The organism is Streptomyces monticola (assembly GCF_042665355.1).
Lineage (GTDB): Bacteria > Actinomycetota > Actinomycetes > Streptomycetales > Streptomycetaceae > Streptomyces > Streptomyces monticola.
In genome coordinates, this window is record NZ_JBHTCF010000007.1 from 70226 (window position 1) to 183752 (window position 113527).

98 protein-coding genes and 2 tRNA genes (2 of these 100 cut by a window edge) are annotated in these 113527 nt (G+C 70.4%); 45 read left to right on the forward strand and 55 right to left on the reverse strand.

Translation table 11 applies throughout. The features are described 5' to 3' along the window. Positions 1-1727, forward strand: partial view of a S41 family peptidase gene (locus tag ACFQVC_RS18370; RefSeq protein ID WP_381831539.1) — the 3' portion only. Its footprint begins 1555 nt before the window's first position; only the last 1727 of its 3282 coding nucleotides appear in the window; its start codon lies beyond the left edge, outside the window; it ends in the stop codon at positions 1725-1727. Between the two features lie 100 nt (positions 1728-1827). Further along, positions 1828-2025, forward strand: a complete 198-nt coding sequence (locus ACFQVC_RS18375) for a hypothetical protein (RefSeq protein WP_381831540.1) — start codon at positions 1828-1830, stop codon at positions 2023-2025. Between the two features lie 212 nt (positions 2026-2237). On the opposite strand, the gene ACFQVC_RS18380 is transcribed toward ACFQVC_RS18375, so the two are convergent. From ACFQVC_RS18380 to ACFQVC_RS18390, 3 genes are read right to left on the reverse strand one after another with little or no spacing between them, the layout of a single operon-like run. Next, positions 2238-3110 carry an SDR family oxidoreductase gene (locus ACFQVC_RS18380; protein ID WP_381831541.1) on the reverse strand — a complete coding sequence of 291 codons (873 nt, stop codon included), beginning with the start codon at positions 3108-3110 and terminating at the stop codon, positions 2238-2240. Then, on the reverse strand, positions 3107-4084 hold the full coding sequence (locus tag ACFQVC_RS18385) for an alpha/beta fold hydrolase (RefSeq protein ID WP_381831542.1): 978 nt from the start codon (positions 4082-4084) through the stop codon (positions 3107-3109). The genes ACFQVC_RS18380 and ACFQVC_RS18385 overlap by 4 nt, the downstream gene beginning before the upstream one ends. Beyond that, positions 4081-5634 (reverse strand): flavin-containing monooxygenase, encoded by a 1554-nt coding sequence (locus ACFQVC_RS18390; RefSeq protein WP_381831543.1) that lies wholly within the window; start codon positions 5632-5634, stop codon positions 4081-4083. The genes ACFQVC_RS18385 and ACFQVC_RS18390 overlap by 4 nt, the downstream gene beginning before the upstream one ends. Positions 5635-5815: 181 nt before the next feature. Between ACFQVC_RS18390 and ACFQVC_RS18395 the strand changes: the two genes are divergently transcribed. Further along, entirely contained in the window at positions 5816-6436 is a 621-nt protein-coding gene (locus tag ACFQVC_RS18395; protein ID WP_381831771.1) for a MerR family transcriptional regulator, read from the forward strand. Positions 6437-6463: 27 nt separating this feature from the next. Here the strand turns inward: ACFQVC_RS18395 and ACFQVC_RS18400 are convergent, their stop codons facing one another. Next, the gene (locus ACFQVC_RS18400; RefSeq protein ID WP_381831772.1) at positions 6464-7246 is read right to left on the reverse strand and encodes an exodeoxyribonuclease III; all 783 of its coding nucleotides are present in this window, start codon (positions 7244-7246) and stop codon (positions 6464-6466) included. Positions 7247-7285: 39 nt separating this feature from the next. On the opposite strand from ACFQVC_RS18400, the gene ACFQVC_RS18405 reads away from it, so the two are divergent. Further along, positions 7286-7762 (forward strand): GNAT family N-acetyltransferase, encoded by a 477-nt coding sequence (locus ACFQVC_RS18405; protein WP_381831544.1) that lies wholly within the window; start codon positions 7286-7288, stop codon positions 7760-7762. 34 nt (positions 7763-7796) lie between these two features. On the opposite strand, the gene ACFQVC_RS18410 is transcribed toward ACFQVC_RS18405, so the two are convergent. The 9 genes from ACFQVC_RS18410 to galU form a co-directional block, all read right to left on the reverse strand. Then, positions 7797-9008: a sensor histidine kinase gene (locus tag ACFQVC_RS18410; protein WP_381831545.1), complete on the reverse strand. Its 1212-nt coding sequence runs from the start codon at positions 9006-9008 to the stop codon at positions 7797-7799. A gap of 6 nt (positions 9009-9014) precedes the next feature. After that, complete coding sequence (locus ACFQVC_RS18415) at positions 9015-9476, reverse strand: hypothetical protein (protein WP_381831546.1); 462 nt, start codon at positions 9474-9476, stop codon at positions 9015-9017. Between the two features lie 133 nt (positions 9477-9609). Further along, a tRNA-Ala gene (locus tag ACFQVC_RS18420) sits at positions 9610-9683 on the reverse strand. 85 nt (positions 9684-9768) lie between these two features. After that, on the reverse strand, positions 9769-10980 hold the full coding sequence (sepX, locus tag ACFQVC_RS18425) for a divisome protein SepX/GlpR (protein ID WP_381831547.1): 1212 nt from the start codon (positions 10978-10980) through the stop codon (positions 9769-9771). Between the two features lie 208 nt (positions 10981-11188). Then, the gene (locus ACFQVC_RS18430) at positions 11189-11836 is read right to left on the reverse strand and encodes a GNAT family N-acetyltransferase (RefSeq protein WP_381831773.1); all 648 of its coding nucleotides are present in this window, start codon (positions 11834-11836) and stop codon (positions 11189-11191) included. After that, positions 11833-12348, reverse strand: coding sequence for a MogA/MoaB family molybdenum cofactor biosynthesis protein (locus ACFQVC_RS18435; protein WP_381831774.1), 516 nt, complete (start codon positions 12346-12348; stop codon positions 11833-11835). Before ACFQVC_RS18435 ends, ACFQVC_RS18430 begins: the two co-directional genes overlap by 4 nt. Continuing rightward, positions 12333-12812, reverse strand: coding sequence for a cyclic pyranopterin monophosphate synthase MoaC (gene moaC, locus ACFQVC_RS18440; protein ID WP_381831548.1), 480 nt, complete (start codon positions 12810-12812; stop codon positions 12333-12335). The genes ACFQVC_RS18435 and moaC overlap by 16 nt, the downstream gene beginning before the upstream one ends. Positions 12813-12885: 73 nt before the next feature. Continuing rightward, positions 12886-14190, reverse strand: a complete 1305-nt coding sequence (gene glp, locus ACFQVC_RS18445; protein ID WP_381831775.1) for a molybdotransferase-like divisome protein Glp — start codon at positions 14188-14190, stop codon at positions 12886-12888. A gap of 30 nt (positions 14191-14220) precedes the next feature. After that, entirely contained in the window at positions 14221-15123 is a 903-nt protein-coding gene (galU, locus tag ACFQVC_RS18450) for a UTP--glucose-1-phosphate uridylyltransferase GalU (protein WP_381831549.1), read from the reverse strand. Between the two features lie 93 nt (positions 15124-15216). Here galU and ACFQVC_RS18455 point away from each other — a divergent pair, with 93 nt between their 5' ends. Then, positions 15217-15819, forward strand: coding sequence for a 5-formyltetrahydrofolate cyclo-ligase (locus ACFQVC_RS18455; RefSeq protein WP_381831550.1), 603 nt, complete (start codon positions 15217-15219; stop codon positions 15817-15819). Here the strand turns inward: ACFQVC_RS18455 and ACFQVC_RS18460 are convergent. Beyond that, complete coding sequence (locus tag ACFQVC_RS18460) at positions 15809-18592, reverse strand: penicillin acylase family protein (RefSeq protein WP_381831551.1); 2784 nt, start codon at positions 18590-18592, stop codon at positions 15809-15811. The genes ACFQVC_RS18455 and ACFQVC_RS18460 overlap by 11 nt on opposite strands. Positions 18593-18892: 300 nt before the next feature. Here ACFQVC_RS18460 and ACFQVC_RS18465 point away from each other — a divergent pair, with 300 nt between their 5' ends. The 6 genes from ACFQVC_RS18465 to mscL all read left to right on the forward strand — a co-directional run bounded on the left by ACFQVC_RS18465 (position 18893) and on the right by mscL (position 24820). Further along, entirely contained in the window at positions 18893-20431 is a 1539-nt protein-coding gene (locus ACFQVC_RS18465) for a potassium/proton antiporter (protein ID WP_381831776.1), read from the forward strand. A 264-nt stretch (positions 20432-20695) separates the two neighbouring features. Next, positions 20696-21979: an MFS transporter gene (locus ACFQVC_RS18470; protein ID WP_381831552.1), complete on the forward strand. Its 1284-nt coding sequence runs from the start codon at positions 20696-20698 to the stop codon at positions 21977-21979. 67 nt (positions 21980-22046) lie between these two features. After that, positions 22047-22421, forward strand: coding sequence for an FmdB family zinc ribbon protein (locus tag ACFQVC_RS18475; RefSeq protein ID WP_381831553.1), 375 nt, complete (start codon positions 22047-22049; stop codon positions 22419-22421). A gap of 142 nt (positions 22422-22563) precedes the next feature. Further along, positions 22564-23424, forward strand: a complete 861-nt coding sequence (locus tag ACFQVC_RS18480; RefSeq protein WP_381831554.1) for an S-methyl-5'-thioadenosine phosphorylase — start codon at positions 22564-22566, stop codon at positions 23422-23424. 373 nt (positions 23425-23797) lie between these two features. After that, on the forward strand, positions 23798-24184 hold the full coding sequence (locus tag ACFQVC_RS18485; protein ID WP_381831555.1) for a hypothetical protein: 387 nt from the start codon (positions 23798-23800) through the stop codon (positions 24182-24184). A 111-nt stretch (positions 24185-24295) separates the two neighbouring features. After that, on the forward strand, positions 24296-24820 hold the full coding sequence (gene mscL / locus ACFQVC_RS18490) for a large conductance mechanosensitive channel protein MscL (protein WP_381831777.1): 525 nt from the start codon (positions 24296-24298) through the stop codon (positions 24818-24820). A 7-nt stretch (positions 24821-24827) separates the two neighbouring features. On the opposite strand, the gene ACFQVC_RS18495 is transcribed toward mscL, so the two are convergent. The 7 genes from ACFQVC_RS18495 to nirB form a co-directional block, all read right to left on the reverse strand. Beyond that, a complete protein-coding gene (locus tag ACFQVC_RS18495; protein WP_381831556.1) occupies positions 24828-25040 on the reverse strand; it encodes a hypothetical protein in 213 nt (70 codons plus the stop codon). A gap of 76 nt (positions 25041-25116) precedes the next feature. Continuing rightward, positions 25117-26529: a NarK family nitrate/nitrite MFS transporter gene (locus tag ACFQVC_RS18500; RefSeq protein ID WP_381831557.1), complete on the reverse strand. Its 1413-nt coding sequence runs from the start codon at positions 26527-26529 to the stop codon at positions 25117-25119. A gap of 75 nt (positions 26530-26604) precedes the next feature. Further along, the gene (pflA, locus tag ACFQVC_RS18505) at positions 26605-27402 is read right to left on the reverse strand and encodes a pyruvate formate-lyase-activating protein (RefSeq protein WP_381831558.1); all 798 of its coding nucleotides are present in this window, start codon (positions 27400-27402) and stop codon (positions 26605-26607) included. Positions 27403-27531: 129 nt separating this feature from the next. Beyond that, a complete protein-coding gene (gene pflB, locus ACFQVC_RS18510) occupies positions 27532-29790 on the reverse strand; it encodes a formate C-acetyltransferase (protein ID WP_381831559.1) in 2259 nt (752 codons plus the stop codon). 235 nt (positions 29791-30025) lie between these two features. Continuing rightward, a complete protein-coding gene (locus tag ACFQVC_RS18515) occupies positions 30026-31447 on the reverse strand; it encodes an anaerobic C4-dicarboxylate transporter (protein WP_381831560.1) in 1422 nt (473 codons plus the stop codon). Between the two features lie 156 nt (positions 31448-31603). After that, positions 31604-33019 (reverse strand): NarK family nitrate/nitrite MFS transporter, encoded by a 1416-nt coding sequence (locus ACFQVC_RS18520; protein WP_381831561.1) that lies wholly within the window; start codon positions 33017-33019, stop codon positions 31604-31606. 203 nt (positions 33020-33222) lie between these two features. Further along, positions 33223-36048, reverse strand: a complete 2826-nt coding sequence (nirB, locus tag ACFQVC_RS18525) for a nitrite reductase large subunit NirB (RefSeq protein WP_381831562.1) — start codon at positions 36046-36048, stop codon at positions 33223-33225. Between the two features lie 244 nt (positions 36049-36292). Here nirB and ACFQVC_RS18530 point away from each other — a divergent pair, with 244 nt between their 5' ends. From ACFQVC_RS18530 to ACFQVC_RS18545, 4 genes are all read left to right on the forward strand, one after another. Continuing rightward, complete coding sequence (locus ACFQVC_RS18530; RefSeq protein ID WP_381831563.1) at positions 36293-37066, forward strand: sirohydrochlorin chelatase; 774 nt, start codon at positions 36293-36295, stop codon at positions 37064-37066. Positions 37067-37225: 159 nt separating this feature from the next. Beyond that, a complete protein-coding gene (locus ACFQVC_RS18535; protein WP_381831564.1) occupies positions 37226-38569 on the forward strand; it encodes a low temperature requirement protein A in 1344 nt (447 codons plus the stop codon). A 32-nt stretch (positions 38570-38601) separates the two neighbouring features. Next, positions 38602-39726: a P1 family peptidase gene (locus tag ACFQVC_RS18540; protein WP_381831565.1), complete on the forward strand. Its 1125-nt coding sequence runs from the start codon at positions 38602-38604 to the stop codon at positions 39724-39726. 153 nt (positions 39727-39879) lie between these two features. After that, positions 39880-40644: a DUF6227 family protein gene (locus ACFQVC_RS18545; RefSeq protein WP_381831566.1), complete on the forward strand. Its 765-nt coding sequence runs from the start codon at positions 39880-39882 to the stop codon at positions 40642-40644. An 81-nt stretch (positions 40645-40725) separates the two neighbouring features. Here the strand turns inward: ACFQVC_RS18545 and ACFQVC_RS18550 are convergent, their stop codons facing one another. The 5 genes from ACFQVC_RS18550 to ACFQVC_RS18570 all read right to left on the reverse strand — a co-directional run bounded on the left by ACFQVC_RS18550 (position 40726) and on the right by ACFQVC_RS18570 (position 46914). Further along, entirely contained in the window at positions 40726-40977 is a 252-nt protein-coding gene (locus ACFQVC_RS18550) for a hypothetical protein (protein WP_381831567.1), read from the reverse strand. A gap of 236 nt (positions 40978-41213) precedes the next feature. Then, positions 41214-43310: a PTS fructose transporter subunit IIABC gene (locus ACFQVC_RS18555; protein WP_381831568.1), complete on the reverse strand. Its 2097-nt coding sequence runs from the start codon at positions 43308-43310 to the stop codon at positions 41214-41216. Between the two features lie 139 nt (positions 43311-43449). Continuing rightward, the gene (pfkB, locus tag ACFQVC_RS18560; protein WP_381831778.1) at positions 43450-44397 is read right to left on the reverse strand and encodes a 1-phosphofructokinase; all 948 of its coding nucleotides are present in this window, start codon (positions 44395-44397) and stop codon (positions 43450-43452) included. Positions 44398-44417: 20 nt separating this feature from the next. Then, complete coding sequence (locus ACFQVC_RS18565) at positions 44418-45179, reverse strand: DeoR/GlpR family DNA-binding transcription regulator (RefSeq protein WP_381831779.1); 762 nt, start codon at positions 45177-45179, stop codon at positions 44418-44420. A 280-nt stretch (positions 45180-45459) separates the two neighbouring features. Then, on the reverse strand, positions 45460-46914 hold the full coding sequence (locus ACFQVC_RS18570) for an MFS transporter (RefSeq protein ID WP_381831780.1): 1455 nt from the start codon (positions 46912-46914) through the stop codon (positions 45460-45462). A gap of 186 nt (positions 46915-47100) precedes the next feature. Between ACFQVC_RS18570 and ACFQVC_RS18575 the strand changes: the two genes are divergently transcribed. Beyond that, positions 47101-48084, forward strand: coding sequence for a helix-turn-helix transcriptional regulator (locus ACFQVC_RS18575; protein WP_381831569.1), 984 nt, complete (start codon positions 47101-47103; stop codon positions 48082-48084). A 207-nt stretch (positions 48085-48291) separates the two neighbouring features. On the opposite strand, the gene ACFQVC_RS18580 is transcribed toward ACFQVC_RS18575, so the two are convergent. Further along, positions 48292-49299, reverse strand: coding sequence for a sigma-70 family RNA polymerase sigma factor (locus ACFQVC_RS18580; protein ID WP_381831570.1), 1008 nt, complete (start codon positions 49297-49299; stop codon positions 48292-48294). Positions 49300-49497: 198 nt separating this feature from the next. Here ACFQVC_RS18580 and ACFQVC_RS18585 point away from each other — a divergent pair, with 198 nt between their 5' ends. Both ACFQVC_RS18585 and ACFQVC_RS18590 read left to right on the forward strand, forming a co-directional pair. Beyond that, on the forward strand, positions 49498-50028 hold the full coding sequence (locus tag ACFQVC_RS18585) for a GNAT family N-acetyltransferase (protein ID WP_381831571.1): 531 nt from the start codon (positions 49498-49500) through the stop codon (positions 50026-50028). 138 nt (positions 50029-50166) lie between these two features. Continuing rightward, positions 50167-50667, forward strand: coding sequence for a MarR family winged helix-turn-helix transcriptional regulator (locus ACFQVC_RS18590; RefSeq protein ID WP_381831572.1), 501 nt, complete (start codon positions 50167-50169; stop codon positions 50665-50667). 47 nt (positions 50668-50714) lie between these two features. On the opposite strand, the gene ACFQVC_RS18595 is transcribed toward ACFQVC_RS18590, so the two are convergent. Both ACFQVC_RS18595 and ACFQVC_RS18600 read right to left on the reverse strand, forming a co-directional pair. After that, positions 50715-52286, reverse strand: coding sequence for an MFS transporter (locus ACFQVC_RS18595; RefSeq protein WP_381831573.1), 1572 nt, complete (start codon positions 52284-52286; stop codon positions 50715-50717). Positions 52287-52478: 192 nt separating this feature from the next. Next, a complete protein-coding gene (locus ACFQVC_RS18600; protein ID WP_381831574.1) occupies positions 52479-53135 on the reverse strand; it encodes a TetR/AcrR family transcriptional regulator in 657 nt (218 codons plus the stop codon). A 261-nt stretch (positions 53136-53396) separates the two neighbouring features. On the opposite strand from ACFQVC_RS18600, the gene ACFQVC_RS18605 reads away from it, so the two are divergent. Continuing rightward, positions 53397-54671, forward strand: coding sequence for a M6 family metalloprotease domain-containing protein (locus tag ACFQVC_RS18605; protein WP_381831575.1), 1275 nt, complete (start codon positions 53397-53399; stop codon positions 54669-54671). 73 nt (positions 54672-54744) lie between these two features. Further along, positions 54745-54817, forward strand: a tRNA-Arg gene (locus tag ACFQVC_RS18610). A gap of 260 nt (positions 54818-55077) precedes the next feature. On the opposite strand, the gene ACFQVC_RS18615 is transcribed toward ACFQVC_RS18610, so the two are convergent. Continuing rightward, positions 55078-55311 carry a hypothetical protein gene (locus ACFQVC_RS18615; RefSeq protein ID WP_381831576.1) on the reverse strand — a complete coding sequence of 78 codons (234 nt, stop codon included), beginning with the start codon at positions 55309-55311 and terminating at the stop codon, positions 55078-55080. A 683-nt stretch (positions 55312-55994) separates the two neighbouring features. Here ACFQVC_RS18615 and ACFQVC_RS18620 point away from each other — a divergent pair. Both ACFQVC_RS18620 and ACFQVC_RS18625 read left to right on the forward strand, forming a co-directional pair. Further along, positions 55995-56426, forward strand: a complete 432-nt coding sequence (locus ACFQVC_RS18620; protein WP_381831577.1) for a GNAT family N-acetyltransferase — start codon at positions 55995-55997, stop codon at positions 56424-56426. A 100-nt stretch (positions 56427-56526) separates the two neighbouring features. After that, positions 56527-56994, forward strand: a complete 468-nt coding sequence (locus ACFQVC_RS18625) for a hypothetical protein (protein ID WP_381831578.1) — start codon at positions 56527-56529, stop codon at positions 56992-56994. Here the strand turns inward: ACFQVC_RS18625 and ACFQVC_RS18630 are convergent. Further along, entirely contained in the window at positions 56938-57267 is a 330-nt protein-coding gene (locus ACFQVC_RS18630; protein WP_381831579.1) for a hypothetical protein, read from the reverse strand. The genes ACFQVC_RS18625 and ACFQVC_RS18630 overlap by 57 nt on opposite strands. Before the next feature lie 202 nt (positions 57268-57469). Here ACFQVC_RS18630 and ACFQVC_RS18635 point away from each other — a divergent pair, with 202 nt between their 5' ends. Beyond that, positions 57470-58456, forward strand: coding sequence for an AraC family transcriptional regulator (locus ACFQVC_RS18635; RefSeq protein WP_381831580.1), 987 nt, complete (start codon positions 57470-57472; stop codon positions 58454-58456). Between the two features lie 446 nt (positions 58457-58902). Here the strand turns inward: ACFQVC_RS18635 and ACFQVC_RS18640 are convergent, their stop codons facing one another. The 3 genes from ACFQVC_RS18640 to ACFQVC_RS18650 all read right to left on the reverse strand — a co-directional run bounded on the left by ACFQVC_RS18640 (position 58903) and on the right by ACFQVC_RS18650 (position 65422). Next, entirely contained in the window at positions 58903-60099 is a 1197-nt protein-coding gene (locus tag ACFQVC_RS18640) for a Cmx/CmrA family chloramphenicol efflux MFS transporter (protein ID WP_381831581.1), read from the reverse strand. Positions 60100-60603: 504 nt separating this feature from the next. Beyond that, positions 60604-62529, reverse strand: coding sequence for a DUF2339 domain-containing protein (locus ACFQVC_RS18645; RefSeq protein ID WP_381831582.1), 1926 nt, complete (start codon positions 62527-62529; stop codon positions 60604-60606). A gap of 205 nt (positions 62530-62734) precedes the next feature. Further along, complete coding sequence (locus tag ACFQVC_RS18650; RefSeq protein WP_381831583.1) at positions 62735-65422, reverse strand: D-alanyl-D-alanine carboxypeptidase; 2688 nt, start codon at positions 65420-65422, stop codon at positions 62735-62737. A gap of 253 nt (positions 65423-65675) precedes the next feature. Between ACFQVC_RS18650 and ACFQVC_RS18655 the strand changes: the two genes are divergently transcribed. From ACFQVC_RS18655 to ACFQVC_RS18665, 3 genes are all read left to right on the forward strand, one after another. Then, positions 65676-66428 carry a GOLPH3/VPS74 family protein gene (locus ACFQVC_RS18655; RefSeq protein WP_381831584.1) on the forward strand — a complete coding sequence of 251 codons (753 nt, stop codon included), beginning with the start codon at positions 65676-65678 and terminating at the stop codon, positions 66426-66428. A gap of 439 nt (positions 66429-66867) precedes the next feature. Continuing rightward, entirely contained in the window at positions 66868-67725 is an 858-nt protein-coding gene (locus ACFQVC_RS18660) for a helix-turn-helix domain-containing protein (protein ID WP_381831585.1), read from the forward strand. A gap of 295 nt (positions 67726-68020) precedes the next feature. Further along, positions 68021-68230 carry a DUF397 domain-containing protein gene (locus ACFQVC_RS18665; protein WP_381831586.1) on the forward strand — a complete coding sequence of 70 codons (210 nt, stop codon included), beginning with the start codon at positions 68021-68023 and terminating at the stop codon, positions 68228-68230. 216 nt (positions 68231-68446) lie between these two features. On the opposite strand, the gene ACFQVC_RS18670 is transcribed toward ACFQVC_RS18665, so the two are convergent. Then, positions 68447-69286, reverse strand: coding sequence for a hypothetical protein (locus ACFQVC_RS18670; protein ID WP_381831587.1), 840 nt, complete (start codon positions 69284-69286; stop codon positions 68447-68449). A 117-nt stretch (positions 69287-69403) separates the two neighbouring features. Here ACFQVC_RS18670 and ACFQVC_RS18675 point away from each other — a divergent pair, with 117 nt between their 5' ends. Next, positions 69404-70186, forward strand: a complete 783-nt coding sequence (locus ACFQVC_RS18675; RefSeq protein WP_381831588.1) for an SDR family oxidoreductase — start codon at positions 69404-69406, stop codon at positions 70184-70186. Positions 70187-70396: 210 nt separating this feature from the next. After that, positions 70397-71917, forward strand: a complete 1521-nt coding sequence (locus ACFQVC_RS18680; RefSeq protein WP_381831589.1) for a sodium:solute symporter family protein — start codon at positions 70397-70399, stop codon at positions 71915-71917. A gap of 106 nt (positions 71918-72023) precedes the next feature. Here the strand turns inward: ACFQVC_RS18680 and ACFQVC_RS18685 are convergent, their stop codons facing one another. The 4 genes from ACFQVC_RS18685 to ACFQVC_RS18700 all read right to left on the reverse strand — a co-directional run bounded on the left by ACFQVC_RS18685 (position 72024) and on the right by ACFQVC_RS18700 (position 76760). Next, entirely contained in the window at positions 72024-73154 is a 1131-nt protein-coding gene (locus tag ACFQVC_RS18685; RefSeq protein WP_381831590.1) for an ADP-ribosylglycohydrolase family protein, read from the reverse strand. 181 nt (positions 73155-73335) lie between these two features. Then, positions 73336-75939: a bifunctional FO biosynthesis protein CofGH gene (locus tag ACFQVC_RS18690; protein ID WP_381831591.1), complete on the reverse strand. Its 2604-nt coding sequence runs from the start codon at positions 75937-75939 to the stop codon at positions 73336-73338. A 99-nt stretch (positions 75940-76038) separates the two neighbouring features. Continuing rightward, on the reverse strand, positions 76039-76380 hold the full coding sequence (locus tag ACFQVC_RS18695; protein WP_381831592.1) for a helix-turn-helix domain-containing protein: 342 nt from the start codon (positions 76378-76380) through the stop codon (positions 76039-76041). Positions 76381-76547: 167 nt separating this feature from the next. Continuing rightward, positions 76548-76760: a type II toxin-antitoxin system RelE/ParE family toxin gene (locus ACFQVC_RS18700; RefSeq protein ID WP_381831593.1), complete on the reverse strand. Its 213-nt coding sequence runs from the start codon at positions 76758-76760 to the stop codon at positions 76548-76550. A gap of 94 nt (positions 76761-76854) precedes the next feature. On the opposite strand from ACFQVC_RS18700, the gene ACFQVC_RS18705 reads away from it, so the two are divergent. Beyond that, entirely contained in the window at positions 76855-78201 is a 1347-nt protein-coding gene (locus ACFQVC_RS18705) for a radical SAM protein (protein ID WP_381831594.1), read from the forward strand. Here ACFQVC_RS18705 and ACFQVC_RS18710 read toward each other — a convergent pair. After that, on the reverse strand, positions 78194-79054 hold the full coding sequence (locus ACFQVC_RS18710; protein ID WP_381831595.1) for an LLM class F420-dependent oxidoreductase: 861 nt from the start codon (positions 79052-79054) through the stop codon (positions 78194-78196). The genes ACFQVC_RS18705 and ACFQVC_RS18710 overlap by 8 nt on opposite strands. A gap of 150 nt (positions 79055-79204) precedes the next feature. On the opposite strand from ACFQVC_RS18710, the gene ACFQVC_RS18715 reads away from it, so the two are divergent. From ACFQVC_RS18715 to ACFQVC_RS18730, 4 genes are all read left to right on the forward strand, one after another. Next, positions 79205-79531, forward strand: coding sequence for a hypothetical protein (locus tag ACFQVC_RS18715; RefSeq protein WP_381831596.1), 327 nt, complete (start codon positions 79205-79207; stop codon positions 79529-79531). A gap of 103 nt (positions 79532-79634) precedes the next feature. Continuing rightward, positions 79635-81173 carry a CehA/McbA family metallohydrolase gene (locus ACFQVC_RS18720; RefSeq protein WP_381831597.1) on the forward strand — a complete coding sequence of 513 codons (1539 nt, stop codon included), beginning with the start codon at positions 79635-79637 and terminating at the stop codon, positions 81171-81173. 19 nt (positions 81174-81192) lie between these two features. After that, complete coding sequence (locus ACFQVC_RS18725; protein ID WP_381831598.1) at positions 81193-81942, forward strand: IclR family transcriptional regulator; 750 nt, start codon at positions 81193-81195, stop codon at positions 81940-81942. Positions 81943-82012: 70 nt separating this feature from the next. Next, positions 82013-82348, forward strand: a complete 336-nt coding sequence (locus ACFQVC_RS18730; protein WP_381831599.1) for a putative quinol monooxygenase — start codon at positions 82013-82015, stop codon at positions 82346-82348. Between the two features lie 24 nt (positions 82349-82372). Here the strand turns inward: ACFQVC_RS18730 and ACFQVC_RS18735 are convergent, their stop codons facing one another. The 7 genes from ACFQVC_RS18735 to ACFQVC_RS18765 all read right to left on the reverse strand — a co-directional run bounded on the left by ACFQVC_RS18735 (position 82373) and on the right by ACFQVC_RS18765 (position 92337). Next, entirely contained in the window at positions 82373-83938 is a 1566-nt protein-coding gene (locus ACFQVC_RS18735) for an APC family permease (RefSeq protein WP_381831600.1), read from the reverse strand. A gap of 215 nt (positions 83939-84153) precedes the next feature. After that, the gene (locus tag ACFQVC_RS18740; protein ID WP_381831601.1) at positions 84154-85647 is read right to left on the reverse strand and encodes an aldehyde dehydrogenase family protein; all 1494 of its coding nucleotides are present in this window, start codon (positions 85645-85647) and stop codon (positions 84154-84156) included. Next, positions 85644-87383 carry an N-acyl-D-amino-acid deacylase family protein gene (locus ACFQVC_RS18745; RefSeq protein ID WP_381831602.1) on the reverse strand — a complete coding sequence of 580 codons (1740 nt, stop codon included), beginning with the start codon at positions 87381-87383 and terminating at the stop codon, positions 85644-85646. The genes ACFQVC_RS18740 and ACFQVC_RS18745 overlap by 4 nt, the downstream gene beginning before the upstream one ends. A gap of 201 nt (positions 87384-87584) precedes the next feature. After that, on the reverse strand, positions 87585-88703 hold the full coding sequence (locus tag ACFQVC_RS18750) for an LLM class flavin-dependent oxidoreductase (protein WP_381831603.1): 1119 nt from the start codon (positions 88701-88703) through the stop codon (positions 87585-87587). A gap of 119 nt (positions 88704-88822) precedes the next feature. Further along, a complete protein-coding gene (locus tag ACFQVC_RS18755) occupies positions 88823-89608 on the reverse strand; it encodes an SDR family NAD(P)-dependent oxidoreductase (protein WP_381831604.1) in 786 nt (261 codons plus the stop codon). A 149-nt stretch (positions 89609-89757) separates the two neighbouring features. Then, the gene (locus ACFQVC_RS18760; protein ID WP_381831605.1) at positions 89758-90705 is read right to left on the reverse strand and encodes an LLM class F420-dependent oxidoreductase; all 948 of its coding nucleotides are present in this window, start codon (positions 90703-90705) and stop codon (positions 89758-89760) included. 405 nt (positions 90706-91110) lie between these two features. After that, complete coding sequence (locus tag ACFQVC_RS18765) at positions 91111-92337, reverse strand: amidohydrolase family protein (protein WP_381831606.1); 1227 nt, start codon at positions 92335-92337, stop codon at positions 91111-91113. Between the two features lie 336 nt (positions 92338-92673). On the opposite strand from ACFQVC_RS18765, the gene afsR reads away from it, so the two are divergent. The 4 genes from afsR to ACFQVC_RS18785 all read left to right on the forward strand — a co-directional run bounded on the left by afsR (position 92674) and on the right by ACFQVC_RS18785 (position 96905). Continuing rightward, positions 92674-95613, forward strand: a complete 2940-nt coding sequence (gene afsR / locus ACFQVC_RS18770; RefSeq protein WP_381831607.1) for an SARP-family global regulator AfsR — start codon at positions 92674-92676, stop codon at positions 95611-95613. 207 nt (positions 95614-95820) lie between these two features. Further along, positions 95821-96048 (forward strand): hypothetical protein, encoded by a 228-nt coding sequence (locus tag ACFQVC_RS18775; protein ID WP_381831608.1) that lies wholly within the window; start codon positions 95821-95823, stop codon positions 96046-96048. 219 nt (positions 96049-96267) lie between these two features. Continuing rightward, complete coding sequence (locus ACFQVC_RS18780; RefSeq protein WP_381831609.1) at positions 96268-96429, forward strand: hypothetical protein; 162 nt, start codon at positions 96268-96270, stop codon at positions 96427-96429. A gap of 101 nt (positions 96430-96530) precedes the next feature. After that, positions 96531-96905 carry a VOC family protein gene (locus tag ACFQVC_RS18785; protein WP_381831610.1) on the forward strand — a complete coding sequence of 125 codons (375 nt, stop codon included), beginning with the start codon at positions 96531-96533 and terminating at the stop codon, positions 96903-96905. A 37-nt stretch (positions 96906-96942) separates the two neighbouring features. Here the strand turns inward: ACFQVC_RS18785 and ACFQVC_RS18790 are convergent, their stop codons facing one another. After that, entirely contained in the window at positions 96943-98550 is a 1608-nt protein-coding gene (locus tag ACFQVC_RS18790; RefSeq protein WP_381831611.1) for a FadD3 family acyl-CoA ligase, read from the reverse strand. Between the two features lie 164 nt (positions 98551-98714). Between ACFQVC_RS18790 and ACFQVC_RS18795 the strand changes: the two genes are divergently transcribed. Genes ACFQVC_RS18795 through ACFQVC_RS18805 form a run of 3 tightly spaced genes read left to right on the forward strand, consistent with a single transcriptional unit; the run spans position 98715 to position 101131 of the window. Next, the gene (locus tag ACFQVC_RS18795; protein WP_381831612.1) at positions 98715-99869 is read left to right on the forward strand and encodes a lipid-transfer protein; all 1155 of its coding nucleotides are present in this window, start codon (positions 98715-98717) and stop codon (positions 99867-99869) included. A gap of 27 nt (positions 99870-99896) precedes the next feature. Next, positions 99897-100325 (forward strand): Zn-ribbon domain-containing OB-fold protein, encoded by a 429-nt coding sequence (locus ACFQVC_RS18800; RefSeq protein ID WP_381831781.1) that lies wholly within the window; start codon positions 99897-99899, stop codon positions 100323-100325. After that, entirely contained in the window at positions 100322-101131 is an 810-nt protein-coding gene (locus ACFQVC_RS18805) for an enoyl-CoA hydratase/isomerase family protein (protein WP_381831613.1), read from the forward strand. The genes ACFQVC_RS18800 and ACFQVC_RS18805 overlap by 4 nt, the downstream gene beginning before the upstream one ends. Positions 101132-101789: 658 nt before the next feature. Here ACFQVC_RS18805 and ACFQVC_RS18810 read toward each other — a convergent pair. Together ACFQVC_RS18810 and ACFQVC_RS18815 are read right to left on the reverse strand one after the other, a co-directional pair. Then, positions 101790-102332 (reverse strand): hypothetical protein, encoded by a 543-nt coding sequence (locus ACFQVC_RS18810; RefSeq protein ID WP_381831614.1) that lies wholly within the window; start codon positions 102330-102332, stop codon positions 101790-101792. An 11-nt stretch (positions 102333-102343) separates the two neighbouring features. After that, positions 102344-102901 carry a hypothetical protein gene (locus ACFQVC_RS18815; RefSeq protein ID WP_381831615.1) on the reverse strand — a complete coding sequence of 186 codons (558 nt, stop codon included), beginning with the start codon at positions 102899-102901 and terminating at the stop codon, positions 102344-102346. Positions 102902-103147: 246 nt separating this feature from the next. On the opposite strand from ACFQVC_RS18815, the gene ACFQVC_RS18820 reads away from it, so the two are divergent. Next, positions 103148-103717, forward strand: a complete 570-nt coding sequence (locus ACFQVC_RS18820) for a hypothetical protein (protein ID WP_381831616.1) — start codon at positions 103148-103150, stop codon at positions 103715-103717. A 203-nt stretch (positions 103718-103920) separates the two neighbouring features. Here ACFQVC_RS18820 and afsK read toward each other — a convergent pair whose 3' ends face one another. After that, positions 103921-106425, reverse strand: coding sequence for a protein serine/threonine kinase AfsK (gene afsK / locus ACFQVC_RS18825; protein WP_381831617.1), 2505 nt, complete (start codon positions 106423-106425; stop codon positions 103921-103923). 302 nt (positions 106426-106727) lie between these two features. Continuing rightward, positions 106728-107582 (reverse strand): AfsK-binding protein KbpA, encoded by an 855-nt coding sequence (gene kbpA, locus ACFQVC_RS18830; RefSeq protein ID WP_381831618.1) that lies wholly within the window; start codon positions 107580-107582, stop codon positions 106728-106730. Between the two features lie 200 nt (positions 107583-107782). Between kbpA and ACFQVC_RS18835 the strand changes: the two genes are divergently transcribed. Then, a complete protein-coding gene (locus ACFQVC_RS18835; protein ID WP_381831619.1) occupies positions 107783-108430 on the forward strand; it encodes a TetR family transcriptional regulator in 648 nt (215 codons plus the stop codon). Between the two features lie 149 nt (positions 108431-108579). Here ACFQVC_RS18835 and ACFQVC_RS18840 read toward each other — a convergent pair whose 3' ends face one another. Both ACFQVC_RS18840 and ACFQVC_RS18845 read right to left on the reverse strand, forming a co-directional pair. Then, positions 108580-109059 (reverse strand): nitroreductase family deazaflavin-dependent oxidoreductase, encoded by a 480-nt coding sequence (locus tag ACFQVC_RS18840; RefSeq protein ID WP_381831620.1) that lies wholly within the window; start codon positions 109057-109059, stop codon positions 108580-108582. Further along, positions 109059-110249 carry an acyl-CoA dehydrogenase family protein gene (locus ACFQVC_RS18845; protein WP_381831621.1) on the reverse strand — a complete coding sequence of 397 codons (1191 nt, stop codon included), beginning with the start codon at positions 110247-110249 and terminating at the stop codon, positions 109059-109061. Before ACFQVC_RS18845 ends, ACFQVC_RS18840 begins: the two co-directional genes overlap by 1 nt. 162 nt (positions 110250-110411) lie before the next feature. On the opposite strand from ACFQVC_RS18845, the gene ACFQVC_RS18850 reads away from it, so the two are divergent. From ACFQVC_RS18850 to ACFQVC_RS18860, 3 genes are all read left to right on the forward strand, one after another. Then, positions 110412-111623 carry a thiolase C-terminal domain-containing protein gene (locus ACFQVC_RS18850; RefSeq protein ID WP_381831622.1) on the forward strand — a complete coding sequence of 404 codons (1212 nt, stop codon included), beginning with the start codon at positions 110412-110414 and terminating at the stop codon, positions 111621-111623. 112 nt (positions 111624-111735) lie between these two features. Then, entirely contained in the window at positions 111736-112161 is a 426-nt protein-coding gene (locus ACFQVC_RS18855; RefSeq protein WP_381831623.1) for a pyridoxamine 5'-phosphate oxidase family protein, read from the forward strand. A gap of 20 nt (positions 112162-112181) precedes the next feature. Then, complete coding sequence (locus tag ACFQVC_RS18860; RefSeq protein WP_381831624.1) at positions 112182-112859, forward strand: pyridoxine/pyridoxamine 5'-phosphate oxidase; 678 nt, start codon at positions 112182-112184, stop codon at positions 112857-112859. On the opposite strand, the gene ACFQVC_RS18865 is transcribed toward ACFQVC_RS18860, so the two are convergent. Further along, positions 112837-113527, reverse strand: the 3' portion of a protein-coding gene (locus tag ACFQVC_RS18865; protein WP_381831625.1) for a GNAT family N-acetyltransferase. 209 nt of this gene lie beyond the right edge of the window; 691 of the gene's 900 nt are visible here — the last part of the coding sequence; the start codon falls outside the window, past its right edge; its stop codon occupies positions 112837-112839. The two genes, ACFQVC_RS18860 and ACFQVC_RS18865, sit on opposite strands and share 23 nt — an antisense overlap.

The following is a 113527-nucleotide window of genomic DNA, read 5'->3' on the forward strand; positions in this document are numbered from 1 at the left end:
CCGCGACCCCCTCCCCCTTCGCGCTCTCCCCCGACGGACGGCCCGCGGCGGGCGGCCTCGACCCGGCCGAGAACGACGGTGACGGAGCCGCCTCCCGCGCGAACGAAGCCGAGAGCGGTGGAGGTACGGTCACCGTCGAGATCGAGGGCCTGGAGAACCGGGTCACGCCGTTCCCGGTCGCGGCCTCCAAGTACTCCGCGCTCTATCCGGTCAGCGGCGGCGGCCTGGTCTGGATGCGGTGGCCGATCTCCGGCGCGCTCGGCGAGACCTTCGCCAATCCCACGGACACCTCGGGCCGCCCGAGCCTGGAGCACTTCAACATCACCAAGGCGAAGAAGACCGAACTGGTCAGTCATCTCGACTGGTTCGCGCTCAGCGGCGACGGCAGCCGGCTCGTCGTCGTCGACGAGGGCGAGCTGCGGGCCGTGCCCTCCACCGAGTCCGGCGACTCCGACTCCACGGTCTGGATCGATCTGCGGCGCATCCTGCACGAGGTCGATCCGGCCGCCGAGTGGCAGCAGTCCTACGACGAGGCGGGCCGGGTCATCCGCGCCTACTTCTGGGAGCCCGGCATGTGCGGCATCGACTGGGGCGCCGTACTCGACCAGTACCGCCCGCTCGTCGAACGGGTCGCGTCCCCCGACGAGTTCGCGGACCTGCTGCGCGAGGTGCTCGGCGAACTGGGCACCTCGCACGCCTACGTCTCCCCCGCCCGCCGCAACGAGGGCCCCCCGCACTTCCAGCGCGCCCAGGGCCTGCTCGGCGCCAATCTGGTCTGCCGTGACGGCGCCTGGCTCGTCAAGCGGATCCTGCCCGGCGAGTCCTCCGACTCCAAGGCCCGCTCACCGCTCGCGGGCGCGGGCATCCGCGAGGGCGCGGTCCTCACCCATGTCGACGGCCGCCCCGTGGACCCCGTCACGGGCCCGTACCCGCTGCTCGCGGGCGCGGGCGGCACCACGGTCGAGCTCACCTTCAAGGCGGCCGAAGGCGAAGGCCGCTCACGCCGTGTCGCCGTCGTCCCGCTCGTCGACGAACGCCCCCTGCGCTACCAGGACTGGGTGGCCAAACGCCGTGAAGTCGTACGGGAGTTGAGCCACGGCAAGTGCGGCTATCTGCACATCCCCGACATGGGCGGCTCCGGCTGGGCCCAGTTCAACCGCGATCTGCGCATGGAGGTCTCCCGCCCGGCCCTGATCGTGGACGTACGCGGCAACGCCGGCGGCCACATCAGCGAACTCGTCGTCGAGAAGCTCACCCGCACGATCCTGGGCTGGGACCTGACGCGCAACGCCCAGCCGGTCTCGTACGCCTCCAACGCCCCGCGCGGCCCGATCGTGGCCCTGGCCGACGAAGCCACGTCGTCCGACGGCGACATGATCACTGCCGCATTCAAACTGCTCGGCCTCGGGCCGGTCGTCGGGCAGCGCACCTGGGGCGGCGTGGTCGGCATGACGGGACGGCACCGGCTCGGCGACGGCACGGTGATCACGGTGCCGATGAACGCGGCATGGTTCGACACCTACGGCTGGGACGTCGAGAACAAGGGCGTGGAGCCGGATATCGAGGCCCTGCGCACCCCGCTCGACTGGGCCGAGGGCCGGCACGCCCAGCTCGACGACGCGGTCCGGGTCGCACTCGACCTCCTGGAGCGTCACCCGGCGGCCGATCCGCCCGACTACTCGGCAGTACCGGATCGCCGCCGACCGCGGCTGCCACCCCGCGCATAAGGGACGATTACAGAGGGCAATTGATCGAAATGCGCGGAATGTCCGACCGTGCCACGCTGGTCGAGGCCCGACCCCCTCACCCACTTTGGGAGTGAACCTCATGGGCATGAAGGACCAGTTCCAGGACAAGGCCAACGAGCTCGCCGACAAGGCCAAGAGCAAGTTCGGCGACGCGAAGGACGAGACCTCGGACCGTGCCTCGCAGGCGCAGGACGACCTCTCGGACCGCGCCTCGCAGGCCCAGGAGTACGGCCAGGACAAGGCCGACGACGCTCAGGACCGGTGGAACGAGCAGTAACCCTCTGCCGCACACAGGAGCGCACCCGTACCAAGTACGGGTGCGCTCTTGGCAGTTCCAATGGAAGCCCGTCAGCGCGCTCTTGGCGGTTGGTCACCGTCTTGAGCCTGGGGGGCGCAATTTGAGCCCGTCCGGCGATTGAGGACGAGCCCGCAGGGCGATGTAGCGGCGCCCCGGGCCGACGGCACGGTCAACGCACCGTAAGCCGCTCCCTAAGAACGAACCTTCTCGTCCGCCGCGCCACCCTCTCCCACAAGCCCCTTGCCGACCTCGCCGAGCCGCGGCTCGAACCGCCGCATCTCCCGCTGCCCCACGGTCGCGATGATCCCCGGCAAGTAGCCCCGCATGGACTGCATCCCGCGCAGCCACCACTGCGCGTACACATGCGCGGAGCGCCGCTCGATCCCCGCGACGATCCGGTCCACGGCGGGGCCCAGCGGATACGTCTTGTTGGACGGCCACGGCAGCCGCTGCCGCAACTCCCGCATGACGTCGTCCTGGTCGGCGCCGCGCACCATGTCCGTGTCGGTCCACGACAGATAGCCGACGCCGACCTTCACGCCCTTGTAGCCGACCTCGGCCCGCAGCGAGTGCGCGAACGCCTCGACCCCGGACTTGGACGCGCAGTAGGCGCTCATCATGGGCGCGGGCGTGATCGCGGCGAGCGAGGCGATCTGCAGGAAGTACCCGCGGCTCTCCATCAGCACGGGCAGAAACGCCCGCCCGGTCACGGCCGAGCCGATCAGATTGACCTCGATCACCCGGCGCCACGCCACCGGATCGGAGTCGACGAACGGACCGCCGCTCGCCACACCGGCGTTGGCGACCACGATGTCGACCTTGCCGAAGCGCTGCTTCACCTCCTGGGCGACCTGCGCCATCGCCTCGTGGTCGGTGACATCCGCGTACCAGGTGTCGCTCTCGGTGTGCAGCCGCTCCGAGACCTGCTTGAGGACATCCGGCTCCAGACCGACGAGCGCCACCTTGGCCCCGCGGGCCGACAGCTTGCGGGCGAGCAGCTCACCCACGCCCCGAGCGGCCCCCGTGACGACCGCGACCTGGCCTTCCAGGCTCACCTTGCTCATGCGCCCTCCTTGATGTGACCGACCTGACCGACCTGACCTGCTTGACCGGCTTGTACGTACGCGCCGACCAGTTCCCGGATCTTCCCGGTGACCGCGTCGGGCGCCTCGACCGGAGTCATGTGCCCCATTCCCGCGAGCTCGGTGAGACCCACGCAGTTCGGCAGCGCGGCCACCAGGGCACGAGCGTGCACCACGGGCGTCAGCCGGTCCACGGTCCCGGCGATCACGGCGGTCGGCGTCCTCAACTCCCGTACGTCCGCGTCGAGATCGAGCCCGGCGAGCACATGCGACCAGCCGTGCCGCACGAGCCGCGGGCAGGCGTGCACGATCCGCGCGCAGGCCTCGACCTTGTCGGGCGACGAGCCGGGCCCCATCGTCGCGTACCGCAGGATCCGCTTGGCCACCGGCGTGACCGGGCCGAGCGGCGCCCGCGCCCCGAGCACCGACTTGGTGAGCCGGGTACGCAGCCGGCCGGCCCGCAGCGGCAGCACCGTGGACTCGGCGACCAGCTTCGAACTGCCCGTGCTGCACAGCAGAACGGCCGCCGTGTGCTCCCGGAACTTGGCCCGCCCCGCGGACGCCATCAGCGTCATCCCGCCCATGGAGTGGCCCACGAGCACGGCCTTCTCACCGGGTTCGAGCGCGGTGGCGAGCACCGCCTCCAGGTCGTCGGCGAGCGCCTGGGTGCTGTACCCGGCGGGCCCGACTGGCGCGGGACTGCGGCCGTGGCCGCGCTGGTCGTAGGTGATGACGCGGTGCTGCTGCGCCAACTCCCTTATCTGCGCCGCCCAGAAGGCCGTCGAGCAGGTCCAGCCGTGCGACAGCAGCACCGCGGGCGCGCCTTCGGGACCGTGCACCTCGATATGCAGCCGCGCGCCGTCGGCGGAGACCGCGGTCAGCTCGCGAGCGGCGACCGGAGGTGCGTAAGGACCGTCCGCGCCGCGCTTCCCATTGGTCCGCATCAATCGGCTCATGCGCCGGCCTCGACCTTCTCCGTACGCGCCTTCTTGGCGGGGGCGGGCGGGGCCACGGCACCGTCGTCCGGCCGCGGCCCCCGGACCACCTCGTACTCGGCGAGGTCGACGCGCCGGGTCGCGGTGCGGAACTCGGTGGTGGTGCCGGGCCACAGGGTGGTGTTGACGCCATTGGGGTCGAGGTACCAGCTGTTGCAGCCGCCGGTGTTCCAGACGGTGCGCTTCATCCGCTCCTGGACGCGCCGGTTCCACTCGTTCACGGCGGACGGCCGCGCGGCGAGCGCCGCCTTGCCGCCGAGCACGTCCAACTGCCGCAGATAGTCGGCCATGTAGTTCAGCTGGGACTCGATCATCAGGATCATCGAGGAGTTGCCGAGCCCGGTGTTGGGCCCGATGATCGTCATCCAGTTGGGGAACCCGGCGGCCGTCGCACCGCGCAGCGACTTCATGCCGGTCTTCCACACCTCGGTGAGCGTATGGCCCTCGGCGCCGACCACCCGGTCCGCGATCGGCATGTCGGTGACGTGGAAGCCGGTGCCGAAGATGATCGCGTCGACCTCGGTCTCGGTGCCGTCGGCGGCGACGAGGGTGTTGCCCCGCACCTCGCTCAGACCGCTCGCCACCACGTCCACATTGGGCTTGGCCAGCGCCGGGTAGTAGTCGTTGGACAGCAGGATCCGCTTGCAGCCGATGCGGTACGTCGGCGTCAGCTTGGCCCGCAGCGCCGGGTCCTTGATGGCGCGGCGCATATTGGCCTTGGCCAGGGACTCCACGAGCCCCAGCTCATTGGGCCGCTTGGTGAACGCCTGGACCTGCAGCTCCCGTATGCCCCACAGGATTCCGCGGCGCGCGTGGGTGGTGAACGGCAGCTGCCGGTGCAGCCAGCGCTCGACGCCACTGATGGCCCGGTCGGCGCGCGGCATCACCCAGGGCGGGGTGCGCTGGAACAGCGTGAGCCGGCCCACCTCCGCCTGGATCGCCGGCACGATCTGGATGGCCGAGGCGCCGGTGCCGATCATGGCGACGCGCTTGCCGCGCAGGTCGTAGTCGTGGTCCCAGCGCGCGGAGTGGAAGACCTTGCCCTCGAAGGTGTCCAGGCCCGGGATGTCGGGGATCTGCGGGTCGGAGAGCGGCCCGGTGGCGGAGACGACGACATCGGCGGTCAGGGTGCCGCGTACCGTGTCGATCTCCCAGCGCAGCTCGTCACCGTCCCAACGCATCTGCTTGACCTCGGAGTTGAGGCGGATGTGCGGCCGCAGCCGGAAGACGTCCGCGACGTGCTCCAGATACTCCCGGATGCGCTCCTGCCCGGAGAAGGTGCGCGGCCAGTCCGGGTTGGGCGCGAACGAGAACGAGTACAGATGGGAGGGCACATCGCAGGCGCACCCCGGGTAGCTGTTGTCCCGCCAGGTGCCGCCGACGGCGTCGGCCCGCTCCAGGACGACGAAGTCGGTGATGCCCTCGCGGCGCAGCCGGACCGCGGCCCCGAGCCCGCCGAACCCGGACCCGATCACCGCCACCCGTACGTGCTCGTGCTCCTTCTCGGCCATGCCGCGCCTCCCGAAGTCCACTTCGACAACTCTGCCAGTAACCACTGGCGCAATGGGGAGAGTAGAACAGGCCCGTACTCATGGGTAGGGGTCGGACCGGAGAAAGTTACCGGCGGTACAACATAGGGTCGGCAACGTGGCACAGGAATCGGCACAGGAACCGGGGACCCGCGAATACCGCATGGAGGAGCTGGCCGAAGCGGCCGGCATCACCGTGCGCACCCTGCGCTTCTACCGTGAGCGCAAGCTGATCCCACCGCCGCGGCGCGAGGGCCGGATCGCCTGGTACGACGACCACCACCTGGCCCGTCTGCACACCATCACGGCCCTCCTGGAGCGCGGCCACACCCTCAGCGCCATCGCCGAACTCACCGAGGCGTTCGAGTCGGGGCGCGACGTCGGCGAGCTCCTCGGCCTGACCGGCGAGCCCACCGAGGAGACCCCGGTCCGCCTCACCCCCGAGGAACTGGCCGACTACTTCGAGGGCGAGGTCACCCCGGAGAACCTCCAGGCAGCCCTCGACCTCGGCTACATCGGCACCGACGGCGACGAGATCGTGCACATCAGCCGCCGCCTCCTGGAGGTCTCGGCCGCGCTCGTACGCGAGGGGGTCCCGCTCGCCGAGGTGATGGCGGCGGGCCACAAGGTGCGTGAACACGCGGACGCCCTGGCCGAGTTGTTCACCACGACGATCCGCGCCCACAAGCCCGACGCGGATCTGGACAAGCTCCGCCCCCTGGCGAAGGCCGTCGTGGAGGCCGAGCTGTCGATGGCGATGGACCGCCACCTCAACAAGCCCTGAGCCGGGCCCCGGCGCGGGGCCCGGACCTCAGAGGTCGTAGACCACCGTCACGGGAGCGTGATCGCTCCACCGCTCGGCATGCGTCGCGGCCCGCTCGACGAACCCCTTGACCGCCTTCCCGGCGAGCCCGGGCGTCGTCACGTGGTAGTCGATCCGCCAGCCCGTGTCGTTGTCGAAGGCACGTCCGCGGTACGACCACCACGAGTACGGACCCTCGACGTCCGGATGCAGCGCGCGCACCACATCCACGTACTCCTCGAAGACCTCGCTCAGCCAGGCCCGCTCCTCGGGCAGGAACCCGGCGTTCTTCTTGTTGCCCTTCCAGTTCTTGAGGTCGGCCTCCTGGTGGGCGATGTTCCAGTCGCCGCACACCACGACCTCGCGCCCGTCGGCGGCGGCGCGGACCTTCAACTCCCGCAGATAGACGAGGAACTCGGCCATGAACCGTTCCTTCTCGTCCTGCCGCTCGGTGCCGACCTCGCCGGACGGCAGATACAGGCTCGCCACGGTCACACCCGGCAGATCCACCTCGACGTAGCGCCCGCTGGAGTCGAACTCCCCGGACCCGAAGCCGATCTGCACCCGGTCGGGCTCACGGCGCGTGTAGAGCGAGACACCGGCCCGGCCCTTCGCGGCCGCCGGCGCGTGCACCACATGCCAGCCCTCGGGCTCGCGCACCGTCTCCGGCAGCTGCACCGCCTCGGCCCGCACCTCCTGCAGGCACACGGCGTCGGCGTCGGTCGCGGCCAGCCACTCGACGAAGCCCTTCTTGGCGGCCGCACGCAGGCCGTTCACGTTCACGGAGGTCACAGTCAGCACCCCGACACCGTACCGGCACACTGGATGACCATGGACATCAGACCGGTCGCGTTCGACCACCCCGACGCCGTCAAGCTCAACGACGAGGTGCAGCTCGAATACGAGGAGCGCTACGGCGACGGCGGCGACGTCACCCCGCTCGCCCCCGCGATGTTCGCGCCCCCGCGCGGCCTCTTCCTGATCGCGTACGACGAGCAGGACCGCCCCGTCGCCACCGGCGGCTGGCGCACCCAGGACAAGAACGAAGAGGGCTACGAGGACGGCGACGCCGAGCTCAAGCGCATGTATGTGATCCCCGGCGCCCGCGGCCTCGGCCTCGCCCGCCGGATCCTCGCGCGGCTTGAGGCGGACGCCCGCGCCGCGGGCCGCACCCGCATGGTCCTGGAGACCGGCGACCAGCAGCCCGAGGCCATCGCCCTGTACGGCTCGGCCGGCTACGCACCCTGCGCCAAGTTCGGCCACTACCGCCACTACGACAGCAGCCGCTGCATGGCCAAGCCGCTGTAGCTTCCCCCGGCTCCCCCGCCCGGCCCGACGGACCTCAGCCGTCCTTCAGGGACCCCCGCAGATCGAGCACCGCGAGCGCCCCGCCGTCCTCGGGGTTCTCGAACCGCAGCCTGGCGCCGAGCACCCGGGCCTGCCCCTGGGCGATGGTCAGCCCGAGACCGAGCCCCTTGTCGCGCTCACCGGTACGGAACCGCTGCGGGCCGTTCGTGAGCACCGCCGGCGGGAACCCCGGGCCGCTGTCCCGCACCCTGGCGACGGCGCCGTCGACCGCCACGGTCACCGGCGCCGCCCCGTGCCGCAGCGCGTTGCTGACCAGATTGGCCACGACCCGCTCGACCCTGCGCGGATCGGTCTCCACCTCGGCGTCCCGCAGCACGGTGACGGTCACCCCGTCCTGCCCCGCGGCACCTGCGGCGGCGGCCTTGCGGACAAGCGCGCCGAAGTCGCGTACCTCCGTCTCCGCCTGCTCGGCCGAGACATCCAGACGCGCCACCTCGATCACATCGTCGACCAGCTCCCGCAGCCGCCACGCACTGCCCTGCACCAGCTCGGACGGGCGCCCCGGCGGCAGCAGCCCGGCGGCCGTCACCATCCCGGCCACCGGCGTACGCAGCTCGTGCGCGATGTTCGCGGTCACCTCGCGCTCGGCCTGGAGCCGCCCGGCCAGCGCGTCCGCCATGGTGTTCACGGCCGTCGTCAGGCGGGTGATCTCGTCCTTGCCGCGCAGTTCGAGCCGGGCCGTCAGATCACCGTCCGCGATCCGCTGCGCGGTGTCCGCGGACGCGGTGAGCCGGCGTCCGAGCCGGTTGGCGACCAGCAGCCCCGCGACACAGGCAAGGGCGGTCCCGATCGCCCCCGACAGCCACAGGACCCGGTCCAGATCCCGCACGGTCGTCGCCTCACGCTCGTACGACCGCCGCAGCGCCACCACGCTCCGCCCCTCCTTGCTGGCCGCCCACAGCCACGGCACGCCACGGGAGTCACGGTCGAGGTACACCCCCCACTTCCCCTGCCGCACCGCGTCCCCGAGCGCCTTCGGCAGATCCGGCGGATCGACCAGCGTATTGGCCCCGTCGACACCCGCCGCGTGATCCTGCACCGCCGTCTGCAGCCGGTCCCCGATCGACCCGGTGGCGGCCACGAACTGCGCGTCCACCGTGCGGTGGTGCACAAGCAGCCCGATCACCACGGACACGACGGCAGCCGTACCCGCGATGGCGATCCCGATCTTCGTACGCAGTCCCATGGGCGCTCAGAACGCCGGCACGGAGAGTCGGATGCCCTGCAGCTGCACCTTCACCGCGGACGGCGGCAGCTCCTCGGGCCGGTCAGGCACGATCGTCGCCCTCCGGTAGTACGCCACCCGCTCCTGCTTCTCCAGACCGCTCAGCGTCACGGTCACGTCGTACGGCTTCTCCGCACACCCCGGCAGACACCAGTTGCCGCTCAGCTTCCCGGTGGCCCGCGCCGTGGCACCGCCCCAGTCGCCCCAGCGCAGATCCGACAGGCCCGTGAACTCGGTGAGCCCGACCGAGGTCGGCCGCCGCAGCGGCTGCCCCATCGCGTCGGCGACATAGACGGGCCCGGTCGCCGGCGACGGCTTGATCGCGGGGCCCTGGACATACAGCCCCTCCCGCTCGGCGCAGCCGCTGAGCAGCAGCACACCGAGCAGCGCGCCACAGGCGGCGCGCACGGAGAAGGGGTGGCGGGACATGCCTCAAATGTAGCTATGCCGACAAAATCCCGTATCGGGCCTTTGGTCCCGGCCTTCCAGCCCGCGCCCGCGCTTCCGCACCCGGGCATGCGAGAACCCCGCCGGATGAATCCGACGGGGTTCTCAATTGCGGTGGACCTGTGGGGATTTGAACCCCAGACCCCCTCGATGCGAACGAGGTGCGCTACCAGACTGCGCCACAGGCCCTTGCAACGAGAGAAACCTTAGCACCCTCATCGGGGTGCTTGGAAATCCGTTCCTGCACGGCTCCCGCGCTGGTCAGATCCCCGGCTCACTCATTGGCGGCACGCGGCCGCTCGCCCTCCGCGTACTGGTCGAACAGCGGGGTGCGGCCGCGCTCACGGGACCGGCGCGCGGCGGCCCGGCGCGCGGGCGCCTGCTGCGCCTCGGCCTCCGCCTTACGCGCCTGCTCGCCCTCCTGCGTCCCCTTCGGCTCCTGCGCCGCCTTGGGCTTGCGCTGCTCCGCCGTCGGCTCCGCGGCACTGGACCGCGCCGAGCTCCAGGCGTCGGGGGCGCCGAGGTCGACACCGCCGGTCGCACGCGGCGCGACGGGCGCGGTGACATAGGTCGGCAGCGGCACAGGCACGGGCTCCCAGCTGTCGCCCCGCGCGGCGCCGCGCTCCCGCTCACGCTGCTGGTCGACCCACTCGGCGTGGTCGGTCTGCTCGACCAGGGCACGCCGGTCGGCCGCGAGCGACGAGAGCCCCGCGGCCACGGCGCCGGACTCCCCGCCGTCCGCCGGCTCGTCGCCCGCGTCATCGGCCACGGCCCGGCGGCCGGCGGGCCGCCGCTCCCGCAGCCGCTGCGCGGCCACCTCGGCACGGCGCCGGTCCATCGTGTAGGTGTAGCGGCGCCGCTCCTGGGACCGCAGATGAACGATGTACGCGCTGAGCAGTACGGCGGGGACCGCCGGCGCCCACAGCAGGGCGAGCCCGCCCACGGCCGCGACGATCGCGCCGAGCGTGAAGGCCAGGAAGAGCATCACCGTCGTACGCCGCCTGCGGGCGAGGACCTTCAAACGCCGGGCCCGCGCGGCCGCTTCGGCATCGGAGCGCTCGGCCCGCCGGTCGGCGCGCGGTTCGGGGCGCGGTTCGGGACGGGGCTCGTGGCGCGGCTCACGCTGTTCGGCGCGCGGCTCGCGCTGTTCTCTCGGCTCGCGCCGCCGCGGCTTCTCGCCCGGCTTCTCGCTCTGCTTGCCGTCGTCCGGAGACACGGCGAAAGCCCGGACGTCGACGGACCCCGTGAGGGCTTCCGTCGCGGCGTCCGGGTCGGCCTTGGGCTCTTCCCCCTCGGTACGCGCCCGCAGATCCTTGGCGTACCGACGCTCCATCCCCGCCCGTCCGGACAGCAGACGGATGGCGGTGCTGAAGCGTTCCGTCGGACGAGCCTCGTTGAGCTCGTCCTGCCTACGGAGCCACATCGGCACCAAGTAGGCGGCCCAGGCCCCGACGATGACTGCGTAGATGAGGCCGCTGCTGCTCACGCCTCACACGGTAGAGGGGTTTCCTTGAGGCCATCTGCCAATTGGCCCGGTGTGTCGCACGATCTGGCTGATATCTCGAACTTTTTTTGTGACTGATGCGATCAGCAGGCTTCGATAGGCCGCATCAGACCGTCACCGAGAGGGCACCAGAGGCATATTCGCGGTCAACTTGCGCTCTTTTTCGAACACGCATTTTATTTGGCCGCTCTTAGGCGGGGTTCCGCGGAGTGTCACTCGGACTGTTCTTGGGTCGTGCCTGGTGCCAGCGGTGGAGCAGCCCTTCCGGAGCCTCTTCCGCGGTGAGCGCGAACACCAGATGGTCCCGCCAGCCACCATCAATGTGGAGATAGCGTGGACGCAGTCCTTCCTCGCGGAATCCGAGTTTCTCCACGACCCGGCGGCTCGGGATGTTCTCCGGGCGAATACAGACTTCGATGCGGTGCAGTCCGACGGTGCGGAAGCAGTGATCGACGGCGAGTGCGACAGCGGTCGGCATCACTCCGCGGCCCGCGACCCCCTCATCGACCCAGTAGCCGATATGGCCCGAACACATCGAGCCCCAGGTGATCCCGGCGACGGTCAGCTGACCGACGAGACGGCCCTGGTACTCGATCACGAAGGGCAGCATCCGGCCCGCGTTGGCTTCGGCCCGCAGATGGCGCACCATCTGCCGGTACGTCGGGCGGTGGGTGATCGGACCGCCGGGGCCCGGCGGCGGGATGGTCGCCTCCCACGGGCGCAGCCAGTCACGGTTGCGGCGGTTGACCTCGCGCCAGGCGCGCTGGTCGCGCAGCTTTATGGGGCGGAGGACGATATCGCCGTCCGCCAGCTCGACAGGCCAGGAAGGGCTGTTCAGCTCTCGCTCCCCGTGGGTCCGGTGCCGGGTCTGGGGTGGTCGCCGCCGCGGATCTGCTCGACTGCGTGCACCAGGACCTTTTCCAGTACGGCGAGGCCGTCGCGCACACCGCCGGTCGAACCGGGCAGGTTCACGATCAAGGTGGCGCCCGCGAGCCCGGCGAGGCCCCGGGACAGCGCCGCGGCGGGCACCTTCTCCCTTCCGAACGCACGGATCGCCTCGGCGATTCCGGGCACCTCGGAGCCGATCACGCGGCGGGTGGCCTCGGGGGTGCGGTCGGTGGGCGAGAGCCCGGTGCCGCCGGTGGTGAGGATGACGTCGAAACCGGCCTCGACGCCCGCGCGCAGCGCCTGCTCCACGGGGGCGCCGTCCGGGACCACCTGCGGCCCCTCGACCTCGAAGCCCAGGTCCCTGAGGCCCGCGGCCAGGATGGGGCCGCCCTTGTCCTCGTAGACACCCGCCGACGCGCGGTTGGACGCCGTGACGACGAGGGCCTTCACGAGCGGTTCCAGTTCCCGGACTTGCCGCCCGTCTTCTCCTCGACGCGTACGTCCGTGATGACCGCGGCCTTGTCGACGGCCTTCACCATGTCGATCACGGTGAGGGCGGCGACGGTGACGGCGGTCAGGGCCTCCATCTCGACGCCCGTGCGGTCCGTGGTCTTCACCGTGGCGAGGATCTCCACCGCGTCGTCGGCGACGGACAGGTCGAGCTTCACGCCGGAGAGGGCGAGCGGGTGGCAGAGCGGGATCAGGTCGGGGGTGCGCTTGGCGCCCATGATGCCCGCGATGCGCGCGGTGGCGAGGGCGTCGCCCTTGGGTACGCCCTCGCCGCGCAGGAGCTCGATCACACGGGGTGAGACAAGGACCCGGCCGCTTGCACGGGCGGTGCGCGCGGTCACGTCCTTCGCGGATACGTCGACCATGCGGGCCGCGCCCGCCTCGTCGATATGCGTCAGTCGGTCCTGCGTACTCATAGTGCTGTGCGCTCCCGGTCGGGCCTCGTGCGGGCCGTGTGTGGGCAGACACGCTACCCGCACCGGGAGGCCCTCAGCCGAGGAGGACCACTTCGACCTCGGCGCCGGGGGCGACCTCCGTGGTGTCCTCCGGGACGACGATCAGGGCGTCGGCGTGGGCGAGGGCCGCGATCAGGTGGGAGCCCGCGCCGCCCACGGGCGTGACCGCTCCGGCCTCCTCGTCGTACCGGCCGCGCAGGAACTGGCGCTTGCCGGACGGCGAGGAGAGCGGTGTGTCCGCGCGCAGTTCGGCGCGGGCCGTGGGGCGGCTGACGTCCTTCAGTCCCATCAGGGCGCGGATCGCGGGGCGCACGAACAGCTCGAAGGAGACATACGAACTCACCGGGTTGCCGGGCAGGGCGAGCAGCGGGGTGTGGTCGGGGCCGATGGAGCCGAAGCCCTGCGGCTTGCCGGGCTGCATGGCGAGCTTGCGGAACTCGATGCCGCTGCCGGCCTCGTCCTCGTCCCCCACGTGCTGCAGGGCTTCCTTCACCACGTCGTACGCGCCCACGCTGACGCCGCCCGTGGTGACCAGGAGGTCGGCGCGGATCAGCTGGTCCTCGATGGTGGAGCGGAGCGTCTCCGCGTCGTCGGCCACGGCGCCGACGCGGTAGGCGATGGCGCCGGCGTCGCGGGCGGCGGCCGTGAGGGCGAAGCTGTTGGAGTCGTAGATATGGCCCTCGGGCAGCTCCTCGCCCGGCTGCGTCAGTTCGCTGCCGGTGGAGAGGACGACCACGCGCGGGCGCGGGCGGACCCGGACCGAGCCGCGGCCGATGGCGGCGAGCAGGGCGAGCTGGGGCGGGCCGAGGACGGTGCCCGCGTCCAGGGCGCGCTCGCCGGCCTTCACATCGCTGCCCCGCGCGCGGACATGTGCGCGTGCCTCGGCCGGGCGGTGGACGCGGACCTCGCCGGTGGCGCCCTCCGGGGACGCGCTGTGCGGGTTCATGGTGCCGACCGGGCCCTCGCCCAGGCCGCCGTCGGTCCACTCCACGGGGACGACGGCTTCGGCTCCGGGCGGCAGCGGGGCGCCGGTCATGATGCGGGCGGCCTGCCCCGGGCCGACGGTGAGGTCACCGGGGCTGCCCGCCGCGACGTCCCCGATGACCTCGAGGACGGCGGGGAACTCCTCACCCGCGCCCGCGACATCGGCGGTGCGGACCGCGTACCCGTCCATGGAGCTGTTGTCGAAGGGCGGCAGCGAGACGGGCACCGTGATGTCCTCGACCAGGACGCAGCCCTGGGCGTCGAGCAGCTGCAGCTCGATCGGCTCGAGCGGATGGACCGCGCCGAGAATGTCCTCCAAGTGCTCGGCCACGGACCAGATGTGTGTCCGGCCCATGGCCTGCGCCGTCGTGCTGCTGCTCAAGTGCTACATCTCCTCGGTGACGTAACTGCGAAGCCAGGTCCGGAACTCGGGGCCCAGGTCTTCACGTTCGCACGCGAGTCTGACAATGGCACGCAGATAGTCGCCGCGGTCGCCGGTGTCATAGCGGCGGCCCTTGAAGACCACGCCGTGCACCGGGCCGCCGATCTTCTCGTCCGCCGCCAACTGCTGCAGGGCGTCGGTCAGCTGGATCTCGCCGCCGCGGCCCGGATCGGTCTTGCGCAGCACGTCGAAGACGGCGGGGTCGAGGACATAGCGGCCGATGATCGCGAGGTTGCTCGGGGCGTCCGCGGGCTCGGGCTTCTCGACCAGGCCGGTGACCTTGACCACGTCGCCCTCGCCGGTGCCCTCCACGGCCGCGCAGCCGTACATGTTGATCTGCGCGGGGTCGACCTCCATGAGCGCGATGACGCTGCCGCCCTCGCGGGCCTGGATCTCGACCATGCGCTGCAGGAGCGGGTCACGGGCGTCGATCAGGTCGTCGCCGAGGAGGACCGCGAAGGGCTCGTTGCCGACGTGCGGGGCGGCGCACAGGACCGCGTGGCCGAGGCCCTTGGGGTCGCCCTGGCGGACGTAGTGCATCGTCGCGAGGTCGCTCGACTCCTGGACCTTGGCGAGACGGTTCTGGTCGCCCTTCCTGACGAGGGCCTCTTCGAGTTCGTAGTTCCGGTCGAAGTGGTCTTCCAGGGGGCGCTTGTTGCGGCCCGTGACCATGAGGACGTCGGACAGGCCGGCTGCGACGGCCTCCTCGACCACGTACTGGATCGCCGGCTTGTCGACGACCGGCAGCATCTCCTTCGGAGTGGCCTTGGTGGCCGGAAGGAAGCGGGTGCCGAGGCCTGCTGCCGGGATGACAGCCTTGGTGATCGTGGGGTGCGACTCAGTCATGCCCAGCACCCTAACCGGTGCGAATGTGCGGAACATGTGGGTCCGGTTAATTCGGACCCTTAGAGCTCGGTAAGAGGGGTTTGTGAGCTGGCTGTGAGCACCGAATCAAGCGGCAAGGCTGCCAAGGCGACGTTGCGGGCGGAACTCCTCGAAGCGAGGCGCCGGTTGACGGCAGATGACGCTCAGGGGGCGGCCGCGGTTCTGGCGGAGCGTGCCATAGGGCTCGGTGAGCTGACCGGCGCGGGCACAGTCGCCGCGTATGTCTCGGTCGGCCGCGAGCCCGGCACGCGCGTGTTGCTCGACGCGCTGCACGCGCGCGGGGTGCGGGTGCTGCTGCCGGTCCTGCTGGCGGACAACGATCTCGACTGGGCGGCGTACGAGGGTGCGGAGCGGCTGGTGCGCGCCGGGCGCGGGCTCCTGGAGCCGGCCGGTGCGCGGCTCGGGCCCGAGGCCGTGCTCGAAGCCGACGCGGTGCTGCTCCCGGGGCTCGCGGTGGACGGGCGCGGGATGCGGCTCGGCCGCGGCGGCGGGTCGTACGACCGCGTCCTGGCCCGGCTCGCGCACGCGCGCGTGCAGCCGCCCTTGGTGGTGCTCCTCTACGACCACGAGGTGGTCGCGCGGGTCCCTGAGGAACCGCACGACCACCTCGTGCACGCGGTGGTGACGCCCAGCGGCGTCCGGCGCTTTACGGCCTGAGCACCAGGTCGTTCTCGGACGTGCCGTCGACCGCCTTCTTCGTGAAGGCCCAGTCGAGCAGCTCGCCCTTGACCCATTTCTCGGTCTGGTCGGTGTAGTTGGGGCTGTAGGCGTGCCCCGACGCACCGGTCAGGTTGATCCACTTCGATTTGTCGAAGTCGTCGAGGTTGACCACCATCCGCATCGACGGCACCCAGATCACGTTGTAGCCGCCGGCCGCGTTCCAGCCCGTGGCGTTGACCGCGGCCTCACCGCCGCCCAGGTTCCAGGGGCCGCGGTTGAGCAGCCACTGCATGAAGCCCGGGCCCTCGGTGCCGATGGTCTGGTTCTTCAGGGTGAGGCGGTGCAGACGGCCCCAGCTCCAGGTGTCCGCGTCCTTGCCGAGCTTCGCGGTCAGCTCCCAGCGCGCGTCCTCCATGGCGCGGGCGAAGAGCTGGTCGCGGGTCTTGGTCTCGGAGTCGGTACGCGTGGACGGCGACTGCCACCACTCGTTCTTCTCGTCGTCGAGGATGTTCCGTACGACCTCGAACCAGCGGTCGCCGCCGTCCGGCTGGGCCGCGTCGGCGTCCCGCTCGCCGCACTCGCGCACCCGCTCGTCCGGGTCGTCCACCGGGCCCGTCTTGTCGGCCGGCGGAACGCTGATGCAGGAGCCCTTGACCCGCAGCTCCTTGGGCAGCTTGTTGCCGAAGGCGAGCTTGAGGATGTTGCGCCAGACCGCGTTGAAGTACGCGGCCGCCGCCGAGTCGGAGTCCTGCGTGTAGTCCCAGCCCTCAAGGAGCTTCTGGGCCTCGCGGACGTAGGGGTCCGAGACATCGATCTTCAGCAGCTTGGGCGTCAGCATCTTGGCGATCTCGCTGCTGTTGTCCAGCTGCATGGTGCGCATGTCGTCGGTCGAGATCTTGCCGTTGTCCTTGATCTTCGACTCGATGAGGTCGTTGATCCGCTGGCTGCGCGCGCCGTACCCCCAGTCCTCGGTGAGGTTGTACGGGTACTTCTTGTCGGTCACGGCCTGGTTGGCGGTCACGATGTAGCCGCGCTTGGGGTTGTACTCGTACGGCAGCGCGGTCTGCGGGATGTAGCCGGTCCAGCGGTAGGACGGGTCCCAGCCGGGCGCCGGGAGCGTGCCGTCGTGGCTCTTCGCGCGCGTGGGGATCTTTCCGGGCGCCTGGTAGCCGATGTTGCCCTTGCGGTCCGCGTAGATGAGGTTCTGCGAGGGCACCTCGAAGTCGGCCGCCGCCTTGCGGAAGTCCTTGAAGTCCTCGGCCCGGTTGAGCTCGAAGACGGCGTCCATGGACTTGCCGGGGTCCAGGGCGGTCCAGCGCAGGGAGACCGCGTACCCGTCGGCTCTGTCGGGCGCCGAGCTGCCCACAGGGGCCTCCTGGCCGACCTTGCCGAGTTCGTCGTTGCGGTCGGAGACCACGGGGCCGTTGTTGGTCTCGCGTACGACGATGGTCTTGTCCGAGCCGCCCGCGACCTTGATGGTCTCCTTGCGGGTTTTGAACGGCTCGACCTTGCCGCCGTACTGGTAGCCGTCGCCCTGGATCTTCTCCAGATACAGGTCGGTGACGTCGGCGCCGAGGTTGGTCATGCCCCAGGCGATCTGCTGGTTGTGGCCGATGACCACGCCCGGCATCCCCGAGAACGTATAGCCCGAGACGTCGTACTTGCACTTGTCGGAGACGCTGCGGCAGTGCAGGCCCATCTGGTACCAGATCGACGGCAGCTGCGGCGCCAGGTGCGGGTCGTTGGCGAGCAGCGGCTTGCCCGTGGTGGTGTGCTCGCCGGAGACGACCCAGGAGTTGGAGCCGATGCCGTTGCCGTTGGGGCCGATGGCGTCGGGCAGCTTGTCGAGGACGTTCGAGAGCCCGGACAGCTGTGTCGCCACGCCGCTCTGCGCACCGCCCTGAGCGCCGCTCTGCGCACCGCCTTGCGTGCCGCCGCTGCCCGGGAGACCGGTGCCGCCCGCGCCCGACTGCCCCTGTGTGGCGACGCCCTTGGGGTCGTACGCCTTGGAGCCGGCAGAAACCGCGCCCTCCTGGACGATCGGCTTGTGCAGGTCGTACGGGTACTCCGGGTACAGGTCCTGGATCTGCTTCGGGCCGAGGCGGCTGTACATGAGCGAGCGGTCGATCTCGTCCTGCATGTTGCCGCGCAGGTCCCAGGCCATCGCCTTCAGCCAGGCCACCGAGTCGACCGGCGTCCACTTCTCGACCTTGTAGTCGTTGGTGAACCCGAGCGCCGCGTACTCGACGGAAAGGTCCTTGCCGTCCTTGCCCGCGAGGTAGGAGTTGACTCCCTTGGCGTACGCCTGGAGGTACTTCTTGGTCTCCGGGGAGAGCTTGGTGTCGTACTCCCGCTGCGCCACGTGGTGCCAGCCGAGAGTGCGCAGGAACTCATCGTTCTCCACCTGGCCCTTGCCGAACATCTCGGAGAGCCGACCGGAGGTCATGTGACGGCGTACGTCCATCTCCCAGAACCGGTCCTGGGCCTGCACATAGCCCTGGGCCATGAACAGGTCCTCGTCCGAGGACGCGTAGACCTGCGGGATGCCGCTGGCGTCGCGGCGCACATCGACCGGTCCGGAGAGCCCGTCCAGCTTGATGCTGCCCTTCGTCTGCGGCAGGGAGGCACGCACCGTGCTGATGCTCCAGTACGCGCCGAAGCCCGCGCCCGCGACGAGTGCAAGGACCAGAACCATCACGATGAGACGGGCACGCCGCCCCTTCTTCTTGCCGGTCTTCTGGCCGGAAGAGGCGCTTTCATTGGCGGGCATCGCTGTCCTTGCTGTCCTTCGAGCGGCTTAGAGCGCAAAGCGGGCTGTGCGGGTGTCCGGTCTGTGCGGGCCGCGCGGGCCGTTGTGGTGGTGCTCGCTCGGTCCGCGCGGGCTGTTCGGTCACTGAAGTGCTGGGAGCAACCATAGGACGAGGGCAGTGCGGCATCGGACGCGGAGTCGGCAACGCAGGGCGGAGAGCATCTCGTACGCCCTCCGGCCAGGCACTCCACCCATCAAGGAAACGTTAACGATTAGGTAAGGTAACGAAGTACCTCCCCGCGTCCGGTTCCGTCACCGGTCCTGCGCTCGCGAAAGGAACGGCCACTGACTGTCCATCAGCTCAACGAGCTCCTCCTCGTCTGCTCCCTCGTCCTGCTCATCGCGGTCGTGGCCGTGCGCGTGTCCTCGCGCAGCGGCCTGCCGAGCCTGCTCCTGTACCTCGGGATCGGGATAGCGATAGGCCAGGACGGCTTCGGCAATGTCGTGTTCGACAACGCCGAGTTGACCCAGGTGATCGGCTACGCCGCGCTTGTGGTGATCCTGGCCGAGGGCGGTCTGGGCACGAAGTGGAAGGAGATCAAGCCCGCGTTGCCCGCGGCGGTCGTGCTGTCGCTCGTGGGCGTCGGGCTGAGCGTGGGCATCACGGCCGCGGGCGCGCACTATCTCGTGGGGCTCGACTGGCGGCAGTCGCTCATCATCGGCGCGGTGGTCTCCTCCACGGACGCCGCGGCCGTCTTCTCCGTGCTGCGCAAAGTGCCCCTCCCCGCGCGCGTGACGGGCGTTCTGGAGGCCGAATCCGGCTTCAACGACGCCCCCGTGGTGATCCTCGTTGTGGCGTTCTCCACAACCGGGCCCGTCGACCACTGGTACGTCCTGATCGGCGAGATCGCCCTGGAGCTCGCGATCGGCGCCGCCGTCGGGCTCGCGGTGGGCTGGCTCGGCGCCTACGGGATACGGCGGGTGGCGCTGCCCGCCTCCGGCCTCTACCCGATCGCCGTGATGGCCATCGCGGTGATGGCGTACGCCGCCGGTGCCATGGCCCACGGCAGTGGCTTCCTCGCCGTCTACCTGGCCTCCATGGTGCTCGGCAACTCCAAGCTGCCGCACTGGCCCGCGACCCGGGGCTTCGCCGACGGGCTCGGCTGGATCGCCCAGATCGGCATGTTCGTCCTGCTCGGTCTGCTGGTCACCCCGCACCACCTGGTGGACGACATCTGGCCCGCGCTCGTCATCGGCCTTGTGCTGACCGTGGTGGCGAGGCCGCTCGAAGTCTTCCTGAGCCTGCTGCCGTTCCGCCTGCCCTGGCAGGAGAAGGCCCTGATGTCCTGGGCGGGGCTGCGCGGCGCGGTGCCCATCATCCTGGCGACCATCCCCATGGTGACGGGGGTCGAGGGCAGCGAGCGGATCTTCAACATCGTCTTCGTCCTGGTCGTCGTCTACACCCTGATCCAAGGGCCGACGCTGCCGTGGCTGGCGAAGGCGCTGCACATCGGCGGCCCGGACGAGGCGGCCGACCTGGGCGTGGAATCGGCTCCATTGGAGCGGCTGCGCGGACATCTGCTCTCGGTGTCCATCCCTGAGAAGTCCCGTATGCACGGTGTCGAGGTCGCGGAGCTGCGGCTGCCCGCCGGGGCCGCGGTCACCCTGGTCGTGCGGGAGGGCACCTCCTTCGTGCCGCTGCCCACGACGGTGCTCAGGCGCGGTGACGATCTGCTCGTCGTGGCGACCGACCCGGTGCGCGACGCGGCCGAGAAGCGACTGCGGGCCGTGAGCCAGGGCGGCAAGCTGGCCGGATGGCTGGGAGTCGGGAGCGGGAGCGGGAGCGGTAAGAGCCGGTGAACCGGAGGCGCGGAAGCGGAACGTCCGGTTAATCACAGGCGGTGGGCGTCGAGCTTCGCCATTTCGGAGGCGCAACCGGCGACGAGCCCGTACAATAAAGGCAACCTGAATCGAACCACCTCTGTCTGACGCAGAGCTGGCGCGACCGCACGGCGGCCGCGGCCCTCGCAGTGGGCCGGGTATCACCGACGTTCTTCTGCGCAAGAGGACAGCTCTCGGCGACGCCACACGGGCCCGCTACCAGGCAGCAGAAAGGCAAGGACCGTGGTGTCCACGGTCAACTCCGCATCCCGCCCCGGGTACGGACAGCTCCTGCGCACGCCCCGTGCCCTTTCGTTCGTCCTGCCCGGCTTCGCCGCGCGGCAGCCGTTCGCGATGCTCACCATGTCGATCGTCCTGCTGGTGCAGCACACCACCGGTTCGTTCGGCACAGCCGGCGCCGTCGCCGCTGTGGCGGGTGTGTCCATGGCTCTGTTCGCGCCGCAGAACGGCAAGCTCGCGGACCGCTTCGGGCAGTCCGCCGTACTGGTCCCCGGCGTCCTGGTGAACGCCGCCTCGGTGATCGCGCTGGCCGCCCTGGCCCTGGCAGACGCCCCCTTGTGGGCCCTTTTCGCCGCCGCCGTCCCGGTCGGCATCTCTGTGCCGCAGGTCGGCCCGATGGTGCGGGCCCGCTGGGCCGCCGTGCTCGACAAGCCCGAACAGCAGCCGCTGACACAGACGGCGGCCGCCTTCGAGTCCGTCACGGACGAACTCACCTTCGTCGTGGGCCCGGTGCTCGCCACCGCACTGTGCACCTGGGTGCACCCCGGCGCGGGCCTGGCGACCCAGGCCGTACTGACCCTCGCGGGCGGACTGCTCTTCGCCGCGCAGCGCGACACCCAGCCGAAGCCGCACGGCGCGCTCGCCGGGCACGCGCGCGCAGAGCACGTTTCCGCGTTCTCCATCGCCGGCGTGCGCGTACTGGCCGTGGCCCTCCTCGGCATCGGCTCGGTCTTCGGCGGCATGCAGGTCGCGCTGACCGCCTTCGCCGAAGAGGCCGGACAGCCGGGCGTCAACGGCCTCCTGTACGGCATCTTCGCCGGCGGCAACATGCTCGCGGGCATCGCCTGCGGTGCCATCGCCTGGAAGGTCGGCCCGCGGCGCCGCCTGCTCGTCGGCTACACCGTCCTCGCCCTGGCCGCGTCCACCCTGTGGACGGTCCACTCCGTGGCGCTGTTCGCCGTGGTCGGCCTGCTCATGGGCATGAGCATCGCGCCCGCCCTCATCACCGGCTTCACGCTGGTCGAGGCGCTGGTTCCGGCCACTGCCCGCACCGAGGCGTTCACCCTGCTCACGGGCGCCGTGGCGCTCGGCCAGGCCGCTGCCGTGACGCTGGCGGGACGTCTCGCCGACGCCCACGGCGCGAGCGCCGGATTCCTGGTGCCGATGGCCGGGACGGTGCTCGCCCTGCTGACCCTCGTGGCGCTCCGCTCCCGCCTCGTACCGGCCTCCAAGGGGCGCACCGTCGCACGTGGCGTGGGTCACCGCGTCCCGGTGGCAGTGGACTGATCCCGAGGAATACGTCACTATGGAGCGTCGTTAGCACTCATCGAGTGAGAGTGCCAGGAGGAAGCAAGTGCCGACCTATCAGTACCAGTGCACCGCGTGCGGTGAGGGCCTCGAGGCCGTGCAGAAGTTCACGGACGACGCCCTGACCGAGTGCCCGAGCTGCAACGGACGCCTCAAGAAGGTGTTCTCGGCGGTCGGCATCGTCTTCAAGGGCTCCGGCTTCTACCGCAACGACAGCCGCGGCTCGTCGTCGAGCAGCGCGCCCGCCTCTTCGTCGTCGTCCTCGGCCTCGAAGTCCGGCGACTCGGGCTCCTCCTCGGCCTCGGCCTCGAAGTCCGGCGACTCCGGATCTTCGTCGTCCTCGTCTTCGTCGTCCTCGTCTTCGTCGTCGGGTTCCACCGCGTCGAAGTCCTCCTCTTCGAGCAGCACCTCAGCGGCCTGACGACCCGCATCTCACGCACTTCGAGGCCCCGCAGCCGGCTGGCTGCGGGGCCTTCGCGTGCTCCGGGCGGCCTCGGACCGGTGCGCGTGCCCCGGCCCACGGGCCCTCGGAGCGATACACGTGCTCGGCTACGCTGCTCCGCATGGCGAACGCAGAGACCAGTGCCGGCGCGGCCACCGCGGACATAGGCGTCATCGGCGGCTCGGGGTTCTACTCCTTCCTCGAGGACGTCACCGAAGTGCGGGTGGACACCCCCTACGGATCACCGAGCGACTCCCTGTTCCTCGGCGAGGTCGCCGGCCGGAAGGTCGCCTTCCTGCCGCGCCACGGCCGGGGCCACCATCTGCCGCCGCACCGCATCAACTACCGCGCCAACCTGTGGGCGCTGCGTTCCGTCGGCGTACGCCAGGTGCTCGGCCCCTGCGCGGTCGGCGGCCTGCGGCCCGAGTACGGGCCCGGCACGCTGCTCGTACCGGATCAGCTGGTGGACCGGACGAAGACGCGTGTGCAGACGTACTTCGACGGGGAGCCGCTGCCCGACGGCTCCGTACCGAACGTGGTGCACACGACCTTCGCCGACCCGTACTGCCCCGAGGGCCGCAGGACCGCCCTGAAGGCCGCGCGCGGACGCGACTGGGCGGCCGTGGACGGCGGCACCATGGTGGTCGTCGAGGGCCCGCGGTTCTCCACCCGCGCCGAGTCCCGCTGGCATGCGGCGGCCGGCTGGTCGGTGGTGGGCATGACCGGCCACCCGGAAGCGATCCTCGCCCGCGAACTGGGCCTCTGCTACACGTCGTTGTCGCTGGTGACCGATCTGGACGCCGGGGCCGAGACCGGCGACGGAGTCTCGCACACCGAGGTCCTGAAGGTGTTCGGGGAGAACGTGGCACGGCTGCGCGAGGTGCTCTTCGACGTGGTGGGCGCGCTGCCGGCGACGGACGAGCGGGACTGCCTCTGCACACATGCGCATGACGGGTGGGATCTGGGGTTCGAGCTGCCGTAGTGGCGGCTCGGGGCGGCCGTGCAGGGGGCGGCTGGGGGCGGCTGGGGGCGGAACTTCCGGTTCGGGTGAGGGAGTTGTCCACAACCGCTGAGTAGTCCACAGGCTCGGGCGAGGGCTCGGCGGAGCGTGGATCGTAAGGGCATTCGCATTCAGCGGAAGTCCCTCACGGCAGGCGGTGGTTGCCTTGTCTTCGCCCTCCTCGTCATCCTCGTCCCCGTCCTCATCCCTCGGCGATTCCTCCCTTCACGATTCCTACGCCCACGGCTCCGTCCCGGCCCTTCCTCCCCCGTGCGACATCCCGCACTTCTCGCCGCTGCGGGTGCACGGCGGGCGGCTTCGGATGCGGGGTGCGGCGCGGCGCAGACGGCGCACGATGGCCGCCGGCCTCGCGCTGGCGGCGGCCGCGCTGGCCGCCGCGGGGCCCTATGACTTCGGAAGTGCGGGCGCGCGGGAGCAGGCGGCCGCGGCGGCCGGGCCCGGGCGGCACCCGGCCCGGTTCGTGACGGCCGCGGTGCGCATCGCGGACGCGGAGACGGTGCGGCTGCTTCGCCCCGGCGACCGTGTCGACGTCATCGCGGCGCCCGCATCGGGCGGCGATGCCTCGCGGGTGGTCGCGGGTGCCCGGGTGAGCAAGGTCCTCGGGCGCGGTGGCGCGGCCGCACAGGACGGCGCTCTGGTCGTGCTCTCCGTACCGCGTCCGGCGGCGACGGAGCTGGCGGGCGCGGGCGTGAACTCCAGATTGGCGGTGGTCGTGTGCTGAGCCGCAGCCGTAATTCTTCAACTCACCTGATCGTGTGTGCTGATTGGACGGAGCTCTGTCGCACCGGGCCTAATGGCACGGTCAATTGCACATGCGTAGAAGGGCTCCGTGGTGAGCGAGGAGAAGAAGCCCAGCGTCTGGGAAGGCTTCAAAGCGTTCCTGATGCGTGGGAACGTGATCGATCTGGCCGTCGCGGTGGTCATCGGCGCCGCGTTCACCAACATCGTGAACTCGGTGGTGAAGGGGGTCATCAACCCGCTCGTCGGAGCGTTCGGCACCAAGGATCTCGACAAGTACAGCTCCTGCCTCAAGGCGCCGTGCACGTTCGACGCCAAGACGGGCGAAGCCACCGGCATCCCCATCATGTGGGGCTCGGTCCTCAGCGCCACGCTGAGCTTCGTGATCACCGCGGCGGTCGTCTACTTCCTCATGGTCCTGCCGATGGCGAAGTACCTCGCGAAGGTCGAGGAGCGCCGGAAGGCCAAGGAGGGTGTGCAGGAGACGCTCGACGTGACCGAGCTGGAGGTGCTCAAGGAGATCCGGGACGCGCTGGTCTCGCAGCGGGGTCCGGGCGGCGCCGGCACCACGGGCAGTGGCGGATCCGGGTCCGGCGGTCCGGTGGACACCGGGAAGTAGCGGCCCCTCAGAGGTGGTGGGGCGGCTTCTCGTCGAGGAAGCGGGCGAGGTCCGAGGCGCTGTCGCCGGCGCTCGGCCGCTCGCCCCACCCCCGGTCCGTGTCGTCCGCGGACTGCTGGTCCAGCGGATCGTCGAAGTTCAGCGCCGGCCTCGGCTCGGGCTTCGCCTTGCGCGGCGGCTTCGCGTCTCGCGGTCCGGGGGTGGGGGCGGTACTGCTCATGTCTCCAGGGTACGGCGCCCTGGCCGGTGCGGTCCGCCCGCGCACCCTCCCCTGGACAGCACACACCCCTGCCGGGTCAGCTCGGGGCCTCCGCTCCCTTTCGGGCGTAGAACCACCAGCACACGGCGAGACAGGTCACGTAGAAGGCGATGAAGACCCACAGCGAGCTGGTGACGGAGAAGTTGGCGAACATCGCGGGGATGAAGAAGAAGCCGTAGGCGGCGATGGCGGCGGAGAAGCCGGTCACCGCGCCCGCCTCCATCTCGGACTGCTTGAGCGCGGCCGCCTGCGCGTCCGGGCCCTTGTCAGCGGCCTCCTGGGTGTGCTGGTTGCGGAAGATCACCGGGATCTGGCGGAAGGTCGAGCCGTTGCCGATGCCGGAGAAGAAGAACGCGCACAGGAAGCCGATGTAGAAGGCCCAGAAGCTGCCCTGGTCACCGCTGTGCGGCAGCGCCATGATCACGACGACCAGGGACGCGGCCATGCCGACGAACGACAGCATGGTGACCCGCGCGCCGCCGACCTTGTCCGCGAGCCAGCCGCCCGCCCAGCGGGTGAACGCGCCGACGGCGGGACCGATCCAGGCGTAGGTGGTGGCCTGGTAGCCCTGGGCCTGGAAGTTGTCCTTGATGAGCATGGGCAGGCCCGCGGCGAAGCCGATGAAGGAGCCGAAGGTGCCGACGTAGAGCCAGGTCATCAGCCAGTTGTGCTTGCGCTTGAAAATGACCTTCTGCTGGCTGAAGGGGGCTGCGGCGACCTTCAGGTCGTTCATGAAGAACCAGGCGAGCAGCGCCATGATCACCAGCAGCGGCACCCAGAGGAACGCTCCGTTCTGGAGCCAGACGTCCTTGTTCTTCACGGTGTCGCGCTGCGGGTCGCCGGCCGGGGCGCCGAGCACCGCGGCCGTGACGACCAGGGGCGCGACCAGCTGGACGACACTCACGCCCAGGTTGCCGAGACCACCGTTGAGGCCGTTGGCGCTGCCCTTCTCGCGCTTGGGGAAGAAGAAGCCGATGTTCGCCATGGAGGACGAGAAGTTGGCGCCTCCGATGCCGCAGACGGCGGCGATGAGTGCCATCTCCCAGTACGGCGTCGAGGTGTCCTGCAGCGCCAAGCCGAGCCACAGCATCGGCACGACCAGGACGAGCGTGGACAGCGCGGTGAACTTCCGCTCACCGAACATCGGCCCGATGAACGTATAGAGGATCCGGAAGGTGCCACCGGTGATGCCGGGAATGGCTGTCAGCCAGAACAGCTGGGACTTGGAGAAGCCGAAGCCGACGTCACCCAGCCTGACGACGGTGACCGACCAGACCTGCCAGACCACGAATCCCAGCATCAGCGCCGGGATGGAGATCCAGAGGTTGCGGTTGGCCACCTTGCGGCCGACGGACTGCCAGAAGGACGTGTCCTCGGGGCGCCAGTCCGCGATCGTGGAACCGGGGCGGTAGGTGTCAGCGCCTGCCTGCCCGGTGGTAGGAGTGCTCACAGGCCCACCGTAGGTTTGCCCTGGTCAGCTCGCCTGCGCTGTAGGCCGAACGGGGTACCGCGGCGGCTGCCGGGCTCAGACCGCCTTGAGTCCGTGGGCCTCGAAGACGCCCTTCGCGAAGGCGATCTGCTCCGGGTCGGGCGAGGGGGTGTCGTGCAGCGTGAAGTTCATGCCGAGCGCCTGCCACTTGCCCTCGCCGAGCTTGTGGAAGGGCAGCACGTCCACGCGGGAGACATTGCCGAGCGAGCCGGCGAAGGCGGCGACGCCCTCGATATTGGCCGGGTCGTCGGTCAGTCCCGGGACGAGCACGAAGCGCACATGCACCTCTTTGCCGAGGTCGGCGAGGCGGTGGGCGAAGTCGAGGGTGGGCTGCAGCGGGCGGCCGGTGACCTTCTTGTAGGTCTCGCGGTCCCAGGACTTGATGTCGAGCAGGACCAGGTCGACATCGCGGAGCAGCGCGTCGGTGGCGCGGACACCGAGGAAGCCCGAGGTGTCCAGGGCGGTGTGCAGGCCGAGTTCGTGCTTCATCCGGTGCAGCAGCTCGCCCGCGAAGACCGGCTGGAGCAGCGGCTCGCCGCCGGAGATGGTGGCACCGCCACCGGACGCGGCGATGAACTTCGTGTACTTACGGGCCTCGGCGATGATGTCGTCGGCCGACGTCCGCTTGCCGTTGCGCATCTTCCACGTGTCGGGGTTGTGGCAGTACAGGCAGGTCAGCGGGCAGCCGGAGAGGAACGTGACGAAGCGCGTGCCCGGTCCGTCGACGCCGGTCGACAGGTCCCAGGAGTGGACCGAGCCATCGCTGGGGCGGTGCGTGGCAGCCGCGGCGGGGGTGGCGGCAGCAGCGATGTTCTGGCCGAGCAGGACAGTCATGGCAGAACTCCGGTGTTCCTGGGAGGAGTTGGAGTTCGCGGCTCCCGGGGCCGGAGTGAGGGCCCGGCCCCGGGGCCGCGAGTTCTGGGCGGCCTCCCCCGGCGCGGACGCCCGGGGGAAGCCGGTGGCTCAGAGCGAGCCGTGGAAGGTGCGGTTGATGACGTCCAGCTGCTGCTCGCGCGTCAGGCGGACGAAGTTCACCGCGTAGCCGGAGACCCGGATGGTCAGCTGCGGGTAGTTCTCCGGGTGCTCCATGGCGTCCTCGAGGGTCGCCTTGTTGAGGACGTTGACGTTCATGTGGAAGCCGTCGCTGGCCATGAAGCCGTCCAGGACACCGGCGAGGTTGGCGATCCGCTCCTCGGGGGTGCGGCCCAGGGCGTCCGGGGTGATGGTGTTCGTCAGCGAGATGCCGTCCTCGGCGTCGTCGTAGTTGAGCTTGGCGACCGACATCGCGGAGGCGATGTAGCCGTGCTCGTCCCGGCCGTTCATCGGGTTGGCGCCCGGGGCGAAGGGCTCGCCGGAGCGACGGCCGTCGGGGGTGTTGCCGGTCTTCTTGCCGTAGACGACGTTCGAGGTGATCGTCAGGACCGACTGGGTGTGCACCGCGCCCCGGTAGGTCGGGTGCTGACGGATCTTGTTCATGAAGTCGGTGACGATGCGCTCGGCGATCTCGTCCGCCCGGTCGTCGTTGTTGCCGTAGGCCGGGTAGTCACCCTCGATCACGTAGTCGACGGCGAGGCCGGTCTCGTCACGGATGACCTTGACCTTGGCGTGCTTGATGGCCGACAGCGAGTCCGTGGCGACCGAGAGACCGGCGATGCCGCAGGCCATGGTGCGCAGGATCGCGCGGTCGTGCAGCGCCATCTCGATGCGCTCGTAGGCGTACTTGTCGTGCATGTAGTGGATGACGTTCAGCGCGTGCACGTACGTCTTGCCGAGCCAGCCGAGCATGTCCTCGTACTGCTTGGCGACCGTCTCGTAGTCCAGGTACTCGCCCTGGATGGGCTCGAAGCCCTCGACGACCAGCTTGCCGGACTTCTCGTCGCGGCCGCCGTTGATCGCGTAGAGCAGCGCCTTGGCGACGTTCACACGGGCACCGAAGAACTGCATCTGCTTGCCGACGGCCATCGCCGAGACGCAGCAGGCGATCGCGGTGTCGTCACCGTACTTGGGGCGCATCAGCTCGTCGGACTCGAACTGGATGGCCGAGGTGTCGATGGCGACCCTGGAGGCGTAGTTCTTGAAGCCCTCGGGCAGCTGCTGCGACCAGAAGACGGTCAGGTTCGGCTCCGGCGCCGGACCCAGGTTGTACAGGGTCTGCAGCGCGCGGAACGTGGTCTTGGAGACCAGCGGGCGGCCGTCCTCGCCGATGCCGGCCATGGACCAGGTGACCCAGGTCGGGTCGCCGGAGTACAGCTCGTTGTACTCGGGGGTGCGCAGGAAGCGGACGATACGGAGCTTGATGACGAAGTCGTCGATGAACTCCTGCGCCTGCTCCTCGGTGAGGACGCCGCTCTCGATGTCGCGCTGCAGGTAGATGTCGAGGAAGTTGTCGATGCGGCCGATCGACATGGCCGCGCCGTTCTGCTCCTTGACCGCCGCGAGGTAGGCGAAGTACAGCCACTGGACGGCCTCGCGGCCGTTGGCGGCCGGGCGGGAGATGTCGTAGCCGTAGGACTGCGCCATCGCCTTGAGCTCGCCCAGGGCCTTGATCTGCTCGGAGGTCTCCTCGCGCTCGCGGATCACGTCCTCGGTCGGCCACTCGGCGTCGAGTTCGGCCTTCACGGCCTTCTTGTCCTCGATGAGGCGGTCGATGCCGTAGAGGGCGACGCGACGGTAGTCGCCGATGATGCGGCCGCGGCCGTAGGCGTCCGGCAGACCGGTGATGATGCCGGAGGAGCGGCAGGCGCGGATCTCAGGGGTGTACGCGTCGAAGACACCGTCGTTGTGGGTCTTGCGGAGGTGGGTGTAGACGTTCTTGACGTCCTGGTCGGCCTCGTAGCCATAGGCGTTGAGGGCCGTCTCCACCATGCGCCAGCCGCCGTTGGGCATGATCGCGCGCTTCAGCGGACCGTCGGTCTGGAGGCCGACGATCAGGTCCTTGTCGGCGTCGATGTAGCCCGGCTTGAAGGCGTCGATACGCGACGGGGTCTTCACGTCGACGTCGTAGATGCCCTGCTCGATCTCCTGCGGGAACATGCCGAGGAGCTTGTTCCACAGGGCCGTGGTGCGCTCCGTCGGGCCCGCGAGGAAGGAGTCGTCGCCCTCGTACGGGGTGTAGTTCTGCTGGACGAAGTCGCGGACGTCGATGGCGTCCCGCCACAGCCCGCCCTTGAAGCCGTCCCAGGCCTCGCCGTTCGCCGTCTTCTCCGCGGGAGTTGCGGTCATGATGCACACCTTCCGGTCGCTGTGCCTTCGCTCCCCTCTATTGCACTGCTGCTGATCGATCATTTTGCTCGGCGTTGGTCCCCGAAATTGGGCCGGAGGGCCCGGGCGCCACCGCGTTCTTTCCTTGGCTGCAGGCTTGACCTGCGGTTTTGCCCGGGACTTTGGACCGTAGTGCGCTTGTGAATGCTTTCACAAGTTTCTTGGGCGGGGAGGGTTTCCCAAGGCTCGGCGGGGCTCAGGCCAGTAGTTCCGCGATGCCGAAGCCGGTGAGGACGGCGGTGGCCGTCGTGATCAGGCCCGGAATCATGAAGGAGTGGTTGACGACGAAGCGGCCGACCCTGGTGGTGCCGGTGCGGTCGAAGTTGATCGCGGCGATGAAGGTGCCGTAGGTGGGGAGGAGAAAGTAGCCGTTCACGGCCGGCCACATGGCGATCAGCAGCGGGGCCGGGATGCCGAGGGCCAGACCGAGCGGCATCAGCGCCTTGGTCGTGGTGGCCTGGCTGAACAGCAGCGCGGAGAGCACCAGGAGCATCACCGCGAAGAACCAGGGCTGGGACCGGGCGATACCGCCGAGGGCGTCGGTGATCCGCGCTTCGTTGGCGCCGATGAAGGACAGGCCGAGCCAGGACAGACCGAAGACACCGATGACGGCCACCAGGCCGGAGCGGGCCACGTCGGTGCCGGGGATCTTCTTGGCGTCCACCTTGCAGAGAAGGAGGATCAGCGCCGCGACGGCCATCATCAGGATCTCGATGGTGGCGGGCATGGACAGCGGCTGCACCCCGCCGCCCGCGGCCTTCGGCACCTCGGGGCGCAGAGCCGGGAAGAGCCCGCTGACGACGACGGCCACGGCTCCGCCGAGGAAGAGAAGGGCGGACCAACGGGCACGAGGGCGCGGGGAGTTGGTGGCCCGGGTCGGCGCTGCAGGGGTGGAGGTGGGGGCTGCCGTAATGGTCTCGGTCGCTGTGACGGTCGCGGTCCCTGTGAGGGGCACGCTCGCCGTAGGGGTCGTGGCGGGGAGCGGTTCGATCTCGCCCGCGGACAGGCGGCGCAGGTACTCCGGGTCCTGGTGCAGCGGCTTGCCGATACGGCTCTGCACCGTGGCGGCGACGAGGACGCCGACGAAGGTGGCCGGTACGGCGACGGCCATGATCTTCGGCAGCCCCCAGCCGTCCTTGTCGAAGAGCACGATCATCGCGGCCATCGCGGCCGAGACGGGAGAGGCGGTGATGCCCACAGTGGCGGCTATGGAGGAGACGGCGATGGGGCGTTCGGGGCGTACGCCGCCCTCGCGGGCCACGTCGTGGATGACCGGCAGGAGGGGGTAGAAGACATGGGCGGTGCCCGCGCCGAGGGTGAACAGCCAGGCGACAACCGGGGCGATGAAGGTGACCCGGGAGGGCTTGCGACGGATCACGCGCTCGGCGACGCCGACCAGATAGTCGATGCCGCCGGCCGACTCCATGGCCGCCGCGGCCATGATCACGGCGAGGATGATCAGCATCACGTCGACGATGCCGGAGGTGTCGGCGGGCGCCACACCGAAGACCGTGGCCAGGACGAACACCCCGACGGCGCCCGCGAGGCCCATACCGACGCCGCCCTTGCGGGAGCCGATGGCGATCGCGCCCATCATGACGGCGAGTTGGAGCAGCATGCCGAGCATCGGGTGACCGGCCTTCCGGGGTGGTGTGGGCAGGGTGGTGTGGGCAGGGGGATGTGGGCAGGGGGATGTGGGCAGGGGCGGCGCGCGCGGGCGCGGACATGGGTGCGGGCCGGACAGGAGTCCCCGCCCGGCCCGCGCCCCGTGGGGTCAGCTCGGCGACTCGGCGCCCTTGCGGGCGTAGAACCACCAGGTGACGACGATGCAGCTGGCGTAGAAGGCGACGAAGCCCCACATCGCGCTGGTCACCGCGAAGTTGGCGAAGAGCGCCGGGATGAAGAAGAAGCCGTAGGCGGCGATGGCGGCGGTGAAGCCGGTGACGGCGCCGGCCTCCATCTCGGTCTGCTTCAGGGCCTTGGCGTACTCGGGGGTGCCTTCGGTGAGGCCCTTCAGGTGCTGGTTGCGGAAGATCACCGGGATCTGGCGGAAGGTCGAGCCGTTGCCGATGCCGGAGAAGAAGAACGCCGCGAGGAAGCAGAGGAAGAAGCCCGTGAAGTTGCCCGAACCGGAGCCGGAGGGGAGGAAGTTGATGACGCCGATGATCGAGGCCGCCATGCCCACGAAGGACAGGATGGTGACCCGGGCGCCGCCCAGCTTGTCGGCGATCCAGCCGCCGGCCCAGCGGGCGAGGGCGCCGAGCGCCGGGCCCATCCAGGCGTATGTGGCCACGGAGTAGTCCGGGAAGGTGGTCTTGATCAGCATCGGCAGGGCGGCGGCGAAGCCGATGAAGGAGCCGAAGGTGCCGACGTAGAGCCAGGTCATCACCCAGTTGTGCTTGCGCTTGAAGATGACCTTCTGCTGGCTGAACGAGGTGGAGGCGGACTTCAGGTTGTTCTGGCCGAACCAGGCGACGGCGGCCAGGACGATCAGGACCGGGACCCAGACGAACGCGGCGTTCTGCAGATAGACCGCCGAGCCGTCCGCCTTGTGCTGGGCCGAGCCGATGGCGATCACCGAGCTGGTGATGAAGATCGGGGTGAGCAGCTGGACGACGGAGACGCCGAGGTTGCCGAGGCCGCCGTTGATGCCGGTGGCGTTGCCCTTCTGCGACTTCGGGAAGAAGAAGCCGATGTTGGCGAGGGACGAGGAGAAGTTGGCGCCGCCGATGCCGCACAGGGCCGCGATCATCGCCATCGTCGCAAAGGAGGTGGAGGTGTCCTGGATGGCGAAGCCGAGCCAGAGCAGGGGGACGACCAGGACGACCGTGGAGAGCGCGGTGAAGGTGCGCTGGCCGATCTTCGGGCCGAGGAAGGTGTAGAAGATCCGGGCCGTACCGCCGGTCAGACCAGGGATCGCGGTCAGCCAGAACAGCTGCGAGGTGCTGAAGCCGAAGCCGACGTCCTTGAGGTTCGTTGCGGTGACGCTCCACACCTGCCACACCACGAAGGCGACGAGAAGGGCGGGGACGGCTATCCACAGGTTGCGGGTGGCGACCCGCTTGCCGGTGGACTTCCAGAAGAGCTCGTTCTCCGGCTCCCAGTCGGTGATGGTGCGGCCGGGGCGGTATTGCGCGGGGTCGTACGACCGCTCCGCGCTCGCGGTCGCTTCCTTTACGGCAGGACTCATGGCGTCGTTCCTGGTGGTGAGGAGGGGAATCCTTACCTATCCAGGGTGTATGTGAATTACGGGAAGAATAAGGGGAATTCGTCGTGTGTGCCGTCTGGCTTAGGTCCCTCTTAGCGGGCCGCCCTAGGTCCCCCGGAGCCCCGGGAACGGCCCGCCGTTGGTCCTTGCCGACGCGCTGTCGACCAGAGGGCCCGGGCGGTCGGCTACGGGACCTGGTGCGCGGTGGCCTCGGCCGCCGCCTGCGCGGAAAGCACCGGAAGCGAGACCTCCGGGTCGTCGAGGCAGACGCCCGTGCGCAGGTCGAAGACCTGCTTGTGCATGGGGGACGTGACGACGGGGATGTCGCCGACGGAGCCCATGATGCCGTTGGCGATGACGTCGGCGCCGGAGAAGGGGTCGCGGTTGCCGACCGCGTACACCTTGCCCGAGCCGTCCTTGAAGAGCGCGACCTCCGAGCCGTCGGGCAGCAGGGCCACCCGGCCGCGGCCCGGCTCCAGCTCCCCCTCGCCCTGCAGGGGGTCGCCGTCCCCGAAGGAGACACCGTCCTCGGGTGCGGCCGTGAACGGCTTGAAGCGGCGCAGCTTCTCCGGGTCGGCGAGCACGGCGGCCCACTCGTCCTGGTAGGCGGCCACATGGCGGTCCATCTGCGCCTCCAGCTCGGCGCCCAGGCCGAGCGAGTCCTCGACCAGGACCTCGCGCAGATGCTCGATCCCGCCGTCGAGGCGCTCCAGCCACGCGGACGTACGCTCCAGGCGCTCGGCTTCGCGCACGTAGTACATGAGGAACCGGTCGATCAGGCGGAAGAGCCCGGCCGCGTCCAGGTCGGCGGCGAGCAGGTCGGCGTGGCGCGGGGTGGTGCCGCCGTTGCCGCAGACGTACAGGTTCCAGCCGTTGGCCGTGGCGATGACGCCGATGTCCTTGCCGCGGGCCTCGGCGCACTCACGCAGGCAGCCGGAGACACCGCCCTTGATCTTGTGCGGCGCCCGCAGGCCCCGGTAGCGCAGCTCCAGGTCGATGGCGAGCTGCACCGAGTCGCCCTGTCCGAAGCGGCAGAAGCGGGAGCCGATGCAGGACTTCACCGTACGGAGGGACTTGCCGTAGGCGTGTCCGGACTCCATGCCGGCGTCGACCAACCGGCGCCAGATGTCCGGGAGTTGCTCCGCTCGGGCGCCGAACAGGTCGATGCGCTGACCACCCGTGATCTTGGTGTAGAGCCCGAAGTCACGGGCCACTTCGCCGATCACGATGAGTGCCTCGGGCGAGATCTCGCCGCCCGGGACACGCGGGACGACCGAGTAGGTGCCGTCCTTCTGCAGGTTGGCGAGGTAGAGGTCGTTGGAGTCCTGCAGGGTGGCCTGTTCGCCGTCGAGGATATGGCTCAGGCCGAGTTCGGGGGCGAGCGTGCCGAGGACGTTGCCGACCACCGGCTTGCAGACCGCGCAGCCGTAGCCGCCCGTGCCGTGCTTCTCCATCAGCTCGGTGAAGGAGCGGATGTGTTCGGTGCGTACGACCTCGTAGATCTCCGGGCGGGACAGGGCGAAGTGCTCGCACAGGCCCTTCGGCTTCTCGATGCCCGCGGCGGCGAGCTCCGCGTCGAGCACGGCCTGCAGGGTGCCGACACAACCGCCGCAGCCGGTACCGGCCTTGGTGCACTGCTTGATGCCGCCGACGTCAGTGAGGCCCTCGGCGGCGATGGCCGAAGTGACGGCGCCCTTGGTGACGTTGTGGCACGAGCACACCACCGCGTCGTCGGGCAGCGCGTCCGCACCCGGGATGTCGGCGGCGGTCGCCGGTCCAACATAGGCCTCCGCCGGGGCGGGCAGCTGCTTGCCGGTGTGCGGCTTGAGCGAGCCGTACGCCTCCGCGTCGCCGACGAGGATGCCGCCGAGCAGCCGGCCGTCGGGGCCGAGGAGCAGCTTCTTGTAGACGCCCTCGCGCTCGTCGGAGAAGACCACGGACACGGCCCGCCCCTTGCCGTCCACGCCGGACGACTGGGCGAACGGGTCGCCGAAGGAGGCCACATCGGCGCCCATCAGCTTCAGCTTGGTGGAGGTGTCGGCGCCGGTGAAGACCTTGGTGCCGTCGCCCGCGAGCGCGTCGGCGGCGGCCTCGGCCATCTGGTAGCCGGGTGCGACCAGGCCGTAGACCCGGCCGTCGGCGGTCTGTGCGCACTCGCCGATGGCGTAGATGTACGGGTCGGTGGTGCGGCAGTGCTCGTCGACGACCACACCGCCGCGGTCGCCCACGCCCAGGCCGACCTCACGGGCGAGCCGGTCGCGGGGGCGCACGCCGGCCGAGAACACCACGATGTCGGCGTTGATCTCCTCGCCGTTGGACAGCCGCAGCGCGCGCGTCACACCGTCGCCGTCGGTCTCGACGCGGCTAGCGCCGACCCCGGTGTGCACGGCCACGCCCATGTCCTCGATGGTGGCGCGCAGGGCGGCCGCGCCGCCGTCGTCGACCTGCAGCGGCATCAGTCGCGAGGCGAACTCCACGACGTGCGTCTGAAGTCCGAGCGTGCGCAGGGCGCCCGCCGCCTCCAGGCCGAGCAGCCCGCCGCCGACGACCACGCCGGTGCGGGCGCCCTCGGCGTACGAGGTGAGGGTCTGCACGTCGTAGAGGGTGCGGTAGGTGAAGCAGCCCGGGGCGTCGGCGCCGTCGATGGGCGGCACGAAGGGGTACGAGCCGGTGGCGAGGACCAGCGCGTCGTACGACTCCACGGCGCCGGACGTGGTGCTGACGGTGCGCGCGAGCGGGTCGATGTGCTCGGCCGGGTCGCCAAGGCGCAGATCGATGCCGTGGCGGCGGATGAACTCCTCGTCGGTGAGGGAGAGTTCGTCCGCTCCGGTGCCGGTGAAGGCGGAGGAGAGATGGACGCGGTCGTACGCGGCGCGGTCCTCCTCGGCGAGGACGATCACCCGCCACCCCGGGTTGCCGTCCTGCGCGGACAGGGCGCCACGGTCCGCCAGCACTTCGAGGAAGTGCTGGCCCACCATGCCGTGGCCGATGAGTACCAGGGTCTGCGACATGGGGGTTCACGCTCCGTCGTACGTGGGGGTCGTCCACCTTCGACGTTAGGCCGCGCGGCACGGGGCATCGCGCCGATAAGGGCCCCTCTGCACAGGACGTGCGGCCCCTCGCGCAGATACGGAAGTCCTGCGGGTACGGACCGCTGCGGATGGCCACAGGCTCATGGGCGGGCCCAACGGCCCGCCCCAAGTCAGGCCATGTGGCCGATCCCACACCCCCGTCCGCGCTCGTACCGTCGAAGACATGGTCACCAGTCCCACCCTCGTACTCGCTGTCCATGGAAGCGCCGTGCCCGCCGCGGGCGCGACCATCGGGCGGCTGTGCGACGCCGTCGAGGCGATGGGCGGCATACGGCCCGTGGTGGGACATCTGGACATCCAGCGGCCCTCACTCGGGCAGGCACTCGACCACCTCGCGCACGCCGGCCGGCGCCGCGCCGTCGTCGTACCGCTGCTGCTGGGCGACGGCTTCCACCGCACCGTCGACATCCCGGCGACCGTCGCCGCCCCCCGGCCGCTGAGCTGCACGCTCACCGCGGGACTGAGCGGCGAGCAGGATGTGGCCCTCGCTCTGTACGGCCGGCTGCGGAAGGCGGAGGGCCCGGCCGGGGGGCGCGCGGACGCCGTCGTGCTCGCCGCCGCCGGCTCCACGCGCGAAGGCGGCAACGACGGGGCGGAGGCCGCCGCAGCCCAGCTGCGCACACTGCTCGACGCCGAGCGCGGCCCGGTGCCCGTGGTCCCCGCCTACTGCTCGTCCGCCGAGCCGAACGTGCCCGACACCGTGGAGCGGCTGCGTGCCGCGGGGCACCGGCGGATCGCCGTCGCCACGTTTCTGCTCGCGCCCGGCCGCTTCACCTACGCCCTTGATCATGCGTACGCCTGGGCGGTCTCCGAGCCGCTCGCGGACCACCCGCGGATCGCCCGCCTCGTCCTTCGCCGGTACGCGGGCGCGGTGGAAGCGGAGGGTGCGGCGGCGCGGACGGCCCGGACGGCCCAGACGGCCCGGCTGGCGGCGTAGCGCTCACCGACGGCCCGGCTGGCGGCGTAGCGCTCACCGAGTGCGCCGGGGCCGGGACGGGGCCCCCGGACAGCGCCCCACGGGCAACCGCCACGGCGCCGCGCGACACCGCTCGCCGCCTCGTCGTCCCTCACCCGTCCCCCTGGCACCCTGTCGTGCATGACGACGACGCCTGCCGGTCCGGCCCGTCCCCCTGCCCTCTCCCCGCTGCGCCGGATGACGGCCCGCAGCCGCGATGAGCCGCACCGCGCCGCGACCCCGCTGGAGCTGTTCTTCGACCTCTGCTTCGTGGTGGCGATCGCCCAGGCGGGGGTGCAGCTCGTGCACGCCGTCGCCGAGGGGCACGCGGGCGAGGGCGTCCTGAACTACGCGATGGTGTTCTTCGCCATCTGGTGGGCGTGGATGAACTTCACCTGGTTCGCCTCCGCGTACGACAACGACGACGCCGCCTACCGTGTCGTCACCCTGGTCCAGATCGCCGGTGTGCTGATCCTCGCCGCCGGGGTCTCGAAGGCCTTCCAGGACCAGGACTTCCTGGTGGTGTGGCTCGGCTACCTGGTGATGCGCCTCGCCCTCGTCACTCAGTGGCTGCGGGCCGCGCGCGACGCGTCGGGGGCCGAGCGGCGGACGGCGCTGCGGTACGCGGGCGGGGTGCTGCTGTGCCAAGTCGGCTGGCTGGCCCTGCTGTTCGTGCCGGAGGGCGCACGCGCCTGGGTGTTCCTGGCGATGGTGGTCGCCGAGATGTCCGTACCGGCGGTCGCCGAGCGGGACTTCTCCACCTCGTGGCATCCGCATCACATCGCCGAGCGCTACGGCCTGCTCACGATCATCGTGCTCGGCGAGACCATCGCCGCGGCCACGGTCGCCGTGAAGTCGGGTATCGACGAGAACGACGCGCTCGACGATCTGCTCCCGGTCGCCGCGGGCGGTCTGCTCATCGTCTTCGCCGCCTGGTGGATCTACTTCGTCGTGCCCATCCACGGGCATCTGCGCTCCAACCGGCAGGGTTTCCTGTGGGGTTACGGGCACTACCTGATCTTCGCCTCGGCCGCCGCGATCGGTGCGGGCCTGGAGGTCGCCGTCGAGGAGACGGTGCACAAGGCGCATATCTCCACGCTCGCGGCCTCGGCGGCGGTGACCGTGCCGACGGCGCTGTATCTGCTGACGGTGTGGGCGCTGCACTCCCGCTACTTCAAGATCGGCCTCGCCCAGCAACTGGTGCTTCCGGTCAGCGCGTTGGCCGTGCTCGCCTGTACGTTCGCGGGGCACTGGGCGGTGCTCGCGACGGGTCTGGTGACGGCGGCGACGGTGGTGGTGGGGACGACGCTTTCGGCGCGGACGGCCGCCGCGGGCGACTCGGGACGCGACTTCGCGGGCGACCCCGCGGACGACTCGGGAGACGGCTCGGCGGACGACTCGGGAGACGGCCCCGCGGGCGACTCGGGAGACGGGCCGGCGGGCGACTCGGGAGACGGGCCGGCGGGCGCGGGCCGACCCGCCTGATCCTCAACAGGCTGGATCCATAGGCTGATCCCATGGATTCCCTCACCGATGTCCCTGGCCTGCGCGTCGGCCATGCCACCCGGTCGGGCGGCGGCTGGCTCACCGGTACGACCGTCGTGCTCGCGCCCGAGGGCGGGGCGGTCGCGGCGGTGGATGTACGCGGCGGCGGCCCCGGCACCCGGGAGACGGACGCCCTCGACCCGCGCAACCTCGTCCAGCGCGTCGACGCCGTCGTCCTCACCGGCGGCAGCGCCTACGGACTCGACGCGGCGGCCGGCGTCATGGCCTGGCTGGAGGAGCAGAGCCGCGGCTTCCCGGTGGGCGGCCCCGGACAGGTCGTGCCCGTGGTGCCCGCGGCCTGCCTCTTCGACCTGGGCAGGGGCGGCGACTGGCGGGCGCGCCCAGGGGCGGAGCTCGGCCGGGAGGCGGCCGACGCGGCGTCCACCGAGGTCGCGCAGGGCAATGTCGGCGCGGGCACGGGGGCGGTCGCGGGCGGCCTGAAGGGCGGCGTGGGCACGGCGTCCGTACGCCTGGAATCGGGGCACACGGTCGGCGCCCTCGCCGTGGTCAACGCGGTGGGAGCGGTGGCCGACCCGGAGACGGGCGTGCTGTACGGGCGCTACTTCGAGGGCGGTCCCGTCCGCTACCCCGAGGCCGACGCGCACGCCCGCGCAACCGGACAACTGGCCGCCGCGCGCGCCGAGTCGACGCGCCGCCAGAGCACATCGAGCGCCGAGAGTGCCGAGGGCGCCGAGAGTGCCGGGCAGGGTCCCGCGGACGCCCGCCCCGGCACCCCCGACAAGACCATCCGCCCCGGCACCCCCCTCAACACCACCCTCGCCATAGTGGCCACCGACGCCCCGCTCACCCGCGCCCAGGCCCAGAAGCTCGCGGGCACCAGCCACGACGGGTTCGCCCGCGCCATCCGCCCCGTTCATCTGCTGCACGACGGGGACACCGTCTTCACCCTGGCCACCGGCGAACGCCCGCTGCCCGAGAGTGACTTGGCGGCCCTCACCACCCTGAACGCGATCCTGGCCGCGGGCGCGGACACGGTGACCCGCGCCATAGTGCGGGCGGTCACGGCGGCGGAGTCGGTGGACGGTCCGGGCGGCGTGTTCCCGGCGTACGAGGAGCTGTATGCGGGGGCGCCGTAGTGCGCGCGGCGGCGTGAACTGCGGCGCGGGCGCGGGAACTTCCAAGCCCTCTCGTACGTTTTCCCGAACCCCGGACACGATGTCCTGAAGAGGGGCTACGGTGAGCGGTCACAAGGTGACAAGCAGCGACGCGAGCGACGCCGGGAGAATGCCTTGAGCGTTCCTTACGAGACACCCGAGGAGCACCTCGAGAAGCTCCTCGGCCGCGCCCTGAACTCCTTCGAGCTGCCCGACGAGACGATAGCCCGGCTCGATTCGGCACTCACCTTCGACAGTTCGCTGCGCTCCGCGCACCACAGCGCGCGGCGGCACCGCGAGACCTACCGTCATACGTTCCTGCTGGCCGACGGCCAGGCCCTCACCCTCTGGGAGCTGCGGCACAACACAGGCCCGGACGGCGAGCCGCGCACCGAACTCAGCCATGAGCTGTACACGGAAGAAGAAGAGGCGCATGTCGCCGCCGCCCGTCTGGTGCCCGGCGGCTGCGGCGCCGACTGCGAGGGGGCGGACGGCCAGGGGATGCTCTGCGAGCCGCTGCCGCCCGACGCCTTCCGTCTGGTCGTCGCCCCGGCCCCACTGCAGCGGGCCTACGCCCCTGACGACTCGGCCGACCACGCCAGACGTCTGCTGCGGCGCGCGGAGAACACCGACCGGCCCGGCGAGGACATCGCCCTCCTCCTGCGCAAGGCCCTGGCGCACCAGATCACCCAGGCCTTCGGGCATCCCTGCCGGGCGAGCGCGGCCAGATTCGGCTTCGCGCTGTACGAGCACGCGTTCCTGCTGTCCGACGGCCGCGAGATCAGCCTGTGGGAGGTCGAGCACACGGCGACGCCCGACGGCAGGCACATGTGCGAGGTGTACGTCAGCGAGGACATGGCACGCACGGCGATGGAACGACGCGCGTCCCGTACAACCTGACAGCCCGTCCCGTACGACCTGGCCTCTCCCGTACGACCTGACGACTCCGACCCGACCCGTACGACCTGAGCCGCAGAGGGTTCAGGGACGCCCGTCGGTCAACTGCCGTACCAGCGTGGCGAAAGCGTCCCGCTCGGCGGCCGACAGCTCCACCGTCTCGACGGGATGCGAGGTCTGCCGCGGCATCGCGTACAACGACTGGCCCTCACGCCAGACCGTCACCTCGAACCGGTCCCTGCGCAGCATCCGCACCAGGCCAACGGCCCAGACGACGGTCGCGACGACGAGGACGGACAGGCCGATCTGCTGGAGGAACGAGATCTGATCGAACATGCGGGTCAGTAGACAACACCGACCAGGACCTACGACAGGGCCGCAAAGGGACTTTGGTCCCGAAGTGAGCTATCTCGCACATGCCGGGTACGCGCAGGAGCCCCGCCGCCACGAGGGGCGACAGGGCTCCGAGGGGCGACAGGGCTCCGAGGGGTGACAGGGCTCCGAGGGGTGACAGGGCTCCGAGGGGCGACGGGGCTCCGGGGGGTGACAGGGCTCCGGGGAGCACGCTGCGCTCAGACCGCGACCGGCTCCTTCACCGGCTCGGCGGGCAGCGTCTCCGCCTCGGGTGCGGCTTCCGCTCCGGCGGCGGCCGCGACCGGCTTGCGCATCCCCTTGAGCAGGATGACCAGGCCCGCCGAGACACACGTACCGGCGAGGACCGCCACCAGATAGAGCCAGGGCTGGCCGATCAGCGGGACCACGAAGATGCCGCCGTGCGGGGCCTGCAGGGTCGCGCCGAAGCCCATCGACAGAGCGCCGGTGACCGCGCCGCCCGCCATCGAGGCGGGGATCACGCGCAGCGGGTCGGCCGCGGCGAACGGAATGGCGCCCTCGGTGATGAAGGAGGCGCCGAGCACCCAGGCGGCCTTGCCGTTCTCGCGCTCGGCCTTGGTGAACAGCTTGCCGCGCACGGTGGTGGCCAGGGCCATGGCCAGCGGCGGCACCATGCCGGCCGCCATCACGGCCGCCATGACCTTGAGGTTGCCCTCCGTGGCGTTCGCACCGAGACCGCCGACAGCGAAGGCGTACGCGACCTTGTTGAGCGGTCCGCCCAGGTCGAAGCACATCATCAGGCCCAGGATCACCCCGAGGATGATCGCGTTGGCGCCGGTGAGGGACTCCAGCCAGTCGGTGAGGCCGCTCTGCAGGGACGCGATCGGCTTGCCGACCACCAGGAACATCAGGAAGCCGACCACCGCCGAGGAGATCAGCGGGATCACCACCACCGGCATGATCCCGCGCAGCACGGCCGGGATCCTGACCTTCTGGATCGCCATGACGGTGGCGCCCGCGATCAGACCGGCGGCCAGGCCGCCGAGGAAGCCGGCGTTGATGGTGACGGCGACGGCGCCGCCGACGAAACCGGGCACCAGGCCGGGACGGTCCGCCATGCCGTACGCGATGTATCCGGCGAGCACCGGTACCAGGAAGGAGAAGGCGAGCCCGCCGGTCTGGAAGAGCAGCGCCGCCCAGCTCGCGGCCTCGGTCCACACGAAGTGCTCGGCGACCGACTTGGCCTGGTCGATCTCATAGCCGCCGATGGCGAAGCCGAGGGCGATGAGCAGACCGCCCGCGGCGACGAACGGGACCATGTAACTGACGCCGGACATCAGCCACTTGCGCAGCTTGGTGCCGTAGCCGTCGCCCTCGTCGCCCGCGTTCTCCACGGGGGTCGCGGCGGCGCCCGATGAGACCTCGCCGCGCTCGGCCTTGCCGCGCACCTCGGCGATCAGCTCGGCCGGGCGGTTGATGCCCGCCTTCACGCCGACGTCGACGGTCGGCTTCCCGGCGAACCGCTCCTTGTCCCGTACGGGAACGTCATGGGCGAAGATCACGGCGTCGGCGGCGGCGACGGTGGCCGGGTCGAGCCGGGTGAAACCGGCCGAGCCCTGGGTCTCCACGACGAGTTCGACACCGGCTTCGCGGCCCGCGTTCTCCAGGGACTCGGCGGCCATGTAGGTGTGGGCGATGCCGGTGGGGCAGGAGGTGACGGCCACGATCTTGAACGGGGCGCCGGCGGGGGCCTGTTCGGACCCCGGGGAGGCGGACACGTCAGCCGGTACGCCGGCCCCGGACTCCGCGCCAGCCCCGGAGCCCGCTTCCGCCCCGGACTCCGCGTCTGCCCCGGACTCCGTGTCAGCTCCGGACTCCGTTTCCGCCCCGGACTGCGCGTCCCCCCGGATCAGCGCCGCCGCCCGCTCCCTGTCGTCCACCGCACGCAGCGCGCCCGTGAACGCGGTGTCCATCAGCTGCCGGGCGAGCGAGGACAGGATGGTCAGGTGGTCGCTGTCGGCCCCGGCGGGCGCGGCGATCAGGAACACCAGGTCGGCGGGCCCGTCGGCGGCGCCGAAGTCGATGCCACGGGCCGCGCGCCCGAACGCGAGCGTCGGCTCGGTGACATGGGCGCTGCGGCAGTGCGGGATGCCGATGCCGCCGTCGAGCCCGGTCGGCATCTGCGCCTCACGGGCGGCGACGTCGGCGAGGAAGCCGTCCAGGTCGGTGACCCGGCCCAGAGCGACCATGCGCTCGGCCAGGGAACGGGCCGCCGCTTCCTTGGTTTCGGCGGACAGGTCGAGATCGACCAGGTCCGCGGTGATCATCTCGCTCATCGCGGGCTCCTTCGCACGCGTATCGGGACGGGGACGGGGACGGGGGCGGTGACGGTGACGGGGGTGAGGGTGAGGACGGGGGCAGGGACGGGGACGGAGGCGGGGACGGGGTAAGTGGGGGGATTCCCGAGGGAGTTGTTCATGCCGCGGGCTCCGTGAGTACGCGGTCCAGGGGTACGTCGGCGGTGACGGTCACGGCCAACGGGTCCAGATCGGCGGGCGTGGGCATCACGCTGCCGGGCAGCTGCACCGCCGCGGCTCCGTGCGCCACGGCCGAGGCGAGCGCGCCGGGGCCGTCGCCGCCGGCGATCAGGAAGCCCGCGAGCGAGGCGTCGCCGGCGCCGACGTTGCTGCGTACCGCATCGACGCGGGCGCTCGCGAAGTGCGTACCGGCGTCGTCGACGAGAAGCTGGCCGTCGGCGCCGAGCGAGGCGAGCACCGCCCGTGCGCCCAGCTCGCGCAGCTCTTCGGCGGCCTTGACGGCGTCGCCGACGGTGGCGAGGGGGCGGCCGACCGCCTCGGCGAGCTCCTCGGCGTTGGGCTTGACGACATCGGGGCGTTCCCGCAGGGCGGCGAGCAGTGCCGGGCCCGAGGTGTCCAGGGCGATCCGGGCGCCGGCCGCGTGCGCGCGGGCCACCAACTCGGCGTACCAGGACGGTGCGAGGCCGCGCGGCAGGCTGCCGCAGCAGGCGATCCAGTCGGCGCCCACGGACCGTTCGCCGACGGTCGCGAGCAGCGACTCGGCCTCGGCGGCGGAGAGTTCGGGGCCGGCGGCGTTGATCTTCGTGAGGGTGCCGTCCGGTTCGACGACCGAGATGTTGGAGCGGGTCGCACCGTCGACGGGCACCGGGGCGACCTCGATGCCCTCCTCGCCGAGCAGCTGGGCGACGAGGGCGCCGGGCGTCTCGCCGAGCGGCAGCACCGCGACGGTGGCGCGCCCGGCCGCGGCCACGGCCCGGGAGACGTTGACGCCCTTGCCGCCCGGGTCCATCCGGTCACCGGAGGCCCGGACGACCTCGCCCCGGTCGAGGGACGGGACTTCGTAGGTCCGGTCCAGGGAGGGGTTCGGGGTAACGGTGAGGATCATCCCTGCGGTTGCCTTTGTGCTCATGTGCGTACTACTTCCGTGCCCCCGCGCTCGATGGCGGCGGCGTCTTCGGTGCTCAGGCCCTTGTCGGTGATCAGCAGGTCCACATCGGCCAGGTCGCCGAAGCGGGCGAAGTGCTCCTGGCCGTGCTTGGCGGAGTCGGCGAGCAGGACGACCCGGCGGGCGGCGGCGACGGCGGCGCGCTTGACGGCGGCCTCGGCGAGGTCGGGGGTGGTCAGACCGTGCTCGGCCGAGAAGCCGTTCGCCGCGAGGAAGAGGACATCGGCGCGGATCTCGCCGTACGCCCGCAGTGCCCAGGCGTCGACGGCGGCGCGGGTGCGGTGCCGGACGCGGCCGCCGATGAGATGCAGCTGGACGCCGGGGTGGTCGGCGAGCCGGGCCGCGGTGGGCAGCGAGTGGGTGACGACGGTGAGGTCCGACTCCAGCGGCAGGGCCGCGGCGAGCCGCGCGACCGTCGTACCGGCGTCGAGTACGACGCTGCCCTCGGCGGGCAGTTCGGCGAGGGCGGCGTGGGCGATCCGGTCCTTCTCGTCCGCGGCGGTGCCCTCGCGCTCTGCGAGGTCGGGCTCGAAGTCGAGGCGTCCGGCCGGTATGGCACCACCGTGCACACGGCGGACGAGCCCGGCCCGGTCCAGGGCCTTCAGATCGCGCCTGATGGTCTCGGCGGTGACCTGGAACTCCTCGGCGAGCGACAGCACATCGACCCGGCCGCCGTCACGGGCGAGCCGGAGGATCTCCTGCTGGCGCTCCGGTGCGTACATGTGGGTTTGCCTCCGATCCATGCCCGAGCTTGTTGGTTCACGCCCACAGTACGGCTGGGTTTCCGCGAAGTAAACACGTTCGGGCACGGAACGGGCATGAACAGACTTAGGTCCCGGTAACGGCGCGCGTTACCGGGACCTAGGTGCTCGTCACCGGGACCTAGAGGTGCGCCTTACCGGGACCTAAGGGCCTCTCAGCGCTCCGGTCGTCAGGAGCGCTGAGGTCGTCGGGGGCGCTGAGGTCGTCGGGAGCGCTCCGGCCGTCGGGAGCGCTCCGTCGTCAGGAGGCGACGAGCACCCGCTCGTCGTCGTCCGCCTGATCCGAAGCCGCCGTCTGCCCGGAAGCCGCCGCCGGAACCATCTGCGCCGGGCGTCCCGGCAGCGCGAACATCAGCACGAAGATCGCCCCGAGCACACCCGCGACCCACCACATCGCATGCTCGAAGGCATCCGCGTACGCGGCTCCGATCGCGGTCTGCGCGAGCGGCTCGTCGATGACGCCGAAGAACACCACCGACACCAGACCGAGCCCGAGCGCATTGCCCATCTGCATCACAGTGTTGATCAGTCCGGAGGCGGAACCCGCGTGCTCACGCGGCACATCGGAGAGCACGGCATCGGTCAGCGGCGCCACGATCAGGCCCATCCCCACGCCCATCACCACGAGCGGCAGCACCATCTGCCAGGACGAGATGCCCATCCCGTACCGCGCCGCCTCCCAGATGTAGAGCAGCACGCCGGCCGCCATCAGCAGGGCGCCCGCCTGCAGCACCTTGCGACCGAACCGGGGCACCAGCTTCTGCACCGAGACACCGGCCGCCGCGGACACCGCGATCGAGAACGGAATACCGGTCACACCCGCACGCAGCGGGCTCCAGCCGAGCCCGACCTGCATGTAAAGCGTCCACACCAGGAAGAAGACACCGCAGGCCAGGCCGAAGGTGAGCTGCACCGCGATACCCGCCGCGAAGCTCTTCACCTTGAACAGCGACAGCTCGACCAGCGGCGAACCGTCCTTGCGTGCCTTCCTCTTCTCGTACGCCACCAGGGCCGCGAGCACCACGACCGCGCCGCCCATCAGGACGTACCCCCACAGCGGCCAGCCCAGCTCGCGCCCGCGCGTGAGCGGGTAGAGCAGCATGAGCAGCGCCACGACGACGAGGACCACGCCCACCAGGTCGAGGCGGAGCGCCTTCGGCGCCTTGGACTCGGCGATGAACTTCCGGCCGAGCAGCAGTCCGGCGATCCCCACCGGCAGGTTGATCAGAAAGATCGGACGCCATTCCAGGCCGAACAGATTCCACTCGGTGAGCAGCGCCCCGAGCATCGGCCCGGACACCGCACCGAGTCCGACGATCGCGCCGAAGAGACCGAAGACCTTGCCGCGCTCATGCGCGGGGAACGTCGCGTGCACGATGGAGAGCACCTGCGGCACCATCAGGGCGGCGGTCGCACCCTGCAGAATCCGCGAGGCGACCAGCATTTCCGGGTTCACGGCGAGCCCGCACAGCGCGGAGGCCAGGGTGAATCCCCCTATGCCGATCAGGAAGATCCGCTTACGGCCGTGGATGTCACCGAGCCGTCCGCCGGTGATGAGACCGGCGCCCATCGCGAGTGCATAGCCCGCGGTGATCCACTGGATCTGGCTGAACGAGGCGCCTTCGTCCCGCTGGATGGAGGGCAGCGCGATGTTCACGATCGTGACGTCGACGAGGTCCATGAACGCCGCGGTCATCACGATCGCGAGGGCGATCCAGCGCCGCCGGTCGCTTGCCGGGGCAGATGTCGTACGCGACGTACTGGCCGCACTGGCCGCACTGGCCGTACTGGCCGTACTGGAGGTCCGGGAGGTCTTCATGAAGAGGAAGTTAGACCTCATATAGGTCAGGTCATGTCCTCATTGGCCGCCATGATGGATTCCATGACGACGGACACCCCGGCACGACTGCTGCAGCTGCTCTCTCTGCTCCAGACCCCGCGCGAGTGGCCGGGCGGCGAGCTCGCCGGCCGTCTCGGTGTCTCCCGCCGTACGGTCAGGCGCGATATCGACCGGCTGCGCGAACTCGGCTATCCGGTGCAGGCCACGATGGGCGCCGAAGGCGGATACCGCCTGGTCGCGGGCAAGGCCATGCCTCCCCTGGTCCTCGACGACGAGGAGGCGGTGGCGATCGCGGTGGGCCTGCGGGCCGGCGCCGGGCATGCCGTCGAGGGCGTCGAGGAGGCTTCCGTACGCGCCCTCGCAAAGCTGGAGCAGGTGCTTCCGTCCCGCCTCAGGCACCGGGTCGGCGCCCTGCAGGCGGCGACGAGTCCGCTGGTCTTCGGCAGCGGGGACGGCGCGACCATCGCGCCGGAGACCCTGACCGTGCTCGCGTCGGCCACGACGGGCCGGGAGAAGCTCCGCTTCGGCTACCGCGCGGGCGACGGCGCACAGTCGCGCCGCCTGGTCGAGCCCTACCGTCTCGTGTCGACGGGACGGCGCTGGTATCTGGTCGCGTACGACCTGGAGCGGGACGCCTGGCGCACCTTCCGGGTCGACCGGGTCGACGAGCCCTTCGCGACGGGTGCGCGGTTCACCCCGCGGGAGCTGCCGGAAGGGGACGCGGCGGAGTTCATGCGGCGCACGGTCTGGCAGGGGCAGCAGTCGTACGACCTCGACGTGACGTTCGCGGCCCCGGCGGCGCACGTCTCCGCGCGGCTGCCGGGGACGATCGGCACACCGGAGGCGGTGGACGGGAGCAGCTGCCGCCTTCGGGCCTCCGTGACGGACGCGATCGAGTGGCTCGCGATGCGCCTCGCCCTGGTGGACACGGACTTCACCGTGCACGGCCCGCCCGAACTGATCAGTCACGTCCGGGAGTTGGGCTCCAGGCTGAGCAGGGCGGGCGCACCACCGGCCGGGGGCTGAGAGGCCGCGGGGGCCGCAGGGCCGTAGCGGTAGTAGCGGTAGTAGCGGTAGTAGCGGTAGTAGCGGTAGTAGCGGTAGTAGCGGTAGTAGCGGTAGTAGCGGTAAAGGAAAGAGCCCCGGCGCCAGGGGGGGTGGGCGCCGGGGCTCGTCTACGGGGGCCGGTGGCCCGCACTCGGACAGTGGACCACAGGCCGCGGGCTACGGGGCTTACGCGGCCGCGTCGAATCCCGTGTCGCGTGCGAGCCGCTTCAGTTCGAGCAGCGCGTGCTTCTCGATCTGGCGGATGCGCTCACGCGTGAGTCCGTGCTCCTTGCCGACCTCGGTCAGGGTCCGCTCACGGCCGTCCTCGATGCCGTACCGCATCTTGATGATGGACGCGGTGCGGTGGTCGAGCCGGCCGATCAGGTCCTCCAGCTCCTCGCTGCGCAGCAGCGTGAGCACGGACTGCTCGGGCGAGACGGCCGAGGTGTCCTCGAGCAGGTCACCGAACTGGGTGTCGCCCTCGTCGTCCACCGACATGTTCAGGGAGACCGGGTCGCGGGCCCAGTCGAGGACGTCGGCGACGCGCTCGGGCGTGGAGCCGAGCTCGGCGGCGATCTCGGTGTGCTCCGGGTCCCGGCCGTTCTCCCGGTTGAACTCGCGCTGGACCCGGCGGATCCGGCCGAGCTCCTCGACCAGGTGGACGGGGAGGCGGATGGTGCGGGACTGGTCGGCTATGGAGCGGGTGATGGCCTGGCGAATCCACCAGGTCGCGTACGTGGAGAACTTGAAGCCCTTGCGGTAGTCGAACTTCTCGACCGCTCGCACCAGCCCGGCGTTCCCCTCCTGGATCAGGTCGAGCAGGGGCAGGCCGCTGCGCGGATAGCGGCGGGCGACCGCGACGACGAGCCGGAGGTTGGAGCGGATGAAGACGTCCTTGGCGCGCTCACTGTCGGCGACGAGCGCTTCGAGCTCCTCGCGGGTGGCACCCTTGGCGGTCTCGCTCTCCTGCTCGACCTCCTTGTCGAGGATCTTCTGCGCGTACACCCCCGCCTCGATGATCTGCGACAGCTCCACCTCGCGGGCGGCGTCGAGCAGGGGTGTGCGGGCGATCTCGTCGAGATACATGCCGACCAGGTCGCGATCGGCGATCTCGCCGCCTACGGCGCGAACACTGCTTGCCGCGTCGGTGGTCCCCTTGGCGGACTGACGACGGGCGACGGCACGGGTTGCCATGCGTGCTCCCTTGCGATGAGTGGGTCAGCAGTTCTGACGGGGGCTCTGGGGGGCTGGAACGAGCTCCGTGGCGAAGAGCACACCCTCCGGGTGCCCTGCATCCGATGGAAACAACGACTGGAATCCGGACAGAATTCCCAAGCCGCTCAACATTTTTAGTGATCTTGCAGTACCCTGTGCGGCTCCGAGGGAGGCAGGATGCCGTACGGGGCGACAGAGGCGCAGGTCAGGCCGGGTGTCGAGAAGGATCTCGGGCCCCTCACAGAGCTCTACAACCACTACGTCCGTGAGACGGCCGTCACATTCGACACGGTGCCCTTCGCGCCCGGGGAACGCCTTCCGTGGCTGCGCTCCCACCCTGAAGACGGCCGGCACCGCCTGCTGGTTGCCCAGGAGATCCCGGGTTCCCGCATTCTGGGCTACGCAACCAGCAGCGCGTTCCGGCCGAAGGCGGCGTACGAGACGTCGGTGGAGGTCTCTGTTTACCTCGCTCCGGACGCGGGCGGCCGCGGCATCGGCACCCAGCTCTACAAGGCACTCTTCGAGGCACTCGCCACCGAGGACGTCCATCGCGCGTACGCGGGTATCGCCCTGCCCAACGAAGCCTCGGTCCGCCTGCACGAGCGCTTCGGCTTCGGCCACGTGGGGACGTACGGCGAAGTGGGCCGTAAGTTCGGGCGGTACTGGGACGTGGCCTGGTACGAGAAGCGGCTCGGGCCCACGGCCTGACACCTCGGGCCCCCGGCCTGACTACCTCGGGTCCGCGGCCTGACGCCTCGAGTCCGCGGCCTCACGCCGGAACGGGGCCGGCGCTGGCCGGAAACCTAGTCATTGAACCTTCAAGAACAGCCTCCGTACAGTAGATGTATGACGAAGCACAACGAGGAACCGCGCTGGCTCGACGACGAGGAACAGCGCACCTGGCGGGCCTATCTGCACGCCACCACGCTCCTCGAGGACCATCTGGACCGGCAGCTGCAGCGCGACGCCAAGATGCCGCACGTCTACTACGGCCTGCTCGTCCAGCTCTCGCAGGCGCCGCGGCGGCGGCTGCGGATGACGGAGCTGGCGAAGCACGCGAAGATCACCCGGTCCCGGCTCTCGCACGCCGTCGCCAGGCTCGAACAGCACGGCTGGGTACGCCGCGAGGACTGCCGCTCCGACAAGCGCGGCCAGAACGCGATCCTCACCGACGAGGGATACGAGGTGCTCAGGCAGTCCGCGCCGGGGCATGTCGCCGCCGTACGCCAGGCCATGTTCGACCGGCTCACCCCGGAACAGCAGCAGTCCCTCGGCGAGATCATGCGGATCATCGCCGAGGGACTGCAGCCGAGAGAGGCGGGTGCCGATCTGCCCTGGCTCAGGTGAGAGCCGGGGCGCCCGGGCTCAGTTGAGAGCCAGAGGCGTCGTGCGGGTCAGTGGGCGACCACCGGGATCCGCACCTCCTCCGCGGCGCCGGCCGTGTCGCCCTCTGCGGCCGGGGTGCCGCCGCCCTGGTGACCGGTGGTGATGAAGGTCAGGGCGATACCGGCGGAGACCACCAGGATGCCGACCGCCCACCAGATGGCGCTGGTGTAGCCGTCCACCATGGCCTGCGCCTGCAGCAGCTTCTGCGCGGCCGGAGTGGTGGCCTCCGCGGCGTGCGCGGTGATGTACGCCGTGGTGGCGGACGCGGCGATGGTGTTGAGCAGGGCAGTACCGATCGCGCCGCCCACCTGCTGCGAGGTGTTGACCATCGCGGAGGCGACACCGGCGTCCCGCGGCTCGACGCCGTGGGTGGCCAGGGACATGGCGGGCATGAACGCCGTACCCATGCCGAGACCGAGCAGCAGCTGCGCGGGCAGGATCAGACCCGCGTACGACGTGCCGATCTCCAGCTGGGTGAGGAGCAGCATGCCGGTCGCGGCGACCAGGAAGCCCGGACCCATCAGGAGCCGCGGCGGAACGCGGGTCATCAGGCGGGCGCCGATCTGCGTCGAGCCCGTGATCATGCCGACGATCATCGGCAGGAAGGCGAAGCCGGTCTGCACCGGCGAGTAGCCCTTCACGATCTGCAGGTAGTACGTCAGGAACAGGAACAGGCCGAACATCGCGATGACGGCGAGACCGAGCGACAGGTAGACGCCGCCGCGGTTGCGGTCGGTCAGCACGCGCAGCGGCAGCAGCGGCGCCTTGACCCGGGACTCGGTGAGGATGAACGCGGCGAGCAGCACCACCGAGGCGATGAACATGCCGATGGTCATGGAGTCGGACCAGCCCTCGGACTCGGCGCGCGTGAAGCCGTAGACGAGCGCCACCAGACCGAGGGTGGAGAGCACCACGCCGGGGACGTCGAGCGACGAGCGGTTACGGCTGCCGGCCGGGTCACGGATCACGAAGTACGCGCCCACGGCGGCGACGATCGCGAACGGGATGTTCACGAAGAACGTCCAGCGCCAGTCCAGGTACTCGGTGAGGAAGCCGCCGAGGATCAGGCCGACGGCGCCACCGCCGCCGGCGATCGCACCGTAGATACCGAAGGCCTTGGCGCGCTCCTTGGCGTCGGTGAACATCACCGCGAGCAGCGAGAGCGCGGCGGGCGCGAGCAGTGCGCCGAACACACCCTGCAGGGCGCGGGCGCCGAGCATCATGGCCTCGCCGGTCGCGGCACCGCCGAGCGCGGACGCGGCGGCGAAGCCGATCAGACCGGTGACAAAGGTGCGCTTACGGCCCCACAGGTCCGCGATCCGGCCGCCGAAGAGCAGCAGACCACCGAAGGCCAGGGCGTAGGCCGTGATGACCCACTGCCGGTTGCCGTCGGAGATGCCCAGGTCCTGCTGGGCGGAGGGCAGCGCGATATTCACGATGGTCGCGTCGAGTACGACCATCAGCTGGGCGATCGCGATGAAGACGAGCGCTTTCCAGCGCTTGGGGTCAGGGCCGGCAAGGGCGGCGGCGGTATCGGGAATGCCGCTCTTTCCAGATATGGACGGTGCTTTTTCGGACATGGAGGTACCCACCTCGGGACTCTTGTGCTGAGAAATCGGTAACGGAACGGGCGATCGGGCGAAGCTGCTCGGTAACGGCGCCCGGTAATGGGCTGGCGCTACTGAGAAGAGCGTGCAACCTCAAGCAAAGTTGAGGTCAACTGACGCCGGTTGCGGTCGACTGTGGAGCCGTGGTCGGCCGCGGAACCGTGGTCATGCGGACCGGGGCTGACGGAGATCCTCCAACGTGGCTGCGCTGCCCGGGAGTTCGGAGCGGGCGGGGGTCTGCAGTCCGTCGAGGAACAGCTGCAGATGCCGGTGCACGAACTGGTCGAAGTTCACGCACCCGCTGCCCGGCAGGGGCCTGGTGAGCTGGGAGAGCGCGACGAGCAGATCACCGACGGCGATGTCGGTGCGCAACTGCCCGGCGGCGCGCGCCCGCTCCATCACCTCCTCGACCTGCCGCTCCAGGCGCAGCCTGGCCTCGTCCAGATCGGGGTGGTCCTTGTCGAAGGCGCCGGAGAGCATCGGGCACAGGGCGCCGATCCGCTCGTCGGCGGCGGCGTGCACGAAGCGGCGAAGGGCGGCGAAGGCGTCGGCCTCCCCGGCGAGCGCCTCCTCGGCACGCTCCGAGGTGCGGTCCATCACCGAGCAGACGACCTCACGGATCAGCTCGGAGCGGTCGGCGAAGTGCCGGTAGAGCGTGGCGTTGCCGACGCCGGCGCGGCGGGCGATCTCGTCGAGCGGCACCTCGGGGCCCGACTCCACGAACATCTCGCGCGCGGCGGTGACGATCCGCTCCCGGTTGCGCAGGGCGTCGGCCCGCGGGCGGGGCACGCGGCGCTGCTGCGGTGCGGTGGCGGTATCCACGGCGGCACTCCTTGGGCGGCTGGTGTCTTGGGGACCCCCTGACCGATGCGGGGAATCCGTCCCCGCTTCACGAGGACACCCATGCAAACGGGGAGACCGTCCCCGGTTATTTCGCGCCCCGGTGTGACCCGCCTCACACCGCCCTCACGGAAATACCCCTGATCGGTCGCACTCAGCGAGCGCCCGCGCACACCCCGGCACAGGGTGATCGTCAAGGGCGCAGCCAGGACAGCCGGCTGCCGCGGACCGAAAGGCGGGCGCATGCAGCTGTCAAGGCGCTGGATATGCAGGCCACGACGCAGCCCCCTGCTCGCCGCCCTGGCGGCCCTGGTGCTCGCGGTGACCGCGACGGCCAGCACCGGACGGCTGAGCACCGGCCCGCAGACGGCCGGACCCGCCGCACTGGCCCGCTCCACGGCGCTCGGCCCCTGCATGATCAGCGGCACGATGGGCGTCCAGATGTCGGAGGGCGTGCCCACACCGCCCGGCTACGCCCGCTCCACCGGCCCCGTCCGTGCCCTGAACCTGATGATCGACTTCTCGGACGCCCCCGGCGAGGGCCGCGCCACCGACCGGCTCGGGGAGTTCTTCCCGCAGACCCAGGAATGGTTCCGCACCGCTTCCTACGGGCGCATGGACTACCAGCCGCACGCACCGGTCAAGGACTGGCTGCGGATGCCGCGCCCCTTCTCCTCGTACGGCATAGAGCGCGGCGCCCCCTTCGACCCCGGCTACCGCGAGCTCGTCCAGGACATCGTCGAGAAGGCCGACCCCGAGGTGGACTTCAGCACGTACGACCTGGTCAATATCCTGATCACCCCGAACGCCGGCCCTTCGGCCCTCGACACGGTTCTCTCCGTCACCTTCGCCGGCAACCACGAGGCCCCGGTCGCCGACGGTGTGCCCGTCTCCAACGCGTCCTTCGTCTACAGCCGCCAGGACGACGGCTCGGGCTCCTACCGCGAGACCGGCTTTCGCGTACTGCCCCACGAGAACGGCCATGTCTTCGGCCTGCCCGACCTCTACACCTCGGACGGCGGCGGGGCCGTCGGCCACTGGGACATCATGAGCGAGGACTGGGGCGCCAACAACGACCTGCTGGGCTGGCACAAGTGGAAGCTGGGCTGGCTCGACGACGACCAGATCAGCTGCGCGTCCGACCCCGGAACGACGGACCACCTCCTCGGCCCCCTCGCGACGCCGGGCGGCACGAAGCTGGCCTTCATCCCCCTCGACGAGCAGACGGGCTACGCCGTGGAGGTCCGCACCCGCGGGGGCAACGACGACGCGGTCTGCAAGCCCGGCGTCCTCATCTACCGCGTGGACGCCGACGTCGACACCGGCCACGGCCCGGTCACCGTCTCCGACTCCACCCGCGACTCCGGCGGCTGCACCCGCCGCCCCAACGTCCACGCCGAACTCTCCGACGCCACCTACGTCCCCGGCCAGAGCTTCGTCGACCCGGACAAGGACATCCGCATCAGCGTCGTCTCGGCCACGGACGACACGTACCGCGTCCGCGTAACCCGCTCCTGACACCACCCCACCCCCTGATCCACAACCCCTGATCCGCCCCCACCCCCACCCGCTACACTGACGAGCACGCCTTGCCTTCGTAGCTCAGGGGATAGAGCACCGCTCTCCTAAAGCGGGTGTCGCAGGTTCGAATCCTGCCGGGGGCACTGGATTGGTCAGGGCAGGAGCCCCGGAAACTGCAGGCCATGCAGGGTCCGGGGCTCCTCCCATGTGCGGGGCGTGCACTCTGGCCACGCGGTGCCTACGTGCTGAATACGCTCCCACTACGGGAGTTGGTCTCCTAAATACCTCCTAAGCGATCTTCGAGAACCCGCAGGTCAGCCCCCGAAGTCCCGGCAACGCGAAGAGGCCCGCCCCCTGTTCGGAGCGAGCCTCTTCGCGTTACTGGTCTCGGAACGCCGGCTGACTACTCGTCGCCGTGCGCCGCCAGCTCCTGCAAGTCCGGCTCCGTGGCACGCCAGGCTTTCAGCGACTCCTCAATCTCTTCAGGCGTCGCTTGCAGCCCGGCCTTCACCACGACGACAGCGCGGCCGCCGCCGGGCAGGTTGATGACAGCGGTGTCGAGGAGTTCCCCGTCGTCACTCAGCTCGTTCGCCACTCGCAGCGGCAGTCCGGTCAACGGCGGATCGGGAGCCTGCATCTGCCCAGCGTCGTGCTTCAACGGGCGGGGCCACACACTGCCCGACTCGCCATCAGCTTGCAGCCCAAAGCCGCTACGCCGCCCGCGTACCGATGCCTCCGAGGTGCGTGGTCGGCGCTGCCAGGTCTCACTCTTGGCCATCAACAGAGCCTGCGTCGCCGGTTAGGCCGCGGACTGGATACCGGACCACCCCCAGGCAGACCAGGGATGCAGCTGCATTACAGAGTTGGATACCCCGGTGCCGACCACGCGCCGCCAAGAGTACTCGTCCCCACTGACAGTCGATTCCGGACCTTGGCGGTACAGCAGGGAAGTACAACCCCAGCGCCTTCTCCCGTCCGGCGGTGGTCATCATCAGCTCAACTTCGGTCGGCATGACCGGGATCGACCGTTCTCTCTGAAGCTACGGACCAGAAGGGGCCGTGCCACATCCGTGCCAGATCGAGCGGGGAGCCACGGGGAACACCGAGGGTCGGTGGGCAGCTCGAAGGAGATCCGTGCAAGCCGCGAACACTCAGGTCAGCCGCCGCATGATCCAACCTCGCTCTTGAAGCGGGTGTCGCAGGTTCGAACCCTGCCGGGGCACAGTGTCCGAACAGCGCGCCTACCTGGTCCGCCGCGTCAGCCATGAGCAGGGCTGAAAGACTGAGCCCGCCTTATGTCCCAATTCGTATAATTTCAGAGTGAAGATCGTCGATATCGACCCCGCCGACCCCCGCCTCGAGGCCGTGTTCCCGGTGCTGCAGGAACTCCGCCCTCACCTGACGGCGGAAGAGTTCCGCGCGCTGTACGAGGAGGGGCGCGGGACCGGGCTGCAGTACACCGCGGCCTTCGGTGATGACGGCAGCTGTCTGGGCGTGATCGGCTGGCATGTTGTCGTCACCACCGTCCAGGGGAGGACGATGTATGTCGACGACCTCGTCGTCTCCGCGGCCGTACGCTCCGGCGGGGTCGGTCGTGCGCTGCTGGGTCACGTCGAAGAGCGCGCCCGCGAGGGGGGCTGCAATGCCCTCAGGCTGGACTCCGGTACGCAGCGCGTCCAGGCCCACCGCTTCTACATGCGCGAAGGCCTGACCATCGGGGCCTTCCATTTCATCAAGCCCTTGAACGGCTGACGTCCGCACCGTCATCGGGTGCCTGTCACACTTCCGGCGCCCCGCCGGTCGTAGGTGTGTGAGACGACAACGGTATGGACGATACGGACGCACGGGGCGGATGAGTGGCGCGAAGGCCGTCTGGGTGCGAGGCGGGCTCGCCTTCTTCGCGCTGGCCTCCTTCGCCCTGGGTGCCTACATCCTCATCTCGCCCGCGGGGTTCTTCAGTTGGTCATGGGTCAACATGGGCATGGCCTACAACCCGCACCTGATGCTCGACTACGGCGCGATGAATCTGGCCGCGGCGGTACCTCTCGGCGCCGCCGCTGTCGTCATGACCCCGGTCTTCGTCCGTACCGCCCTGGCCTCGTACGCGGTGTGGTCCCTCGCGCACTTCCTCATCCACCTGCATTTCCGTTCTCATGCCGTGGCGCATACGTCCGCCACCGAGGCGAATCTTCTTGTCGGTGTGCTGGGCGTCGGAGTCGTGATCCCGGTCGTGTTGCTGCTGCTCACACTGCCAGGCGCAGAACTACGCGGAGATCAGGGCGAACAGCGTGGCGACGCCGACGAGGCCGGTGACCCCTAGCGCCGCTCCCGCGACGGCGGTCCACATACGGCCGATGCCCAGGCGGGCGTAATGGATGCCGGCGACGCCGAAGGTGACAGCGAGGCCCCCGGCGATGATCGACCACGGCAGCGTGGCGAGCACGAGGCCGGGCCATGCCCCCGTGGCGGCGACAAGGCCCAGGACGAGGGCCGTGGGGCCGAGGGCTGCGGCGGGTGCGTCGCGGTCGGGCGCGGCGGCCCCGGTTGTCCCGGTTGTCTCAGTCGTCTCAGTTGCCTCAGTTGCCTCGGACATGAACTCCCCCTGACTTGAACAGGGTTGAACAGGGCGCACGTGCCGCCCGCTCCCCCTGTCGCGCTATTTGAACGTGTTCAAATCTTGTGTCGATCATAGCAGCCGGCCCGTCCGCAGAGGACGGTTTTCGCATGCGAGTACTCGGGTGCGCGGCTCGGTGTCATCCTGAATGGGGATTCAGGTCGCACCAGGGGGCGTCGGCGTGCCTACGGACCAGGGTCAGAAAATCGTGTCCATCCGGTATCTCCTGCGCACGGCGGAGGAGACCCGCCTGGCGATCGCGCGCCACTACGCCGACGTGCGCTTCCGGATGATCGGAGCGGCCGAGGACCTCCGCACCAGCCTGGAACTCATCGACCTGGGCTCGGTGAGTGTCAGCGAGATCTCCTACGGCATCGATCTGCGGTTCGACTTCGAGGATGCCGGCGCGTACATCGTCACCTGGGCCAAGCGCGCCGGCTACGCGGTGTCGTACGGGCGTGAGGCGACGACCGTACTGGCCACCGCCGACAGAGCCACCTGCTTCGACCCGGTGGGCAGCGCCTCCGTCGACTGGGGCCGCGAATGCCACGCCATCGCCGTACGCGCCGACAAACTCGCCCTGCACCGGCAGTTGGAGAGCCTGCTCGGCCGGCCGGTGCACCGGCGGGTGCGGTTCGCGCCGTCCATGGACATCGCTCGGGGGCCGGGGCGGAGCTGGGCGCGCCTGGCGCGGTGGAGCCTGTGGGAGAAGGACGTCCCGCACGGGCTGCTCCAACAGCCCATCATCGCCCGGCGGTTGGAGCAGACCCTGCTGGAAGGACTGCTGCTCGCCGCCGACCACCAGTACCGCGAGGCCCTGGACGCTCCCCCGCCCACCATGCGGCCCGCGGCGGTCAAACGCGTCATGGACGTCGTACGGGAGAACCCCGCCGAGCCCTACGACGCCGCCCGGCTCGCCGAGATCGCCCAAGTCGGCCTGCGCACCCTGCAGGAGGCGTTCCGCCGTCATGTCGGCCTGTCCCCCATGGCGTATGTCCAAGAAGTCCGGCTGCAGCAGGTCCGCCTGCAGCTGCGGGTCGCCGCGCCCGGCACGGTGAGGGTCTCCGACGTGGCCTATCAGTGGGGGTTCGCGCACCTGGGCCGGTTCGCGCAGCGCTACCGGGCGCGTTTCGGGGAGTCGCCCTCGCAGACACTGCGGGCGGCATAAGACACGCAGGTCCGGCGGGTCGGCGACCAGGGTGCGTACTAGGTGCGCGCTGCAGGAATCCTGCGTTTTATGGACAGCGGCGCGTGATCCGGAGCGACGCGGGGCGCACCCTGCCCGTATCCTCGGCTCGGCCGCAGCCGAGTGGGCTCCTCCGGTTATCCCGTGAGGCAGCAGATGACGGCATGAGCGGAGTCGGCGCCGCTCATCGCCCGACGGTCGCCCTCGGCGGCAGCACATGCGCAGGAGCGGGAGACGGCCTGCGCACCTCGGGCCCGGCGGCTCCCCCGTCCAACAGCCGGGCCCGAGCCCATCTCCGCCTCCGGTTCCTGTTCCGCGCCCCAGGACGGGGACTTCCACGCCCCGGGACGGGGACTTCCACGCCCAAGGACGGGAAGTTCCGCGCCCCGGGACAGGGAGTTCGCGCCCCGGGACAGGGAGTTCGCGCCCTAGGACAGGGAGTTCTGGGCGCTACGGGCCGGCTGTGGCAGCGGCCGCCGGTGTGGCGTCAGTGCTCGTGCCGTGCCCGCGACCAGCACCGCGAGCGCCACCAGCAGGGCGCTGACCCACAGGGGTGAGCGGTAGCCGAGACCTGCCGTGAGGGGGAGGCCGCCGAGCCATGGGCCGAGTGCGCCGCCCACGTTGAAGGCCGCCGTCGCATAACCGCCGGCCAGGGTCGGGGCCTCCGTCGCCGCGTACAGAGCCCGGGCGATCAGTGTGGAGCCGACCGCGAACGAGAGGGCTCCCTGGACGAAGACCAGGATCGTCGCCGGTACCGGGCTCCCGGCCACCAGCGCGAAGACCGGCCAGCCCGCCAGGAGGAGCAGCGAACCGGTGACGAGCAGCGGGCGCGGGCGTACGTCCGCGATCCGGCCCGCGACCGTGACGCCCACGAAGGAGCCGAGGCCGAAGAGCGCGAGCAGCGCGGGGATCCAGGCCCGGCCGAGACCCGTGACTTCCGTGAGCAGCGGGGCGAGATAGGTGAACGAGCAGAACGTCGCACCGTTCACCAGCGCACCGAGCAGCAGGGTCAGCAGGAGGCGGGGGCTGCGCAGGGCACGCAGTTCGCGGCGCGCGTTCGGAGCCTGGGCGCCCCCGGGAGCGCTGGACGGTACGGAGCGCGTGATCGCCACGAGCGCCGGCACCGTCACCAGTGCCACCGCCCAGAACGCGGCGCGCCAGCCCCAGAGTTGGCCGAGCAGAGCGCCGCCGGGCACTCCCACGACGCAGGCGATGGTGACGCCGCCGAGCAGGGCGGAGGTGGCCCGGCCCTTGGCGTTCTCGTCGACCAGGGAGACCGCGGTGACCAGGGCGACCGCGAGGAACCCGGCGTTGGCGAACGCACCGGCGATCCGGGTGGCGAGCAGCACGCCGAAGCTGGTGGTGAGCGCGCCGATGACATGGACCAGGAGGAAGACGCCCAGGAAGGCGAGGAGTGCGCGTCGGCGGGACCAGCGCAGGCTCAGGATCGCCATCAGCGGTGCGCCGATGATCATTCCCACGGCGAATGCCGAGGTCAGCGCGCCCGCTGCGGGGATCGAGACATTCAGGTCCGCCGCGATGCCGGGGCCGAGCCCGGACAGCATGAACTCGGACGTACCCATGGCGAAGACCGCGAGTCCGAGCAGGTGGATCACTAGAGGCATGGCAAGGCTCCAGCCATGGCAGTACGGGCGCGCGGCAGTACGTGCACACGGCACGACATGCATAAAGCACACACGGCAGTACGCGCATGGCTCAGGAAGTAGGTATGTGACAGCCCGTGTCTCTACGGCGGTGATCCGGCGGCGGCGCGTAACTCAGCGGCCCGGCACGGCAGTTCGCGCGAGGGCTTGAGCAGCGGCACTAAGCGCTCCGCGGGAAGTCCGGTGCATCATCTGCGGGTGCGTCGTGGCTGGTCGCGCAGTTCCCCGCGCCCCTTTGGGGCACGCCAAAGCGCACCGGACTTGCTCAAGGCTGCTTAGAAGCCACCGGACGAAGGCCGGTGGCTAGCGTCTTGACGACTCGGGGCTGGACATGACCGGCACGTTAGCCAGGTCCGGGGATCGCGTCCACGTATTTTCTGACCTTGCACCAGGGGCCAACCAGGGACAACCAGGGACAACCAGGGACAACCAGGAGCGGACCTCCCGCCCCTTCTCATCCGCCGGTCACCGGACCGATCCGCGCAGCTCCTCGGGGCACGGCGTGCCGCGGGGCAGTTGGTAGGGGGCGGCCAGGCGGTAGGTGCCCGCGCGCGGGGCGAGGAGTTCGGTCCAGCGGTCGCCGAATCCGTCCGCCGCCGTCTCGGCGAGACAGCCGCTGACGTTGCGGTACGACTTCGGCTCGCCGTCCGGGCGGGCCTTGGACTCCTCGGTCTCGCGCGGCGCCTGGACCCCCTTGCCGTCGGGGTCGACCAGGCCGAGCCAGGGCGAGTAGGGAATCCGGATCAGCACCCGGCCGGGGGTCTTCACGGTGATCGTCCACTCGCCCTGCTCGGCGCGCTGCACGGTCGCGGGCGGGTCGGCGAGCGGGGTGGCCCCGGTGACCTCGAAGAGCTGCCAGTTGGTGTCGCCCCAGATCTGCTTCAGATACGGCTGGCCCTTCTGCACCAGTTCCCGCTCGCGCTGCCCGCCGTCGCCGTCCGGCTCACCCTTGGGCAGGACGACGTAGTGCACGGCCCAGCGCCGCAGCCACTCGCGGTAGTTGGCGGAGTTCAGGGTGTCGTCGTAGAAGAGCGGATTGCGCTCCATATCGGCCTGACGGTTCCAGCCGCGGGCCAGATTGACATACGGGGCGAGGGCGGATGCCTCGCGGTGGCTGCGGGCCGGGACCACCTCCACCCGGCCCTTTTCGGCGTCGGCGTTCTGCAACTGGTTGACCAGCGGCGCCAGTTCACGCGCCCAGGACGCCTCCGGAGTGGTGTGCACGACATCGTCGACGGACTTGAAGCCGATCCATGCCGTCAGGCTGACGAAGGCCACGAGCACCGCGTACCACTTGCGGCTGCGCGCCACCGTGAAGGGCAGCGCGGCGATCAGGACGACCCCGGCGAAGAGCATCGGGAGCCGGGTGATGTTGGAGCCGATCTGCGAGTCGAGCGCCGTGGCGAGCAGTACGCCGATGACGTAGACGCCCGCCGTGAGCCGCACCGTCCGCCAGTCCGCGGGCACCAGGAGGTAGATCGCGACGCCGAACAGCAGCGGAAGGACCGCCGTCAGGAGTGCCATCGGCTGCGTACCGGAGAACGGGAACAGCCAGGCCGACAGCGCCACGACCGCCACCGGCGCGAGCCCCAGCGCATACGCGCCAGGACGCCTGCCCTGCAGGAACAGCGCGGCCGCGACCAGGCCCACGAACAGTCCGGCGACCGGCGAGCCCGCGGTGGCCAGGCCCGCGAGCGGCGCCGCCACGGCCGCCTTGCCCCAGCGGTTGTGGCGCCAGCGGTACGGCCAGCAGAAGACCGCCGCCACCGCGCCGAGCGCGAACATCAGGCCGAGACCGAAGGTCACGCGGCCCGAAACGGCGTTGCAGAACAGTGCGAAGACCCCGGCGAACGCGGGCGGCAGAGGATTTCTGACCGCCCGAGTGCGGATCACGATGAGCGTGATGAGCGCGGCGGAGACCGTGCCGGCGATCATCATCGTCGTCCGTACGCCGAGCATGTGCATCAGATACGGCGACACGACGCTGTACGACACCGGGTGCATCCCGCCGTACCAGGCGAGGTTGTACGCCGAGTCGGGGTGCCGGCCGACGAACTCGGCCCAGGCGTCCTGGGCGGCGAGGTCGCCGCCGCTGCTCGCGAACGTGAAGAACCAGGCGAGGTGCAGCACGGCCGCGGTGGCCGTGACGAGCGTGACCGGGTGCCGGCCGATGCGGCGCAGACGCTCACCGCGGGTGGGGCCCGGCCCTTCGGGTTCGGTGCTGCGCTGGCCCGGCAGCCGTATTCGCGTGCCGGTGTCCGCGACGGCCAGGCCGGTGCCCGCGCCCGTGCCCGTGCTCGTGCCCGCGCCCGTGCTCGTGCCCGTGCTCTTGCCTGCGCCCGCGCCCCGGTTGGCGTCGTCGTCTGCGCGCGTCGGCCCCGCAGTCGCCACTGAAGGCTCTCCCCGTGTTCGTCCCCACAGATCCGGTCATGATCTGCTTACGGCTCACTCGCTGTGCTCATGGCTCTGCTTGCGGTGCCCGGCAGTTGGCGGTCGGTGCGTTCATGCGTCCGACTGCCGGTCTCGCGACGCTAGCACGCAGCCGCGAAGGGGGAGCCCTTGCGGGCTCCCCCTGAACCGGAACGGTCCCCCGCGCTCAGCCCAGACGGGTCAGCTTGGACCCGAAGCCCGGTTCCACCAGCTCCTCCTGGAGGGCGACCGGAACCTTCACGCCGCCCTTCTTGCCGTCGCCGACGGTCAGGACACCGACCTCGGTTCCCGCCTTCGCCGTGTGCGGCACGGTCTTGCCGCCGTCGGCGAGGGCGAGCTTGACGGTCAGGCCCGGCCAGCCCACGGCGGAGACGTTCTTGGTGGCGACCACCGGGGTGGTGCCGCCGAGGCCGTCGTCCACGTGGCCGACGACGTCGCCCTTCTTCACGACCGCCTTGCTCTCGAGCAACTCCTGCGTCCGCAGGATCAGTTCCTTGCTCTTCGCGGTCGCGGTGTCGATGATCGGCGGCAGGTGCTGGCCGAACACGGCACCGACGATCAGCTGGTTGGTGCCGCCGATCTCCTTCTCCGCGGCGAACAGCAGATTGCCGCCCGCCTTGGTGGTGGAGCCGGTCTTGATGCCGACGACGCCGAAGAGCGGGACCAGCTTGTTGAAGTTCCTCATGTCCTGGTTCCGGTCGGACGTGGTGGACTTGAACTTCGGCATCCGGACGATCTCCTTGAACAGCGGGATCTCCATGGCGGCCTTGCCGAGCTTCACCTGGTCCACGGCGGTGCTTGCGGTGGTCTCCTCCAGACCGCTCGCGTCCGTGTACTTGGTGTTCTTCATGCCGAGTTCCTTGGCGGCGGCGTTCATCTTCTTCACGAACGCCTCCTCGTCACCGTCGCTGTCCCAGCGGGCCAGGAGCTTCGCGATGTTGTTCGCGGACGGCAGCATGATGTCCTGGATGGCTTCCTTGACGGTGATCGTCTGGCCCTCCTCGACCTTGACCACCGACTCCCTCGCCTTCTCGCCGCTTTCGAAGTGGTCGGCGGCCGCCTTGTCGATCTTGAGGGTGTCGTCCTCCTTGTGCTCCTTGAGGATCAGATAGGCGGTCATGACCTTGGCGACGCTGCCGATCGGGATCGGCTTCTGGTCGCCGTACGACCCCAGGCTGCCGATGCCGTCCACGTCCACGACGGCCTGACCCTCGGTCGGCCACGGCAGGTTCGGCTTGCTGCCGTCGAAGCTGAACTCCTCCTGCGCGGTGAGCGCGAGCGTCGGGGTCGGAAGCGGGCGTACGACCTGCGCGACTGCAAAGAGAACAAGGAGCAGGATCAGGAGCGGCGTCCAGATCTTCACCCGGCGCACGGTGGTACGCAGGGCGGTCTCCGGCGGCGGCGGCCGATTGGTCAGCTCGGCGAGCAGATCGATCGGCGGCTTGGGCGGCAACGGCTGCTGCGTGGTGCGCTCGGGGCCGGCGGTCGGGGCCTCTTCGGCCTTCGGGGCCGGTGCGGCGGCGGGCTGCTCGGCCGGCGGCGTCGCGGGCTTCGGCGGCTTGACGGGGGCGGGCTCGTCGAGCGGCTTGAGGGCGACGAATTTGCTGGTGCGTTCGGCCTCGGACTCGGACTTCGGCGCTTCCGCCTGGCCGCCTGCCTTGGCCTCGCCGGCGGAGTCCTCGCCGGGTTCCTTGTCCTTGTCGGTCGCCTTGTCCGTCGGCTTGGCGCCCTTGGCCTTGTCCGCGGCATCCACGGCGTCCGCGGGCAGCTTGAGCATCGCCGTCGGCTGATCGACGGCGGGCCGCGTGGTCTTGAAGACGGCGGTGGGCTGGTCAACGGGCTTGGCTTTTTCGGCCACTTCGGGCTCGGCGGGGGCCGCGGCCGTTTCGGACTCTTCGGGCGCTTCAGGCTCGGCGGGCTCGGCGGGCTTTTGGGGCTCGGCGGCCTTGGCGGGCTCGGCACCCGATTCGGGCTCGTCGGCCGAGGCCGTGGCAGGCTCCTCCGGCTCCTCGGCAGCGGCCGTGGTGGGCTCCTCGGCCTCGTCGGCCGATGCGGCGTCGTCAGCCGATTCGGGCTCGTCAGCCGATGCGGCCTCGTCGGGCTTCTCCGCCCCTGCCGCCTCCGACGCCTCGGGCTTCTCCACCCCAGCCGCCTCCGACGCCTCGGGCTTCTCCACCCCAGCCGCCTCCGACGCCGCGGATTCCTCCGGCGCCTCCGACGCCTCCGACTCCTCGGGCACGCCAGGCTCTTGGGCGTCAGGAGCCTCCGAGGCTTCCGTCTCGGCCTCCGTCTCGGCCCCCTGCTCCCCATCGGGTTCGCCGGACTCATCGGCCCCGGCCCCGGGCTCCTCCGCGGCGGCGTCCTCGCCGCCCTCGCCCACTGGCCGAGATGCATCGTCCTCGTCGGTGCCCGCGACCCACGCCGCAACCGCAGCCCGCAGACGGGCGTCCTTGGAATCGTCGGCCGGTCCCGACTCGGAGTCGGAGCCGGACTTCGACGCAAGCTCAGCCTCCGGCTCCGGCTCAGCCTCCGGCTCCGGCTCGGCAGCGCGGGACTCCTCCCCGTCCCGCTCGCCGCCGGCCCGCTCCTCCGCGTCGGCGGCCGCGGCGTCGGGCTCGTCGGCGTCGGACTGCCGCTCCGCTGCGGCATCCGCGGCACCAGCCGCATCCGCGGCATCCGCCGCGTCGGCCGCGTCCTGCGCCGCCCGCGTCGAGAAGACCGCGGTCGGCTGGTCGACACGCGGGGAGGTCACCGCGAGCCGCGGATCGGGCGCCTCCGGCTCGCGCCCGCCCGACGGCTCACGCTTGCCCGAAGACTTCCGCTGCTCCGACCTGTCGGGGGTCTCGCCCGCCACCAATGCCTCCTCGATACGCCTTACGCCTTACGCCCGTACTGCGCCGTACGTGCTGTACGTCCTGTGCCCGCGAGTCGCCCCGCGGCCCGGACCCCGGTGTCCGAACCATGTACCAGTGTCCTGTGTGAGGGCTTAACCCCCGTGGTAGACGAGAACGACATACCTGCCGGTTCCCGTACCAACCGGGCAGGCACTCTCGACAGACCAATGTGAGAGGGGTCACCCTGTCATTCATCCACGCGGGGAGGCATGGATGGGCAGGAGCCGCAGAACAATTCCGGAGGAGCTTCTGCTGCTCGCTCTGGACCCGGCCACGGGTACCACAGCGCAGCCGCAGTCGCTCGACCTAGGTCTGGCCGGAGCTCAGCTAGTAGAGCTGGCGCTGGCCGGACGGATAGCCCCAGACGGGGATCGTATCGCCGTGGTAGCACCACGGCCGACAGGAGATCCGACTCTGGACTGTGCACTGGAACTACTCCGCAGGCGCGGGGCTCCGGTGCGGGCGGTCCACTGGATCGGCGGGCCCCGACTGGGGCTGCGCCAGACTTATCTCTCGCATCTGGAGCGGTGCGGCATGGTGCACGCCGTCGCCGGTCAGATGTGCGGGGTGCTGCCGACGACTCGCTACCAAGCGACGGACACGGCGATCAGCCGGGAGATCAGGACCCGGCTGGACTCGGCGATCCGCACCGGTGTACCGCCGGACCCGCGGACCGCGGCGCTCGCCGCACTGGCCCACGCGGTCGGACTCGGCAAGCACCTCTACCCCGGGAACGAGGGGCGTTCATCGCGCTCCAGGCTCCGGGATCTGATCAGGCACGACCCCATGGGCGGCCTCGTGGCGCACGCCGTCATGGACGTCCAGAACGGAGTGGCGGCCCAACCCCGCCGCTCTCCGGCGACGGGCCGCAAGCCCGAACGCGCCACAGCTTCGGAGACCGGCTCTTCGGCCAGGGTTCCGATGCAGCCACGCCGGGGTCCGATGGCACGGGCCGTGGCCCACTGAGGTCCGGCGCGTAGCAACACCTCACCTCAGCGAGGCAGTTCAACAAGCAGTTCACCTAGCAGTTCACCAGGTAGTTCAACTGGCAGTTCGAGGAAGTACCAGCATCACCGCACCATCCGCACCACACGTACCAGTGCCGCACCGAAGTCCCCCGAGACCCGGTTCGGGAGCCGCTGGGTAGCGCGGGGTGGTGGCCGGAGACCGAGGGGACACCGTCGGTATCGCCCGGCCCGCCGCCCCGCGCACCCGTATATCCGGATCCGGTCACTCGTCGCCGGCCGGACCCGCCGCCCCCTGACCTGTTACCGGGAACCGCTGCCGGCAGCCGTTGCCGGGCGCCGCATATCCGCTGTTTCCCAGCGGTGTGACCTCCCTTGGTGGCACTCTGCTGAGCAGCAGATACGCAAAGTAGAGGCACGTAGCCGGAGGTGCACGTCCCGTGGCGTCCAATGTCAATCCCACCGTCAGGCGACGCCGCCTTGGGCAGGAGCTGCGCAGGCTCCGTGAGCTCAAGGGCATGACGGCGGAGGAGGTGGCGGAGCGGCTGCTCGTCTCGCAGTCGAAGATCAGCCGCCTCGAGAACGGTCGGCGGAGCATCAGTCAGCGCGATGTGCGCGATCTCTGCGGTGTGTACGAAGTCGAGGACCACCGCATCGTCGATTCGCTGATGCAGATGGCCAAGGACAGCCGCCAGCAGGGCTGGTGGCATGCCTTCGGCGATATTCCCTACAGCGTTTACATCGGACTGGAGACGGACGCCGCTTCACTTCGGGTGTACGAGCCCCAGGTCGTTCCCGGCCTGTTGCAGACCCGTGCGTATGCGGAGGCACTGATCGCCGGCGCGCTGCCGGAGACGGCGACCACCGATATCGAAAAGCGGGTGCAGGTCCGAATGCGCCGCCAGGAACGGATCAACGCCGATGAGGCGCCTTTGCGTTTGTGGGCGGTTCTGGACGAGGCCGCGCTGCGCCGTCTCGTGGCTGACAAGCAATTGATGATCGATCAACTCGAGCATCTGGTGGAGATGTCCCACCTGCCCCATGTCACGGTGCAGGTGATGCCGTTCACCATGGGAGCGCACCCTGGGGTGAACGGGCAGTACGCGATTCTTGAGTTCCCTGATGCGTCCGATTCCAGCGTGGTCTACATCGAGGGTGTCACCAGCGATCTCTATCTGGAGAAAGCCAACGACGTCCAGAAATACAGCGTGATGTACGAACACTTGAGGGCACAGGCGCTGAACGTGGAGCAGACCCGCCAGTTCATCTCGGACGTCGTCAAGGACTACGCCCGCTGATCCGGGGGCGTGGCGGGGCCGTACCACCGGCGTACCGTCGTACCGCCGAACCACCCCCGCAGAGCCCCGGAATGCGGACATGGAAGGCCCCAGATCGGGAAGGTGCCGCACGGTACACCTTCGCCACATCGGGGCGGAAGACCCATCCGGTATATGCCATCCGGTCGAGTGAATGGCCGCTTCGTGCTTCGATGTTGGCGAGTAGCGTCGATCACGCCAACTTCAAGCAGCAACGAGCACGAACAAGTCGTTGGCAACACAACCATTCATCCGGCAACTGGCAAGCGGAGCGAACATGGCAATTCAACAGGGCGCCACGGACACTTGGATCAAGTCCTCCTATTCCACCGGAAACGGCGCATGTGTGGAGATCAAGTCCCCGATGATGCACGCCATCGATGTGCGTGACTCGAAGGTCCCCTCCGGACCGTCGATCGCGTTCACATCGGATTCCTGGAGCGCATTCGTCGGACAGGTCGGCCGGGGAGCTTTTGACCTCGACTGATGCCCCTATGCTCACCGCCCTTATGGCAACTGCCCTTATGGCGACCGCATATATGGGGACAACCGCATAGACAACCGCATAGACAACCGCATGAGCGTCACAGCACCACTGAAGAGCCCTCTCGACTGGCCCGCCGTCCCGGCCGAGGGGGCTCGGCCCTTGCCCGCACCGGCCCCCGCCCCATCCGAACCGGCCCCGTCCGGCGCACCTGCCGGGCTACCGCAGCTGGTCCACGTACGTATTCGTCCCCGGCACGGTAGGGATGAACGGCGCCACCAACTCGACCCGCCCCAGGCCCGCTTGAGCCACCTCGTCCACACGCCCGGCGAAGTGCTCCTGCCAGCAGTCACGGGGATCGGACTGCAGAAACCACAGCAGCGTCAACCGGTCGTCGACGCCTTCGACCTGCTTGACGTACGACATCCGGTCCCCCGGCAGAGGCGTCGGCCGGAACAGCACCACCATCGCGGCCGGCGCCCCGCTGAGCTTGCGCGGAAGATGCTTCGCGCGCAGCCATTCGGCCAACTCCGCGCGCTGCTCCGGGCCTTCGGAGTCGATGACCTCCACGACCAGGCCTTGATAGGGGTGGTCGAGTGCGTGGTAGTCACGCGGCCCGGCGGCGCCGTCGCGGTAGACGGTCCCCACGTGGTCCTGGAAGGCCGTGAAGACATGGGTGCGGTCCTGATAGACGCGGCCGTCGCGGTTGAGGCGTTTGTTGATGCCGACGGTCCACTTCATGTGCTCGTCGTAGCGCCCGTCGGTGATCCAGTACGTGGAGATATAGCACCCCGAGGTGACCGGCTGCGCGACGGCCGACTTCTCCGGGTAGCGCAACAGCTGGAGGTCGCGGGTGGCCACCCAGCGCCGCCCGGAGTACATCCAGGGCATGGCCATGGCGCCCGCGTAGTAGTGGTCGTCCTCGTACCAGCGGTTGTACGCGTACTCATGGCCCGGGTGCGGCTCGACCATGGTGATCAGGGCATGCCCCGGGTGCACTCCGTACGGGCCGACGGCCGCCAGCTCCGCGTAGGTCTCGCTGCGGGTCTCCTCGCCCATGCCACTCCCCATCCCTTCCTGAACGCGGCTTTCTTCCCGCACGCGGCTTCCTTCCTGCGTACGACGGACCTACTCTGACGCTCCGTCAGAAAATCCACCAGACTCGCGGAGCCGCTCATGCTTCTCGAAGGAAAGACAGTGATCGTCTCCGGAGTCGGCGCCGGGCTCGGCCACGAGGTCGCCGCCGCCGTGGTGCACGACGGGGGCAATGCCGTCCTGGGCGCCCGCACGGAGGCCAATCTCGCCAAGGCGGCCGCGGAGATCGACCCGGGCGGCGCGCACACGGCGTACCGCCCCACCGACATCACCGACGAGTCCCAGTGCGAGGCGCTCGCGGCCCTGGCGGTCGAGCGCTTCGGGCGGATCGACGCGTTGGTCCAAGTCGCCGCCTGGGACAGCTACTTCGGGGGCCTTCAGGACGCGGACCTGGAGACCTGGAAGGGCGTGATCGACGTCAATCTCCTGGGCACCCTGCGGATGTCACGTGCCTGCCTGCCGGCGCTGAAGGAGCGCGGCGGCGCACTCGTCCTCGTCGGTACGCAGTCGTCGGTCGCGGCGCCCTCGCAGGTGCGGCAGGCGGCGTACGCGGCCTCCAAGGGCGGGCTCGTCTCGGCTATGTACTCCCTGGCCCGCGAGCTCGGCCCGGACCGCATCCGGGTCAACACCGTCCAGCCGGGGTGGATGTGGGGTCCGCCGGTGGAGGCGTACGTCCAGTTCACCGCGCACACCGAGGGCGTGCCGGAGGACGAGGTTAAGCGCCGGCTCAGCGAACGGATGGCGCTGCCCGACCTGGCCACGGACGGGGATGTCGCGGACGCGTGCGTGTTCCTGGCCTCCGACCGGGCGCGGGCGATCACGGGGCAGTCGCTGCTGGTGAACGCGGGTGAACTGATGCGCTGACGAGCTTCTTCGAGCACCATCTAGCGGGTCATGGATGTGAACGGAGGTCACCAACTCGAACTATTTTGCAGTCTCTTGACTCAACGTGCTGTTGTCGCCGCCTGTCCGCCCCGCCCACGATGAGCGGGCGCTTCGCGGCCGTCTCGGCCTGTTCTCGCGAAGTGCCCATCCGTGCAGCGCAGTTCACAAGGCGGACCCCGGGAGGGGCACATGCAGAGTCTCGACTGGGTCGTGCTCGGCGGCTACTTCTTCGTCATGGTCGGCATCGGCGTGTGGTCGAAGACGCGCGTCCACAACGTCGCGGACTTCTTCACCGCACGGGGTCGCATCCCCTGGTGGCTGTCCGGCATCTCGCACCACATGTCCGGCTACAGCGCGATCATGTTCGTCACCTTCGCGGCCGTCGCGTACGACTACGGCATCACCGTCTACTTCTGGTGGCCCCTGACCATCGGCATCGGCATCGGCGTCGGCGCCTTCGTCTTCGCCGCACGCTGGAACAGGCTGCGCGCGAAGCACGGGGTGGACTCGCCGCTTGAGTATCTCGCCGTGCGCTACAACCTGCCGACCCAGCAACTCCTCGCCTACAGCGGCGCGTTGCTCAAGGTCGTGGACATCGCCGCCAAGTGGGTCGCGATCGCGGTCCTGCTGCAGGGCTTCGCCGACATCCCGCTGTTCTGGGGGATCACGCTCACCGGTGTCTGCACCATGTTCTACATGGCCTTCGGCGGCCTCTGGGCCGATGTGCTCACGGACTTCGGGCAGTTCGTCATCCAGGCCGTCGCCGGTATCGCCATGCTCGTCGCCGTGATGGCCCACCTCGGCGGGGTCTCCTCGCTGTGGACCATGTGGGACAAGCTGCCCGCCTCGCACAGCGACCCGGTCAACGGCACCGTCACGACCGGGCTCATCATGGCGTTCCTGCTCGTGAAGACCTTCGAGTACAACGGCGGCATGTGGAACCTGGCGCAGCGCTACATGGCCTCGCCCTCGGGCAGCCGCGCCAAGAGGTCGGCCCTGCTGTCCAGCGCCCTGTGGCTGGTGTGGCCGCTGATCCTGTTCATCCCGATGATCGCGGCGCCGCTGATCGTGCCGGACATCGGCAACGCGGAGCGCTCGTACATCATGCTCGCGCAGGAGCTGCTGCCCACCGGCATCATCGGACTGCTGCTCGCCGGGTTCTTCTCGCACACCATGGCCATGGTGGCCTCCGACTCCAATGTGATCACCGCGGTCATCACCCGTGACCTGGTGCCGGTACTGGTGCCGAAGGTGCGCCGCTTCACGCAGGCGCAGCAGCTGCTGTTCGCCCGGATCACCACGGTCGCCTTCGTCGCGGTGTCCATGTCGATCGCGCTGAGCGCCGATCCGGACGGGTTCATCATGACGGTCGTGGTCTCCGTCGTGGCGGCCACGATGGGGCCGATCTCGATCCCGCTGATGCTGGGCCTGCTGCCCTGGTTCAAGCGCACCGGGCCCACGGCGGCGATCACGTCCTGGGCGGGCGGCCTGGCCGTGTGGGCCTATCTTTACGGGGTCGTCGAGGACGCCAGCCAGACGGTGACCGTGGGCACGCCGGTGCTCACCTCACTCGTCCTGTACGTCGGGGTCGGCCTGCTGAAGCCGGAGGGCTCACCGGAGCGGGCAGAGATGGTGGAGTCCCTGAACAGCGACCCGAGCGCGGCCGAACGGGCTGAGGTGGACCGGAAGTTGGAGGCCGACCCGGTATGAGGCCGGTGAGCCCGGTGTGCGGCCGGTGGCCCCGGTGTGCGGCCGGTGGCCCCGGTGTGCGGCCGGTGGCCCCGATGCGAGGCCCGTGGCCCCGGTGCCCGATCGCTCAAGCCCTCGGGTACCGGGCCAGCCAGCCCGGTGACGAACCGGCCGGGCCGTGCAGGGCCGGGCCCTGCGTCATCTCCATCGCGAAGTCGTCCGCGAGTTCCAGCATCGCCGCACGGCCCTCCAACTCGGCCAGCCAGCCGGGCGGGAGGGCCGTCTCGCCGTGCAGGGCGCCCAGCATCGCGCCCGTGAGAGACGCGACCGCGGCCGAGGCGCCGCCGTGGTTCGCGGCCAGGAGCAGTCCGTGCCTGATGTCCTCGCACACGGTCGCGCAGTACACCGCCGCCCCGAGCACCGCGTCCCCCGTGCCCTCCTCCGCGAGTGACTCCACGCGGGCGGGGCTCGGCATGCCCTGGCGTACCGCGCCGAGCGCCTGCTTCAGGGCGTCCGTGACGGGCTGGTGGCCGGGGCGCGCGGCGATCAGTGAGAGGGCGCGCTGCACGGCGCCGTCCAGGGACTCCCCGCGGGCCAGCGCGTGCACGATGACCGCGTGCGCGCCCGCGGACAGATACGCCGAGGGGTGCCCGTGGGTCTGCACCGCGCACTCGACGGCCAGCTGGATCACCAACTGCGGTTCCCAGCCGACGAGAAGACCGAAGGGGCCCGAGCGCGTGACCGCCTCCGGGCCGCGCTCGGCGGGGTTCCTGGGGGTGTCGAGGGTGCCCATCGTCTCGTCACCGAAGCCGGCGAGGCAGGCGCGGGCGGGGTCACGCCGGGCGTACAGCCACTCCTCGCGGGCCAGCCAGCCGTCTTCCTTGCGGCGCTCGTCCGGGCCCCACTCGTGCTGCGTGGCGGACCAGCGGCGGTGCGCCCGGTGCACATCGGTGGGCGGGTGCCAGGCGCCGGTGTCACGGCGCACCTGCGCGCGTATCAGGCCGTCGACGGTGAACAGGGCGAGCTGGGTCGCGGCGGTGACGGCGCCGCGTCTGCCGTACGCCGGAGCGAGGTCGGTCAGGCCGTCCGGGCCGTGCTCGGCGCGTATCTCGTCGAGCGTCAGACCCGCGAGGGGTGCGCCGAGCGCGTCGCCGACCGCGGCCCCGAGCAGGGCTCCGCGCACCCGGCTGCGGAAGTCCTGCTGTTCGGCTCGGCCCCAGACGGCTGTCACTGCTGCGCTCACGGCGCCCCCTCCCATGATGTCCTGTGCCCCGACGGGCCCCCACGGCTCTTGTGCGCAGCACTGTAATCGACCGGGAACTGACCGTTCAGGTCCGGAAAGGTTTGTACGGAGTCGCCCCTGAGGTCACTTTTGAAAGGACCGTCGTCCGGCGCACCGCAGATCGCCCTCCGGGCTCGTCCTCAATCGCCGGACGGGCTCATTTTGAGTCCACCACCGGCAACAGCTCAGGCAGATGCCCGTCCGAGTCCGCCGCCGCCCGCTGCCGCTCCCCCGGCACCTCGCCGTACAGCGTCGTGCGGGGCCTGGCAGGGCGGCCCGCCGCGTCCGCGATGGCGATGAGGTCCTTGATGGAGCGGTACGAGCCGTAACTGGAGCCCGCCATCCGGGAGATGGTCTCCTCCATGAGCGTGCCGCCCAGGTCGTTCGCGCCGGAGCGCAGCATCTCCGCCGCGCCCTCCGTGCCCAGCTTCACCCAGCTGGTCTGGATATGGGGGATGTGCGGGTGGAGGAGGAGCCGGGCCATGGCCGTGACGGCGCGGTTGTCGCGGGTGGTCGGGCCGGGGCGGGCGATGCCCGCGAGGTAGACCGGGGCGTTGGTGTGGATGAACGGCAGCGTCACGAACTCCGTGAAGCCGCCCGTCTCCTGCTGTATGCCGGCGAGGGTGCGCAGATGGCCGAGCCAGTGCCGGGGCTGGTCCACATGCCCGTACATCATCGTCGACGAGGTCCGCAGGCCCAGTTCGTGGGCGGTCTTCACGACCTCGATCCAGGTGGCCGTGGGCAGCTTGCCCTTGGTGAGGATCCAGCGGACCTCGTCGTCGAGGATCTCCGCGGCCGTGCCGGGCAGGGAGTCGAGCCCCGCCTCCTTGGCCTGCGTGAGCCATTCACGGATCGAAAGCCCGGTCCTGGTCGCGCCGTTGACGACCTCCATCGGCGAGAAGGCGTGCACATGCATGCCCGGTACGCGTTCCTTCACCGCACGCGCGATGTCGAAGTAGGCGCTGCCCGGCAGGTCGGGGTGGATGCCGCCCTGCATGCAGACCTCCACCGCGCCCACCTCCCAGGCCTGTTCGGCACGGTCGGCGACCTGGGAGAGGGACAGGGTGTACGCGTCGGCGTCGGTGCGGCGCTGCGCGAAGGCGCAGAAGCGGCAGCCGGTGTAGCAGACATTGGTGAAGTTGATGTTCCGCGTGACGATGTACGTGACGTCGTCACCGACCACGGACTTGCGTACGTCGTCGGCGATCCGGGTCAGGGCGTCGAGCGCCGGTCCGTCCGCGTGCAGCAGAGCGAGCGCCTCGTCGTCGGTGAGCCGGGTCGGGTCGTCGGCGGCGGTGGCGAGGGCGGCGCGTACGTCGCCGTCGATGCGCGAGGGCACCATGCCGGGCGCGGCGGCCTCGCGCAGGGACTCCCAGTCGCCGTACACCTCGTCGAAGTCGTCACGGCGGTCGGAGGTGCGGCCCTCGGTGTCGATGGTGGCGTGCAGATCGGTGCGCCCGGAGGGGACGAAGGTGTCCTCGGGCTCCTGCCAGGGCAGTCCGCGCACCTCGGCATCAGGGTTCGCGAGGCCGGTCGCCGGGTCGGCGAGGGCGCGCACGTGGGGCAGGACGCGCGGGTCGAGCCAGGGTTCGCCGCGCTGGATGAACTCCGGGTACACACAGAGGCGTTCTTCGAGCCGGAACCCCGACTCGGCCGACTTGGCGACGAGTTCGTCGATCTGGGGCCAGGGCCGCTCGGGGTTCACATGGTCCGGGGTGATCGGCGAGACGCCGCCCCAGTCGTCGATGCCGGCGCCGATGAGCCGGGCGTACTCGTCGTCGACGAGGTTGGGCGGGGCCTGCAGACAGCCCGACGGGCCCATGATGTGCCGGGCGACGGCGACGGTCGCCACGAGGTCGTCGAGCTCGGCGTCCGGCATCCCGCGCATCGCCGTGTCCGGCTTGGCGCGGAAGTTCTGCAGGATCAGCTCCTGAATGCCGTGGTAGGCGCGGGCGATCCGGCGCAGCGCGAACAGTGACTCGGCGCGCTCCTGCGGGTTCTCGCCGATGCCGAGGAGCAGCCCGCTGGTGAGCGGCACGGAGCTGCGGCCCGCGTCCTCCAGGTGCCGCAGACGCACGGCGGGTTCCTTGTCGGGCGAGCCGTGGTGCGGGCCGCCGGGCTCGCTCCACAGGCGCTGCGCCGTGGTCTCCAGCATCAGGCCCATGGACGGCGAGACGGGCTTGAGCCGCTGGAAGTCGGTCCAGGACATGACGCCGGGGTTGAGGTGCGGCAGCAGGCCCGTCTCCTCCAGGATGCGGATGGAGATGGCGCGTACGTACGCGATGGTGTCGTCGTAGCCGTGCGCGTCCAGCCACTCGCGGGCCTCGGGCCAGCGGTCCTCCGGCTTGTCGCCGAGGGTGATCAGGGCTTCCTTGCAGCCGAGTTCGGCGCCGCGGCGGCAGATGTCGAGCACCTCGTCGGGGGACATGAACATGCCGTGGCCGGCGCGGCGCAGCTTGCCGGGGACGGTGGCGAAGGTGCAGTAGTGGCAGCGGTCCCGGCACAGGCGGGTGAGCGGGATGAACACGCTCTTCGAGTACGTGAGGACGCCCGGTCGGCCGGCTGCCTCCAGGCCCGCGTCCCGCACCCGGGCGGCGGACGCGGCAAGATCCTCCAGATCAGCACCCCGCGCCTGCAGCAGCACGGTCGCTTCGGCCACATCGAGCGCGACCCCGTCCCTGGCTCGCTTGAGGGCTCTGCGCATGGAGTTGGCGGTGGGCGGCTGCACGGAGGGGGGCACGGGGGCCTGTTGATCCGTCATGGACCGAGGATACGAGCGGGTCAAGGGGGTGGCTGCGCCCCGGTGGTATGGGGAGTTGCACACGGGTGCGGGGAATTCTCCTCGCCGCGTGGGTGACGCTCAGGCCGCGTCGGTGCCATGTGCCGTGAAGACGACCTCGGTGCTGTCGTCGTCGAGCGCGATGTTGAGCGACGCGTCGAGGGCGCCGGCCAGCCTGGCGAGAAGAGGCAGGGTCGGCACGGTGTCGGACCCCTCGATCCGTGAGACCTTCGCCTGCGTGAGCCCGGCCCGCTCCGCGAGCTGGGTCTGGGTGAGCCCGAGCTCGGTGCGCCGCTCGTACACGGCTCGGGCGAGCGCCATCGACAGCCGGATCTCGCGCCGGGCTTCGACTACGTCGTCCGGCTCCCTGAACCCCTCGGCGAGCTTGCGCTCGCGCAGGCTCTTCCATCGGCTGTGGCTCATGGTCAGACTTCCCCTTCCTCGACGACCCGCAGAAACTCCTCGTGGGCGGGACCATGCTCGGCCGCGCAGACCTTCTGCGGGGGTTTGGCACGCGCCACCTCGGCGTCCTCAGGCATCCGCGTCTTCCGGAACACCGTCAGGAGCACCGCCGTGCGGTGTGGGGTCAGTCAATACGTGATGCGTATCTCCGCACCGCCCAGCGTCGGGCGCAGCTCACGCACGCCATCACCAAGATGACGTGCGTACGGCTCGCCCAGAGTCGTCGGGTGTTCGGCGAGCAGGCCGGCGTACTCGTCGACCTTGAGGAAGTGCCGGGGCGGAAGAGTGGCGAGCCACGCGCGCACCTCGGGCTCGATCTCGATCACGTAGAGCTGGTCCACGCACCCAGCCTATATGTCGCTGACGACATATTCAGGTCGAACGGCGAAAGGCCCCGGTCCCGGGTCCGGCCGCCCACTCTGTTCCAATGGGGACATGGAGAGCCCTAGCCGCACAGCCCTGGTCGAAGATCTGATGGAGCGCTTCCCGCACGTACCGCGCGAGGCCGTGATCAAGGAAGACCTGCTGCGTGGCGGCATGGCCTTCGACGATTCCGCGCTCAGCGGCGGGGCCGACGGGACCGGCGGCGACGTCAAGCCGAAGTCGTACTTCATCTTCTCCTTCGACCACCGCACCCTGCCGGAGCTGGGCAAGGCCGCCCTGAACCGGCCGCCGGAGGAGATCGTCCTCACCGGCGGCCCCTACGAGCTGCGCCGCACCGTCGTCTCCGTGCGGGTCAACCCCGATTCGCCGTATGTCGTCAAGGGCGGCGAGGACGGCAGCCTCGGCCTGTATCTCGACGGCCGGCGGATCTCGGACGTCGGTCTGCCGCCGATGCCGGAGTACTACCGGCACAAGCTGTCCAACGGGAAGTCCGTGATGGAGGTGGCACCCACCATCCAGTGGGGCTACCTGATCTATCTCACCGTCTTCCGGGTGTGCCAGTACTTCGGCGCCAAGGAGGAGTGCCAGTACTGCGACATCAACCACAACTGGCGCCAGCACAAGGCGGCCGGGCGGCCGTACACCGGTGTGAAGCCCTCGGACGAGATCCTTGAGGCGCTGCAGATCATCGACACGTACGACACCGCGAAGACCTCCACCGCCTACACCCTGACCGGCGGCTCCATCACCTCGAAGGTCGGCGGCAAGGACGAGGCCGACTTCTACGGCAGCTACGCCAAGGCCATCGAGGAGATGTTCCCGCGCCGCTGGATCGGCAAGGTCGTCGCGCAGGCGCTGCCCCTGGACGACGTCAAGCGCTTCCACGACTACGGCATCCAGATCTACCACCCGAACTTCGAGGTGTGGGACAAGCGGCTCTTCGAGCTGTACTGCCCGGGCAAGGAGCGCTACGTCGGCCGTGCCGAGTGGCACAAGCGGATCCTGGACTCCACCGAGGTGTTCGGGGCCCGCAATGTGATCCCGAACTTCGTCGCCGGTGTCGAGATGGCCGAGCCGTACGGCTTCCGGACCGTCGACGAGGCCATCGCCTCCACGCATGAGGGCCTGAGGTTCTTCATGTCGAACGGCGTCGTGCCGCGCTTCACCACCTGGTGCCCGGAGCCGACCACCCCGCTCGGCAAGGCCAACCCGCAGGGCGCCCCGCTGGAGTACCACATCCGGCTCCTGGAGACCTATCGCGCGACCCTGGAGGAGTTCGGTCTCACCTCCCCGCCCGGCTACGGCCCGGCCGGGCCGGGGCGCGCGGTGTTCTCCGTGAGCTCCTTCATGGACTCCATCCCGGAGGGCGCCGAGGCGGAGGCGAGCACCACTACGTGAGGTGCCGGGCGTACGCGTCCAGTACGCCCATCACCTCCCGCTCCCCCGCGGGCGGCAGCTGCAGGATCACCTCGTCGACGCCCGACTCCCGGTAGTGGGCGAGCTTTCCGGCGCTCGGCTCGACCGCGGACAGGGCCACATACAGATCGTCCGGGTCGCGGCCCGCGTCCGCCCAGGCGGCGCGCAGCGCGGGCAGCGACGTGCCGAGCCCGGAGCCGCCGACCGGCATCCAGCCGTCCGCGTACGCGGCGATCCGCGCGAAGCCGGCCGGCCCCGCGGGGGCACCGATCAGGGTCCGCGGGCCGTACAGCGGCGGCCCGCTCTTGCGCCGCCGCGGTGCCCGCACCGGCTTCGGGTACGCCTCACTCGCCCGTACGCCCCTCAACTCACCCTCGTACGCGGTCGGTTCATCCGCCCAGAGCGCCCGCATCACGGCCATGGACTCACGTACGAGCGCCCGCCGCCGGGCCCAGTCGACGCCGTGGTCCTCGGCCTCCTCACGGTTCCAGCCGTAGCCGATGCCCAGGGTGAGGCGGCCACCGGACAGATGGTCGAGGGTGGCGATCTGCTTGGCCAGGTCGATCGGGTCGTGCTGGGCGACCAGGGTGATGTTGGTGCCGAGCCCCAGGCGCTCGGTGACCGCGGCGGCCTGCGCGAGCGCCACGAAAGGGTTCAGCATCCGGCCGCACTCCGGGGGCAGCACTCCGCCCGGGTACGGGGACTCGCGGGAGACGGGGATGTGCGTGTGCTCGGGGAGGTAGAGCCCGGCGAAGCCCCGCTCCTCCAGGGCCCTGGCAAGCCGCACCGGGCCGATCGTCTGGTCCGTCATGAAGACCGTCGTGGAGATCCGCATGCGGCATCCCTAGCCGGATCGGCTCCATTAGTCCATGGCGCGAACTCCACAGCCGGTCCATGGCGTGTGCCCCCGGCCCATGGCGCGTACTCGCACGACAGGGTGACCGTGCCCTATGAGTCACCGGCGCGATACGTCATCATGCCTGCCATGTCTGCCATGCGACTTCGCTTCGCGACCGTACTGCTGCTCCTGGGCGCCCTCTTCGGCGGTGCCGCGCCCGCCGTGTCCGCGGCGCCTTCCGCGGCGTACGCCAACACCCCTCAACCCGCCGTCACGAACGGCCAGTTCAAGGCGGCACCGGTCACCGGCTCGACGGCCGACGCGTACACCCAGCAGGCCATGAAGCCGAAGAAGAAGAAAAAGAAGAAGAGCTCCTTCGGCACGGTGGTACTGCTGCTCTTCATCGTCGTCGTGCTGCTCGTCATCGTGCTCTTCGCCCGCAACCGCGGCCGCCGCTCGAAGAACGGCGACTGAGCGCAAGCCGCCCGTCCCCTTCCCTTGCCGGGGAGTTCACGGCTCAATACCAGGGTTGCCGTACGTCCCGTCCGTACCGCCCGCCCTCTGGGGAGCCGCCGCCATGTGCATGGACGAACACCACCCGCAACACGCCTCACGACACCGCCTGAACAGACGCGGACTGCTCGTGACGTCGGCCGCCGCCGCGCTTACGTTGAACAGCGTGAGCTTCGCGAGCGCCGATGAGCGCGGCACGGAACGACGCGACGACGAAGAAACCAAAGTGGTGCGCGGAACGCTGCCCACCGGGTCCCCGGACTATGTCTATCTGCCCGTCGAAGTCCCTTCCGGTGTGCGGGAGTTGCACGTCGCGTACACCTACACCAAGACGCCGGTGCCGCCGGGCACCCAGGGCAACGCCCTCGACATCGGCATCTTCGACGAGCGCGGCACCGGCCTCGGCGGCAAGGGCTTCCGCGGCTGGTCGGGCGGCGCCCGCACCGAGTTCTTCATCCGCGCCGACGACGCGACACCCGGCTACATCCCGGGCCGCATCAAACCCGGCACCTGGCACATCGCGCTCGGCCCCTACACGGTCGCACCCGAAGGCCTCCCCTACGAGGTCACCATCACGCTGCGGTACGGCACCCCCGGCACCGCCCCGAAGCCGAAGTACCCGCCGGAGCGCGCCAAGGGCCGCGGCCGCGCCTGGTACCGCGGCGACTGCCATCTGCACTCCTGGTACTCGGACGGCCGCCGCACACCCGCGGAGATCGCCGCCCTGGCACGGGCGGCGGGCCTCGACTTCATCAACAGCTCCGAGCACAACACCCATGCCGCGCACGCCCATTGGGCCGACCAGGCGGGTGACGACCTGCTGATCCTGCTCGGCGAAGAGGTCACCACCCGCAACGGCCATGTCGTCGCCCTCGGCACGGACCCCGGCACCTTCATCGACTGGCGCTACCGCGCCCGCGACAACCGCTTCGGCCACTACGCCCGCGAGATCCGCCGGGCCGGCGGCCTGGTCGTACCCGCCCATCCGCATGCCACCTGCATCGGCTGCAACTGGAAGTTCGGCTTCGGCGAGGCGGACGCGGTGGAGGTGTGGAACGGCCCCTACACCCCCGACGACGAGGTGTCCCTGCAGGCCTGGGACAACACCCTGCAGTCCGCCAGGGGCGGCCGCTGGACCCCGGCCATGGGCAACAGCGACGCCCATCGCGACCCCGACCGCGTCGGCGGCCCGCAGACCGTCGTCCTCGCCGACGACCTGACCCGCGAGGCGATCCTGGCGGGCATCAAGGCGGGCCGCTCCTACGTCGCCGAGTCCTCCGCGCTCTCCCTGGACTTCTCCGCGGCCGGCGGCAAGGGCGCGCGTGCGGGCATCGGCGAACGCCTCGCCGTCGACGCGGACGCCCCCGTGACGGTGCGCCTCGACGTCAAGGGCGCCCCCGGCTGCACGATCCGCTTCGTCACGGACCAGGGCACCCTGTTCACGTCGCCCGCCCTGCCCGAGTCGGGCACGGGCACCGTCGAGTGGCGCACGACGCCCGCGTACGCCTCATACGTACGCGCGGAGGTACGCCGAGCGGCGCAGGTGCCGGGACTCCCCGGGCCACTGGCCGCCTTCACGAACCCGGTCTTTCTGGGCGAGTAGGGCGGTTTACGGTGGGAGCATGACCGCCCCCGCCACCGGCCCCGCAGGCCCTCGGTCCGTCGACCGGGCCCTGGAGATCCTGGACGCCGTGGCCGACGCTCCCCGGCCGGTCCCCGCCAAAACGCTGGCCCGGGAGCTCGGCTGCGCCCTGTCCACCGTCTACCACCTGCTCGGCCCGCTCACCGCCCGCGGCCATCTGATCCGCACCCCGGAGGGCTATGCGCCGGGGCCCCGGGTGCCGGCCCTGCACCAGGCGTTCCGCAGCCATCTGCAGATCGGGCCCGGCATCGGGGAACTGCTGCTCCGGGTACGGCGGGAGGCCGGGGCCGAGGCGTACTTCACGACGTACCACGACGGCCGTATCACCGTGATCGACACCACCGCGCCCGCCGCGGGCCCCGAGCCGTGGACACCGGGCATCGAGCGGCGGGCGCACGCCACGGCCCACGGCAAGGCGCTGCTCGCCGCGCTGCCCAGGACCGCACGCCGCCGCTACCTCGACGACCACGGCATGCCCCGGCTCACCGAGCGCACCATCACCACCGGCGACCGCTTCGAGGCCGAGCTGGCCCGGGTACGGGCCCAGGGCCTCGCGGTCTCGGTGGGCGAGGCGGACCCGGCGTACACCTGCCTGGCGGTGACCCTGCCGGACCGGCCGCGTGCGGGCGTGGTGCAGGCGGTGTCCGTGGCGGTGCCGACGCGGACGTTCCGGCGGCGGCAGGGGGAACTGCGGTCCGTGGTCCGCCGGGCGGCGGCCGGGCGGCTGTGAGTTTCCGACGGTGCCGGAATTCCGTGGCGTCCGGCTGGCCGCGGGGCTGTGGAGCGCGCACCCTGAACCCATGATTTTCATCGCCGTACGCTTCACCGTTCACGCCGACCGCAGCGACGAGTGGTTCGACCTCGTCGACGACTTCACCCGCGCGACGCGCGCCGAGCCCGGGAATCTGTTCTTCGACTGGTCCCGCAGTGCGGACCATCCGCATCAGTTCGTTCTGCTGGAGGCTTTCGCGGACCGCGACGCCGGGGCGGCGCACGTTCAGTCCGACCACTTCAAGGCGGGCCTGGACGCCATGGCCGAGGCCATCGCGGACACCCCGGAGATCATCAACGTGGAGATCCCCGAGGCCGAGGGCTGGGGCAAGATGGCGGAGCTGACGCCGAAGCGGCCCGCCTGATCCGCCTGCGGCGGGGTTGGGGAATCAGTCCGCGACCACCAGCGCCGGGGTGTTCCTCGTCAGGACTTCCCCCCGGAAGAACGCCGGGCTTCGCCGCTCCGTGATGATCATGATGACCAGGCCGAGGACCAGCAGGCCGACGCCGATCACGAACACCGAGCCGACGCCGAGGACCGATGAGCCGCTGCCGTAGGCCGGGTCCCACATGTCGTAGAGGGTCTTGCCGAAGACCGCGGTCAGGAGCGTGCCGCCGAGCAGCGGGAACAGGCCCTTGAACACGAAGTCCCGTGCGGAGCGGGTGAGTTCGCGGCGGAAGTACCAGGCGCAGGCAAAGGCCGTCAGGGCGTAGTAGAAGCAGATCATGAGGCCGAGCGCGTAGATCGTGTCGACCAGGACGTGCTCGCTGACCAGCGTCATCACGGTGTAGAAGACGCCGGTGGCGACGCCCGCGACGACCGTGGCGCGCCCCGGCGTCTTGAACCGCGGGTGGACCCGGGCGTACGCGGGCGGCAGGGCTTCGTACGTCGACATGGCGAGGACCGTGCGGGCCACCGGAATGAACGTGGTCTGCAGGCTGGCGGCGGCCGAGGCGAGTACCGCGACGAAGAGCAGGATGCCGAGCACCGGGCCCATCACCGGGCCCGCCAGGGCGGCGAAGACATTGTCGGAGGTGTCGGGGTTGCCGAGGCCGAGGTCCTTGTCGCCGGCGCCGACGGCCATCTGGGCGGCGACCGCGGTGGCGAGGTAGGAGCCGACGAGCACGACCATCGCGATGAGCGCGGCACGTCCTGGCGTCTTCTCGCTGCCGCTGGTCTCCTCGTTGGCCGTCAGGCAGGCGTCCCAGCCCCAGTACATGAAGATCGAGAGGGAAAGGCCGGCCGTGAAGGCGGCGAAGGACTGCACGGCGAACGGGTTCAGCCACGACCAGGAGAAGTCGAGTCCCGTGCCGAACTCGCCCGCGCCCGCCTTCTGGAAGGCCATCGCCACGAAGACCGCGAGGACGATGAGCTGGAGGCCGACGAGTGCGTACTGCACGCCCTTCGTGGCCGTCATGCCGCGGTAGCTGATGGCCGTCGCGGCGGCGATGAGGGCGAGGCACGTGACGATGTGCAGGGCCTTGTTGCCGTCGAGGGCGGCGATCCGTTCGCTGCCGGTGATCTCGCCCGCGAGCAGCCAGAAGTACGAGGTCGCGACCCCGGCGAGATTCGAGAGCACGATGATCGTGGCGATCACCAGGCCCCAGCCGCACATCCACCCCACGCGCGGCCCGAAGGCCTGCACGGTCCAGGTGAAGGAGGTGCCGCAGTCCGGCATCACCTTGTTGAGCTCGCGGTAGGCGAAGGCCACGAGCAGCATCGGCAGAAAACCGGCCAGGAAGACCGCGGGCATCTGCACGCCGACCTCGCCCGTCGTGGAGCCGAGGGTCGAGGTCAGGCAGTAGACGGGGGCGACGGTGGAGATACCGATGACGGCACTGCCGACGAGTCCGACGGAGTTACCGCCGAGCCCTTTGGTCCGTACGCCACCGTCCGCGGAGTGCACGCCCCGTACCGTGTCTCCGCCCTGGGGTCGGGTTTCCAGCTGCGTCATGAACAGGACGTTAAGCGGTGCGGTTTCCACATCCGGAGGATCTGCGTCCGCTCCTTGAACCTTGAATTACTGGGCACGAAACGGAAGTTGATCAGTGTTTTGAAGAGAGTCGCTGCGATCTACCGCGCCATTGCCAGGCGCAAGCCTGGTCTTCCGGTATGCGGGAACCGCAGCAACGCCCCTTTTGTCCAGATTCAAAATTTTCCCGTACGCGCTCAGCCCGGCCAGACGATCGACTGCAGCTCGCTGTACGCGTGCAGGGCGTACGAACCCACGTCCCGGCCCACACCGCTCTGCTTGAAGCCGCCGAAGGGCGCCTCCATGTTGCGGCCGATGGTGTTCACGCCGACGCCGCCCGCGCGCAGCCTGCGGGCGATACGGAAGGCGCGGGCGACATCCCCCGACCACACGTAGTCGATCAGGCCGTAGTCGCTGTCGTTGGCGAGGCGTACGCCCTCTTCCTCCTCGTCGAAGGGGATCACCACGACCACCGGGCCGAAGATCTCCTCGCGCGCCACCCGCATGTCGTTCGTGCAGTCGGCGAGCAGGGCGGGGGCGACATAGAAGCCCTTGTCCAGGCCCTCGGGACGGTCGCCGCCCACGACCACCCGCGCGCCCTCCTTGCGGCCGAGCTCCACATACGACTCCACCCGGTCCCGGTGCGCCGCCGAGATCACCGGGCCGACCACCGTGCCCTTCTCGGCCGGGTCGCCGACCGTCATATGGCCGAGGTAGGCCGTGAGCTTCTCCAGGAGCTGTTCGTAGATACCGCGCTGGGCGAGGACCCGGGTGGGGGCCGTGCAGATCTGGCCGCTGTAGAAGGCGTACGTCGTGCCGATGCCCATGACCGCGGAGGCAAGGCCCTCATCGTCCAAGTCGTCGAAGACGACCGCCGCCCCCTTGCCGCCCAGCTCCATGAGCTGCCGCTTCATCGTGCGGCCGCACACCTCCCCGATGCGCTGCCCGACCGCCGTGGACCCCGTGAAGCTGACCATGTCGACGTCCGGGGAGTCCACGGCCGCCTCGCCCACGCCGACCGAGGTGCCCGAGACCACGTTGACCACGCCGCGCGGTACGCCCGCCTCCTCCAGGGCCGCCGCCATCCGGTACACGGAGAGCGGGTCCTGCGGGGCGGGCTTCACGAGCACCGTGTTGCCCATGGCCAGGGCGGGCGCCACCTTGCCCGCGGGGTTCGCCCAGGGGTTGTTGTACGACGTGATGCAGGTGACGACGCCCACGGGCTGCCGGACGGCGAGCGCACCGAGCACGCCCGCCTTGCCCATCGGCCCCGCCTCGGTGATCTGCGGGGGCAGCGCGTTCTCGACGGGTTCCAGGGCGCCCCTGGCGTACCGCTTGAACCGCGCGACCCCCACCGCGACCTGCATCCCGCGGGCGATGCCCGGGGTGGCGCCGGTCTCGGCCTGGGCGAGCGCGGCGGCCTGTCCCGCGTCCCGCTGCATGATGTCCGCGGCCTTGTCGAGGATCCGCGCCCGCTCCTCGGGCGTCGTACGCGACCAGCCGTCGAAGGCCGCACGCGCCGCTGCGGCCGCCGCGCGCACCTGATCCGGCGAGGCCTCGGGGGCGAGCCCGACGACCTCTTCGGTGGCCGGGTTCAGGACCTCGTAGTGACCGTCGTCCGGATCGGTCCACTCGCCGTCGATGAACAGCCGCTGCGGGGAGGGGAGTTGGGATTCAGAGGCTCGGCTCACTTGGTGCTCACCGTCCTGGTGTCCTGGCCCGAGCGCAGCACCTTGCCGGGGACGGCCCCGCTGACCACGTCCTCGCGGATGGCCTCGACGCCGTTGACCCACACCGCGTTGACGCCGATCGCCTTGGAGTCGAGGCGCGGGCTGTCGCCCGGCAGATCGTGCACGAGGGTCGCCTTGCCGGCGTCGATCTTCTCCGGGTCGAAGAGGACGAGGTCGGCGTGGTATCCCTCGGCGATCCGGCCGCGGTCGATCAGGCCGAAGAGCCGGGCCGGGTCGTCGGTGAGCATCTTCACCGCGTTCTCCAGGCTGGTCAGCCTGCGGCCGCGCAGACAGTCCCCGATGAAGCGGGTGGTGTACGGGGCCCCGCACATCCGGTCCAGATGCGCGCCCGCGTCGGAGCCGCCGAGCATCACGTCCTCGTGCTCCCAGGCCTGCTTGCGCAGCTCCCAGGACGCGGGGTCGTTGTCCGTCGGCATGGGCCACAGGACCGTGCGCAGCTCGTCGTTGGCGCAGATCTCCACCAGGCACTGGAAGGGGTCCTGGCCGCGCTCGGCCGCGATGTCGTTCACGACCCGCCCCGTCAGCCCTTCGTTCTCCTTGCTGTACGTGTCGCCGATGACGTACCGCCCGAAGTCGGTGAGCCGCCGGAAGACGCCCGCCTCCTTGCTGTCGGCCCGCTTGAGCATCTCGGCGCGTACGTCGGGGTCGCGCAGCTTCGCGATCCGCTCGGGCACGGGCAGGCCGAGGATGTCGCCCCAGCCGGGAATCAGATTCAGCGCGCAGAAGGTGCCGAGGGACATGTTCATGGGGGTGAGGATCGGCATCGTGAGGGCCACGATCCGGCCACCGGCCTTGCGGGCGCGCTCACTTGGCAGCAGCTGCCGGGGCACGCGCTCGGGGACGGCGGCGTCGATGGTGAGGACGTTCCAGTTCAGCGGGCGCCCGGCCGCGGCGCTCATCTCCACGAACAGTTCGATCTCGTCGTCGCTGAACTGGTCGAGACAGCCGGCGACGATCGCCTCCAGCTGGGTGCCCTCGTGCTCGGCGACCGCCCTGGACAGGGCGAGCAGTTCTTCCGGCCCGGCATGCCGGGAGGCGACCGGCTTCCCGTCGCCGTCGGAATGCGTGGAGGACTGGGTGGTGGACAGGCCCCAGGCGCCTTCCTCCATGGCCCGGTGGAAGAGGGCGAGCATCTCGTCCATCTGCTCGGGGGTGGGCTGACCGCCGACGGCGTCCTCGCCCATGACGTACCGGCGCAGGGCGCAATGCCCCACCATGAAACCGGCGTTGACGGCTATCCGGCCGTCGAGGGCGTTCAGATACTCGCCGAACCCCGACCAGTTCCAGGGCGCGCCCTCTTCAAGGGCGACCAGGGACATGCCCTCGACCTTGGACATCATGCGGCGCGTGTAGTCGGCGTCGCCGGGGCGCGCGGGGTTGAGGGGCGCGAGCGTGAAGCCGCAGTTGCCGCCGGCGACGGTGGTGACGCCGTGGTTGAGGGACGGGGTGGCGTAGGGGTCCCAGAACAGCTGGGCGTCGTAGTGGGTGTGCGGGTCGACGAAGCCGGGCGCGAGCACCTTGCCGGTGGCGTCCTCGGAGCTCCTTGACTCCTCGGTCACGGTGCCGGGTTCGGCGATCACGGCGATACGGCCGCCGCGGATGCCGACGTCCGCGACGCGGCCGGGGGCACCGGTTCCATCGACTACGGTCGCGCCCTTGATGAGGTGGTCGAGCATGGAGCTCCCCTTCTGGTGCGGTACGTGTACGTGTAGGCGTGACGCTGTCCCGGCCGAGGCCGCCGCGGGGGCCTCGGGCCGGGACAGTCACGGGGTCGCGGTCCGGGATGTCCACGGCCCCGCGCTGGGGGTGAGAACCGCCGGAGGACGACGAGGGCGACGAGAACGCCGAGAACGACGAGGCCGCCGGAGGCCGACGGCCTACGCCGACTGACGGAACCGGGTCGTCCGGTGCACCGGATCCGTATCGATCTTCGGGATCACATGCTCCCCGACGAGCCGGATCGTCTGCAGCGTCTCCTCCTTGGAGATCCCGATCGGCAGCCCGAACGACAGCTGATCCGCCCCCGCCTGCTCCCACCGCTTGCACTGCATCAGGACCTCGTCCGGATCGCCGCAGATCAACAGCTCCTCGGCGATGAGGAGTTCGATGATCTCCTCGTTGAACTCCGGCAGTGTCTCCGGCCACACGGGAAAGCCCTCGGGCCGCGGGAACGTGTCGTGGTAGCGGAAGACGAGCGACTGCAGATAGTGCAGTCCGCCCTGGGCCGCGATCCGCACGGCCTCCTTGTGCGTGGGCGCGCAGATCGCCGTGGACGTCACCATGACGTTGTCGTTGACGTAGTCACCGATGGGCTCGGCGTCCTTGATGGCGCCCTTGTACTGCTCCAGGACCCACTCCATGTCGGAGACCTTCTGAACGCTGAAGCCGAGCACGCCGAGGCCCTTGCGGGCGGCCATGGCGTACGACGGCGGCGACCCGGCGGCGTACCACATCGCGGGGTGGGACTTGCCGTACGGCTTGGGCAGGATCTTGCGCGGTGGCAGCGACCAGTGCTTCCCCTGGAACCCCACGTACTCGTCCTGGAGCCACATCTTGGGGAACTCGGCGATGGTCTCTTCCCAGATCTCCTTGGTGTAGTTCATATCCGTGACGCCGGGTATGAAGCCGAGGATCTCGTGGGAGCCGGCGCCGCGCCCGGAGCCGAACTCATGCCGTCCCTCGGAGAGATGGTCGAGCATGGCGACCTTCTCGGCGACCTTCACCGGGTGGTTGACCTGGGCGAGCGGGTTGAAGATGCCGGAGCCGAGATGGATCCGCTCGGTGGCGTGCGCGAGGTAGCCGAGGAAGACATCGTTGGCCGAGAGGTGGGAGTACTCCTCCAGGAAGTGGTGCTCGGAGGCCCAGGCGTACTTGAACCCCGACTTGTCCGCCTGGATGACGTACTCGGTCTCCTCCATCAGCGCCTTGTGCTCGGCGAGCGGATCGGTCTCGGCCCGCTTTCCGACGTATCCCTGTACAAAGAGCCCGAATTCCAAGGAGGTTCACCGTCCCTAGTTTTCTGACGCATCGTCAGATCTCGATGCGGTCGACTGTTCCACCGCGCACGGGAGCCGTCAATACCTGACGGCTCGTCAGATACGCTTCGGATGGCGCCTCAGATGACGCTGACCCCGGCCAGCCAGCCGCCGTCGATGACGAACGGCTGCCCCGTGATGTACGAGGAGTCGTCGGCCGTCAGGAAGAGCGCCAGGTCGGCCACCTCCTTGGGCCGCCCGACCCGGCCCAGCGGAACCAGCTTGCGGTACAGCTCGTCCAGGGCCGCCGAGGTCTCCTCGGGGTCCGCGGTCGGGTCGAGCTGCGAGGGGTTCGACATGGCGGTGTCGATGGCACCCGGGCACACCGCGTTGACCCGGATCTTGTTGTGCGCCAGCTCCATCGCGGCGACACGGGTGAGCCCGAGGATCGCGTGCTTGGTCGCGGCGTAGGTGCCCACGGCCGCCATGCCCGTAAGGGCCGTGTACGAGGCCGTGTTCACGATCGTCCCGCCGCCCGCGTCCGCGATGGCCGGCGCCACGGCACGTATCCCGAGGAAGCAGCCCACCTGGTTCACCTGCACCACCTGCATGAACTCCTCGAGCGGTGTGTCGACGAGCGAGTTGAACCTGAGGATTCCCGCGTTGTTGACCAGGCCGTCGATCTTGCCGAAGGCGTCCTTCGCGGCGGCGACGGCCGCGGTCCAGCCGTCCTCGCTGCTCACATCGAGATGCACATAGCGGGCCCGGTCCTCGCCGATCTCCTTGGCGACGGCCTCACCCTGCTCGTCGAGTACGTCCGCGAGCACCACCCGCGCACCCTCGTCGGCGAAGAGCCGCGCCTCCTGCTCGCCCTGTCCGCGCGCCGCACCCGTGATGATGACGACGCGCCCGTCCAGCTTGCCCATGGGAATCTCCTAGTCGTTGAGGTGCGGAGTCACCTAAGCGGCTCGAGGGAAGTCCGTTGCGGTTCGCCGTGCCCCAAAGGGGCGCGGGGAACTGCGCGCGACCAGCCACGACGCACCCGCAGGTGCCATACCGGACTCCCGCGGAGCGCTCAGCCGTTGAGGTGCGGAGCCACCTCGGCCCCGAACGCCGCCATCTGGTCCACGAGTTCACTTCGGGAGCGGCTGCGGAAGCGCACCTGGATCTGCTGCACGCCCATCGCCGTGTACTCGCGCAGCGACTCGGCGAGCGCCTCCGGCTTCCCGGACAGCGTCCAGCGGCCGACCTCCCAGTCGGGCTCGCCCACGTACAGCGGCTCGGCGATGGTCCCGACGGTCACCGGATCACTGTTCCCGGCTTCCTCGCGAAGCCGTTTCAACTTCTCTATCTGTGCGGGCAGTTGGTCGCGCCGGTCGCCCTGCGGCAGCCAGCCGTCGCCCCGGGTCGCGGCCCTGCGTACGGCGGGCACCGACGAGCCGCCCACCCAGATCGGCACCCGCTCCTGCGCGGGCCTCGGCCGCTGCCCGAGGCCGCTGAACTGGTAGCGCTCACCGTGGTGTTCGGGGTACTCCTCCGGGCCGAGCGCGGCCCGCAGCGCGTCCACGGTCTCGTCGAGAACCTTGCCGCGGCCCGCGAAGTCCGCCCCGAGCGCGTCGAACTCCTCCTGCACGTGGCCGGCCCCGACGCCCAGGATCAGCCGGCCGCCGCTGAGGTGGTCGAGCGTGGCGTACTGCTTCGCCGTGGCGAGCGGATGGCGCAGGCCGACGATGGCGACATGGCTGAGCAGCCGTACGTTCTCGGTGATGCCGGCGAGGAAGGAGAGGGTCGCGACGGGGTCGTACCAGATGGTGCTCATCGGCCCGGCGAGGCGGCGCGGGATCGCGACGTGGTCGCAGCAGGCGATGTAGGCGAAGCCGGAGCGGTCTGCGGTGCGGGCAATCTCGGCGAGGTCGCCGGGGCCGGCGTCGGCCTCCCAGGGTTCGGCGTACATGGTGCTCTGGGACTGGATCGGCAGTTGTATGCCGTAGGCGAGGTGTCCTTGCGGGAATGCTTGCGCCATGGCCCGGGCCCCTTATCTGACGGACCGTCATGTCTGGTTGTCGGGGCCCATCGTGGTTGCTGACGACTCGTCAGACAAGGGTTGTGCGGCACGGTGTTTTCTTCCCCGTTTTCTTCCCCGGTCCCGCCCCTTCCCGTAACCGGGCCCGCGGCGGAGCCGCTAATGTCACAGCGCCCCAGACCCCTCCCCCAAGCTCTCGGCTTCGCTCGAGCAGGGGGGGGACCCCCATCTCAAGCGCCGGAGGGGCTGATAGATCAGCCCCTCCGGCGCTTGATGATTCAGCCCGGCCGACGCTCGGCAAATCAGCCCCGGCCTGCGCTCAGCAATTCAGCCCGTCCGGCGTTTGAGGACGAGCCCGGAGGGCGATATGGGGTCAGCCCGGGGCGCAGCCCCCATGGGCCGGGGCTAGGGGGCCGACGGGCCCCACAAACCGTTTTCCGTCAGACCGAGCAGCGAAATCGCATTGCCGCGCACCAGCCGCTCCACCACATCCGGCGCCAGATGCCCCATCTGCTCCTCGCCGACCTCACGCGATTTCGGCCAGGTCGAGTCGGAGTGCGGATAGTCCGTCTCGTAGAGGACATTCGGTACGCCGATGGCGTCGAGGTTCTGCAGGCCGAACGCGTCGTCGAAGAAGCAGCCGTAGACATGCTCGGCGAAGAGCTCGGACGGCGGCCGGGTCACCTTGTCGGCGACGCCGCCCCAGGCGCGGTTCTCCTCCCAGACCACGTCGGCGCGTTCCAGGATGTACGGGATCCAGCCGATCTGGCCCTCCGCGTACATGATCCGGAGGTTCGGGAAGCGCTCGAACTTGCCGCTCATCAGCCAGTCGACCATCGAGAAGCAGCAGTTGGCGAAGGTGATGGTGGAGCCCACGGCGGGCGGGGCGTCCGCCGATGTCGAGGGCATCTTCGAGGACGAGCCGATGTGCATCGCGATGACGGTGCCGGTCTCGTCGCACGCCTGGAGGAACGGGTCCCACTCGTCGGTGTGGATGGAGGGCAGCCCCAGATGAGGCGGTATCTCCGAGAACGCCACCGCGCGTACGCCACGTGCGGCATTGCGGCGTACTTCCTCCGCCGCAAGGCGGGCGTCCCACAGGGGAATGAGAGTGAGCGGAATCAGACGCCCCTGCGCCTGCGGCCCGCACCACTCCTCCACCATCCAGTCGTTGTAGGCGCGTACGCCGAGGAGACCGAGTTCATGGTCCTTCGCCTCGGTGAACGTCTGACCGCAAAAGCGCGGAAAGGTGGGAAAACAGACCGCGGACTGAACGTGGTTGACGTCCATGTCCGCGAGCCGCTCGGGAACGGAGAACGATCCCGGGCGCATCTGCTCGTAGGTGATGACTTCGAGTTTGATCTCGTCCCTGTCGTAGCCGACGGCGGTGTCCAGGCGGGTGAGCGGGCGGTGCAGATCTTCGTAAATCCACCAGTCGCCTATCGGTCCGTCGTCGCCCTTCTGCCCCATGACCGGCGCGAACTTGCCGCCCATGAAGGACATTTCCTTCAGGGGCGCACGCACGATCCTGGGGCCGATGTCGCGGTACTTCGACGGGAGCCGGTCCTGCCAGACGTGTGGGGGTTCCACCGTGTGGTCGTCCACCGAGATGATCTTCGGGAAGGTCTCCATACGCACCACGGTAGCGCCGATCTGACGAACCGTCAGCTCTTTGGCGGCCGGTACCTGCACCGGAACCGGGGCGCGTACGGCGACTCGTACCCCCGTCGCACTTCGGCCCGCGGTTGGCCGAAGACCGACCATCGGCCGAGGCGAGACGGGCCTTTCGTTGCGTGGACCCTGTGAGAGGTGTCTCCCGCAGCTGACGCAACGGCCCTTGACAAGGCAGACTGGCGGGGGAAATTCCACTAAGCGGACCGGGGACGCCGGAGTTCGGCAGCTCCTCCCCGCGGTCCGACCGAGTTCCAGCGTTCAAGTACGTCCGGCAGGTTCGCCAGGGGGACAACGATGGACGGTGTACCGCGAGTACCCGAGCAGCGGCGCCCGGAGGGGCAGCCGTTGCGCTTCAGCGTGCTCGGACCGGTACGCGCCTGGCGGGGAGCCGAACCTCTGACCACCGGCTCGCCGCAGCAGCGCGCCCTCCTCGCCGCCCTCCTGATGCGCGAGGGCCGCACGGCGACCGCTTCGGAGCTGATCGACGCGATCTGGGGCGAGGAGCCCCCGTCGCAGGCCCTGGCCGCGGTGCGGACCTATGCGTCGCGGCTGCGCAAGGCCCTGGACCCCGGGGTCCTGGCCAGCGAGTCCGGCGGCTACGCGATCCGGCTTCCCGCCGCGGGCGGCGCCCTCGACCTGGCGCTCGCCGAGGAACTGTGGGGGGACGCGGAGAAGGCCCGCGGCAGCGGTGACCTGTGCCAGGCCCGCGCACTGATCAACAAGGCGCTGAGCCTGTGGGACGGCGAGCCCCTCGCCAATGTCCCCGGCCCCTATGCCGACACCCAGCGCGTGCGCCTGGAGGAGTGGCGGCTCCAGCTCCTGGAGACCCGTCTCGACATGGACCTGGAGCAGGGCTGCCACGCCGAGGCGGTCTCCGAGCTCACCGCCCTCACGGCCGCCCACCCGCTGCGCGAGCGGCTGCGGGAGCTGCTGATGCTGGCCCTGTACCGCTCGGGGCGGCAGGCCGAGGCACTCGCGGTGTACGCGGACACGCGCCGGCTGCTCGCCGACGAGCTCGGTGTCGACCCGCGCCCCGGGCTCGCCGAACTCCAGCAGCGCATCCTGCAGGCCGACCCGGGCCTCGCCGAGCCCGCCGCGGCCGGTGCCGAGCCCTCGTCGTCGACGGTGCGGCCGGCGCAACTCCCGGCCACGGTGCCCGACTTCACCGGCCGTGTCTCTTTCGTACGGGAACTGAGCGACGTCCTGTCCTCCGCCGAGGGCCGCGTCATGGCCGTGTCCGCCCTGGCCGGTATCGGCGGCGTGGGCAAGACGACCCTCGCGGTGCATGTGGCGCACGCGGCGCGCACCCACTTCCCCGACGGCCAGCTGTATGTCGACCTGCAGGGCGCGGGCGCGCGGGCCGCGGAACCCGAGACCGTGCTCGGCGCCTTCCTGCGCGCCCTGGGCACCGCGGATTCGGCCATCCCGGACACGCTGGAGGAGCGGGCGGCCCTCTACCGCTCACTCCTCGACAGCCGCCGCATCCTGGTCCTGCTCGACAACGCCCGGGACGCGGCCCAGGTGCGGCCGCTGCTGCCCGGCACGGAGGGCTGCGCCGCCCTGGTCACCTCGCGGATGCGCATGGTGGACCTGGCGGGCGCGCACCTGGTCGACCTGGACGTGATGTCACCGGAGGAGGCGCTGCAGCTCTTCACCCGCATCGTCGGCGAGGAGCGGGTGGCCTCGGAGCGCGAGGCGGCCCTTGACGTCGTGGCGGCCTGCGGCTTCCTGCCGCTCGCGATCCGGATCGCGGCCTCCCGGCTCGCGGCCCGCCGCACCTGGACGGTCTCGGTACTCGCCGCGAAGCTCGCCGACGAGCGCCGCCGCCTCGATGAACTCCAGGCGGGCGACCTGGCCGTGAAGGCCACCTTCGAACTGGGCTACGGCCAGCTGGAGCCCGCGCAGGCCCGCGCGTTCCGCCTCCTCGGCCTCGCCGACGGCCCGGACATCTCGCTGGCCGCGGCCGCCGCGGTCCTCGACCTGCGCCCCGACGAGACCGAGGACCTCCTCGAAACGCTCGTCGACACCTCCCTCCTGGAGTCCGCGGCCCCCGGCCGCTACCGCTACCACGACCTCGTACGCCTCTACGCCCGCGCGTGCGCCGAGCGCGACGAACAGCCGCCCAGCGAGCGCGACGCGGCCCTCTCGCGGCTCCTCGACTTCTATCTCTCGTCGGCGTCGAAGGTCTTCGCCATCGAGCGCCCCGGCGACCGCCTGGTCGACCACCTGGAGCCGACCGGCTACAAGGGCCTGGACTTCCAGGACCGGCAGGAGGCGCTCGACTGGCTCTACACGGAGGCGAACTGCCTGCTGGCGTGTGCGCTGCAGGCCGTCCCCGCAAGCGGGCTGCGCACCGCCGTGGACCTGCTGTGGGCGGGTCAGGACCTGGCCGAGTCCGGCGCGAACTCCAAGCAGTACGAAGCCGTGGCCCGGGCCGCACTCGCCGCCGCACAGAGCGCCGACGACCCTCGCACCGAGGGCCGCGCCCGCACCTGCCTGACCAACGTCCACCTCGTGGCGGGCCGTTACGACGAAGCGGACGACGAGGCCAGCCGCGCCGCCGACCTCGCGTACGGCATGGACGACCCCGCACCCATCTACTGGGCGTCGAACGACCGGGGCATCATCGCCCTGATTCAGGAGCGGCACGCGGACGCGGAGGCCCATCTGCTCCGGGCCACGGAAGGCTCCCGCACGGACGGGAACCGGCCCGGTGAGGCTGCGGCCCTCTGCAACCTCTCCCGCCTTCACCTCTCCATGGGACGGGTCGAGCAGGCCATCGTCCTGGCCAAGAAGGGCATCAGGATCTACGAAGAGGTCGGGCACGCCCTGCGCCTGGCCAACGCCAAGTACGCCCTGGGAGTCGCGCTCACCCAGGCAGGCCGGCACACAGAGTCCCTGGAACAGCTCGGTGGCGCCCTGGAGAGCTTCGGGACCAACCGGCAGCGGCTCTGGGAGGGCTCGGCCCACTTCCGGATCGCGCAGGCCCATCTGCAGGCGGGACATCCGACACGCGCGGCCCAGCACGCCGAACAGGCCCTGGCGATGGGCTGCATCGGCGGGGACCGGATCAGGGCACACATTCTCACGACCCTCGGCAAGGCCCTGGACAATCTGGGTCAATCCGACCGCGCACGTGCCTGCTGGCGCGAAGCCCTGCTCCTGCACGAGCAGTTCGGCGCCGGCGAGGCCGATGAGGTGCGCGATCTCCTTTCGCCCGTCACCGCCGCCTGACCAGGCCTTCTAGGGCGTTCATCAATTGTTTATGCCCACCCGGCATGCTCTGTTATGTCGATCCGTCGCGTCGGGGGGCAGGCGGATCCTCGGAACCTCACCCGCCAGGTGAGCGTCCTTAGTAACCCCTGTCCGGCGGTCCTCGGGGGAGTCGCCGGGCGGGGGTCATATAGTTCCGCTTTCGCCGACAAACCAGGGGGTCAGAACATGAGCGAGAACAAGAAGGACCCGATCTACAAGCCGCAAGACCATCACGCCCCGGTCGCACCGGCCGCCGAGGACATGGGCACCCAGGGCGATCACCACGCGCCCGCGCCGCCCAAGAAGAGCAAGGTCACCACCATGGGCGACCACCACGCGCCCGCCCCGCCGATCGAGGGCATCACCACCATGGGCGATCACCACGCGCCCGCCCCGCCCAAGGACGGCGTCTAAGCCTCATATCCAGACGGGGGATCGGCCGCGGCGGCGCGGAGGGGGAGCCGCCGCGGCCGACGTATGTCCGACCGCATTTACGTGATCGATCCAGGGAAACCTTTCTTCTGAGGGCAATAACCCTCTCCGTGCAGATACTTCACTTCTAGACGGATAATTCCGCTCCACTCAGATACTTCATAGCTGTCCGGAAATATCCCCCGATTCAAGGGAGTTGGCATGACGCACTCGAAGAAGATCCTCGTCACGATCGCCGTGGCCTTGGCGGCAGCGGGTGCGGCGGCGGCACCGGCCGTCGCCGCACAGCAGCCCACCGGCGCGGTCACCCCGCTGAGCGACCACCACCTCCCCGCACCGCCCCAGCCCGTCCAGCAAGCCTGACCCTCCCGTGTGAGTAGGAGGGCCCGAGCCACCGACCTCGGGCCCTCGACCGGTGGAAGAAATCCGTGGACAGCCGTCGGCCCGTCCCGCAGGATCGCCGCATGACCTCACTCGTGCGCCATCTCACCTTCGACTGCCAAGACGCCTACGCCCAGGGCACGTTCTGGGCTCAAGTGCTGGGCGGGAAGCTTTCCGACGAGGACTTTCCGGGGGATCCCGAGGCGCTGGTAGAGGCCGAGGGGATGACGCTGCTGTTCGTGACCGTGCCGGACGGCAAGACCGTCAAGAACCGGGTGCATGTCGACCTGCAGCCGCAGGACCGTACCCGGGACGAAGAGGTCGAGCGGCTGCTCGCGCTCGGCGCGACCCTCGTCGCCGACCACCGGGTGCCGGACGGACGCGGCTGGCAGACCCTCGCCGACCCGGAGGGCAACGAGTTCTGCGTGGAGCGCAGCCTCAGCGAGCGGGGCGAGTAGGGGCGCGTAGGGGCACGTAGGGGCACGTAGGGGCGTCTCAGTGTGTGGCGTGGGTGCGGAGTTCTCCCTTGACCACCTTGCCGCTCGCGTTCCGCGGCAGCTCGGACACGAACTCCACTTCCCTCGGCACCTTGTAGTTGGCCATCTCGCGCCGTGACCAGGCGATCAGGTCGTCGGCCGTGGCCACCGCCCCCGGGCGGCGGATCACATACGCCTTGCCGACCTCCCCGAGGCGTGCGTCGGGGATGCCGATGACCGCCACGTCCGCCACGTCCGGGTGCAGGCCGAGGAGTTGCTCTATCTCCGCCGGGTACGCGTTGAAGCCGCCGACGATGAACATGTCCTTGATCCGGTCGGTGATACGCAGATTTCCCGCGGCGTCCAGCACGCCCACGTCACCCGTGCGCAGCCAGCCCTCCGGCGTGATCGCCTTCTTGGTCTCCTGCGGGTCCTCGAAGTAGCCCCGCATCACGTTGTGGCCGCGCACCAGGACCTCGCCCGGCTCCCCCGGCGGCAGTTCGGCGCCGGCCGCCGAGACGACCCGTACCTCCGTGTCGGGGATGGCGCGCCCCGACGTCGCCGAGATGACCTCCGCCGGGTCGCCCCTGCGGCACATCGTGACGATGCCGCTCGCCTCCGAAAGGCCGTACGCCGTGAGGACGGTGGCGATCCGCAGCTCCGAGCGCAGGCGCTCCACCAGTTGCAGCGGGACCACCGCCGCGCCGGTCACCACCAGGCGCAGCGCGCTCAAGTCGTGTTTGTCGCGGGCCGGATGGTCCAGGAGGGACTGGTGCAGGGTCGGGGGTCCGGGAAGGACGGAGATGCGCTCCGCCGCGATGTTCGCGAGGACGGTGTCGACGTTGAACACCGGCTGCGGCACCATCGTCGCCCCGCGCATCAGGCACGCGATGATGCCCGCCTTGTAGCCGAAGGTGTGGAAGAAGGGGTTCACGATCAGATAGCGGTCCCCCTCCCGCAGACCCGCCAGCTCGCTCCACACGTCGTAACAGCGCAGGGTCTGGGCGTGGCTGATCACGGCGCCCTTGGGCCGGCCCGTCGTCCCGGACGTGAAGATGATGTCCGAGGGGGAGGAGGCTTCCACCGAGGCCGCGCGGTCCCGCACCGCCGCCGCGTCCACTCCGTCACCGCTCGCCAGGAAGTCCTTCCAGGTACGGAAGTTCTCCGGGGCGTCGTCGGCGAGGACCACCACCTGCTCCAGGTGCGCAAGGGCCGGAAGCGGGCCGCCGCCCGTGCCCTCCGCGGTCGCGCGGCGCAGCGAGGCGACATAGGACGTACCGAGGAAGGTGCCCGTCACGAACAGCAGCTTCGCGCGGGAGCGGGCCAGGACGTAGGCCGCCTCGGTGCCCTTGAAGCGGGTGTTGAGGGGGACGAGGACGGCGCCTGCCGTCACCGCGCCGAGTGCGGAGACGATCCAGTCAAGGGTGTTGGGCGCCCAGACGGCGACGCGGTCGCCGGGTTCGACGCCGCTCGCCATACAGGCCGCGGCCGCCCGTTCCACCCGGTCGCCGAGTTCGGCGTACGAGATCCGGGTACGGCCCTCGACCACCGCCTCCCGCTCCGCGTACCGGTGTGCCGCCGAGCGCACCAGTTCCGGGATGCTGCCCCACTCAAGGTCACCGCGCATCGCAAGCCCTCCCACCGCAGTAGCTGACTATCCGTCAGATTAGCTGTAGCCTTCCCCGCTGTCAGCAGTGATGCAGCCGAGTTGATCCCTCCGCATGGTGCCGGGCGCCCCTCGCGGATCGTCGGATCGACCGCGCGGACCGCCCTTGCGGCGCGGAGGTGACGATGGCGCAGGCAGGACTCAAGGACGCCACGGCGATAGTCGGCATAGGCCAGACCCCGTTCGCCAAGCAACTCCCCGAGCCGGAGAAGACCTTGGCCGCACGGGCCATCGTCGCCGCACTCGACGACGCGGGCATCGAACCGTCGGAGGTCGATGCCTTCGCCTCGTACACGATGGAGGAGACGGACGAGGTCGAGGTCGCCAAGACCATCGGCGCCGGTGATGTCACCTTCTTCTCCAAGGCCGGTTTCGGAGGCGGGGGTTCGTGCGCGACGATCGCACATCTCGCCGCCGCCGTCGCCACCGGACAGGCGAGCGTCGGGGTCGCCTGGCGCTCCCGCAAACGGGGCAGCGGGCCAAGGCCGTGGAAGAACACCGCCGTTCAGCTCCCCACCCCCGCCCAGTGGACCCGGCCCTTCGGGCTGCTGCGGCCCGCCGACGAGATCGGCATGCTGGCCCGCCGCTATATGCACGAGTACGGCGCCACCCGGGACCATCTGTTCAACGTGGCCCTCGCCTGCCGCAACCGGGCCAACCAGAATCCGGCCGCGATGATGTACGAGCGGCCGCTCACCCGCGAGATGTATATGACGGCCCGCTGGATCAGCGAGCCCCTGTGCCTCTTCGACAACTGCCTTGAGACGGACGGGGCGTTGGCCTGTGTGATCGTGAGCGCCGAGCGGGCCCGCGACTGCCGGCAGAAGCCCGTGTACGTCCACTCCGTCGCGCAGGGCCTGCCGTCCCAGCACCACGGCATGGTCAACTACTGGAACGACGACCCGCTCACCGGACCTGCCTGGACCGCCGCCCGGCACCTGTGGAAACAGGCCGACTTCGGCCCCGACGACGTCGATGTCGCCCAGATCTACGACGCGTTCACCCCGCTCATCCCGCTGTCCCTGGAGGGATACGGCTTCTGCGGCCGCGGGGAGGGCGGCGCCTTCACCGAGGGCGGCGCACTCGAAATCGGCGGACGGCTGCCCCTGAACACCGGTGGCGGCGGCCTCAGCGAGGCCTACGTCCATGGCTTCAACCTCATCAACGAGGGTGTGAAGCAGCTGCGCGGCACCAGCACGGCACAGGTGCCCGACGCCACGACCTGCCTGGTCACGGCGGGCGAGGGAGTTCCCACTTCGGCTGCACTGCTGAGGAGTTGAGTATCGGTGACCAAGCTGACCAGCGAACTGCTCACCCCGGTCGTCGACGAGGACGGCGCGCCCTTCTGGGCCTACACCGCCAAGGGCGAGCTGCGCATCCAGGCCTGCGCCGACTGCGGCGAGCTGCGCTTCCCGCCACGGCCCTGCTGCCCGCACTGCCAGTCCTTCGGCAGCGAGTGGCGCCGGATGAGCGGCAAGGGACGGATCTGGTCGTACGTCCTGCCCCATCCGCCGCTGCTCCCCGCCTACCAGGAGATGGCCCCGTACAACGCGATCGTCGTCGAACTCGCGGACGCGCCGCGGATCCGGCTCGTGGGGAATCTGGTGAGCGAGGCGGGGGCGGCGCTGAACTCGGTCGACCCGTCCCGGATCCGGATCGGGGCCCGGGTGCAGGTGGTCTTCGCCGAGCAGCCCGGTGGTGTGGTGCTGCCCCAGTGGGTCCTGGAGCGGCCGTGAGTACGGCGGAATCCGGGCGGTCAGGGGGCGGGGGCGGCGGCCTTCGCGTCGAGACCGACAAGGAGTCCGGCGTCGCCGTCGTCACCCTCGACCGGCCCGCCAAGCACAATGCCATCGACCTCGACACGGCGGCCCGACTCACCGATACCTGGCGGCAGTTCCGCTTCGACGACACCGTGCGCGCGATCGTCGTCACGGGCGCGGGCGACAAGGCGTTCTGCACCGGGATCGACCGGGGCGTGCGGGTGCCGCAGCCCTCGTCGCCGTACTCGATCGACGATCCGCTCGTGGCCATCGGCCCCAAGGCCAACGACCTGTGGAAGCCGGTGATCGCCGCCGTCAACGGGATGGCCTGCGGCGGCGCGTTCTATCTGATCGGCGAGGCGGAGTTCGTCGTGGCGGCCGAGAGCGCCACCTTCTTCGATCCGCATACGACCTACGGCATGGTCTCCGCGTACGAGGCGATCTACATGGCCCAGCGCATGCCGTTCGGGGAGGTGGCGCGGATGTCCCTGATGGGGACGGCCGAGCGGGTCTCCGCGCGGCGGGCGTACGAGACCGGGCTCGTCAGTGAAGTGACCGCGGACGGCGGGGCGCTCGCGGCCGCGGTGGAGTGCGCGCGGACCATCGCCGGCTATCCGGGCGGCGCCGTCGAGGGCACCGTGCGGGCGGTGTGGGCCGCGAAGGAGGCGGCGCGCGCGCAGGCTCTCACGCACGCACCGCACCTCATCGCGCTCGGCAATCTGCCGCCGGAGCGACAGGCGGGCCTCTTCGGCACCCGCGACGACGGCTTCCGCCTCCGCTGAACCCGGGGGCGGGGCCTGGGGGCCCGGGGGCCGGGGCCGGGGCCGGGGTCTGGATCCCGGAGGCCGGGGGCCGGGGTCTGGATCCCGGAGGCCGGGGGCCGGAGCCCGGGGGCCGGAGGCCGGGGGCCGGGGGCCGGATCCCACAGCCCGGAGGCCGGGGGGCCGGAGCCCGGAGGCCGGGGCCTGGATCCCGGAGCCGGAAGCCCCTGAGCCCGTGGGCCGGAGGCCGAGGGCCGGGGGCCGGATCCCACAGCCCGGAGGCCGGGGGCCGGAGGCCGGATGCCACAGCCCGGGGGCCGGAGGCCAGATCCCGGAGCCCGAGGGCCGGAGGCCGGAGGCCGGAGGCCGGGGCCTGGATCCCGGAGCCGGAAGCCCCGGAGCCCGTGGGCCGGAGGCCGAGGGCCGGGGACCGGATCCCACAGCCCGGAGACCGTGGGCCGGAGGCCGAGGGCCGGGGACCGGATCCCACAGCCCGGAGGCCGGGGGCCGGAGGCCGGATGCCACAGCCCGGAGGCCGGAGGCCAGATCCCGGAGCCCGAGGGCCGGAGGCCGCGGACCGGAGCCCGCAGCCCGGAGGCCGGAGGCCGGAGGGCCGAGCCCGGGGCCGAGCCCGGAGCCGGGGGCCGAGCCCGGGGCCCGAGGCCGGGGGCCAATCGTCTTACAGGGACGGGATCTTGGTGACGGTGTTGACCTCGCAGCGGCCCTGCAGGGACGCCATGTCGCTGTGGAAGACCGAGTCGTCGACCGTGCCGTCGTAGGACTGCCCCGCGGCCACGTCGTCGGCGTCGAGCATGGCGCTGCCGACCATCGCTCCGGCGGAGTCCTTGAATACGAGGGTGCCGCTGTAGGAGGCGGAACCCGTGGAGTCGCCGTTGGTGACGGTGTACTTCCAGGTGATCTTGCCCTCGGTGCTGCTCAGGGAGTCGATCACACAGTCCGTGATCCGGACGTCCTGCTCGGCCGGTGTGGTGGGACCGCCGGTCGGGGTGCCGGTCGAACTGCCGCCGGTGGACACCTCGTAGTCGTCGTCGTTGTCGTAGTCGCTCGAACCGCCGGAGGTGTAGGAGCCGCCCGACGAGCTGCTCGAACTCGAGCTGTCGTGGTCGTCACAGCCACCACCGCTGCCGCCGCGGCGGGCGCCGGTCAGGGCGACGACGACCACCGCGGCCACGGCCACGGCACGCACATGGCGCAGCTTCATGACCCGTCCCCTCAGCCCGCGGTGCGGACGACGTCGTGCAGCTTGCAGGTGATCTTGGTGAGGTCCTCGCCGGGCTCGGCGACGTACTGCGCCGTGGAGCTCTGGGTGTCACTGCTGCCCGCGGTGACGAAGGGGAGCGAGGTGTTGGCGGTGCGCAGGACCTGGCCGTCGGGGCCGGTGAAGGTGACCTTGTACTGGTAGTCGTACGTCTGGTCCGAGTTGTTGGTGGCGCGGACGATGGCGCGGATGCCGTACGTGTCGGTGTACTCGCAGGACTCGATCTTCAGATCGCGGATCGCCTTGTTCTTGCCGCCACCGCCGACGCCGCCGATGCTGGTGCCGCTGCTGCTGCCACCGGTGCTGGAGCCGGAGTCACCGCCGGAGATACCGCCCGAGGTGTCGTCCTTGCCGACGTCGTCCTGGCCGCCCGAGGTGGAGCCGCTGCTGCTGCTTCCGCCGCTGCTGCCGGAGCTGTTGTCGCAACCACCGCCGGAAGAGCCGCGGGCGCCGGTCAGGGCCACGATGGCGATACCGAAGACGGCTATTGCGCGGGCATGACGAAGCTTCACTGCTGTTCCCCCGTGGTGTGTGCGTGTGCCTGTACGTGTGCTTGTGCGCGCGTGGGCATGCGTGTGCACGCACGCGTACGTCGCCCCGTCCTTGACGGGCACACGACACCCTAGCAGCGGCCGGCGACGGCTTTACCCTGCCTTTATGCGGGGTCACCGGGGGCCGTCCGTCGCCGCGTGGCGCCGTCCGCCTACCGGGCGTAGCGTCTTGATCGAGAGCCCCCTTTGTGGCTTGGAGGTCAACCGATGATGCGCACCGTGCGTAACGTGATCGGCTCGATCCTCGCTCTCGCCGGAGCGACGGCCGCCGTCTGGAGCCCCTTCCGTGCCTGGTACGACGGCCGTCACGGGCGTGACTACCGCATCGACGAACTGTTCTCGGGCGCCGGTGTCACCGACGCCGGGGCGCAGCTGTTCGGCTCGCTGTTCCTGCCGTTCGCGTTCGCGGCCCTGGTGACGCTGATCGGCGTCGTGCTGCGCTCGCGGCTCCTCATCGCTCTGGCCGGAGTGATCGTGCTCGGCTTCACCGTGCTGTGGATGGTGCGCGTGGGCCAGGCCGAGGGGTCCATGACGGTGGACGGCGACGGGAACGGGCTTGATGTCGGGGCGGGCAATGCGTTTGTAGGCGGGGCGGTTCTGTTGCTGGCTGCGTTGCTGATGGCGGGGCGGGCGCGGCGGCCCCGGGCTCCGGAGCGTGAGCCCGAGCCCTACGAGGACCCTTCGGTCCCCACCTTGGACGGCATGCCGTCACCTCCGGACGCCCCGTCCTCCGAGGCGGCCCCGCCCGCGTGGCAGCGCCCACCGCAGCAGCATTGAGATTTCCCCACCCCGCCCCTTCCCGAAAGTCCTCAAGCGCCGGACGGGCTGATTTATCAGCCCGTCCGGCGCTTGAGGACATCTTTGCGGCCGTCCGCAGGACTTTCGGGAAGGGGCGGGGTGGGGAAAGAGCCCGCCGCAGGCGCATGACCGAGCCCTCCCGCAGGGGGCGTGACCAGGCACGGCTCAAGCGCGCCGGAGACCTACCGGGACGAGCCCGTTCCCTTCACCGCGTCGAGCGCGTACACGCAGCGGTCCTTGCTGCAGGCGTACACCACTCCGCCCTGCGCCACGGGCGACCCCGTGATCTCGCCGCCGGTGGCGAGTTTCCAGCGGAGCTGGCCGCCGACCGCGTCGAGTGTGTAGAGGCAGTGGTCGGCGGAGCCGAAGTGGATACGGCCCTCCGCGGCGACCGGGGAGCCGACGACCTCGCCGCCCGCCTGGAAGCGCCACTTGGGCGTGCCGGTGACCGCGTCCAGGGTGTAGAGGCCGTTGCCGCTGCCCACGTGGACATGGCCGCCCGTGACCAGGACCGGTTCGATCGAGGACCGGGACTCCGTCGCGATCCGCCAGCGGTCGCGGCCGTCCGCGGCGTCGAGGGCGTAGACCGTGCCGAGGTAGTCGGCGAGGTACACACCGCCGCCGGTCACCGCGGGCCCCGGCGCGAAGGCCGGCGGGGACAGGAAGACGGCCGGCGCCTCGAAGTGCCAGCGGACCTGGCCGGAGGCGATGTCGAGGGCCAACACCCTTGTCCCCGCGGCCACATAGACATAGCCGTCGTCAGCGGGCGTGACCCGGATCGGCACACCGCCGCAGGACGCCGCGTCACCGATGGGGTACGACCAGCGCTCGGCGCCGGTGCGGGCCTCGAGGGCGCGAAGCCGGGCGTCCTGCCACACGTACACCGTGCCGTCCTGGATGACGGGACCGGCCTCGGGCGTCTCGAAGTCGGTCTGGGCGCCGGTGATCTCCCACAGCTTCTCGCCGTTGGCGGCCTCCATGGCCTGGACGCCGCCGCCACGGCTCGCGGTGACGACCGTGCCGCGGTCCGCCCTGAGCGCGTACACCCAGGCATCGGTCTGCCGGCGCCACAGGTCGGAGCCGTCCGCGCTGTCCAGGGCGTAGAGCGTGGGGCCGTCGGAGGCGTGGATACGGCCGTCCTTGACCGCCATCGACCAGGCCACGTCGCGGGTCTTGAACTGCCGCCGCCCGCTGGCCACATCGAGGGCGTGCACCTCGAAGGACGTGACGTAGACACGGTCGCCCGCGACATGCGGGGTGCCCCACACGTCGTTGGACATCCGGAACCGCCAGGGCCGCCAGGGCGCGTCACCGGGCGGCTGCGCCATCGGCGGCACCTCGGGCGGCTTGGGCGGAAGCACCCCGTTGGCGTGCCCGGAGCCCGCGGCGCCGGACATCACGGCGCCCGGTGAATCGCGTACCCAGGACTCGTTGAGCCCGTCGGGCACCGCCGTCTGCTCGGCCATCGCGCGGGCCTCGGCGACCCGCGGCCCCGGCCCGATCGGCACCGGGGCGCCGGGCAGCCGCACGGGCCCCGAGTCGGGCCGGGCGGGGTCGGACGCCGGGCCCGCTCCCATCCGCAGGCCGCCCTGCAGGTCCGCTGCCCAGCCGCCGTCCTGGGAAAGGGCGGGCCCCGGTGACATCCGCGGGGCACCGGTGGCGGGGCCGACGGAGGCCGGGGGCCGGGCGGGCGCCTGGGGCAGGAGCGGCGGTGCGGCGTGCGAAGGGGGTTGTGCGGCCCCCTTGCCGCCGCTGCGTCCCGTACCGGAACCGGACGGCTTGACGGGCGGGCGGCCGCCCCTGCGGCTCTCGATCAGCGCGACCGCACGCTCCGGCAGCCAGGCCGAGGCGGTACCGCTGTCGTCGGAGCCGGAGGAGAACAGATGCGGGGCGAGCTGCGCCTGCAGATCGGCGGGGCTCGGCCGCATCGCGGCCTCCATGTGCATACAGGTCTGCATCAGCGGGCGCAGCTCGTCGGGCAGGCCCTCCAGGTCGGGGCCTTCGCGCAGCAGCATGAAGACCGTCTCGACCGGGTTGGCGCCGTGGAAGGGCGCATGCCCGGTGGCGGCGAAGACAAGGGTCGAGCCGAGCGAGAAGACATCGCTGGCGCCGGTGACGCTGCGGGAGTCCTTGGCCTGCTCCGGCGACATGTACGCGGGTGTGCCGACCGCGACGTTCGTCATGGTCAGACGCGTGTTGGAGACCCCCGACGCGATCCCGAAGTCGATCACGCGCGGGCCGTCCTCGACGACGAGGACATTGGACGGCTTCAGGTCGCGGTGGACCAGGCCCGCGCCGTGGATCGACTGCAGCGCCTCGGCCACTCCGGCCGCGAGCCAGCGCACCGCCTGGGCCGGCAGCGGCCCGCACTCGTTCACTATTTCTTCGAGTGACGGCGCCGGTACGTAGGCGGTGGCGAGCCAGGGCACGGCCGCGCGGGGGTCGGCGTCGACGACGGCCGCGGTGTAGAAACCGGAGACGGCGCGGGCCGCCTCCACCTCACGCGTGAAGCGGACGCGGAACAGCTGGTCCTCGGCGAGCTCCGTCCTGACCGTCTTGATCGCCACCCGCCGGCCCGAGGCCGAGCGTGCGAGATAGACAAGCCCCATGCCGCCGGCACCGAGCCGGCCAAGCACCTCGAACGGCCCGATCCGCCTCGGATCGTGCTGCGTCAGCTGCTCCACCACTTGCCTGCCACCTCCCCGTACGAGACCGCGACGTATCGCGTACGTGCCGCGTACGTGCCGCTCTTCGCCGGCGTACGTACAAACCGAGTGTGCGTACCGCTTCTGGTCAGCGTCTCACCACGGAGCCGCGGCGGCGGCACGCACCCTGATTCTTCCTGGACGGGGCGACGGTTGCGAACCCGGGGGCGGATCGGGATGTCTCGCTCAAGCGGTGACGTACCGGGGTGAAAGCCCACGGCGGAAGGAGCCTGCACCCGGCCCGGAGCGGACCGCCGACGTTCCGGCCGATACCGCCCGGACCATCACTGACCTGCGGTTTCCTCCCGATCCGCGCCCTCGGGCGGGTTCTGCGGCGGATCCTGGAGTACGGCGAAGACGGCGCCCTGGTTGTCCACCAGAACGGCCATCCTTCCGTACGGAATGTCGAAGGGTTCCGTACGCAGGCGGCCGCCGAGGCGCTGGGCGGCGGCGGCCACGGCGTCACAGTCGGCGACGTTGAAGTACACCAGGAAGTGGGCCGGCATCTCGGCCGGGAAGGCGCCCGAGACGAGGGAGCGGCCGCCGATCGCGGTGTCGGGGCCCGGCGCGGTGCCGGCCGGCGACCAGGTGCGGAAGTCGACGCCCGCGTCCGCCAGGTCGCTGCCCGCGTACCCGAAGACCGATTCGTAGAAGGGGTCCACGAGGTCCTTGTCGCGGGAGTAGACCTCGGTCCAGCAGAAGGAGTCCGGGGCGCCCTTCTTCTCGAAGCCGGACTGGGTGCCCGCCTGCCAGAGGCCGAAGACGGCGCCCTCGGGGTCGGCGGCGAGCGCCATGGTGCCGAAGTGACCGACGGGCACCGGGTCGGTGACCAGCTGTCCGCCCGCGTCCTTGATCTTCTTCGCGAGGGCGTAGGCGTCCGGGGTGGCGAAGTACACGTTCCACACCGTGGGCATCCGGCCGTCCTGCTTGGGGGCGAGCGCCGCGACGGCCCTGCCCTCGCTGTACGCCTGGGCGTAACGGCCGAACTCGGGGCCCGCGCCCTCGTCGAAGGTCCAGCCGAAGAGCCCGCCGTAGAAGCGCTTGCCCGCTTCCACATCGGGGAGCAGCGCGTCCACCCAGCAGGGGACGCCGTGCGCGTATCCGCCCTGTGCGGGTCCGGCAGCCGCTGTGTCAGCCATGGACTCAACGTAATGGCGTGGCACGTTCCGCGCAGGAAAACGAATCGAACGCGTGATCAATTACGAGGTTGTCCGGATTCCGTGGCGCAGATCGGCCGCCCCGGGTCGGGTACTGCGCAACAACTGCCGCCTCCGGGCCCACCCGCCCCATTTGCAGTCGGCCGAATCGCGCTCCGATCACCCCTCGGTAAGCTGACGGCATGACAGGACAGGTACGTACCGTCGACGGCCGCGTTGCCGGACGGCGCGGTCAGGCGACGCGTCAGAAGTTGCTCGACTGCCTCAGTGAGATGCTCAGTTCTTCGCCCTACCGCGACGTCAAGGTCATCGACGTGGCCCGGAAAGCGGGCACTTCGCCCGCGACCTTCTATCAGTACTTCCCCGACGTCGAGGGCGCCGTCCTCGAGATCGCCGAGCAAATGGCCACGGAGGGCGCCGGGTTGACGGATGTCCTCGCCGAGCGCTCCTGGGTCGGCAAGTCCGGCTGGCTTGCCGCGCAGGAACTGGTCGACGGCTTCCTCGATTTCTGGCGCAAGAACGACGCGATCCTGCGCGTGGTCGATCTGGGCGCGGCCGAGGGCGACAAGCGCTTCTACAAGATCCGCATGAAGATCCTGAACTCCGTGACCAACTCCCTTACGGACACGGTCAAGGACCTGCAGTCCAAGGGGAAGGTCGACAAGGACGTCAACGCCGCGGCGATGGCGGGCTCCCTGGTCGCGATGCTGGCCGCGGTGGCGTCGCATCAGAAGGGGTTCCAGACGTGGGGCGTGAAGCAGGCTGAACTCAAGCCGAATCTGGCGCTGTTGGTGCACCTGGGCATCACCGGCAAGAAGCCGACGAAGTAGCGGCGAGGGAATCCTTGCCCGAACCGTCCTGTCATGCAGGCGGCGGACCGCGCTGAGCGATCCGCCGCCTGCGGCATTTTCCCCCGCCCCTTCCCGAAGTCCTGCGGACGGCCTCAAAGATGTCCTCAAGCGCCGGACGGGCTGATTCGTCAGCCCGCCCGGCGTTCCAGGCGGAACAGCCGGATCTGCCGGTCCACCCGGGCTTGATAACTCGCGTACGGCGGCCAGAACTTGAGGGCCGCCTCCCAGGCGGCGTCCCGTTCCGGGCCCTTGAGCAGCCGGGCACGGACCGGAATGTCCGAACCCTTCCAGCTGATCTCCACCTCGGGATGAGCCAGCAGATTCGCCGTCCACGCCGGGTGACCGGGACGGCCGAAGTTGGAGCCGATCAGGACCCAGGTGCCGGAGTCGGGCTCCGGCATGCACGCCAGCGGCGTACGCCGGGGCAGACCGCTCTTCGCGCCGCGAGCCGTGAGGACCACCCCGGGCAGCATCTGCGCGCTGAGCAGCACCTTGCCGCGCGTCAGCCGGTGCACCACACGGTCCATCGCGGGAATGAAGTGCGGGGCGACCTTCGCGAAGGCACGGGTCGACGAGACCTTCTGCACCATGCGCAGTCCCGGGGGCATCAGACGGCCACTTCCTCGCGTACGAACAGTCCCGCGCCGTCCGCCGCGTGTGCCCGCAGCCGGTGCACGGGGCCGAAGAGCAGCTCGTCGCCCGCCGCCCGCTTGAAGTACAGATGCGCGTCGTGCTCCCAGGTGAAACCGATCCCGCCGTGCAGCTGGACGGCCTCCGCTGCGGCGGTACGCAACGCCTCCAGTGCCTGGGCGAGGGCGAGCGCGCCGGCCCGCTCCGTGCCGGCGGCGGCCGCCCACGCCGCGTAGTAGGCCGCCGAGCGCGCGGCCTGCACGGCCACGTACACATCCGCGAGGCGGTGCTTGACCGCCTGGAAGGAGCCGATGGCGCGGCCGAACTGTTCCCGCTGCTTGACGTATTCGACGGTCTTCGCGAGGGCCGCGTCGGCCGCGCCCACCGCCTCCGCCGCGAGCACGGCGGCCGCCGCGTCACCGGTGGTGGCGAGGGCATCGGTGACGGCCTGGAAGTCATCGGCCCCCAGCAACTCGGCCGGTGCGTCGCGCAGTTCGATCCGGGCCTGGGGGCGGGTCTCGTCGAGGGAGGTCTGGCGTACCGCCGCGACTCCGGCGGCGTCCGCGCGTACGACGAAGAGCAGAGTGCGGGAGCGGGCGAAGCCGCCGGTGTGCGCGGCGACCACGAACAGTCCGGCGCTGTGCCCGTCGAGCACCTGCTCGGCCTGCCCGTACAGCCGCCAGCCCTCCTCGTCGCACTTGGCCTGCACCCCTCCCGCGCGCCCGCCGCCCGCCCAGTCCCCCGCGATGTCGCCCGCCAGGCCGAGGGCGGTGGCGAGGGCCGTGCCGGGCACGGCGAGTGCGGCGGTGAGCTCACCGGCGGCCAGCGGCGGAAGCAGGGCGCGGCGCTGTTCGTCGGTGCCGAGGCGCAGGATCAGCGGGGTGGCCAGGGCGCTGCTCGCGAGCAGTGGGCCCGGCGCCAGGGCGCGACCCAACTCCTCGCAGGCCAGGGCGAGTTCTGTCACGGTGCAGCCGACCCCGCCGTACTCGTCGGGAAGCGCGAGCCCCGGCAGGCCCAGCTGTCCCGCCAGGGTCTGCCAGAGCGCGGGGTCGTATCCCGCGGTGGTGCGCACGGCGGCCTTGACCTCGTCGGGGCCGCAGCGTTTGGCGATGAGTTCGCGCAGGGTGCGGCGGATCTCGTCCTGCTCCGCGGTGAAGGCGGCGTCCATCGGCAGGCTCCTCCCCTGGGCGGTGGGCACGGCACCCGCCGCCGATCTGACGGGCCGTCATGTTAGGGCGACGGGAGCCAGATGCACAGGGGTCGGCACGGGCGGGCGCGAACCCGTCCGGAGCCTGCCGCCCTCCGCCGTATCTGATGTACCGTCAGATTCATGTCACAAGGCTCACCTTCAGTCTCGTCACCAGGCTCACCTTCAGTCTCGCCGTCGCGCCGCGTCGCCGTCGCCGGTGTCGCCCTCTCGGACTGCGGCAAGGTCGACGACGCCACCCCCTACGCCCTGCACGCCCAGGCCGCCCGGCGGGCCCTCGCCGACTCCGGGCTCGACCGGAGCGTGATCGACGGCTTCGCGTCGGCCGGGCTCGGCATCCTCGCGCCGGTCGAGGTCGCCGAGTATCTGGGCCTCAAACCGACCTGGGTCGACTCGACCTCCGTGGGCGGCTCCACCTGGGAGGTGATGGCGGCACACGCGGCCGAGGCCATCGCCGCGGGCCACGCCAAGGCCGTACTCCTCGTCTACGGATCGACCGCGCGCGCCGACATCAAGGCGAAGCGGCGTACGTCCAATCTGTCGTTCGGCGCCCGCGGCCCCCTGCAGTTCGAGGTTCCCTACGGGCACACCCTGATCTCGAAGTACGCCATGGCCGCGCGCCGCCATATGCATCAATACGGCACCACCATCGAGCAGTTGGCCGAGGTCGCCGTGCAGGCGCGGGCCAACGCGGCCCACAACCCCGACGCCATGTTCCGCGCGCCGGTCACGGTCGACGAGGTGCTCGCCGGGCCGATGATCGCCGATCCGTTCACCAAGCTGCACTGCTGTATCCGCAGCGACGGGGGCGCCGCCGTCCTCCTGGTGGCCGAGGAGCTCGTCGCCGACTGCGCCAAGGAGCCGGTGTGGGTGCTCGGTTCGGGCGAGCACATATCCCACACCACCATGTCCGAGTGGGAGGACTTCACGGTGTCACCGGCGGCGGTGAGCGGACGGATCGCCTTCGAGCGGGCCGGGGTGCGCCCGGACGAGATCGACCTCGCCGAGATCTATGACGCCTTCACGTATATGACCCTGGTGACCCTTGAGGACCTGGGGTTCTGCGCCAAGGGCGAGGGCGGCGCCTTTGTGGAGAAGGGGCGGCTCACTCTCACCGGTGAGCTGCCGGTGAACACGGACGGCGGCGGCCTCTCGGCCCAACACCCTGGCATGCGCGGTCTGTTCCTCCTGGTGGAGGCGGTACGGCAGCTACGCGGCGAGGCGGGCGAAGGGCAGGTGCGCAAGGCGGGCGGACGGCTGCCCGAGCTCGCGGTGGCCTCGGGCACGGGCGGCTGGTTCTGCTCCTCGGGCACGGTGGTCCTGGGGCGGGGCTGAGGGCGGGGCCGAAGGGGTGAACTCCGCGTTCTCGCGGAATACGGCGGGCGCACGGGCGGGTTGAGGGCACTGCAGACGACGACATCGCCCGCACCGACGAGGGAGACATCCCATGGCCTTGACCCGTGAAGAACGTGAGCAGTTCCTCGCCGAGCCGCACATCGGCGCACTCGCCGTGGACGCGGGCGAGGGACGCGGGCCGCTCACCCTGCCGATCTGGTACCAGTACACACCCGGGGGCGATCTGTGGGTGATGACAGGACCCGACACCAAGAAGGGCAAGCTGATCAGGGCGGCGGGCCGCTTCTCACTGATGGTGGAGCGGGTCGACCCCAGCATCCGGTATGTCTCCGTGGAGGGCCCCGTCGTACGCACCGAACCGGGGACGGAGGAGCGGCTGCGGGAGTTGTGCGAGCGCTACCTCCCGGCCGACAAGGTGGACGCCTACGTCGCGTACTCGCTGAAGGATCACGGTGAGCAGGCGATCTTCCATCTGCGCCCCGAGCACTGGTACTCGGCGGACTTGGGTGCGGTCTGAACCTCCCGCACAATCACTCCATGAACGACGCGAGTGACGGTTTCCACGCCATCCTGAGGTCACAGCGGGTCTGGGACATCGAGCTGCCCGCCTTCGACCCGCTGACGGCGCCCCCCGCCCCGACGGCCCTGTTCCACCAGTGGTTCGCCGAGGCCGTGGCGGCGGGCCAGGCCGAGCCGCACACCATGCAGCTGGCCACCGTGGACGAGGACGGCGGGCCCGATGTGCGCACCCTGATGCTGCACGGCGCGGCCGGTGACAGCTGGCAGTTCGCCTCGCACGCCACCAGCCGCAAGGGCCGCCAGCTCGCCGCCCGCCCCCGGGCCGCCCTGCACTTCTACTGGCCGGCCTGCGGGCGGCAGATCCGGATCAGGGGCCGCGTCACGGCGGAGCCGCCCGCCGCCGCCCGGGACGATCTGCACGCCCGCTCGACCGGTGCGCTCGCGGCGGCCCTGGTCGGCCACCAGAGCGAACCCCTCGTATCCCAGGAGGAGTTGGCGCACGCGTCGGCCGCCGCCTGGAAGCGGGCCCAGGCCGAGCCGGACGCGGACGTGCCGTCCTGGACGCTGTACACGCTGGCCGCCGACGAGGCGGAGTTCTTCCAGGGCGACGAACGGCGCCGCCACGTGCGCCTGGCCTACCGTCGCGAGCCCGGGGCCCCCGGTGACGGCTGGGTCACTCAGCTGCTGTGGCCGTGAACGCGTACTGCGTGAAGTCGCGTACGGGTCGGTAGCCGACGCGCTGGTAGAGGCCGTTGCTCGTGGGGTTGGCGAGGTCGGTGAAGAGCAGCACCTCGTCGGCACCGGCCGCCCGCGCCGCCCGGCTGATCTCGGCGGTCACGGCGGCCGCGTAGCCACGGCCGCGCAGCTCGCGCGGGGTGTAGACGGGGGCGATCCGGATCTGGCCCGCGACCGGCCGGGTGCAGCCCGCGAACGCGACGGGGGTGTACGCCCCGGGCTCGTCGCTGTCCTCGTCCTCGACCTCCCAGAGCATGATCCCGCTGTAGGAGAGCCGGGCGTCCGCCCAGTCGGCCGGGTCCATGCCCGTATCGGCGCCGACGGACTGCTTGAACTCCGTGTACCAGCGCATCACCAGGCCGCGGTCGGCGCGGGTGGCGATCCGGGCCCGGCCGGGCGGGGCCGGCATGGGCGGGGTGAGCATCTCCAGGCGGTACAGGCACTGGTTCGTCTCCACCTCGGCGACGGCACCGGTCTGCTCGCTCCACGCCGCGGCGAAGGCCTCGGCGGTCGTGTGCTCGCCGCCGACCCCGGAGAGATCCTGGTCGGAGAGGTGCCCGGCGAGCGCGGCGGCCGCTCCGGCGGGCAGCGGGCTGAGCATCACATGGTGCGTCGGCGTCCACACGAAG

What these genes read in the sequence shown, in the direction of transcription:
- ACFQVC_RS18690 (WP_381831591.1), bottom strand. Translation starts at nt 75,939, where the DNA reads ATGACGGATCAACAGGCCCCCGTGCCCCCCTCCGTGCAGCCGCCCACC.
- ACFQVC_RS18625 (WP_381831578.1), top strand. Translation starts at nt 56,527, where the DNA reads ATGAGTGGCGCGAAGGCCGTCTGGGTGCGAGGCGGGCTCGCCTTCTTC.
- ACFQVC_RS18845 (WP_381831621.1), bottom strand. Translation starts at nt 110,249, where the DNA reads ATGGACGCCGCCTTCACCGCGGAGCAGGACGAGATCCGCCGCACCCTG.
- ACFQVC_RS18415 (WP_381831546.1), bottom strand. Translation starts at nt 9,476, where the DNA reads ATGTCCCGCCACCCCTTCTCCGTGCGCGCCGCCTGTGGCGCGCTGCTC.
- ACFQVC_RS18390 (WP_381831543.1), bottom strand. Translation starts at nt 5,634, where the DNA reads ATGGCCGAGAAGGAGCACGAGCACGTACGGGTGGCGGTGATCGGGTCC.
- glp (WP_381831775.1), bottom strand. Translation starts at nt 14,190, where the DNA reads ATGGGCCGGACACACATCTGGTCCGTGGCCGAGCACTTGGAGGACATT.
- ACFQVC_RS18630 (WP_381831579.1), bottom strand. Translation starts at nt 57,267, where the DNA reads ATGTCCGAGGCAACTGAGGCAACTGAGACGACTGAGACAACCGGGACA.
- ACFQVC_RS18640 (WP_381831581.1), bottom strand. Translation starts at nt 60,099, where the DNA reads ATGCCTCTAGTGATCCACCTGCTCGGACTCGCGGTCTTCGCCATGGGT.
- ACFQVC_RS18585 (WP_381831571.1), top strand. Translation starts at nt 49,498, where the DNA reads ATGCCGTACGGGGCGACAGAGGCGCAGGTCAGGCCGGGTGTCGAGAAG.
- ACFQVC_RS18575 (WP_381831569.1), top strand. Translation starts at nt 47,101, where the DNA reads ATGACGACGGACACCCCGGCACGACTGCTGCAGCTGCTCTCTCTGCTC.
- ACFQVC_RS18780 (WP_381831609.1), top strand. Translation starts at nt 96,268, where the DNA reads ATGACGCACTCGAAGAAGATCCTCGTCACGATCGCCGTGGCCTTGGCG.
- ACFQVC_RS18755 (WP_381831604.1), bottom strand. Translation starts at nt 89,608, where the DNA reads ATGGGCAAGCTGGACGGGCGCGTCGTCATCATCACGGGTGCGGCGCGC.
- ACFQVC_RS18730 (WP_381831599.1), top strand. Translation starts at nt 82,013, where the DNA reads ATGATTTTCATCGCCGTACGCTTCACCGTTCACGCCGACCGCAGCGAC.
- ACFQVC_RS18675 (WP_381831588.1), top strand. Translation starts at nt 69,404, where the DNA reads ATGCTTCTCGAAGGAAAGACAGTGATCGTCTCCGGAGTCGGCGCCGGG.
- ACFQVC_RS18615 (WP_381831576.1), bottom strand. Translation starts at nt 55,311, where the DNA reads ATGCAGGCTCCCGATCCGCCGTTGACCGGACTGCCGCTGCGAGTGGCG.
- ACFQVC_RS18540 (WP_381831565.1), top strand. Translation starts at nt 38,602, where the DNA reads ATGGATTCCCTCACCGATGTCCCTGGCCTGCGCGTCGGCCATGCCACC.
- ACFQVC_RS18725 (WP_381831598.1), top strand. Translation starts at nt 81,193, where the DNA reads ATGACCGCCCCCGCCACCGGCCCCGCAGGCCCTCGGTCCGTCGACCGG.
- ACFQVC_RS18485 (WP_381831555.1), top strand. Translation starts at nt 23,798, where the DNA reads ATGGCCGCCGGCCTCGCGCTGGCGGCGGCCGCGCTGGCCGCCGCGGGG.
- ACFQVC_RS18795 (WP_381831612.1), top strand. Translation starts at nt 98,715, where the DNA reads ATGGCGCAGGCAGGACTCAAGGACGCCACGGCGATAGTCGGCATAGGC.
- ACFQVC_RS18530 (WP_381831563.1), top strand. Translation starts at nt 36,293, where the DNA reads ATGGTCACCAGTCCCACCCTCGTACTCGCTGTCCATGGAAGCGCCGTG.
- ACFQVC_RS18855 (WP_381831623.1), top strand. Translation starts at nt 111,736, where the DNA reads ATGGCCTTGACCCGTGAAGAACGTGAGCAGTTCCTCGCCGAGCCGCAC.
- ACFQVC_RS18385 (WP_381831542.1), bottom strand. Translation starts at nt 4,084, where the DNA reads ATGAGCCGATTGATGCGGACCAATGGGAAGCGCGGCGCGGACGGTCCT.
- ACFQVC_RS18835 (WP_381831619.1), top strand. Translation starts at nt 107,783, where the DNA reads ATGACAGGACAGGTACGTACCGTCGACGGCCGCGTTGCCGGACGGCGC.
- ACFQVC_RS18735 (WP_381831600.1), bottom strand. Translation starts at nt 83,938, where the DNA reads ATGACGCAGCTGGAAACCCGACCCCAGGGCGGAGACACGGTACGGGGC.
- ACFQVC_RS18535 (WP_381831564.1), top strand. Translation starts at nt 37,226, where the DNA reads ATGACGACGACGCCTGCCGGTCCGGCCCGTCCCCCTGCCCTCTCCCCG.
- ACFQVC_RS18375 (WP_381831540.1), top strand. Translation starts at nt 1,828, where the DNA reads ATGGGCATGAAGGACCAGTTCCAGGACAAGGCCAACGAGCTCGCCGAC.
- ACFQVC_RS18570 (WP_381831780.1), bottom strand. Translation starts at nt 46,914, where the DNA reads ATGACCGCGGCGTTCATGGACCTCGTCGACGTCACGATCGTGAACATC.
- ACFQVC_RS18840 (WP_381831620.1), bottom strand. Translation starts at nt 109,059, where the DNA reads ATGCCCCCGGGACTGCGCATGGTGCAGAAGGTCTCGTCGACCCGTGCC.
- ACFQVC_RS18655 (WP_381831584.1), top strand. Translation starts at nt 65,676, where the DNA reads ATGGGCAGGAGCCGCAGAACAATTCCGGAGGAGCTTCTGCTGCTCGCT.
- ACFQVC_RS18715 (WP_381831596.1), top strand. Translation starts at nt 79,205, where the DNA reads ATGTCTGCCATGCGACTTCGCTTCGCGACCGTACTGCTGCTCCTGGGC.
- ACFQVC_RS18580 (WP_381831570.1), bottom strand. Translation starts at nt 49,299, where the DNA reads ATGGCAACCCGTGCCGTCGCCCGTCGTCAGTCCGCCAAGGGGACCACC.
- ACFQVC_RS18860 (WP_381831624.1), top strand. Translation starts at nt 112,182, where the DNA reads ATGAACGACGCGAGTGACGGTTTCCACGCCATCCTGAGGTCACAGCGG.
- afsR (WP_381831607.1), top strand. Translation starts at nt 92,674, where the DNA reads ATGGACGGTGTACCGCGAGTACCCGAGCAGCGGCGCCCGGAGGGGCAG.
- ACFQVC_RS18775 (WP_381831608.1), top strand. Translation starts at nt 95,821, where the DNA reads ATGAGCGAGAACAAGAAGGACCCGATCTACAAGCCGCAAGACCATCAC.
- ACFQVC_RS18810 (WP_381831614.1), bottom strand. Translation starts at nt 102,332, where the DNA reads ATGAAGCTGCGCCATGTGCGTGCCGTGGCCGTGGCCGCGGTGGTCGTC.
- ACFQVC_RS18670 (WP_381831587.1), bottom strand. Translation starts at nt 69,286, where the DNA reads ATGGGCGAGGAGACCCGCAGCGAGACCTACGCGGAGCTGGCGGCCGTC.
- pflB (WP_381831559.1), bottom strand. Translation starts at nt 29,790, where the DNA reads ATGACCGCAACTCCCGCGGAGAAGACGGCGAACGGCGAGGCCTGGGAC.
- ACFQVC_RS18705 (WP_381831594.1), top strand. Translation starts at nt 76,855, where the DNA reads ATGGAGAGCCCTAGCCGCACAGCCCTGGTCGAAGATCTGATGGAGCGC.
- ACFQVC_RS18515 (WP_381831560.1), bottom strand. Translation starts at nt 31,447, where the DNA reads ATGCTGCTCCAACTCGCCGTCATGATGGGCGCGATCGCCATCGGCTCC.
- ACFQVC_RS18550 (WP_381831567.1), bottom strand. Translation starts at nt 40,977, where the DNA reads ATGTTCGATCAGATCTCGTTCCTCCAGCAGATCGGCCTGTCCGTCCTC.
- kbpA (WP_381831618.1), bottom strand. Translation starts at nt 107,582, where the DNA reads ATGGCTGACACAGCGGCTGCCGGACCCGCACAGGGCGGATACGCGCAC.
- pfkB (WP_381831778.1), bottom strand. Translation starts at nt 44,397, where the DNA reads ATGATCCTCACCGTTACCCCGAACCCCTCCCTGGACCGGACCTACGAA.
- ACFQVC_RS18785 (WP_381831610.1), top strand. Translation starts at nt 96,531, where the DNA reads ATGACCTCACTCGTGCGCCATCTCACCTTCGACTGCCAAGACGCCTAC.
- ACFQVC_RS18605 (WP_381831575.1), top strand. Translation starts at nt 53,397, where the DNA reads ATGCAGCTGTCAAGGCGCTGGATATGCAGGCCACGACGCAGCCCCCTG.
- moaC (WP_381831548.1), bottom strand. Translation starts at nt 12,812, where the DNA reads ATGAGTACGCAGGACCGACTGACGCATATCGACGAGGCGGGCGCGGCC.
- ACFQVC_RS18820 (WP_381831616.1), top strand. Translation starts at nt 103,148, where the DNA reads ATGATGCGCACCGTGCGTAACGTGATCGGCTCGATCCTCGCTCTCGCC.
- ACFQVC_RS18380 (WP_381831541.1), bottom strand. Translation starts at nt 3,110, where the DNA reads ATGAGCAAGGTGAGCCTGGAAGGCCAGGTCGCGGTCGTCACGGGGGCC.
- ACFQVC_RS18665 (WP_381831586.1), top strand. Translation starts at nt 68,021, where the DNA reads ATGGCAATTCAACAGGGCGCCACGGACACTTGGATCAAGTCCTCCTAT.
- ACFQVC_RS18410 (WP_381831545.1), bottom strand. Translation starts at nt 9,008, where the DNA reads ATGGGACTGCGTACGAAGATCGGGATCGCCATCGCGGGTACGGCTGCC.
- ACFQVC_RS18405 (WP_381831544.1), top strand. Translation starts at nt 7,286, where the DNA reads ATGGACATCAGACCGGTCGCGTTCGACCACCCCGACGCCGTCAAGCTC.
- ACFQVC_RS18520 (WP_381831561.1), bottom strand. Translation starts at nt 33,019, where the DNA reads ATGAGTCCTGCCGTAAAGGAAGCGACCGCGAGCGCGGAGCGGTCGTAC.
- ACFQVC_RS18495 (WP_381831556.1), bottom strand. Translation starts at nt 25,040, where the DNA reads ATGAGCAGTACCGCCCCCACCCCCGGACCGCGAGACGCGAAGCCGCCG.
- ACFQVC_RS18460 (WP_381831551.1), bottom strand. Translation starts at nt 18,592, where the DNA reads ATGCCCGCCAATGAAAGCGCCTCTTCCGGCCAGAAGACCGGCAAGAAG.
- ACFQVC_RS18480 (WP_381831554.1), top strand. Translation starts at nt 22,564, where the DNA reads ATGGCGAACGCAGAGACCAGTGCCGGCGCGGCCACCGCGGACATAGGC.
- ACFQVC_RS18720 (WP_381831597.1), top strand. Translation starts at nt 79,635, where the DNA reads ATGTGCATGGACGAACACCACCCGCAACACGCCTCACGACACCGCCTG.
- ACFQVC_RS18695 (WP_381831592.1), bottom strand. Translation starts at nt 76,380, where the DNA reads ATGAGCCACAGCCGATGGAAGAGCCTGCGCGAGCGCAAGCTCGCCGAG.
- ACFQVC_RS18395 (WP_381831771.1), top strand. Translation starts at nt 5,816, where the DNA reads ATGGAGGAGCTGGCCGAAGCGGCCGGCATCACCGTGCGCACCCTGCGC.
- ACFQVC_RS18710 (WP_381831595.1), bottom strand. Translation starts at nt 79,054, where the DNA reads ATGCGGATCTCCACGACGGTCTTCATGACGGACCAGACGATCGGCCCG.
- ACFQVC_RS18685 (WP_381831590.1), bottom strand. Translation starts at nt 73,154, where the DNA reads ATGGGAGGGGGCGCCGTGAGCGCAGCAGTGACAGCCGTCTGGGGCCGA.
- ACFQVC_RS18555 (WP_381831568.1), bottom strand. Translation starts at nt 43,310, where the DNA reads ATGAGCGAGATGATCACCGCGGACCTGGTCGATCTCGACCTGTCCGCC.
- galU (WP_381831549.1), bottom strand. Translation starts at nt 15,123, where the DNA reads ATGACTGAGTCGCACCCCACGATCACCAAGGCTGTCATCCCGGCAGCA.
- ACFQVC_RS18790 (WP_381831611.1), bottom strand. Translation starts at nt 98,550, where the DNA reads ATGCGCGGTGACCTTGAGTGGGGCAGCATCCCGGAACTGGTGCGCTCG.
- ACFQVC_RS18595 (WP_381831573.1), bottom strand. Translation starts at nt 52,286, where the DNA reads ATGTCCGAAAAAGCACCGTCCATATCTGGAAAGAGCGGCATTCCCGAT.
- ACFQVC_RS18760 (WP_381831605.1), bottom strand. Translation starts at nt 90,705, where the DNA reads ATGGCGCAAGCATTCCCGCAAGGACACCTCGCCTACGGCATACAACTG.
- ACFQVC_RS18765 (WP_381831606.1), bottom strand. Translation starts at nt 92,337, where the DNA reads ATGGAGACCTTCCCGAAGATCATCTCGGTGGACGACCACACGGTGGAA.
- nirB (WP_381831562.1), bottom strand. Translation starts at nt 36,048, where the DNA reads ATGTCGCAGACCCTGGTACTCATCGGCCACGGCATGGTGGGCCAGCAC.
- ACFQVC_RS18680 (WP_381831589.1), top strand. Translation starts at nt 70,397, where the DNA reads ATGCAGAGTCTCGACTGGGTCGTGCTCGGCGGCTACTTCTTCGTCATG.
- ACFQVC_RS18745 (WP_381831602.1), bottom strand. Translation starts at nt 87,383, where the DNA reads ATGCTCGACCACCTCATCAAGGGCGCGACCGTAGTCGATGGAACCGGT.
- pflA (WP_381831558.1), bottom strand. Translation starts at nt 27,402, where the DNA reads ATGACTGTCCTGCTCGGCCAGAACATCGCTGCTGCCGCCACCCCCGCC.
- ACFQVC_RS18590 (WP_381831572.1), top strand. Translation starts at nt 50,167, where the DNA reads ATGACGAAGCACAACGAGGAACCGCGCTGGCTCGACGACGAGGAACAG.
- ACFQVC_RS18565 (WP_381831779.1), bottom strand. Translation starts at nt 45,179, where the DNA reads ATGTACGCACCGGAGCGCCAGCAGGAGATCCTCCGGCTCGCCCGTGAC.
- ACFQVC_RS18850 (WP_381831622.1), top strand. Translation starts at nt 110,412, where the DNA reads ATGTCACAAGGCTCACCTTCAGTCTCGTCACCAGGCTCACCTTCAGTC.